Below are 115,343 nucleotides of genomic sequence, written 5' to 3'. Positions count from 1 at the left end.
TCAGTTGCAATTAAGTTTGACATACAGTAAAGCAATTCATCGCCAAGCAACTATAGAAATTCTGGCACAAGATTATATAGCAGCACTACGCGAGCTAATTGCCCATTGTGAAACTTTCACAGATTACAAATCTTTTGATTTACCAGAAGCAAAGTTAAGTCCAAAGGAGAAAGCAGAAGTTTCTAATGATGTTGCATTTTTAAACGCCGAAGCTGTATTAGACCCGACAATTTACCCACAGACATCTTTTGAATATACCGCAGAACCATCTCATATTTTCTTAACTGGAGCAACAGGTTTTGTAGGAGCTTTTTTACTTTATGAACTTTTGCAACAGACTTCTGCTGATATTTATTGCTTAGTACGTTCTGCTAATGCAGAATTAGGGAAGAAGAAGCTCCAAAGTCATTTAGAATCATATAAAGTTTGGGATGAAACTTTAAGCGATCGCATTATCCCAGTTGTAGGTGATTTATCTCAGCCATTACTCGGTCTTTCCAATGATAAATTTCAAGTAATGGCGAGTAAAATTGATGTAATTTATCACAATGCAGCTTCTATTAATCTTGTGCATTCTTACTCTAGTTTGAAGGCAGCTAATGTTCTTGGAACTCAAGAAATTTTGAGATTAGCTTGTGAAATTAAAGTCAAACCTGTACATTACATTTCGACTTTGAGCGTTTTAACCTCAGAAAGTCATGGTGAAGTTAAGCAGATTTCAGAACTTCACAAGTTTAATGATGGTCAAGCACCATTTGGTGGCTATGCTCAAACAAAATGGGTTGCTGAAAAATTAGTTACTACTGCCTATCAACGAGGAATTCCTGTTAGTATTTACAGACTGGGACGTATTTCAGGACATAGTAAAACTGGTGTTTGTAACACTAATGACCGTTTATACAGAATGATTAAAGGCTTTATTCAACTTGGATATGTGCCAGATGTAGACACTATAGTAGACATGACACCAGTGGATTATGTGAGTCAGGCGATCGTTCATTTATCAAAGCAGAAAAAATCACTCAATCAGATATTTCACCTGTCTAATCATCACCCTGCTCGCTCGTTCCAACTGTTTAATTTTATCCGTGAGTTTGGTTATCCACTTCAACTAATGTCTAACAACCAATGGCAAACAGAGCTACTTAATGCTGCTGAACGTTCCTTGGACAATCCATTGTATCCACTCATACCTTTTTTCGCTAGCAACGAAAATGCTAAAGAGAAAGAGGAATTAACAGAAGATTTGAATTCACCATCATTAAAATTTGATTGCCAGAATACAACTGATGGACTTGCAGATAGCTCAATTATCTGTCCGCCTGCTGATGCTGAGTTACTTAGTACTTACTTTTCTTATCTTATTCATACTGGCTTTATGAATGCCCCACAGATAAAAGATTTATCTAGTTAAGTGCGGCAATTGTCCAAACCTAAAAGCTAGTTTTGTATTAATGAGTAAGTAAACATCTAGTTTGAAACAATTAAAAGCGTAGGAAATTACATGGAAACTCTAAATAAAGAAGCAACAGAAAATCAGATTACCCGCCAACAAAAGTATCTAAATGAATTAATAGCACGCTATACCAAACGCACAAAGACATCAAAACAAATGACCCAAGCCTACCGCTCTGTTATGGCAGATAACAGGGTCTCCGCAGGGTTCAGTTTTCCTCTAAAAGAGATGTTTTATCCCATTGTAGGAAAGCGCTCTTTAGGCTCAAGAATTTGGGATATTGATGACAACGAATATATAGACCTCACGATGGGGCTGGGAGTAAATCTCTTTGGTCATAATCCGCTTTTTATCAAAAAAGCCTTGGAGGAACAACTAGAGCTAGGCATACAACTTGGGCCGCAATCTGAGTTTGCTGGTGAGGTAGCTGAGTTGATTTGTGAACTAACAAAGATGGAGCGAGTAACCTTTAGTAATACAGGTACAGAGGCAGTGATGACGGCGATTCGCCTGGCACGAACGGCAACAGGTCGCAACAAAATCGCCTTATTTTCTGGCTCTTATCATGGTCATTTTGATAGCACTTTAGTTGAGGCGCAAATAGTAGACGGCAATCCAATTACAGCGCCAATTGCTCTAGGAATCCCGCCAAATCTTGTAGAAGATATTTTGGTTCTAGATTACGACAAGCCACAATCACTAGATGTGATAAAAGCTCATCAGCATGAATTAGCAGCTGTTTTAGTTGTACCTGTGCAAACAACGCGACCTAATTTACAACCTAAAATATTTCTTCAACAATTACGGCAATTAACAAAAGAAACAGGAATAGTGCTAATTTTTGATGAAATGGTTACGGGTTTTCGTATTCATCCAGGTGGCGCACAGGCTTGGTTTGATGTTGAAGCAGACATAGCAACTTATGGCAAGATTGTTGGCGGTGGTATGCCCATCGGAATTATTGCTGGTAAGGCTGCTTATATGGATGGTATCGACGGCGGAATGTGGAATTATGGAGATGAATCTTACCCGCAAGCAAAAACAACATTTTTTGCCGGCACATTCTGTAAACATCCATTGGCGATCGCCGCTGCACGAGCTGTACTGAAGCATTTAAAGACTCAGGGACCGGTTCTCCACGAGGAGTTAAATCAACGCACATCGCAATTTGTTCAAGCCTTGAATACTTACTTTGTAGAACAAGAACTACCTATTAGGATGGCTAATTTTGGCTCACTCTTCGGACCTGCTTATTCAGAAGATTCTACACCTTCAGAAAACTCTTCAGCCTCAGATAGCATGGATTTGTTACTATATCACCTGTTTGACAGAGGAGTTTATCTCCTTTCGCGAGGAGGTGGTTTTCTATCAACAGCCCATACAGATGATGATATTAATTACATAATTCAAGCAGTCAAACATAGTGTTGAAGAATTACAAATAGGTGGTTTTTTACCTGTTCCTGCTGACAAATTAGCCAAAGGATGAAAGTAGTTTCAATTAATTAAATTCAATAGGTTTGCATATTTTCTGGGATTAATCATTATGTCTGCAACAACACTCCATTTGAATTACGATATTTATGCTCGGATATACAACGATCGCAATGGTCAAAGTTTGTGCGAGATGGCATTACAGCCTTTAGAAAAATTATTGCTCCCACATCTTTCCCTAGGAGCACATATTCTTGACCTCTGTTGTGGTACAGGACAATTAGCACAACAGCTGAACTTGAAAGGCTACAAAGTGACTGGAATTGACATTTCGGAAGGCATGTTAGACTATGCCCAAAAGAATGCACCAGATGTTGAATTCATCCAGGATGATGCACGCTTTTTTGAATTGCCTGCCATTTTTGATGGAGTTATTTCGACATCTGATAGCCTCAACCATTTTATGAGCCTAGAGGAGTTAACTCGCGTTTTTCAAAACGTGTATGCAGCACTGCAAGAAAACAGTTTATTTGTATTTGACTTAAATTTGGAAGAACGGTATAAAACAGATTGGTGGAACGGCTCTCTTGTTGGGGATATTAAGGAGGATTATGCTTGGGCTGCTCGACGTAGCTATGACGCAGAAGAAAAAATTAGCCAAACTCAAGTTACTATATTTCATCTGCTAAATGGTAACTGGCAGCGTGCAGACACTAATTTACTGGGAAGATGTTATTCCAGAACAGAAGTTCAAGCAGCTTTAGAAAGTGTAGGGTTTACAGATATAAAAGTCTACGACGCAGAACTTGACTTTGATATACATGATTGGGGACCAGGCAAAGCTTACTTTGTTGGGTGCAAGCAGGCAACAAAGTAAATAAAATTTCCAGGTTGATAGACCACAGGTAGTATAAATTGTGTGGTTTAATGGCGAGGTAGGAATAATTACAATGTCTCGAATCTAGGTGAAATACCAAAACCGATAGCGATCGCCAAGGATAAATCAACCAAAATATTTTAATTAATTTTGCAAAAAGCTTGAATTGTCTCAACCAATAGGTCGATTTCCGATTCTAAAGTAAAGTAATGAACGGTGGCGCGTATACAGCTAGGATCGGCAATTGTTCGAGTTAATATCCTTTGTAAGTCTAAAAATTGCACTAACTTGAGATTAGCTTGGGGCTGATTATTTATGAGTTGAAACGAGACTATACCACTTTCGGGTGGAGAAGTTCGCAGACACTTGACATCAGATAACGCCACCAAACGCCGCCAGAGGTAGTCACTGTTCTGACAAATTTGCTCGTAACGTTCCTGTGAGGTTCCCCATTGCTGATGGATAGCGATCGCTTCTTTTAGCCCAAAATACAACGGATAAGCTAATGTAGACACTTCGTATCGTCGCCCATCTGGAAGCCAATCTACAGGCTGAGATTGACTATCCACAACAATACCATTCAAGCCAATAAACGTGGGTTTCAAGCTTTCTCGTGCTTCTGGCCGGACATACAAGCCACCAGCACCCGCTGGGCCACATAACCATTTATGGCCAGTGAAAGCATAAAAATCTACACCCAATTCAGTTAAGTTTAAAGGTAGTAAACCAGCAGATTGGGCAGCATCTATCAATAAAAAAGAATGATTATTTCTGCATACTTCGGCAATTTTATCAAGAGGTAAAACTTGACCAGTATTCCAGAAAACATGACTCAATATGACTAGGCGGGTATTGGGGCGCAAGTGCTGGGTAATGACTTTTACGGGGTCGCCCTCATTTAAAGTCGCCTTGAGAGGACAGGTAGTAACTTCCACAGCGAATCTCCGCGCGATTTCCTGTGCTGTAGCAATTACGCCTGGATGTTCGCAGTCTGAGAGCAGCATATGGTCGCCAGCACGCCACTCGATGCCCCACATAGCGATGTTACAGCCAATAGTGACATTCTGCGTGAGACTAATTGTTTGACTTGGTGCATGTAACTCCGAAGCGATCGCTTCTCTTGCGGCTTGAGTCTGGGGTGCTATCCAGCGATACGCCTCATTACCAAAGGGGCCTATTTGCTGAACATGAGTTTGAGTTTGGGTCATAGCATCCATTGCCCTTTGGGGCATCGGCCCTTGTCCCCCATAATTGAAATAAGTCTTATTCGCTAAAGCGGGAAATTCTTCTCGATGGCTATGTAACCTAGTTTGTGCGACAGAAATGCTAGTCATAATTTACAAGGGATATCTGCTATTTACAGGCTATTGATATAAGAGGTATTTGTACTTTGTCCTAGTAGCAACGCTAAAAATAGGGATGAGATTAATTTAAGCGATCGCAGCCAAATCTTATCTCGTAATCAGTAATAATAAATTCTCTCTGACTTTTTGTCCTAGATTCTGCGCTGTTTGAGGAGTAATCAGATGGTGTTTGAATTCTGATGCATGAAGCCACGGAATACCTTGGTGATCAGGATCAGACTCGTAGCGCGGGAAAAGATGCCAATGAATATGTGGTTCACTATTGCCATAACATGCATAATTCATTTTCCACGGACTAAAAGCGTTAACGATAGCTTGTCCTGCCAGCATCACCTCTTGAAATAAGGCAGACTGGATAGGTGGGGAAAGTTCATGCAACTCTCTCATCTGTCACTTAGGAGAAAGGCAAACGCCTACTTGTTGACTTCACTAGCTAGCTGTTGACAGTATAGAGTAAACGGCAAATCAAGAGTAGAGGCGTTGGCGTAGCCCACCAGCAAGCTACGCGCAGCGTGTCGCAGACAGACGCTACGCGAACGTAGAGAAGGTATCGTCACTTCAAAACTTTTATTGTCTGAGTTACTGCCAGTGTGTGCTAATTCTTGTTAACTTAAAAGGATGCTAATTAATGCTGAACTCCTACTGCAATATCAACGCTGTAAACGCCGGACTTTTTTAGATATCCACGGTGACAAAAGTCAGCGCGATACTCCCAATGAGTTGCTGCGAAAACTACAACAGGACAAAATCGCTCATCAGCTGAATGCTTTGGCACAGATGACTTATCACCAACCAGATTATTCCTACGGAAACTGGGAAAAGGGAGAGAAGGCAACTTTAGAATTAATGGAGCGTGGGGTTGAGTATATATACAAAGGAGTACTGTTAACAACTTATTCTGAAGGATACACCCTGCTGAGTCGTCCAAATTTACTTGTGAGACAACCAGGACAGTCCCGTTTTGGAGAATGGATGTATGTCCCAGCTAGTATTGAACTGGGTAAGCGTCCTAAGCAAGAATATCAAGTTGTCGCTGCATTTCATGCCCAAGTATTGGCAACAGTGCAGGGAGTAGTACCAGAAACAGCTTCGCTCATATTGCGAACTAAAAACACCAATTATGCGGTGGATCTGTTCAAGTGGACACCACGGATGCAGCATATTCTGGAGGAGTTCATTCAAGTTTTAGAGTTAGCGAATCCGCCAGAGGTGTTTATTTCTCGGCAAAAGTGCAATTTTTGCCATTGGTATAGTCAATGTTATGCGATCGCTCAATCTGAAAAACATCTCTCACTATTACCAGGCGTAACACCTCTTCGCTACACTCAACTCCAAGACCTAGCCATTACCACACTAGAATCTCTTGCTAACACCAGTCCCGCCACCCTAGAAAATCTGCTTGGTTTCGACCGTGAAATAGCACCCAAGCTAGTAGTGCAAGCTCAATCTGCATTGGAAAGACGACCCCTAGTTTTACCCTACCCGCTACCAATAAAAGATATTACATTCACAGCACCCATAGAGCTTTACTTTGATATTGAGGCACAGCCAGACTTGGATTTAAATTATCTTTTGGGGGTTTTGGTGGTTGATAGACTTGCCAATACAGAACAGTTTTATTCGTTTTTAGCAGATAAACCAGAAGACGAAGAACTAATTTGGCAGCAATTTTTGGATTTGGTTTGGCAATATCCCGAAGCGCCAATTTATCATTTTTGTGTCTACGAGTTTGATACAGTCAAACGGTTGGCAAAGCTTTACAACACTCCCAACTCCTTAGTGCGTCCTGTACTGAGTCGATTTGTGGATGTGTATGAACAATTAACCCAAAGTGTAGCATTGCCTGTAGAAAGTTATGCCCTGAAAGCGATCGCTCGTTGGTTAGGATTTGAGTGGCGTGAAAAAGAAGCTAGTGGTGCTAAGTGTATTTACTGGTATGATCAGTGGCTAGAAACAGGCGATCGCACCTTACTAGAAATTATCCAAAGCTACAACGAAGATGACTGTCGCGCTACCCTGAGAGTTAAAGACTGGCTTGTAAACTTTTTTCAGGATGAATATGGTTTGCGGCTAGCTTAAGAAATTTCGTATTTTCTAAAGTTTTTCAATTGGTTGGAATACATGGTTTTTGTAGCGGTGCACAGATGTGCAGCCCTGCATCCTTCTGCGTGATATCTTATTTGTAACTTTGACACTTTAGCAAAAAAACTATGCAGCTAATTAAAAAAATAGTTACAATTCCACGAATTTTTTACTTATTTATTCCGATTATAATCATCATTTTCTTAGCCATAAATTTATCTACGAATGCTGTTGAAATTAGTAGCATAGAATTTATCGGGGAAGCCACTTTAGCGAAAGGTTTAACTTTCCAAAAAACTGAAGTTGGAGGTTTATCTGGAATTACCTATGATGCAAAAAACAGCCTTTATTATGCTATTTCCGATGACCGGGGACAAAAAGATAATGCCCGCTTATACACCTTGACAATTGACTTGAGCAAGGGTTCTTTACAACAGGGTAGAGTGGTTCCTGTCAGTGTTACCACATTATTAAATGAAAACGGTCAAACATTTAGCCCTGGTGAAACTGATACAGAAGGTATTGCATTAACTAATAAAGCAACTGTATTTATTTCTTCTGAAGGCGATGCCGCAAAATTAATTAATCCTTTTATTAAAGAGTTTTTACTATCTTCTGGTAGAGAAATTGCCACACTTCCCATACCAAACAAATTGTTTACCGATAAAAGTGGTCAACAAGGTATCCGCAACAATTTGGCTTTTGAAAGCCTTACCATTACACCCGATAAAAAGCATCTATTCACAGCCACCGAAAATGCTCTAATTCAAGATGGTGTCGCAGCTAAACCTAACATCGGTAGTCCTTGCCGGATTTTGCAATACAACTTGCTTAACAACCAGCCAGAAAAGGAATTTCTTTACCAAACAGAACCAGTTTCCCCTTTCTTGAATCTGACTGGCAAATTCGCTAGTGGATTACCCGATTTACTTGCTCTCGATAATCAAGGACACTTCCTAAGTTTAGAACGGTCTTTTACTGGTTTAGGATTTGCTATTTCCCTGTTTCAGATTTCTTTAGAAGGATCTGATGATATTCATCAGATAGATAGCCTTTTAGCAGTTGACTCCAAGAATATTAAACCAGTTCAGAAAAAACTTCTGTTAGATTTGAGAACCCTAGATGTATTGCTAGACAATATCGAAGGCTTAACTCTTGGCCCTAAACTACCCGATGGTCAGCAATCATTAATTCTCATCAGTGATAACAATTTCAACTCTCTGCAACGCACCCAAATACTAGCCTTTAAACTTAAAATTGAAACACCACTAATCAGATTATTACGCCGTTTACTCCCGAATCTCAACCGTTAACTGTACAAAGGTATTGCACTTTTTCCTGTGTATTCACGGAATATACTAGCCAGCTTTATCCAGCTTATCTGTAGTTTCCGTGTAATTTCTCAACCGTATTCACTAATAAATATGTTACACAAGATTTAGGGAATTTTGCAGAGATATTAACCATGATTAATTCTCTACAAACTATTCTATTTCTTAGATTTTAATTTAATGATTAGCTAGACTTATTAAAGTATTTTGCCAACAATATTTTTCATAAATGATTTTTATGCCACAAAATAAAATTGAGAATATGGTAGGGCAAAAAGCAGAGCTAGACGATTATATTGGGCAATTTTTAAATAATCGCTATTTAATCAGAGATTTGATTGGCAAAGGGGGGATGAGTAGAGTTTATTTAGCAGAGGATACTGCTAAAGGTGGTATGCCGATTGCAGTGAAAATTTTATCATTCAATTTGGCTAACCAGCATATGTCCCAACGTTTTGCCAGAGAAATTTTTATCGGCGCTCAATTGGGTCGCAAAAGTAAAAATATTGTTCGTATCTTAAGCTATGGGTTTACTGAGGATAAAACTCCATATTATGTAATGGAATATCTTCAAGGAAAAAACCTCAAACAAATTCTCAAAATTCAGCCCTTAACAATATCAAACTTTTTGGATATTTGTAAACAAATTTGTTTAGGTTTACAATGTGCTCACCAAGGTATCAGTCATAAAGGAGAGATTTATCCCATTGTTCACAGGGATATTAAACCAGAAAATATATTTATTACTGAAGATAGTAAACAAGAAGAAATTGTTAAAATACTCGATTTTGGTATTGCTAAGTTTTTAACAGAGCGAAGTGGGATGACCCTGACAGATTCTTTTATTGGCAGTTTACCTTACTGTTCTCCAGAACATATGGAAGGACGTAAATTGCTAGATGTCCGCTCTGACATTTACAGTTTGGGAGTACTAATGTTTGAGATGCTGACAGGAAAGCATCCCTTTCAGACAAAAAGTAACTCATTTGGTACTTGGTATCAAGCGCATCGCTTTCAAATTCCACCTACGCTTGAGGAAGTGAACCCGCAAGTCAAAATCCCGCAGGTGTTAGAAAAAATAGTGATGAGTTGTTTAGCTAAAGAAGTAAACGATCGCCCGCAAAATATCAACCAAATATTAGAAAATTTAGAAAAATTTAATGTTCAGATTAATGATGTTACTCCTAGGAATAATAGTGACATTATTAAACTCTCATTACCGGTTCAATTAGTCCCTGCAACTTTATTATCAGAAAAAGAGTGTTTGCAGAAGAATTGGCCTAAAAATAAACCAATTGCGCCAATTGGGTTTCCTCATTTACTCCAAACGACTCAAAGAGCTATACCAACTTTTTGGGCAATGTTACCAAAACAAGAGATTACAAAATTTTTGGATAAAATTCATGGCACTGAATTTATTAGTAAAATGAATGTTTACCCAATGTTATTGTGGGTAACAGTACTATATGATGTCCAACCTTCTATGGCTAAGTGGCTACCTTATTTTCTCGATTTAAAAGATAATAAAGGCCAGAATATAGCACGTAGTTTAGCAGAAGTAGGCTACTATCATCTACTATTTTTTGCTCTAGAAGATCCAAACCGTTGCTCTCATGTAACGACTTTAACCCTGAGCGCTAACCAGCGACAGCAACTGATAGATTGCTTAGATATGAGTCAAAATTCCAATGAATTAATTTTATCTAATCAAGCTAAGAGTCTTCTAAAAACAGATTACGAAAAGCTAAAATTAGAAATCTTGCAAAAGTTAGGTGGACATCAAAAAGCTGAGAAAGAAGGCTTAAAAAATTGGATGGCTAAATTGTTGGAGATTTTTTTAAAACTCTTATCACGTCCTTGAAAATCTGCGATTAAAATCAAAATGCTTGCCACCATTATCTAGTGATATTTTTATGCGTGTATTGCTAACTTTAAACGGATTCATCAGCAGAGGTGATCAAAGTGAATCAGAGCTTATTCACATCTCCAAGTAGTACGGGCTTGCTTGCCAATCGTTATCAACTCAAGCAATTAATTGGCAGCGGTGGCATGGGTGAAGTTTTTTTAGCACATGATATTTTGTTAGGAGGCATACCAGTTGCTATCAAGTTTTTGACTCAGACTGTGGTCAATAAAAAGATGCAAGAAGACTTTGCTCGTGAAGCTTTAATGAGTGCAGCTTTAAGTCAAAAGAGCTTACATATAGTGCGGGCGTATGATTATGGTGTAAATGAGAAAGGAAAACCATACTACGTCATGGAATATCTATGCGGGAAGAGTTTAAAGGATTTAATTCCGCTACCCTTGCCGATGTTTTTGACTCTCTCCCGACAAATTTGTTTAGGCTTACAGTGTGCCCATCAAGGCATTAATCTTGATGGTATAATTTGCCCGTTAGTTCATAGAGATATTAAACCTGCCAATATATTAGTTATTCCTGATCCGATATTGGGTCAGTTAGTTAAAATTCTCGATTTTGGTATTGCTAGATTTTTGAATTATGCATCCACAGCTAGTACAAGTAGGGGATTTAATGGCACTTTACCCTACTGTTCTCCAGAACAGCTAGATGGAGAAAAATTAGATAGTCGCTCTGATATTTATAGCCTGGGTGTGATGATGTTTGAGATGCTCACAGGCAAAAAACCCTGGCAACCAGAAACTGATTACTTTGGTGCTTGGTATAAAGCACATCACTTTGAACAACCAAAAGCGATCGCAGATGTTAAACCCACTCTTAAAATACCTCAGAAGTTAAATAATTTAATCATGTCTTGTCTTGCTAAAAAAGCAAGCGATCGCCCACAAAACATTGCTCAAATTTTGCAAGTATTAAACAGTTTAGAACAGTCCAATTGTCCCAGTATACCTACAACTTTAGGCTCTAGTTCTATCCTTAGCCGTCCTTTAAATTCAGGATTGCCAATCACAGTAGAACAAAGCTGTCGAAAAGTTTTGTGGCCTCAAAATAAACCAATTCAAGAAATTGTTTTTCCCCAGCTTATAGACACTGTACAAGGATCTATGACAGCGCTATGGTTGATGTTGCCTAAACAAGAAATCAAAAACTATGCGGTTTCTACCCGTTACAACCAGTTTATCTTCATGACATCCCCTCACCCAATGCTGTTGTGGGTGACTGTACTCTACAATCGGCAATTGGCTCCTAAGTGGTTACCATGCTACTTAGATATGCAAAATCCCCAAAATCTTAAGCTGGTAAGTTTGCTGGCTGAAAATGAACACTATCCTTTAATTTTCTTTACTCTGGAAGCACCACATTCCTGCACCAGCGTTCTCAGCAGTCGCATTGAGCCAACTCAGCGGCAAATTTTGAAAAACTGGGCGCAACAGATTCATAGTCTACCACCAGCTTCTCAGCCCCAGTTGAGCAAACAGCTATTAAAGCAGCAGTATAAACAAATCCAATCCCGGATATTACAGCATCTGGAATCACAGCCACAGGTTGTATTATCAGGGTTTTAACGAAAAAGTCGCACCTTGGAGAGACAGGACAAAAATAATTCCGAATTTCCAACTCCAAAACACTTGACAAGTAGAAAAAAAATAGTGATAATAGCAAAGTTGCCAAACAAGGGACTGTAGTTCAATTGGTTAGAGCACCGCCCTGTCACGGCGGAAGTTGCGGGTTCGAGCCCCGTCAGTCCCGTTCTAAGTTTATGAGTAGTGAATCACCGAACTGAACTTCGGTGATTTTTAGTTTTTAATTCCCCAAAGGCATTGACTCAGAATTCAAGGTTTGAATATAAGCTACATTTATCATGCTTTGCAAAAGAGAGAATTAACTGTGACTGTTAGAGTCCGTATTGCGCCGAGTCCAACCGGAAATTTACATATTGGTACAGCTAGAACGGCTGTATTTAACTGGTTATTTGCCCGCCACCACGGTGGGAAGTTTATACTACGAATAGAAGACACAGATTTAGAGCGATCGCGTCCCGAATACACCGACAATATTCTTGAAGGACTGCGCTGGCTAGGTCTTAACTGGGATGAAGGGCCATTTTTCCAATCACAACGCCTGGATCTTTATAAAGAAGCAGTGCAAAAGCTACTAGATCAAGGATTAGCCTATCGCTGCTACACCACTTCTGAAGAACTAGAGGCGCTAAGAGAAGCCCAAAAAGCTAGGGGCGAAGCTCCCCGCTATGACAACCGTCACCGCAACCTCACCCCAGAACAACGCGCCGCATTTGAAGCAGAAGGTCGCTCCTCTGTGATTCGCTTCAAAATCGAAGATGGGCGGGAAATTGTCTGGAACGACCTAGTACGGGGAAAGATGTCTTGGCGAGGTAGCGATTTAGGTGGTGATATGGTTATCGCCCGCGCCTCCGAAGAAAGTAGCGGTCAACCACTGTATAACTTTGTTGTTGTAGTGGATGACATCGATATGCAAATCACCCATGTCATTCGCGGAGAAGACCACATCGCCAACACTGCCAAGCAAATTCTGCTATATGAAGCAATGGGTGCAAAAATTCCAGAGTTTGCCCATACGCCGCTAATTTTGAACATGGAAGGGCGCAAGCTTTCTAAGCGTGATGGAGTTACTTCCATTTGTGACTTCCAGCAAATGGGCTTTACTGCTGAAGGCTTGGTAAATTACATGACATTGCTGGGTTGGTCGCCACCAGACTCGACGCAAGAAATATTTACCTTAGAAACAGCAGCCAAAGAATTTAGTTTTGAGCGTGTAAATAAAGCGGGTGCAAAGTTTGACTGGGCAAAACTAGATTGGTTGAACAGTCAGTATATCCACAATACCCCAGTAGATAAACTCACAGATTTACTCATCCCCTATTGGCAAGCGGCTGGGTATAAATTTGATGGTGGAAGAGATCGCCCCTGGTTAGAGCAGCTAGTAACTTTAATTAGCCAGAGTTTGACTCGTTTAGTAGATGCAGTACCTCAAAGCCAACTGTTTTTTAGCGACACAGTTGAATTTAGCGACGAAGGTAGTACACAACTGAAGCAAGAAGGTTCTACTGCTGTCCTTGAAGGGATTGTCACAGCTTTAGAAAATCAGCCGCAACTTTCGGAAGCCGCCGCCCAGGACATTATCAAACAAGTGGTGAAAGAGCAAAAAGTCAAAAAAGGCTTGGTAATGCGATCGCTCCGAGCAGCCTTAACTGGAGATGTTCATGGCCCCGACTTGATCCAATCTTGGTTACTACTAAATCAGATTGGTTTAGATAAGTCGCGCTTGAGTAGGGCAATAACGGAAGCTAATTAGCTATTACTTCCAGATTTTAGGAATATTTTAGATTTTAGGGGCGCACAAACGTGTGCCCCTATCCATAAGGTAGAGCAACTATAAGAACAAAAAATCATTGACTAATTACTAATGAATTATCCCCAATTGCAAATCTAAAATAGGTAGTCAATTCTCCTCACATTGGGAACTTGGTGTGTAAAATTCATGTCTTCAAAAACACTTAGAAGCGAACGTAATTACAATGCCAACAAAAGCGCTCAATAGAGGGATGAGATTATCGTTCATGATAGTTACGCTCTTCATCACATCGACAGTTAATGCTGCGGTTGATGCTCAGGAAGCGCCAACAATATTTGGAGATGTCACCATTGGCCCTCAGTTTTCCCCAGACCCCCTGACAGTTCGTGGGATGAGTGGTGGTTCAATATCTGGGAGTCAAGTATCCGGGAGGAGTGATACAGCCACTGGCCCTTGCACTGGATTTGTTGATGAAACACCAGACCACACATTAGCGCTAACAAGTAAATTTGACTACCTGAAGCTGCAAGTGCAAAGTCCTGAGGACACCACCATAATTGTCAAGGGGCCCGGTGGTAGTTGGTGTAATGACGATGTTGACGGCAAAAATGCCGGTATTGTTGGTGAATGGCTGGCTGGAAGTTACCAAATTTGGGTTGGTTCCTACGAAAAAGGCAAGTATCTCCCTTACACTTTACAAATTACAGAAGTGAAGTAGGGTATTGGGCATGAATTATTTTTTCTTCCCCGGCTTCCTCATGTCCCTCATCTCCCACTCTCCCTAAATCTACATCTACAATCTTCCCCACAATGATGATTGAGAGAGGCTGGAACGGCACGAGGAGCATTGTGGAGAAATTATCTGTGGTTTTGTATCGCGTTGCGCTCCCTTTTCTCGTGCGATATTGTATTAAAATTAAGTTAACTTTGATTAAGATTCTTGTTGGCATCGCCATAATGCCCTAATCGCCTTATGGCACTGCATGTAGGAGATCAAATTAAACAAAATGGATTTATAGACATCCGTTTAACAGCTTAAAGTAACAGAATGAGAAACATTCGGTTGCTAAGGCTGATGAGTTGTATAGCCATCTAAAGGCAAATTAACATGAAATTCTCTTGGAAAGTCCTAGTACTCTGGACATTGCCGGCTTTGGTAATTGGCTTTTTCTTCTGGCAAGGTGCCTTTGCAGGCGCTCCTACTGACATGAGTAAGAATGCAGCCAATACCCGCATGACTTATGGTCGCTTTCTAGAATACTTGGATGGCGATCGCGTCAGCAGTGTGGATCTGTACGAAGGCGGTAGGACAGCAATTATAGAAGCCCGCGATCCAGACATCGAAAATCGCGTCCAAAGATGGCGGGTAGATTTGCCTGTTAATGCTCCTGAGTTAATTAGCAAGCTCAAAGAAAAAGCCATTAGTTTTGATGCTCACCCAATGCGGAATGATGGCGCAATTTGGGGATTGTTGGGCAATCTCGTGTTTCCAGTTTTATTGATTACTGGGCTGTTCTTTTTGTTCCGGCGTTCTAGCAACCTCCCTGGCGGGCCAGGTCAAGCGATGAACTTCGGTAAATCCAAGGCGCGTTTCCAAATGGAGGCGAAAACCGGGGTCAAATTTGACGACGTAGCCGGGATTGAAGAAGCTAAGGAAGAATTGCAAGAAGTTGTCACATTCCTGAAGCAGCCAGAAAGATTTACCGCTGTAGGCGCACGGATTCCCAAAGGAGTGCTGTTAGTTGGGCCTCCTGGAACTGGTAAAACTTTACTAGCAAAAGCGATCGCTGGTGAAGCAGGCGTACCTTTCTTCAGTATTTCCGGTTCGGAATTTGTGGAAATGTTCGTTGGTGTGGGTGCATCCCGCGTCCGCGATTTGTTCAAGAAAGCCAAAGACAACGCCCCCTGTATCATCTTCATCGATGAAATCGACGCAGTTGGACGGCAACGGGGCGCTGGTATCGGCGGCGGTAACGATGAGAGAGAGCAAACCCTCAACCAGTTGCTCACCGAAATGGACGGGTTTGAAGGTAACACAGGCATCATTATTATTGCTGCCACCAACCGTCCCGACGTACTAGACTCAGCCTTGTTGCGTCCCGGTCGCTTTGACCGCCAAGTAACAGTCGATGCCCCCGATATCAAAGGGCGTTTGGAAATCTTGCAAGTCCATGCGCGGAACAAGAAACTAGACACTAGCGTATCTTTAGATGCGATCGCTCGCCGCACTCCTGGATTCACTGGTGCTGACTTAGCCAACTTACTCAACGAAGCGGCAATTCTTACCGCTAGAAGACGCAAAGAAGGTATTACTCTCCGCGAAATTGATGATGCGGTAGATCGGGTAGTCGCTGGGATGGAAGGTACTCCCTTGGTAGATAGCAAGAGCAAGCGCTTAATTGCATACCACGAAATTGGACACGCTTTAGTGGGAACTTTGTTAAAAGACCATGACCCAGTGCAGAAAGTCACCTTAATCCCACGGGGACAAGCACAAGGTTTAACTTGGTTTACTCCCAACGAAGAACAAGGGTTAATTTCTCGTTCTCAGTTGAAAGCCCGGATTACTGGTGCTTTGGGCGGTCGCGCTGCTGAAGAAGTGATTTTTGGGGCTGCCGAAGTCACAACTGGCGCTGGTGGAGACTTGCAACAGTTATCGGGAATGGCGCGGCAGATGGTGACTCGTTTCGGGATGTCCGACTTAGGGCCACTTTCATTGGAAAGCCAGCAGGGCGAAGTGTTCTTGGGTCGTGACTGGACAACTCGATCTGAGTATTCCGAATCTATTGCCTCTCGCATTGATGGACAAGTGCGAGCGATAGTGGAAGAATGCTACGAAAACGCGAAGAAAATTGTCCGTGACCATCGCACTGTCACCGATCGCTTAGTAGATTTACTCATCGAAAAAGAAACCATTGACGGCGATGAATTCCGCCAGATTGTGGCTGAGTACGCTGAAGTACCTGAAAAGCAACAGTACGTACCACAGATATAATAAGTAATTTTTTCTGGGCTAATGCCTGGGAATGAGCAAAAGAACAAAAAATAAAATGAGGATAGTATTAACTATCCTCATTTTTTTATTGCAAAATTATTCTTGAAACTACACTTAGCCAAAAACTGCTGTCTCAACATTTTTAAGTGCTTACTAGTTGAGAAACCACAGTAACTTCTGCTTGTGTAGTTCTATTTATAAAGTAGATGAGTCCCAAATCATATTTATTCGCTGGTAGTGATAAAGGAACTTCTGCTGATTGAATATTGCGTATTTATTGTGTATAATAATTTACTTTAAATGCTTCAAAAATGCTATCTTTGCCTGTACACATTTTCAGGAACAGCGATGTTGGTAATGTAGCTATTGTTTATAAGTTATACTGAACCTGAATTTTGGTACTATGAGCATTTGCACTACTCGAAACTGCGATCGCAAAATCTTCGACCCTTCTACCAATGCTTTACTGTCGATTAGTAGCGAATTTAGCCAATGAAGAGCGATCTGACTCATGTCAGTAATTAGTTCATCATTCATAATTTATGAATAATTGCTAGTAGACAGCAAAATTTGAATTATGGAGATTGTACGGCTTTAAGAGTAAAGTCTGAAATTGGAACAATGAATTTTGTAGATAAAACTATAAACGTGTTTTTACCTCAAAAATTATGAAGAGTAAAGATAAATTATTGACTATTTTTACTACAACGCTTGTCCTTTCTTCTTTGACAGTCGGGACAGTGCTAGCACAGACAAAACTGACCAATCAATCTAAATTGTTTACCAATGGTATTGGACAGGTGCGAGTTGGAATGACTGTTTCTGAAGCGAAGAAAGCTGCTGGTACTCGGCTAGTTGGCGATCCATCTAATAATAATTGCTACTACGTGAAGCCGGAATGGGAACCGAAGAATCTTGGGTTTATGGTGACAGAAGGTCGCATTTCTAGGGTAGATGTATGGAGAGATAGTAAAATTACCACCTTAAAAGGTGCAAAAATTGGCGACACCGAAGCAGAAATCAAGTCTCTTTACCCAGGACAAATTCAAGTCAAACCTCATAAATACGTTCAAGGCGGACACTACCTAACATTTATCCCGAAAGACCGTGCTGATCAGAAATATCGTGTGGTATTCGAGACTGATGGGAAGCGTGTTACTCAGTTTCGGTCAGGTAAACTGCCGGAAGTTGAATTTGTTGAAGGCTGTTCTTGATCTGAGATATCATCAAACTCACTTGCGTAGCTTGTCGCCGTAAGTATCGCTACACTTTACTACCAAGATGATACTATGCAGTTAAGTTTAACCAGCAACAAGGAAATATTATCAATGAAATTGATGGTGTAGTTACAACAGGGACAGATTGGAAATTTCTCAAACTTTGTGAGAATACCATCTTTATCGATAAGAACGATTACTTTATTAAAGAAATAGATAAAATTTTAGGAATTCTAACAACGAATCTGATAGCTTGTCCGCAATTTTAGTTTGGGGATGGTACACACCATCCCCATTTTTTATCGTTCCACTTCATCCACTGCCTTGGGAACTCCCACAGTTAACACCTCATGTCCATTAGGTGTAACTAACACATCATCCTCAATCCGAATACCAATACCAATCCATCGAGGATCAGTCTCTGGTTGGTCTTCTGCTAGTTTAGTGTCAGGCACAATATATAGTCCTGGTTCCACTGTCAGAATTTGACCTGGTTGCAAAATCTGTGGTTTGTCTTCACCGTGCTGGTAAACACCCACATCATGGACATCCAAACCTAACCAATGACTGGTGCGGTGCATATAATATGGCTTATATTTTTCTTCTTCAATTAACTTGTCAATTTCACCTTTGAGGATGCCAAGTTCAACTAAACCTTCCGTGAGGACACGCACTGCTGTATCATGAACTAATTTGAAGGGATTACCTGGTTGCACTTGAGCGATCGCTTGTTTTTGCGCTTCTAAAACAATTTCATACAACGTCTTTTGTTCGGGCGTAAATTTACCCCCAACAGGAAATGTCCGGGTAATATCGGAGTTGTAATAACCGTAGGCACAACCGGCATCAATTAGCAGTAATTCTCCATCCTGCATTTGACGATTATTTTCAATGTAGTGCAGTACGCAAGCATTCACACCGGAAGCCACAATTGAAGGATAAGCTGGCCCCATTCCACCCCGGACTCGAAAGATGCGTTCCATCTCCGCTTGAATTTCATACTCATAACGTCCGGGTGCAGCGATTTCTTGGGCGTAATTATGCGCTTCAGTGGCGATCGCAACTGCTTGACGCATCAACCCCAACTCAGCTTCACTTTTAATTAGTCTCATGCTGTTGAGGACGGGCCCAGTATCTTCAATAGCGATCGGCCCAGTACCGCGTTTAGGATAAGTCCGCAGTAAACTTTGGTAATGTCCCAGGATTTGGTTATTAAAAGTGCGATCGCGTCCTAAGTGATAATAAATGCGGCTGGCTTTTTCCAAATACTGTGGCAACTTTTCGTCTAACTCGCTAATGGGGTAAGCTTCATCAGCACCATAAATTTCCTTCGCTGCATCTACCCCAGAAAGATAACCAGTCCATACTTCCTTTTCGCGATCCTTCGGTTGCACAAACAGCACAAACCGATGTTCTGAATGATGTGGTGCTAACACTGCAACTGCCTGTGGTTCATTAAAACCAGTCAGGTAGAAGAAATCACTGTCTTGGCGATAAACATACTCGACATCGTTGTGCATCACTGCCATTGGTGCACTGCGAAAAATGGCTGTGCCATCACCAATTTTTGCCATTAACTGCTCACGACGCTGCCGATATTCTGCTTGCATAGCTGATGTATGTATTAAAGTATTGTGTTATTTTACACTTTTGGCAACTAGAAGATGCACAAATAATGCTTCTCGGTAGTTGCTAATCTAAGTTATTCTAGCCAATATTTGTTTCTACTCAATTCATAAATTCTTAGAGAATAATCAATTATCTTGAAAAGCTTAGAGCCTTGAATTCTTTGATATTCGGGCATCTGAGCTTTTAATCAATAATTTAGGCTTCCTATACAAACCACTATGTAATCACATCAAAATTACATAGACTAAATATTTTTATGTAACCCAATAACTGTTAGATGAATGCGTATGTTTTAATTCAAAATGTAAAAAAGTAAAAGCTAACATATTTTGTCTATAAATCATCATTTACATAAAAAGCAAAAATATTTGATAATTGCTTATATAGAACCGAAAATTCCATGATAATCGTTTAAAACAAACAGATATTTATCTTCAAAGAATGACATTAATAAAGAAAAAATAGTTATAAAGAAATATTGAAAAGTTGGTAAATGTTATTTGGTTACAGAAAAAGATTGCAAAAAAAAGTTAAAAAAAGATGACAACCAATCATAAAACTACACCATGTTTGGAACTCAAAATACTTCAAAATCTTTGAATTCACAATGGGCAGAAACTACCCAAAAAATACAAGTATTAACATCTCCTCTTAATACTTTAACTACTCTAAGTTCTGATTCGCTTCTGGGAAGTAAGAGTTCCTCACAATCCCAACAATCTGCGGTGGTGTCAGCAAATCCCAATCCTAATCCTTACTTAACCAGTGCGGCGATTGTTCCTGACTTCAATGCTGATGGCAAAACGGATAAACTTTGGGTTAATACCCAAACTGGTGAAATTATCGTTCGCTTGATGGATGGGACAAGAGTTATCGAACAAGGTTCCCTGGGCCAATTTGACCTAGCCGCCTATGATTACAAAATTGGCGAATTCAACAATGATGGCAAAACCGACTTTTTATTACGCAATAAGACAACCGGTGACAATAGCATTGTCCTGATGGATGGTACAAGAGTTGCTAATGCGGCTTCTCTAACTAGCGTTGACCCAGCCTGGACTTCTCAGATTGGCGATTTCAACGGCGATCGCAAAACCGATATCTTCTGGCATAATGCTCAAACTGGTGAGAATGCTATTTGGGAAATGGATGGCACAACAGTTGTCACTGCAACTGTTCTAGACACTACAGACCCAGCACTAACTGCTACCATTGTTGATTTCGACGGCAATGGCAAGAGTGACATCTTCTGGCGCAATCAGACAACAGGCGATAACAGCGTTTGGTTCATGGATGGTACGCAAAAGAGTGAGTTTGCGCTGCAATCACAAGATGCATCCTGGACTTATAGCGTTGGCGATTTCAACGGTGATTTAAGCACAGACCTGCTGTGGAGAAACGCTCAAACAGGTGAGAACAAGATTTGGACAATGAGAGGCATCTTAGTTACAGAGGGTGCTTTGGGAACACTTGACTCATCTTGGACTTCCAAAATTGGTGATTTCAACGGTGATGGCAAGACCGATATCTTCTGGCGCAATGGAACCACAGGTGCGAACACTGCTTGGTTGATGGATGGTACAACAGTTGCTACTGAAGCTTTCTTACCGGCTAATAACGCGGCCTTGACACCATCTCTTGGCGATTATAACGGCGACGGTAAGACCGACATCTACTGGCGTGATCAGACAACATTTGCAGATAACATTTGGACTGTAAATGAGACAACAGCAGTTGAGACTCCCATCAGCGAAGCAGACAAGCTTGGTCCAGAGTGGTATACGTTCTAAAAGCTAGAGTTAGGAGTTAGCAGTTAGAAGTTAGAAGTTAGAAGTTAGAAATCTTCCACTGCTTCTCCTACTCCTCAAAACTTGTAACTCAAAATTTGTAACTCAAAACCTGAATTTCCCCATTTTCGGGCAATTTACCAGGGCTAATGGAAATACTATCTCCATTACTACGTCGCACTGTCATACCTTGCATCAAGGCCAGAAAATCATCCAGTGGCGAAATATCGCATGCAGCAGCGTCAGCCGCCTGTGTTCGGTAATGGGTCGGAATCACCAGCTTGGGATTTAACACTTGAACAGCCTGCTTTGCTTCTTGGGCATTGTAGGCTTTTGCACTACCTCCCACTGGAATAAATGCTACATCAGGACGTCCCATCAGGATTTTTTGCTCAATGGAAATAGGTGCAGCGGCTCCGCCTAAGTGTAGGATATTAATTCCGCCTTGCTTCCAACTCCAAGCAGTATTTGAGCCAAACTGCTTACCACCTTTGCGATCATGGTCTATGGCAATTCCTTGGAACTTAATGCCTTTGAACTCATAAACTCCTGGTTCGTAGATGAGTTTTGCATTTCCCGGTAGTACATCCACAGCGCCTTCATCCAGTAGTTGACTGCTAATCAGTACCAAATCTGCTGCAACTTTTGGTAGACGATAGCCAGCAGTACAGCCGACCGCTCGAAAGGGATTGACCAGAATTTTCGCACCACCACCAGTAAAAAGAAAGCAAGTATGACCCAACCACTGAACTGATAAACCGCTAGATTGTGCGTCAGCTTGAGATTCAGAACCCAAGGTAGTAACCAAAGCTGTGACCAACCCCGCCCCAGCATAGCCCATCAACTGTCGTCGTTTCATTAATTATGCTCTCGACTGTAACTGTTCCAGAAAATTTTGCAATAACTGTTTTCCTGAAGATGTCAGGACACTCTCTGGGTGAAACTGGACGCCCTGAATGTGAGGATAGTTCCGGTGTCGCACTCCCATAATGGTGTTATCTTCAACCCAAGCGGTGATTTCTAACACATCTGGGCAAGTCTCACGTTCGATTACCAAACTATGATACCTAGTGGCGGTTAGAGGATTTTCTAATCCCCGGAAAACCCCCACTCCAGTGTGAGACACCTGAGAGGTTTTGCCATGCATCAACTCTGGAGCAGAAATTATTTTACCACCGAATACTTGACCAATGCTTTGATGTCCCAAACAGACACCCAAAATTGGCAACTCTTGGCCTAGTTGTTCAATCAACTCTAGGGAAATACCGGCATCTTCCGGGCGACCAGGCCCAGGAGAAATAACCACAGCTTCTGGCTTTAATGCCCGAATCTCATCTATGGATATCTTGTCGTTACGAAAAACTTTAATATCATCTGCCACTGGGAAATCTGCTGCCAGTTCTCCCAGATATTGCACTAAATTATATGTAAAACTGTCGTAATTGTCGATAACTATAATCAAAGCTCATCACTCCTGGTTTTTACCACTCATCAGTTGCAAAAAGCATAGACAAATATCTCATGCTATTTGTTCGCTAGGTGTAAAAATAAAGCTGGCGTGGACGCATAAAGATTACCCAGTAACCCTTCACCCAGGATGTTTGGCACGATCGCACTACTTAAATTTTGAATATGTTTTGCAAAGGGGATCAGACAGAGTGTGATCTCTTACCGAGTTACTTGGCGATGCCTGCGGTGGGCTATGACGCTCAATGACTCGCTACCGCTTCTCTACGCGAACGCTATCGGCGTCGCAAGTCACCTCTACAAAGCCGATATAATTAACTTTACCAGAGGAGGGAGCAGGAGCGTACCAGCTACCAGCACCGCTACCAAAGCAGAGACAAGGACTGCACCTGCCGCACAATCTTTAGCAATTTTTGCCAAATCATGGTATGTCTGCTTAACGGTTAAGTCCACAAGGGACTCGATCGCTGTATTTAGTAACTCTAATGCCAAAACTAAACCACTAGTTATGCCAATTACTGCGATTTCCACCGCTTGCAGATGCAAAAAAACGCTTAAAGCGATCGCTAAGGCACAAACACTTACGTGGATGCGAAAATTACGTTGAGTTTGAAAACTATAGCTGATTCCAGCCCAGGCATATTTAAAACTGACAAATAAATTAGAGGCCACTTTCCAGGAGAATTCCCGTTCGTTAGACACCAGTGTTTGTAACGAGGTAGGCGTTGGTGATGAAGAAATTTTTTGGGACATAGACTTAAAAACACAAGAACAGAGTTGCTACAGTGGGAATATTCGCCGATCTTAATGGCAGAATTAACTTAGAGGCAATCTTTAAGCAATTTTCCACAGAAGTATTATAAAAGTATTACCTAAAATTAACACTAAGGGATACACAAGCTAATGCCATTCGATGTCAATAGTAATACCTATTGCATTCAGCAATCTCACTTGCTGTTCTAACATTCGCCCCAAACTTTCTTCATCAGGATGATCCCAGCCTAAGAGGTGCAATAAACCGTGAGCAGCTAACCAGGCTAGCTCTGTTGGTAAGGTATGCTCCTGCTGTTGAGCTTGACGTTGTGCTGTATCTACAGACACGATAATATCACCTAAGTATAATGGTACAGAGGCAAGCATTTCTTTGCTTTGAGGAAAATCCACCTCCAAAGCAGCAAAGGCTAAAACGTCTGTGGGCTTATTTTGTTGACGATACTGGGCATTCAGTTCTTGAATTTGCGAGTCATCTGTCAAACGCAGCCCGATTTCATAACTTGGCGCTGGCGGAATATGAGGGTGAAGTATTTCCAACCAGTCATTAAACCAATTTTCCCAAGTTTCAGGAGTAATTCGGGGATGAGTGTCCCCAGTCTTTACAGATGTTGTCGGGGACAACTCATAAAAATAATCCTCCACATATAGTTCAACTCTCAGGGGCACACAGTCTCCTAGTCTGAGGTTTACAGTTTGGCGTTAGTGAGTTAGGTAAGCAAGACCAACAAGGAGAGCTAAAAGCCCTACGGCAGTCAACGCAAAATGCTTCAGGGAAGTTCCACCCTTGCGCACCATGTTTCGCATGGCGAGTTTTACGTAGCTAGGTTGAGGTTCTGTTGAAGGAGAGTTGCTCATAGTTATTTGTCCACAGACTCTTTTATAACTGTAACAGTTGGTCTGGGATAGAATTGCGATCGCCTGTATATTGCTAAGGAAATTCTCTGAAAACGCCCCAATCAGAGGGAATGCTGTGCATCGCGCCAATATGAAACACTAAAAATAAAGAACAAGTGCTAAGTAATGTTAAAAATAATTACTTAGTACTTGTCATTAATCTCCAATTATGAAGGAGTGCTTTCTACCAGTTTATTTTCTTGGCGCAGATAAGCTTGAATGAATGGATCAAGTTCGCCATTCATCACATCGCCAATCGCTGTTGTTTCTGTATTTGTACGTAAATCTTTCACCATTTGGTAAGGGTGAAACACATAGTTACGGATTTGGTTTCCCCAGGAGGCTTCCACCATATCGCCACGAATTTCGGCAATTTCTTGGGCGCGTTGCTCCTTGGCGATGACCAACAGCTTTGCTTTAAGGCGATTTAGAGCTTTTTCTTTATTTTGCAGTTGCGATCGCTCTTCTGTACAGCGTACAGCAAGACCTGTAGGAAGGTGAACAATCCGCACCGCAGTTTCTACTTTGTTGACATTTTGCCCACCTTTACCACCAGAACGAGTTGTGGTGATTTCCAAATCCTTGTCTGGAATGTCCAGTTGCACAGAGTTATCTATCTGTGGCATCACTTCCACTCCTGCAAAACTGGTTTGTCGCTTACCGTTAGCATTAAAAGGTGAAATCCGCACTAAGCGATGTGTACCCATTTCTGAACGCAAGTAACCATAAGCATAGCGACCAGTAATTTCTAGGGTTGCCGATTTAATTCCGGCTTCATCACCCTCCGACTCTTCAGCTAAAGTTACCTTATAGCCATGAGCTTCGCCCCAACGGGTGTACATCCGCATCAGCATAAATGCCCAGTCTTGAGCATCTGTGCCACCAGCACCAGCACTAATAGTCAGTACAGCACCTTCCGCATCATAGGGGCCGGAAAGTAACTGTTGTAACTCCCACTGATCCAGGTCACGATTCAGTTTAGTGATGGTAGATTCTGCTTCTTGGAGTAGTGCCTCATCAGTTTCTAACTCCAACAATTCAACAACTGCCTTAGTATCTTCTAGATTGGCGTGCCAGCGATCGTATTGCTGGAGATGGGCTTTCAGGTCGTTGAGTTCTTGTAGCGTTTGCTGGGCCTGGGTTTGGTCATTCCAAAATTCTGGCTGTGCTGATATTTTTTCGAGGTCTTGAATTTTAGCTGTCAGTGCAGGTACGTCAAAGATAGTCCTGGGTTTTACCCAGGCGGCCAGACAACGTTTCGATTTCGCGTTTGAGTTCTAAAACTTCCATAGTGCTTGCTGTAATGAGAGATAGAGCGCTTTGAATTAAAAAATTGCTCTTTATTCTACTTGTGTTTCTTGATTTTAGCTGTAGTTGGGCAAATTTTTTCTACACTACTTATATAAGTTACAAAAGTGACTTGAAATTATCAAGCGCTTCTTCACCTACTGAAGTAGCGTGATTTAGCTGTTGTAGATAGGCTTTGATAAACAAATCGATTTTACCGTCTAATACCTCTGTCGCAGCAGGTGTTTCTACATTGGTACGTAAATCTTTCACCTTGGTGTAAGGATGCAAGATATATTCACGGATGAGCTTGCTGGATAGAGATTTTATCAGCCGAGGTTGAATTTCATCAACTTGCTGGACATTTTGGGCTAGTGCGTAGGCGTAGCCAGCCGTAGGCATCGCAAACAGTTTACTCTTGAGAATAGCTAAGGCTTTCTCTTTGTTTGGCATCTGGCTGCGCTCTCGATCGGAAAATACACTAATCCCGGTAGGAATATGAAACACTCGCACCCATGTTTCTGGGCGGTTAACATTCCCCCGATGCCGGGGCAAAGTAATTTCTAAATGCTTCTCTGGAATTTCAAAATCAATAGACTCATCTAAAATTGGGCTGACTTCTACGCTGGCTAGGCAAGTATGCCGTTTGCCATTGCCATGAACAGGAGAATTTCGCTTTATGTTTGCATGAGTTCCTTGTTCCGATTTTATTCAGCCATAAGCATAACGTCCTGTAATTTCAAGGGTGGCATGTTTGAACCCTCCTAAGTCACCTGCTGACTCTTGCACTAGATATACTTTATGGTTGTGATTTACTGCCCAACGATAGTATAGCTGCAATAACATAGCTGCCCAGTCTTGGAAATCTATACTTCCAACCTCAGCCATAATTGTCAAGAATGCCCCCTTTTCGTCGCAGGGGTCGGACAGTAATTATTGTATTTCTACTGTTTCGAGTTCTTGCTGGAGTTGGGTAAGGTTGGCTTGCGCCTCTTGCAAAAATTCCTCATCAGCAGATAATTCTAGTAGTTCTAGTGCAGCCTTGATATCTTCTAGAATGAAGTGCGATCGCTGATACTGTTTCTTGGTAGCCTTAAGGGATTCAATTTCTTGAAGCGTCTGATAGAAAGTGACAGAATTATCCCAGAAAGTAGCTTGAGAAATTAATTGATTCAAGTCCTCAATTCTTGCACTCAATTCTCGGAAGTCAAAGACAGCCTTCGGCCTTGGTCAAGATATTAGACAACCTTTCTACTTCAATTTTGATATTTAAGAGTTCAAGCATAGTTTTGCTCACTTGAGGCTTAACTTATCTACATATTCTACTGTTAAACAGATGAAAAAACCGTGGTTGCTAAAAATTTAACCACGGTTTTACTTTATAAAACTTTACTTTTGTTAGTGTCTACAGACAATTAATCGCGGCCATTAATGGCAATTAGTAACCGCAAGATAAAGACAAACAAGTTGATGTAAGTGAGGTACATCGATAAAGCAGCAGGTAGATATTGGTCATCGCTGTAAGTGCGGGGCAAGATGTAGAAGTCGACAACAGAAACCCCAACAAACAGAAATACTCCCAAACCGGAGATGGCAATTTCTAGCCAATTTGGCGTGTAAACACCAAACATGGCAAATCCGAATTGGGCAAGACACACAACCACCAAGGCGATAACACCGAGATTAATGGTTTTCGTCAAAGCCATGCCATCTTGTTCAGAGAGATTTGAACCAATTTGACGGGCAGCAATGAAGGTGACACCACAACCAAGGGCAGCTAAACCAATGCCTTGAATGCCAACACCTTGGGATCTCAAAGCGACAAATATCAAGCCACTGAGAGTATATCCAGACAAGAGGCTATAGGTTGCCAACAGTGGTAGTGCAAGCCCCTTGTTACCTTTTTGAGCAACATTTTGGGCAACAAAGAACAAAATTAACTCCAAAATCACCGCACCAATGAAGGTGGGAAAGAATATTCCGGGGTTAGTACGGATAACTCCCAAACCGCCGTAGGTTCCTAATGCCGTTAGCACTAATCCACCACCGACGTAGGGGAGGGCGTTGGCAATCACATTTGGGCCTACAAGGGCGTGAGATTTAGCCTCACGCATAGCTTCACGAAAATTACTGGTATTGCTCATATTGAAAAACTGTTTTTTAGGAAAACTTCTGCCTATTCCTATTCTTACCAAGATTTTGGGCGAGAAACCAGGAAGGGGAAGAGACAACTAAACAAAAAACATTATCCAATATTGAAATTTTTATGTGAAAAACAAAAATAACCTGCAACAGAGAGGTTAGCAAAATCATGCGTACAAATACTGAATTATGGAGTTCGGCCCCTCATAAGTTCAGTGAAACGACGATGGCTTATTCTTCCCTGACTAAGCAGAATAATAACAGCTTAGAAGAAAATATACGCAACTCCATTTTCTGAGGAATAGGAGTTTCAACAAAGGAATGTATATGGCAACAAGTGAGTCCTCTTTACGAACTGATGGTATAGAATTATTACACTTGTACCACCAGAATCCTTCTATTAAACTTCGTAATAAACTTGTACAGTTACATACTGGCTTAGTACGGAAGATGGCTCATAAATTCAGCCATCAATGTAATGAACCTTATGAAGATTTAGAACAAATTGGGTATTTTGGTTTGATTAGGGCTATTGAGCGTTTCGATCCCAGCCAAGGATATGCTTTTAGTTCCTTTGCTGTGCCATACATTCGCGGTGAGATGCTGCACTTTTTGCGCGATCGCAGTACTCTATTAAAAATTCCCCGTCGTTGGCAAGAATTATACAATGAAGGGCAAAAGATTCGCAAGGACTTGGCAATGTCTTTAGGTCGCCAGCCCAAGGATGCTGAAATTGCCAGCCACCTGCGGGTATCTGTGCAAGAATGGCAAGAAACCAAGTTAGCCGCTCAAAATCGGATGCCTTTAAGTTTAGATGCAACCGCAGTTAACTATGTTGATTGCCAAATAACCTTGGGTGAAGCACTTCCTTGTCCCCGTTCTCATGTTCTTTTACAACAAGAAGAAGAACGCCAACAACTGCAAGGTGCAATCAATATGTTGGAAGAAAAGCCCCGAATGGCAGTCGAAATGGTTTTTTTGAAGGAACTTTCTCGCAAGGATGCTGCTAAAAATATTGGCACTAGTCCAATGACAGTAACGCGGTATCTGCAAAAGGGAATTCAAGATTTGATTTGCTATTTACAACCACAGGTAATGCCCACTGGTTCGTAGTCGTGCTGAGTCAAAAATCCAATGACTAATGACTAATGACTAATTATCTAGATTTTAAATCAGCGATCGCACCTTTGGTCATAGCAGCAATAGCTTGATCTGTCGCTTTTGGCAAATGATAATATTTACCGCCTGCTGTTTGCGATAATTCTTTAGCAAAGCCAGTAGACACAAATTTACTTTCCGTATCAATTACTAATAGTTGCATCCCCAAAGCACGAATTCTAGCAGCAATTTCTAATAATTCTCCTTTGATATCTGGCTTTTCTCCTGGTTCAAGCTGTTCACCCAAAGAACGCGCTAAGGGAATATTACCCCGCCCATCGGTGATTGCTACAAGGACAACTTGCCCAATATCTCCACTCATCTGGGCATTTAAGCCGACGCGTACAGCTTGAGTTAAACCATGCGCTAAGGGCGAACCCCCACCACAGGGCAACCTTTCCAAACGGTTACGCGCTAAGGCAATAGAACGTGTTGGAGGCAATAATACCTCTGCTTGTTCTCCCCGGAAAGGAATTAATGCTATTTGATCGCGGTTTTGATAAGCTTCTGTTAACAGTTGCATCACCGCACCTTTAGCCGATTGCATTCGATTCAGGGCCATTGAGCCAGAAGCATCTACCACAAACACTACCAACGCCCCGGCTTTGCGTACCAGGCGTTTCGAGCGAATATCAGGCTGTTCTACAATAACTTTTCTATCTGGTTGTCTTTCTCTTCGTGCTTTTTGATAAGGAGCAGCTGCTCTTAGGGTAGCATCTACTGCAATGCGTCGCGCTTTCCCCTTGGGTAACATTGGTTTAATGTAGCGTCCCCTGTCATCGGAAAAGATGACACTGCGGCTACCAGATTTACCTTGCCGCTTCGCCATTTGAGTAAAATACAGCACGTTGTCATCAAGGATTACCCCTTCTGGATCAAAGATAAACTCTTCCGGGATGCTGGGGGGTTCTTGCTCTTGATTTTCTTCCTGTTCTTCCTGTTCCTCCTGTTCTTCGTCTTCTGATTCATCTTGGGGTTCTTCTTGATTCTGTTGTGGCGGCGGTGGAGGCGGTGGTGGTGCTTGATCGGGTGGCGGTGTCTGCACAACTGTTGCCCGTGGTACAATTACCAGTTCTACAGCACGGCGCAAATCTTCGGCATTAACTGTTGTCCGTCCCTCCAAAGCCGCAGCCGCTTTGGCAACCCGCGTGGCGAATAACTCGGCGCGATGTCCCTGAACTCCTCCGCGAATGGCCTCATCCACTAAGTAGGCAATTTGTTCATGGGTGATGATGACTTCTTTCAACCATTCCCGTGCCAAGATGATTTGGGTTTTGAGGGAGTCTAAGTCTTCGCTGTACTGTTGGAGAAAGTCTTGGGGAGATTTAGAATAAGCGATCGCTTGTTCAACTGCTGCTACTCTTTGATCTAAGCCAAGTACACCGTCAGCAGAGAGTGCGATCGCAATTCTATCTAGCAAATGTTCCCTTAATCCACCTTCTTCTGGATTGTAGGTGGCAATAAATAGGGATTTGCACGGATGCTGAAAACTAATTCCTTCCCGTTCAATCTGGTTGCGTCCCTCAGATAATACTGTTAAAAGCTGATTTGATATTTGGTCATCTAATAAATTAATTTCATCTACGTACAGTACACCCCGGTTTGCTGTAGCGAGTAATCCAGGCTGAAAAATGGTATCTCCTTGTTTTACCGACTTTTCAACATCCACTGAGCCAAGGAGTCGGTCTTCTGTAATACCTAGAGGAATTTGCAAAAAAGGCGCAGGAATAATTTCGACGGGCACATCTTGAATGTCTTTGTCTGCGTACTCCGCCAAAAGTTGATCGTCCCATTCTTCTGGGTGGTTGGGGTCACAATTGCTAATTGAGCCTTTGACAACTTCAATCGGCGGTAGTAGAGCGTGGATAGCACGAGCCATTACAGATTTTGCCGTACCACGACGACCTGCGATCGCTACTCCTCCCAAACCAGGATCAACTGCGGCTAACAGCAAGGCTAATTTAATTGCTTCTTGACCGACTACGGCTGTCAAGGGAAAGGCAGTGATTGTGGGGTTGGTAGTAGGCGCAGGCATTGTTTGCTTTCATAGCGAGTCTCGGCCTTTAGCATACCAATTTCTGACACATTTAGAATAAGTATTATGGCAATGAGAGAAAGGTAAGGTTATGAGTATTGCTCAGGCTAAACGCTTCACACTGGATGAATACCACAGGCTTGGAGAATTGGGCTTTTTCCATGAAGATGACCACATTGAATTAATTAATGGGGAAATTATTGAAATGGCATCTAAAGGTACAGCCCATGAAACTTGTTTAAGAAAACTGTGGAAGGAACTCCCCAAAATACTGGGAGACAAGGCTACTTTGCAATCACAAGCGCCGATTGCTTTGCCACCTAATAGCGAACCTGAGCCTGATTTTGCGATTGTTCAAAACCGTGCTGATGATTATCTATCGGGTCATCCTAAAGCGGCTGATGTGTTTTTAGTAATAGAGGTTTCAGATTCTTCTTTAGGCTATGACCAAGACGTTAAAATACCTCTCTATGCTAAAGGAGGTATTACTGATTATTGGTTATTCAATTTATTCGATAATTATTTGGAAGCTTACAGTGAACCATATCAGGATAATCAAGGCAGATATGGTTATTCAAATAAGCGAATTTTCCTGTCAGATGAGACAATAACTTTTCCCTGCTTCCCTGATTTATCTCTTGATTTAGCTAAGGTGTTTCCGCTAAAGCGGAATTTTTAAACTTTGTTATAGGATTCAGTCATAAGACAAAGGAGTAAGTTTTATGGCTTATAGTGATTTTAAACTTATTGAAGTTATTGATTCTTTTGGGTTAGTTATCCACGAGTCATCTGGACTATTTGCAAATGTGCAGGAGCAAGAATGTAGTGATTTATTATCTACTATTCTTAGGGAAAATGTTGATTTAGCAGTAGCGATAAGTTCGGAAAAAGCTCGTAGTGAAATGATAATAAGTCCAATTTTATTAGAAATTAGACGCAAATTCAATTATAAAATTAGCTTTTTTTCTGGAGTGGATTTTACTGTTGATAGCCAGCGAGGATTAAACGGCTTTTGTGATTTTATTTTGAGTCTTTCTTCGGAGCAGTTGCTTGTACGCAGTCCGGTGATTGTTTTAGTAGAAAGTAAAAATGAAAATTTGAGGTCTGGTTTAGCGCAATGTATTGCCGAAATGGTAGCTGCTCAGTTATTTAACGAAAGAGGCGGAAATCAAATAAAAGCTATATATGGTGCTGTTACTATAGGTACGCTCTGGCAATTTCTTAAACTTGAAGGCAATGTAGTTTCGATTGATTTGAGTGAATATTATATCAAGGATATTAAGAAGATTTTAGGTATTTTGTATGGTGCGATCGCGCAAAGTAAACCGTAAATTATTTTTAGCTAAAAAATGGTTATTTTGAGAGAATGCTATAGATTATTATTCAAATTTATAGATAACAGGCGATGTCTTATGACAAGCTACTACGCATCTATGTTTTTACTAAATATTCATAAATAATCATATTGACATCCAGAATCAGCTATGCAATTCTGTATGTAAGACAGAATAAACAACCGCACTCTAAAGCGCAGGTTTTTGGTAATGTCTCAGCAGCAGAATTCCTAGTTTCCTGCCGAGCTTCGTGTCATCCCTTCGGCTGAGTATTCAGTCCAATTTCAGGTCAACTGATTGACTAGACTTTCAACGGGAAGACAAGATGTTTGGATGAATGTTCAGGGGAAAAGATGACGCGAAACTTGGTAGGAAGCCAGGAGTTCTACGGCTGAGACTTGAACCAAACGAAAACGACGGTAGAGATATTTATTGCAGGGTAGTACTTTTTGAGTACAAATTCCTTGTATAAAGACTTCCTACTGCTGGATGTGTAATTTGTTGAATCTGTCCAGTTCACCAAAGAATACTGGATACATTACAATGACACACGCTAATCAATCTTCCAAAAAACAAACAAGCCAGCAGCTACCTCTAGTTTCCATTTTTTGGGATTATCAAAATGCTAAATTAAGTCCATCTCAGGCTAAATTATTGTTGAATTTTGCACAATCCAAAGGACGTGTAATTAGTGCAAATGTTTACTACAATGCACAGTGTAAAGATCAAGTTTCTGTAAAGGATGATTTAGGCAATCTTTTTAACTGTCTTAATGTTCCTTGTCCTTTAAAAAATAGTGCAGATAACCAATTAATAGCTGATTGTTTAGGGGATATTCACAGTAATATATCTCCAGATATAATTCTGCTTATATCAGGGGATGGAGACTTTGTAAAATTGGTTTATAATCTGCAAAAATTAGAGAAAAAAGTCATCATTCTTGCTAAAAAAGGTAATGTAAAACAAAAGCTTCAAGAATTGGCTGATGAATTTTACTTTTTAGACGATTTACCCCAATTAATTAACGATACAAATCTGCCTAAAATTATTTCTGTTGTGTCTCAGATTAATTACAATGAGGCTATAGAGTATCTAACTGAAGCTATCAAAACTGCCTCAATCCAAGGTAAACCCACCGTATTTGGTCGCATTGATAGATTGATGCGTCAACGTTGTGCTAACTATCAAGGATACTTATCTATTTCTACAGATGATGGCAAGAAATTTAAGAGTTTTAGCCAGTTTATTAATGTTGCTGTAAAGGATGGCAAAGTCCAAAAGCAAAATCAGGAGTTATTTTTAACTGAGTTAGATACACTGGCTGCCTAATATAACTTTGAAAACCCAGTTGAATAGAAAACTGGGTTTTAGCAACACACCGCGATTTGCGGTTTTTTCATGTCTAAACGAAAGAACGCTTGTGAACTTTTCCAACAGTCAATTTCTGCAACAAGACACAAGATAAAATGCATAAACTTCTAATATTTCATAATGAAAAACTTCTACGCCGTGCGCTTACTCACCGTTCTTATGTCCATGAAAACCCCGGAGAAGGCGAACATAATGAACGCCTAGAATTCCTCGGTGATGCTTTGCTGAATTTCTTAAGTGGCGAGTATCTATATAAGTGTCACCCAGAAATGGGAGAAGATGAATTAACCCGACGGCGTTCGGCGCTGGTAGATGAGAAACAATTGGCAAAGTTCGCTGAAGAGGTAGGTTTAGACTTTAGGATGCGGTTAGGAAAAGGCGCTATTCGAGACGGAGGCTACCAAAATCCTAATTTGCTTAGTAGCACCTTTGAAGCTGTACTTGGTGCTTACTATTTAGATAATGATTCCAATATTGAAGCAGTTCGCGCAATTATAGAACCACTATTTGATTCTGTAGATCCTAAGCATATAGTTGTGTCTCGTTCTAATGTAGACTCAAAAAATCGTTTTCAAGAATGGGTGCAACGCAACGTTACTCCAACTCCTCCCAAATATTTCACGGAACAAATAGGAGGCCCTTCTCACGCGCCAGAATTCATAGCAAAAGTATTGGTAGATGGAAAAATTTACGGCGAAGGTAAGGGACGTAATAAGAAAGATGCAGAGAAAGCTGCTGCTGAGGATGCGCTCGCTAAGTTGAAAAAACAAGGTTTGTTGTAATCATGTTTTTTGATTTCACGCAAAGGCGCAAAGAATAATTTTACGTCTTGGCGCGAAATCAACTTTCGATTTGTAAAGGCAAAATTACAGTAAAAGTAGAACCAATGCCTACCTCAGAGACTAGCTTAATTTCACCTTTGAGCAGTTTTACTAAGCGGGAGACGATCGCTAATCCCAATCCTGTACTATCAGCGAGATAGGGACGATCGCTTGAACTTACGCGAAAATAAGGTTCAAATATCTGGGCTTGATTTTCGGGTGCAATGCCAATTCCAGTGTCACAAACTGCGATCGCACATCTCTGGTTCTCCAACACCTGACACATTATAATAATAGTCCCCGACTCTGTATAGCGAATTGCATTACTAATAAGATTTGTAATAATTTGTTGGCATTGAAAAGAATCTGTGATTAATTCTTTGGGAGCGCGATCGCAATCTACTACAATTTTTAAATTTTTCCCAGCAGCTAAAGGTTCCAACATTTCACACACATTATTAATTAATTCCTGCACATCTGTGGGTGCTAGTTGGAGTTTTATCTGCCCTGAGTCATAGCGCGAAAGTTCTAACACATCATTGATCAGATGGAGTAACTGTCTACCGTTGCGTAGCACTCGCTCAATATGTTCTAAATTGCTATAGTTATCTTTTATCTCTGTTTTTCGTCGTTGTTGGCGTAAAAACAAATCCGAGTAACCAATAATAGAAGTTAGCGGATGTTTCAATTCGTGGGCTAGTTGTGAAAGATACTCTTGATTGGCGCTAATCAAGCGCGTGAGTTCTTCATTGTGGAGTGTTAATGATGACTGCAACTGCTGTAATTCTCGCAACCGCTCCTCAACATAACTCTTGAAACAGCGAGCGATCGCTTCGTCTATAATAGCGTCAATCAAACGCATGGAACGAATTATCTCTACAGGTGTGCCACCCAATAAATCTGCTTGTAGAGTATCAAATATCACCGTTCGCAGCAGATGATATTCTGTAGCTATTTCTGCTGGATCAAAGCCTTGTTCGGCTCGAATAGCTCCATGCTGGAAACTAGCAGTAACTATTGACTGAATATCATTATCCTGAGATTTTGAAAGCACTGTCACCATCGCTTTCAAAACATCAGGGATGTGATCCTTTACTGCTGTATAAGATAGGTCATCAGCACTTTCAATCCGTCTATCCTTGCGAACTGCTAGAATCCATTTATCGAGGATGGTGTCCGTTTTTTCAGCCAGTACTTGACTAAAATCCATTATGTTAAATATCAGCTAGGAGATAAATGAGTAAACTTCCATATGCAATTAGTTTAGCGAGTGCAATGAGTTTTTACCAAATTTAGTGATATTTTTCACCTACCAAAAGGAATAAATTGCACATTCTCTTCTAGTTACCGAGCAATTAAGGTTGTATAAAATTTTTTCAGTACATTATATTTCTTTTTAAAAAATATTAATCAGGTATGTAACATTCTTAATGCTTGGCTCGGCTATATTGTTTAGCAGTCTGTGCAAGGAGTTCACTCACAACACAACTAGCAACACAAGTTTTAATTGTTACTACCAATTAAGGAATGACACTTAATTTTGGTATTGAAATTAACAACATTTATCATAAGATAGATGGCTTTTACTGAGCATCGATGTTATATTGTCCATAACTTAGTATCCATTAGAGTAAGTCAGCCTAATTCAGCGTGTCACAGTGCATAACGCTGGAGCGGAGGAACCAAATTGTGGGGCGTATCTCATAGAAAGTGAGGAGTTGAGAGTGAGGAGTTAGGAATTAAATAAAATTTAGTAACTCATAACTCATAACTCATAACTCATAACTCATAACTCATAACTTTCTACAGAAGGGCATCTCTCAGCCCTAGCCCGTCAGCTAACTTCGTAGGCATTGAGAGGAGACTGAAGAGACGGCATTTTTATAATGTTCCGATCTCATCGGTGTCCAAGGCTGGTACTGCTCGGATTTTTTGTACCTGCACTTAAATCTGTTGAGGTCGTAAATGATATTTCAATTAAATTTGGCTGCGATCGCTGCGATCGCTGGACAGGCTGCTTGGAAAAAAACAAAACCTGTCATCCTTAAAGATGTTTTCTTTTTACCTGTATTGGGGTTCTTGGGAATAATCGTTCTGTGGTGGATTGTTGCACTTGCCAACCATGAATTGATGCCCACCCCGCCCGAAGCGTTGATTGCTAATTTAGACTACATCTTAAATCCCTTCTACCAGCGAGGCCCAGGCAACTTGGGAATTGGTTGGTTGTTAATAGCAAGTCTGCGCCGGGTATTAATAGGCTTTTTGTTGGGTGCGGTAGTAGCGATTCCTCTGGGGTTTCTAATTGGCATGTCCAGACCGGCAATGCTAGCACTCAATCCGATCATTCAAATTTTTAAACCTGTATCGCCCCTAGCTTGGCTACCCATCGCCTTAGCAATTTTCAATTTGGCAGATCCTTCAGCCATTTTTGTCATCTTTATTACTTCTTTATGGCCGACAATTATTAATACCGCTTTAGGAGTTTCTAGCGTTCCTAAAGATTATTTAGATGTGGCACGAGTACTGGAAATGCCACGTTGGCGGCGGATTACAAAAATCATTTGGCCTGCAAGTTTGCCGTATATTTTTACAGGTTTACGAATTAGTTTAGGCATAGCTTGGCTGGTAATCGTTGCCGTGGAAATGCTTACAGGCGGTATTGGTATCGGCTTTTTCGTCTGGGATGAATGGAGTCGCTTAAACCTGAGTTCAGTCTTTTTAGCTGTGTTGGTAATTGGTATAACTGGATTAATCCTGGATTACGCCGTGGACAAAATCCAAGAATTAGTAACCCATCGCCCTAAAACTTCCAACTAACAAAATTCGGCTGCTATCAAAACAGCAAGATATAACGTGACTCTGCGCTTGTAGCATGAGCAATTAATCACCAATGGAGCTACAAAAATGGGTGATATTAACTGGACTCGGCGAGATATTATCAAGGGAATAGGAGCAACAACGGCGGGAATGGCGCTGTCCTCCTGTGGCATTTCAGGGGATAGATCAGCCAAAGGATTGACAGAAGAAGCTTTAGCTGTGGAACCAGTAGTTAAAAGCGGCGACCTAGAAAAAGCCGATCTTACAGTTGGTTACGTTCCCGTTAATGATTGTGCGCCATTTGCGATCGCTTGGAAAAAAGGCTTCTTCCGCAAGTATGGTTTGAACGTTACACTCAACCGCGAAGCCAGTTGGGCCACCTCCCGCGACGGTGTAATTTTTGGTCGCCTGGATGCTTCACCCGTGGTATCTGGTGCAGTCACCAACGCCAGAATTGGTGCCGAAGGGGCACGCCATGCCCCCTTGTGTGCAGCCATGACCATTCACCGCCACGGTAACGCCATGACCATGAACAAAGCCATGTGGGATTTTGGGCTGCGTCCGTGGTACGAGTATCAAGAAAAATATGGCGATGGTGCTTTAGAAGCCTTTGGGCGCGATTTCCGAAACTACTTTGAGAAGCAACCCGCAGAAGGCAAAGTCTGGGCGGTAGTATTAAGTTCCGCCATTTACGAATACTTTATCCGTTACTTATCCGCCGCCGCAGGGGTTGATCCGCTTAAAGAGTTTCGCGTCATCATCGTTCCGCCACCCCAAATGGTGACAAATGTGCGGATTGGGGCAATGCAAGCTTACATGGTTGCGGAACCGTGGAACACAAGGGCAATAACAGGTAACGAAAACATCGGCTTTACTTTCGCACAAGGTAAAGAAGTCTGGTTGGGACACCCAGATCGACTTTTGGGGGTGATGGAATCTTTCATCGACAAATATCCCAAAACCTATCGTTCTTTAGTCAAGGCGATGATTGAAGCCTGTCAGTATTGCAGCAAAATAGAAAACCGCCAAGAAGTAGCCGAACTGATTACAGACCGTTCCTTTACAGGTGCAAGACCTAAAAAGAAAGATGCCCCAATTGCGAAGTTTACAAGTCCGGGAATTCTCGGCAACTACAACTATGGCGGCTTTGACGGCAAAGACCGCACCATCCAAGCCGCTGACACCACAATTTTTTTTGATATTCCTGACAACCTTCCCAAACAGCCAGCAGAACACTCCACATTCTTATGGAGATCGAGAAGTATCTGGATGATGACACAAGCAGCACGGTGGGGACAAATTAAGGAATTTCCCAAAAATGCCGAGAAACTAGCAGAACTTGGCTGGAGAACGGATTTATATCGGGAGATAGCATCTGAAATGGGCATCGAGTGCCCCAAGGATGATTACAAGGTCGAACCACCAGAAGTATTTATAGATAAGAAAGGCTTCGACCCCAGCGATCCTGTGGGCTATCTGAATAGTTTTGCTATCAGGGCTAACGCTCCCACTAACTTTTTCATGTCGTGAAGTACCCCTTTTTGCTTCACTGAAAAAGGAGCTTCCAATTTCAACTACAGCAACGACGGTCTTATTCGTCTTTTGGGTTTCCCGTTTCATCCGTTCTTGCCACGTTAGGCATTCCTATTACTAGAAATTCGGAACTAAATCCGATGATAGCGTAGCGGTAGCGAGTCATCGAGCGTCTGGTCTTACAAAGCGTCAACAGGCAGCATCCTTTTGATCGGAAACAATCCAAAATTGATTGACTAAATTATTTCGGGAGCCTTTGATGATGGAATATACCTCATTACCTATTAATACCCAGACCGGAGTTCTACCCCGCACTGGGTTTTTAGAAATTGAAAATTTAGTTAAGTCTTATCCGACACCTGATAAAGATAACTTTGTCGTTTTAGATGGAGTTAATCTGACGATTGGTGAAGATGAATATATTTCTGTAATTGGTCACTCTGGTTGTGGTAAATCAACTCTACTAAAGATAGTAGCTGGTTTAGAAAAAGCAACTTCCGGCTCAGTCAGGCTAGATGGGAAAGAAATTCGTCAGCCAGGAGCCGAGCGGATGATGGTATTTCAGAACTATTCGCTGTTGCCTTGGTTGACAGTGCGAGAAAATATCCGGTTAGCTGTGGATGAAGTGCTAAAAAATGCTAATCGGGCTGAAAAAATCAGCATTGTAAATCAACACTTGGCAATGGTAAACTTGACGGCGGCGGCTGACAAATATCCTGATGAAATTTCTGGAGGTATGAAACAACGAGTAGGTATTGCTAGAGCTTTAGCAATTCGTCCTAAAATGTTGCTGATGGATGAACCTTTTGGGGCACTAGATGCGCTAACTCGTGGCAAATTACAGCGGCAGGTATTGGATATTTGGGAAAATAATCGTCAAGCAGTGATGATGATTACCCACGATGTAGATGAAGCAATTTATATGTCCGATCGCATCGTCTTGATGACCAATGGCCCATCTGCTAGTATAGGAGAGATTTTAAAAGTTCCTTTTGAGCATCCACGCGATCGCGCCGCTATGCGAAACTCAAAAGAATATTTTGAACTCCGCAACCACGCCCTAAATTTCCTTGATCGATATTTTGCCCAAGACGAGTAAATTAGATTATCATTTTTTTTAGTGGGTAGCCTAATTCAAATTCATGAAAGCTGAATTTGGAACGGAGGAACCAATGTTTGGGGCTAATCTTACGAGAGACACCTTCCAGTCTTAGCCCGTCAGCTAACTCCGTAGGCAATGGAAGGAACCCCCAAGACTTTGGCTGTAATACAGTTATTATTGGGGTTTCCTTGACTGATTTAAGATTTGAACTTTTGGTTATCATCACTCAATCTAAAATCCAAAATCGTTTGACTGAGTGTAGCCGTTCGCGTAGCGTTCCGCAGGAAAGTCCAAATTCTAAAATTTGTCACCCTGCTTCTCATTGCTAATTCATTTCATTGGGAGAAGTAAAGCTGTGCAAATTAAGCCAATGTTAGCACGTCTGCAAAGTGCCACAGGCCGAGATGACTTAATTGAACAAATGGTACTGTTGCCAGAACCAAAAAAACCTTTTTCTAAAAAACCTCAAAAAGCAAAAGCAGTTAATTTAATTGTTGCCTATGACGCATCTCCTAACAGTCATACGGCGCTAGATATTGCTTTCTGGATTGCCCATCAAACGCGTTTAGCCACCAATGCAGAAGTCACAGTTCAAGCCGTTTATGTACTAGAAGACAATCAAAGCAGCCAGTATCCAAATATCTTGAGCTTTCCACAACAACAGCCTTCATTGGAATGCCAAGTTAATGAAGTATCAAAATCTGCCACACTGGTATTAAGTCAACCCCAATTGCAGACAGTAGTAACTCCCCTACAACAAGCAGATATAATTCTCTGGCAAGCCCGAAGTCTGGCTGAAGAATGGCAGGGTTGCTTCAAATCTCATTTGCGGTTTGGCTGCATTTACACAGAACTTACCAAAGTTGTTGAATCAGAAACTGCCGATATTCTGTTTTTAGGTTGCAACTCTGTTAATCATCCGATGATTGAGGCACTAGGCTCTAATTTTCCCTGCGCCGTTTTGGGTATTCCCAGTTGTATTGATGAATAATCACTGTTCAGAATTTCAGTAATTTTTATCCAATTGTAATGATAGATAAGTCACCTAGTTGTAGGTGACTTTTTTCGCTACTATGCAACCAATTAAACTTCGAGAGGTAAGGTGTGGAAAACTGGCAAGCAATCCTCAGCGTAATTACATTTATAAGCGTCATTGTTTTAGTAATGACGGAATGGGTACATCTAACCATTGCGGCATTGTTGGGAGCATTGTTATTAGTTTTTACCAACGTCATGACTTTAGAAGAAGCTGTTGGTTATATCGGCAACAGTCATGGAACACTCGGTTTATTCTTTGGAGTTATGGTCTTAGTGCGGGCTTTTGAGCCTACAAAAATATTTGATTATTTAGCTACTCAAATAGTACTCATAGCTAAAGGACAAGGCAAGCGTCTATTACTTGGCATCGTGGCTATTGTTACACCCATCTGTGCAGTTTTACCAAATGCCACAACAGTAATGCTATTAGCTCCTTTAATTCCACCAATGGCACAGGAAGTTGGGATAAATTTCGTACCCTTGTTGATTTTAATGGTGTTTGTTGCTAATAGTGCCGGACTGCTGACTTTAGTTGGAGATCCAGCTACATTTATTGTTGGTGATGCTGTGAATATCAGCTTTATAGATTATTTGTTTAAATTAAGTTTAGGGGGAGTAATTGCCGTTGCCGTAGTAATTGCAACACTACCATTTTTATTCCGTAAAATTTGGAATACTCAGTTAGATAATCTTGAAGAACTGCCACACCCAAAAATCAATCATCCACGAGCTTTAAGCTTAGGTGCAGTTATTGTATTTTTTGTCTTGCTGTTTTTTGTCATTGGAGAATCTTTACCAGTTCCGATCTCGCCTGCTGCGGTAGCTTTGTTAGGAGCAGCTTTAGCTTTGCTTTTATCTCACCATAGCAAAATTGATTCAGTCAACAACATTTTGCGGGATGTAGACTGGAGTACATTAATCTTTTTTATGAGTATTTTTGTATTAATTGGAGGACTAGAAAAAACAGGTGTAATTAATGGCTTATCAGGGGTATTGGCAGTAATTTTAGGAAAAAATATTGTCCTGGGTTCCCTAGTTTTATTATTTTTTGTGGGAATATTATCAAGCGTAGTGCCCAATATTCCTTTAGTGGTGGGGATGGTGCCCTTACTCAAACAATATATTGTTACTGTCGGATTAGCACCCGCAGAAGTTTTAGCACAAGACTTTCAAGGACAGTTTCCGCCAGAAGTATTACCACTATTTTATGCAATGATGTTTGGTGCAACTTTGGGAGGTAATGGCACACTAGTAGGAGCATCATCTAACATTGTAGCCGCCGGGATTTCTGAGCAGCATGGACGCCGTATATCATTTAAAACTTTTCTACACTACGGTATCCCAGTGATGGTATTGCAACTTGTAGCTTCGGCTTTGTACGTGTTAGTTCGCTTTTTGCTCTAGATAGGAAAGGGTCAAAGTAATTCAGTAATTCATATTATTGATAATTACGCTCTCTACAACACGTTGCGCGTAGCTTGCTTCCCCACAGGGGTACGCAGACTCGCTACGGTTGCGCGAACGTAATTCGTACAAATGCGTTCGCGGACTTCCTAACGCTACGCTATCAGTGTTAGCTTCTGGATTTATCACTCATAGCGTAACGCTAGCCAGTCCGCAAAGGCCGTGCAAACAACCAAATCAAAGATTATGTAACGGCTTGTACTCCTAATTAAAGATAAAATGCTCAAGAGATAAATCCCCGACTTTTAGTGAGAAGCCGGGTTTATGGCTAGAGTATTTATTTATACTCGCTTACTTATCAATCCTGAGCTATTGCTAATATCCAATTAGGTGTAGTACGTCCCTTAAGACGCTATAACCAGCTAAATCCCAAAGTAAATAGGCTAGAAAACCAATTGCTGCCAAGCGACCATTCCAAAGTTCGGCTTGAGGTGTCCAACCAAATAGAAATGCATTACGATCTATGCCGTTGTAAGCTTTAGCAACAGTTGGTAAATCAGTGGAGGGGCGAGTTTCTTGAGTTGCCATTTTTTTCTCCAAAATCTAGTAGCTTTTTAGGTGATAATTTCTAGTAGCTAATCAGATGTAAAACATCGCGCAGGACGCTATAACCGGCTAAATCCCAAAGCAAATAGGCAAGAAAGCCAATTGCTGCCAAGCGACCATTCCAAATTTCGGCTTGAGGTGTCCAACCAAAAAGAAAAGCATTGCGATCTATGCCGTTGTATTCTGGTGCAACAGGTGGTAAATCAGTAGAAGAACGAGTTTCTTGAGTTGCCATTTTTCCTCCAAACTTAGTAGCTTAGTAGCTTTTTAGATGTTTAGTTTCTAGTAGCCAATTAGGTGTAAAACGTTACGCAGGATACTATAGCCTGCTAATTATTAAACCAAATAGGCTAGAAAGCCGATTGCTGCAAAACTTACATTCAAAATCTCGGCTTTGGGAGTCCAAACAAATAGAAATCCTTTGCGATCTTTGCCATTTTATTCTGTTACAAACCGGGGCAAATCTCTGCAATATCGATTTGCTATTTGTTTTGTTCTCAACAATTTGTTTGTTAACTTTAATGTACCTGTTTATAACTAGACTTCTTTCTGCCTGTAGGCACAAACCACAGGCACTTCTTATGGACGATTAATAGAAACATATTGTTGTAGACAAATCCACCTTGGGAGGGTGAGCAAAAAATGATATGTAAAAAAATGTAAAGGTTTCGTGATAAACTGTAATTTAAACAGAATCAATCGCTATAAATAAGCAATTAAAAATTAAAAACTACCCATACATAATTAATAGTAGGTGGCAATTTGATTAAGATTTCCACCGAGAGATAATAAAAGTTATATCTTCCGCTGGATACACTTTTCAATCTTTGGAGAGATGCTTTAGACAGCTAAATTCCAGGATTCTGAGCTAAAGAGTTAGGTAATGCCATAGGTACAAACATAAATACTAAGAGTTGCTTCTCAAGAAATTCTTAATTCCCCAAATTTAAACTTAAGTAGAAGGAAATACAATGTTCCAAAGTACGGAAATCATGCTGGGACTCTACAAACCACTATTGTGGGTGGCACAGATTCCAGTAGATCCCTCAAATGTCACGCCAGCACAGGCATCGGTTCTCACTTCCGGGCCGCGCTTTTTCGTGGCTTTAATCTCCGGCGTGATCCTAGCCTTTGCTTTCCAATTAGTTCTAACTAATCTCTCCCTTGCAGCCGGTATTTCCTACCTGGGGCACTCATCTGACTCGGATTCAGATACTGGGGAAGCCGGAAGTTTGGGCGGTAACATTCGCAAAATTGGCACCGCAGTGGGGATTTGGACATTAGTCACTGTGACGATCGCTTTATTAATCGCTTCTTTTCTCGCGGTTAAATTAAGCCTTGTAATCTTAGACCCAGCATTGGGGGCGATTCTCGGTTTGGTGATTTGGGGCGCTTACTTTTTGCTCCTTGTCTGGGTAAGTTCCACCACCGTGGGTTCCTTAATTGGCTCAGTCGTCAATACGGCAACTTCCGGTTTTCAAGCGATTATGGGGACAGCGACCGCCGCACTGGGCGCAAAGGCTGTGAATAGCCAAGTGGTAGCGACAGCTGAAGCCGCCGCCGCCGCTGTCCGCCGGGAATTAGGCAGCGCCATCGACCCTGTGAGTATCCGAGAGAACATAGAGGATTACTTAGACAAGCTACGTCCTCCAGAACTAGATGTGTCAAAGATTCGGAGTGATTTTGAAAATTTACTCAACGATCCGCAACTAAAAGCGATCGCAGGGACTCCAGATATCCGCAACATCGACCGCCAAAAGTTTATCGAGTTAGTCAGCAGTCGCACCGACCTTTCTAAAAAAGACGTTAACCGGATTGCTGATACGTTGTACAAAGTTTGGCAACAGGTAGTGAGCCAGCAACCACCCACCCAAGACCGCATGGGTGAGTTAATGGATTATCTGAAATCACTTCCACCAGGACAAAGCAAGACAGATGAACTCAACGCCAAACTGGATCGATTAGTAGCAGAAATGCGTGGCTCTAAAGAAGCTGACCAAAAGGCAGCCGTTGGGCCCATTCAAAGTACACTCCAGCAAGGACTATCTGCCTTAACCGGCATTGTGTTGGGACGCACAGATTTGTCTGATTTGGATGTGGAAAAAATCTTGCGTAGCCTCACCACCGCCAAAGAAAAAGTCACCCAACAAGCAGATAAGCTAGGTTTGCCAACACCATCAGAACCCTATAGCCCAATTCGGGCTGATGTCGAAAACTACCTGCACAACACTTATGCTTGGCAACTGAGTCAGGAAAAAATCGCCCAGGAATTTCGTGATGTCATTTACGACCCAGCAGCTGATCCTGGAATCGTCCGCAGGGAATTAGAACGACTATCTCGCAACGATTTCGTCAATATCTTGCAACAACGGGGACTGCTTACCCAAGTCCAAATTCAGCGCATTGCAGATCAGCTAGAAGCTGTCCGCAAAGAAGTGCTAGTGACAGTTACAGGTATCGAAGAAAGAGAGATAGTCCAAGACTTACAACGCGCAGTCGAAAGTTATCTGCTCGTTACCCCGAAAGCAGATTTGACTCCCGTTGGTATTGAGCAGAATTTCAAACCACTGTTGCAAGACTCAGAGGCAGATTATGAAACCCTGACATTGCGACTAGCCCACCTGGAACGTCAGGAAATTCGGGAGATATTGCTGGAACGGAATGATATTCAGCTATATGAAGTAGACAGCATTCTGGACGAGTTGGAAAAACAACGCGATCGCGTCTTGGTAGAATCCAAAGGGCTGGCTGAACAGGCACAATATCAAGCAGAAACCCTGTGGCTGAATGTAGAATCATATCTGCGTAATACAGGGAAATCAGAACTAAATCCTGATGCCATCCGCGCAGAGTTCAAAAGGTTACTGGAAGATCCCCAAGCTGGAATTAGCTCAATTCGGGCGCGGTTGTCTCGCTTTGACCGCGATACCTTGGTGCAATTGTTGAGTCAACGCCAAGATTTGAGTGAAGATCAAGTTAATCAAATCATCAATGCTGCCGAGGAGTCTTGGCATAATATTCGCCACACACCCCAAGCTGTTGTGGATAAAGCCAAAGAGCAATACGACTCTGTTACTACTACGATCGCAGATTACCTACGGAATACTGGTAAACAAGAACTCAATCCAGAAGGAATTGGGCGAGATTTGACCAGATTGTTTGAAAATCCCAAAGAGGGAGCCGTAGCACTGCGCCGTCGGTTGTCGCAGATAGACCGCGATACACTGGTGAAATTGCTCAGTCAACGCAAAGACTTGAGTGAAGAACAAGTCAATGAAATCATTGATTCCACCCAAACTTCGATTCGTAATTTTGTCCGTGCGCCTCGTCGCCTAGCTACCCGGACACAGCAAAGAGCAGAAACATTCAAAGCTTATCTAGAAGAGTATCTGCGCCAAACCGGGAAGGAAGAACTTAATCCTGAAGGTATCAAACGCGACTTGCAACTACTGTTACACGATCCACGAGTTGGAGTAGAAACTTTTAGCGATCGCCTTTCCCATTTTGACCGTTCTACCATCATCGCCCTGCTGAAAATTCGGGAAGATATTTCCGATGAAGAAGCAGCGCGGATTGCCGATAATATTGTGTCCGTAAGGGATCAATTTGTAGAACAAGTGCGGAATATCCAACGAGGCATTCAAGATGCGATTGACGGGGTTTTTGCCCGCATTCGTAACTATCTCAACTCCTTGGATCGCCCGGAACTTAACTATGATAATATCAAGCGCGATGTTCGCACATTTTTTGACGATCCCCAGGCAGGGTTTGATGCTCTGCGCGATCGCCTGTCTTCTTTTGACCGTGATACCCTAGTGGCAATTATGAGTTCTCGTGAGGACATCTCTGAGGAAGATGCCAACCGGATTATTGACCAAATTGAACGGGCACGCAACACAGTATTGCAACGTGCAGAACGCATACAGCATGAAGCCCAACGCCGCCTAGAACAGGTGAAGCATCAAGCACAGCGGCAAGCGGAAGAAACCCGCAAAGCCGCAGCTTCAGCATCTTGGTGGCTGTTTGCCACAGCAACCGTATCTGCGATTTTCTCTGCATTAGGAGGAGTGATTGCTGTAGCTACGCAGTAGGTTAACAACTTTTCTCCGCTAACTTTTAAGCCTCCCTGTATGGGAGGCTTTTTTGTAGATACTTGAATTCGTAATTGCATGGAATACAGGTCACTCGTAGGGGCACAGCATTGCTGTGCCCTCATAAGTTCATTACAACAATTGTTGCAATGAATTAAACGTTTCTTATACATGGAAGAGTATTTGTTGCAAAGCATTAAACATTTGCTGCAATTGATTATACATTTGCAAGAAATACTTAAGCCTTTCTTATATATGGAAGAGCATTTGTTGCAAAGTATTAAGCCTTTGCTGCAACTGATTATACATTTGCAAGAAATACTTAAGCCTTTCTTATATATGAAAGAGCATTTGTTGCAAGCGTTTAAATTTTGCTGACTTTTCACGGGATCTGGAAAACCTCTCTCTAAATCTCTCTCCTAAAAGGAGAGAGACTTTGAATTTTCCCCCTTCCCGCATCGGGAAGAGGGGGTTAGATTTTTCGTGCGCTTTTCCACATAACGTGAAAAATCAGTTAAATTTTGACAAATAAAATAGAGTTCATTACGGCTTTAACCTAACGCATCGTGCTATCTAATGATGCGTTAGACGCTCATTCCCAACTCTGCTACAGCTTACTACAATCTGGGGAATGCGCTGAGTGACCAAAAGAAACTGGATGAGGCGATCGCCCAATATCGTAAAGCCATCGAACTCGACCCCAAATATGCTAATGCTTACAACGGTCTGGGCAATGCGCTGCGTGACCAGAAGAAACTAGATGAGGCGATCGCCGCTAACCTTTAAGCCTCCCGTTATAGGAGGCTTTTCTATGTTTTGCAGACTTACACGCCATTGTCCTTAAACCATGCCAAAAGACGTTTCCAACCGTCCTTAGCTTCTTTCTCGCGGTAGGAGGGGCGATAATCGGCAAAAAAAGCGTGGGGTGCATCGGGATAAACGATGATTTCAGATTTGCTGCTGCTTTTCTTTAAGCGATCGCGCATCTGCTCTACTGTATCAAGCGGAATACCTGTATCCTTACCACCATAGAGTCCGAGAACGGGGACTGTCAGTTTTGATGCAATATCGACGGGATACTGGGGTTGAAGTTCGGTAGCATCGCCTACGAGTCGCCCGTACCACGCCACACCTGCCTTCACCTTAGGATTGTGCGCCGCATATAGCCACGTTATGCGACCGCCCCAGCAGAAGCCTGTAACAGCCAATTTATCGGCATTACCCTTAGCTGATTTCACAGCCCAGTTTACCGTAGCATCAAGATCGGATAACACTTGGGCATCTGGTACTTTGGCGACAATTGGGCGAATTTCGTCTATACTGCTTAACTTAGTGACATCGCCTTGACGAATGAATAGTTCTGGTGCGATCGCCAAATACCCCAATTGAGCAAAGCGACGAGTGACATCCTGAATATGCTCATGTACACCAAATATTTCCTGGAGTACCAGAACAATTGGGAAATTTTCACCAGTTGCAGGTACTGCTCTATAGGCAGGAATTTCCCCATCTTTGACCGGAATTTTCACTGCACCAGCTACTAAACCCTTAGCCTCGGTGCTGATGACTTGGGCAGAAATGGGTTGCACAGCCAAGGCAAAACCTGTCGCCAAAGTGGCAGTTGCGATAAATTTTCGGCGTGTTATTTCTTTCATCATCTCTACTTTGAATTGGCGAAAACTTTTATTTATTCTTTGTTATACGTACAGTACTACGACAACAAATACTACAATTTATGAATTAGTTTACCGTAATATTAGCTTTGTTTGCCATCCAAGCGTTCTTTCTATGTGGCTGTTGTCAGGGAAAAGTCAGACGTATTGGCAAAGAAAAACCACAGGACGAAACAATTTTCTGTGCTAAGTTATTTTATAGTATGGTCAAATGCGTGGTAGGCTAGGTGTAGAAATTCCACAGCCGAAAAAAAGTGCTTCTATCTCAACCCAAGCAAGCATTTTACCCCACTAATGCCCAATTTTAATTTAGATGGAACAATTATTACGAAGCAAGCTTTTACAGTCATTGACCGTAATTCCTTTGAGTTATTAAAAAGCCTCTAGTGTGGAAATAAACTAAAGAATAGCTCGTGCTTAATGTCTAAAAAAAATACTCTTTTTTCCAAATTTATTCTTCCATCTGGTGAATAACTAAAGGCAGATAAAGTATAGTTTAATATTAAGTTCACTAGCAATAAGGGATACAAAGCAAAATTACCAAGATTTTCATAATATTGTACGAAATCGTACTGACTGGGGGCAACTAAGTATTTTAGTCTTTAAATAATACTTAAATATAGGCAATCCCGAACATCTAAGAAATTTGGGAGCAAATTCATGGATGGCAATATCCCTTAACTACTCGTTACTGACTAAAGCTCAGTAACAAATGGTTGGTGGGATAAAACCCATTAGGAATTGCTTAACAATCTCTTTCTATTCAGGGATTGAAACTTGAATGTCACTTGAATTGATCATGAATGTAGATATGTTTGCCCAGCAGTTACAGTCAGTGCAAGGGCGTTTGGTTAACTTGTACCAAGATGCGAACACCGGAGTACAGCCAGAAGCCGATTTGCTGCTAGCAGCCTTGAAAGAACTTGATGCTGCTTCAAAAACACTAGAGATAGCTACAGAGAAGTTGTTCGAGCAAACTGAAAAATTGGGAAATGTACAAGCACGGCTTAGAGAGGAATACAAGCGCTACCAAGACCTGTTCGAGTTCATACCAAATGCTTACTTGGTGAGTGACACACAAGGAAAAATTCTGTCAGCTAATTGTGCCACTGCCACACTGTTCAATCTTCAGCAGCGATTTTTGGTAAACAAACCGTTAGTCTGTTTCATTGCAGTAGAAGAACGTCAAGCGTTTCGTTGCCAACTAAACCAGATGCACGAGTGTGAGTGTGACTATGTGCAAGAGTGGTTATCACGCATACAGCCCCGTGACTGTGAGCCTTTTGAGGCTGCTATGACTGTAGCTCCTATCCGCGACGTTAAAGGCAAGTTAACAGGCTTGCGCTGGATAGTGCGCGACATCCATCACGTGTGGCAACAGCCTCTATTAGCGCTAGAAGGGTCAAAAGGGCTTTATGCGTTATCTCTCTAGCTTAAACTTTAGCAGGCGATCATATTCCTCTTTGATTACCCCATAACACTCACAGGAAGCCTCTTCTAGCCCCTGCCGATCAATGGTTTGGATCTTCTTTCGGCCGCATTGGATGAGACCTTTCTTTTCCAGATATTGGACGGTTTCGGTAATGCCAGAACGGCGCACGCCCAGCATGTGGGAGAGGAACTCATGTGATAGGAACAGTTCATCCGTGTAGAGACGGTCACTGGACTCAAGCAACCAACGGGCCATGCGTTTTTCTAGAGTATGAAGGCGGTTGCAGGCAACATTCTGTGAGATTTGCGCGATATAAGCCTGTGTGTATTTAAGCATCACATCCCGCAGCGGCTTATTGGTGTCAAACTCGTAAAGCAGCAGATGTGCCTTCATTCTCACCGCATTGCCAGGAACTTGAACGATGTACTGGGTCTGGGTCGTCTCCCGACCGCCCATGAAGGCGTTGATTCCCACCATCTCGCGGCTTCCGACCACTCCGGCTTCAACCGTGTTGCCGTCCATCATCGTGATGGTGACTGAGATTAGGCAGGTGAGAGGGAAGTAAACTTCTTCGATGGTTTCGCCGGGTCGGTTGAGTATCTTGCCCGATGAAAGGTCTACCTGCTCCATCTTGTTTTCTATCCGTTTGTACACCTCGCGGGGCAAGGCGGTAAGGAGAAGATTTTCAGTAGCCATATTTTTCTTACAGCTTTTTTCTTACTATTGTTAAGCATCAATCGGCGCATTTAGTGATTAGGTGTGTCAAAGCATCAATCAGGCGATCGCTTTCCATTGGTACAATGTCTTCTCCATGCATCACATTTTGAGTAATATGAAAATGCACCAATGCTCCTAAAAGAATTCTCGCTGTTGCCTCTGGGTCAGGTATCTTTAATTCTGGAGCCGCCAAGTAGTGAGTGAGAGTTTCCGCTACTGGCTTAATCATCACCCGAACACAAATTTGAGCTAACTCAGGAAAACGCCCAGATTCCCCGATTAGGACTCGCATAAATGCACTATGTTCTTTGTCGTTAATCATGTGCTCTAATGCTTTGGTTGCTATTTGGCGCAGTATGGCGGCTGGTTCTCCCTCAATAGGTTCTGTGCCAAAAATGGAGCTGTTCTTTTTGCTTGTCAGTTGCTCTAACAGTACTTTAAAAAGTCCTTCTTTATCTTGAAAGTGGCTATAGACTGTCGCTTTAGAAACACCTGCTGCTACCGCTACGCGATCCATGCTGGTACCAGCATAACCATTTTGGAGGAACTCTTGCATTGCCCCTTGCAGAATTTGCTCCACTTTATCAACAGAATTATCTCGATCCACTTGGTCAGTTTTGATGCGTACCATTTATTAATCATCCTTTCTTATAAACAATATTAATAGATGCTGCAAAATGCCCCAGTACACAATGGCGAAAATAAATATACCCTGCAATAAAGCCCAAAAGCCTCTATTATCAGCTTTCCTCTCTTCTACTTTCTTGTCGTAGACAATTAATCCTAATAAGGAATAGCATTCCGCTGCATAATGCAAAGCAAATTGATTGACAAGTTTTGTTGTATCAACTTGACTAAACTAGTCAGTTTAGTTTAGCATAAATTGAACTGTACAGTTTAGTACAAGTTGCTACTGGTGGTAAGGGGAAAATAGTATGGAGCAAAACAGGAATTCAGAGGGTCTAAGGTCTTCTCAGAATCTTGTGCGATCGCCTGTTCTACTTGCAATAATTACATCTCTAGCAATAGGCGGAATCAGCGTTTATGCTGTGATGAGGCTTCAGGCTACAGCTAATGAGAAACAAAAAACACCAGTAGCAATTCAGCCTGTGGTCAAAACAGTAACAGCATTAGGGCGGTTGGAACCAGAGGGAGAGGTAATAAAACTGTCAGCGCCTTCTTCTGGTGAAGGAAATCGGGTAGAGCAATTATTAGTGAAAGAAGGCGATCCCATCAAAGCTGGGCAGGTAATTGCGATTATGGACAACCGCGATCGCCTACAAGCTAGTTTGGGTGAAGCACAAAAACAAGTTCAAGTTGCCAAATCCCGCCTTAATCAGGTAAAAGCTGGAGCCAAACAGGGAGAACTTGGAGCACGCCAAGCTAACGTGAATCGTCTGCAAGTGGAACTACAAGGAAACATTAAAACTCAGCAAGCCACAATTGATCGTATAGAAGCAGAACTCCTTGGACAACAACGGAGCTTGCAAGCAACAGTGGCTCGCGTCGCAGCCGAGAGACGTAATGCCCAAGCTGAGGTGCAGCGCTACGAGACTTTATATAAAGCAGGAGCGATTTCTAGCCAGGAAGTTGATAGCAGACGTTTAAGCGCAGAAACATCTACTCAAGCGTTAATTGAAAGCCAAGCTACTCAGACAAGAACTGTGGCTACCCTACAACAGCAACTTAACGAAGCAAAAGCTAACCAGGATCAAACCCTCGCCAGCTTGCAACAGCAGATTAATGAAGCAAAAGCTAACCTGAATCAAACTGCTGAAGTTCGTCCCACAGATATAGCAAATGCCCAAGCAGAGATAGAGAGTGCTCAAGCTACCGTGGAGAAAATTAAAGCAGAACTGGCGCAGGCATACGTTTTGGCTCCTAAACCCGGTCGGATTTTGGAGATTAATACACGAGCCGGAGAAACTGTTGGCGATGAAGGAATTGTGGCTTTAGGTCAAACCGACCAGATGTATGCAGTAGTAGAAGTCTATCAAAGTGATATCAAGAAAGTACGTCCGGGACAGGAGGTGCGGGTAAGCAGTGATTCCCTACGCAATGAATTAGAGGGAAGAGTGGATAGGATTGGTATGCAAGTAAAGCGGCAAAATCTGATCAACACTGATCCCTCTAGCAATATTGATGCCAGAGTAGTGGAAGTCCATGTGCAACTGGATAAACTATCTAGCCAAAATGCTTCTAGCTTAACTAATTTGCAAGTCAAGGCGGTAATTGAACTGTGATTGGATTTATACAGCAACTGCGGCGACGAACACCTTTAGGATGGTTGCAACTGAGTCATGAAAAGGGTCGTCTTTTGGTGGCATTGTCAGGCATTGCCTTTGCCGATGTTCTGATGTTCATGCAGCTAGGATTTCAAACTGCTTTGTTTGAAAGTAACACAATCCTGCATCGCAGTATGCAGGCTGATATGTTTGTCATCAGCCCTCAAGCACGTAACTTAGCAAATATGTCTAACTTTACGCGGCGGCGGCTGTATCAAGCAATGGATATACCAGGTGTAAAGTCAGCAGAAGGAATGTATATCAACATTGTTGATTGGAAAAATCCCCAAACACAACAGAAGACGACAATATTAGTTATGGGGTTTAATCCCGATCAGCAAGTATTTAACTTAGCGGATGTGAATCGCCAGATAGATGCTATTAAGTTACCAGATACCGTTCTCTTCGATCGCGCCTCCAGAGGAGATTACAACCAAGCGATCGCCAACATTGAACAAGGTAAAACTGTCACAACCGAAATAGAACGGCGGACAATTACCATTAGCGGCTTATTTTCAGTCGGGGCTTCCTTCATAGCAGATGGTACTTTAATCACCAGCGACCAGAACTTTCTGCGACTATTTCCCAGACAAGAAGCCAGCGGTGTCAGTCTCGGCTTGGTGCAGCTGCAACCAGGTTATGATCCAAAACAGATGAAAGCAGCTTTAGAATCTCATTTAGATGATGATGTCCAAGTTTTAACCCAAGCAGAATTTATCGAATTTGAAATAAATTACTGGAAAACAAATACTGCTATCGGATTTATCTTCAGCTTGGGTGTAGCAATGGGGTTTATGGTAGGCGTGATTATCGTCTATCAAGTTCTTTCTACAGATGTAAATTCCCACATGAAAGAATACGCCACTTTTAAAGCAATGGGATATAACAATCTCTACTTATTAGGTGTGGTGTTTGAAGAGGCGATAATTTTGGCAATTTTGGGCTTTATCCCAGGAGCGATCGCACCTTTAGGACTTTATCATTTAACTCGTAATGCTACCAATTTACCACTTTACATGACCGTAGCACGAGCCTTGACGGTATTAACACTGACTATGATTATGTGCATAATTTCTGGTGCGATCGCCACCCGTAAATTACAGTCTGCTGACCCCGCAGATATGTTTTAGTAAATGGGCATTGGGCATGGGGATAATTACCCAATCCAAAATCTGAAATTTAAAATCTAAAGTTGCTATGCCTCCTGTCATCTCTGTTAAAAATCTCGACCACTACTTCGGTCATGGTCAACTTCGCAAGCAAGTTCTCTTTGATATCAACCTGGATATTAACGCCGGCGAAATTATTATTATGACTGGGCCTTCTGGTTCTGGTAAAACTACACTTCTCACCTTAGTAGGCGGCTTGCGTTCTGCTCAATCCGGCAGTTTGCAGGTTTTGGAACAAGAACTTTGTGGCGCTAACGCAGCCCGACTTACCCAGGCGCGACGCAGTAATGGTTATATTTTCCAGGCGCACAATCTGCATGGTAGCCTGAGTGCGCTGCAAAACGTCAGAATGGGCTTGGAATTGCACAAAAATATTTCGCAACCAGAAATGAAAACCCGGTCAGCCCAAATGTTAGAGGAGGTAGGATTAGGAGAGCGCCTCAATTATTATCCTGATGATTTATCTGGGGGACAAAAACAAAGAGTTGCGATCGCTCGTGCTCTGGTGGGTCGTCCTAAAATTGTCTTAGCGGATGAACCCACCGCCGCCCTTGACAGTAAATCGGGACGAGATGTGGTCAACCTGATGCAAAAACTAGCTAAAGAACAGGATTGTACCATTCTCTTAGTGACTCATGACAACCGCATTCTAGATATTGCCGATCGCATCGTCTACATGGAAGATGGCAAGTTAGTAAATGACCGTGCTGTTGTTGCAGCCAGTTAACCTAGTAGTCTGTCAAGAACTAATTGACGGATAAATTTCCTGTAGAGACGGCGATTTATCGCGTCTTTCTAACCGCTACACGACTCCCCATTCCTAATTCCCCATTCCCCTTACCTCTTTTGCTCAAAAAATCGTCTCTGTGATTTCACTAATGCCAATCAACCGACTCATTTGCTAGAGATTTGAAAGGTTTACTCTTATATAAGCAATGCTTGCCAGAGTCTGGAGTGCATCAATTATCGGCATCGATGCCGTCAAAGTCGGCGTGGAAGTCGATGTTTCAGGGGGATTACCGGGAATTGTTGTCTTGGGACTGCCAGATTCAGCGATTCAAGAATCACGAGAAAGAGTCAAAGCAACGCTGAAAAATGCAGGTTTTGCTTTTCCTATGCGGAAAATTGTGATCAATTTAACTCCGGCAGATTTACGGAAAGAAGGCCCCTGTTTCGATTTGCCTATTAGTGTGGGAATTTTGGCAGCTTCTGAGCAAGTTAGCGCTGATTTGTTGGGGGATTATCTATTTTTGGGCGAAGTCTCTTTAGATGGCAGTTTGCGTCCGGTGGCTGGTGTTTTGCCGATCGCAGCAGCAGCCCAAAAAATGGGAATTGCAGGTTTAGTTCTCCCTGCTGATAATGCCCAAGAAGCCGCAGTGGTTCAAGGCTTGGCTGTTTACGGCTGCAAACATCTGTCTGATGTGGTGGATTTTTTAAATAATCCGGGACGTTACAAACCTGTGCAAATGGATAGCACAACGGAAATAGCAACACTATCTTACCCTGGCGCAGATTTGCATGAGGTGAAAGGACAAGCTCATGCGCGGCGGGCTTTAGAAATTGCGGCGGCTGGTGGGCATAATTTAATTTTTGTCGGGCCGCCTGGTAGTGGGAAAACCATGTTAGCACGGCGCTTACCAGGAATTTTACCGCCCCTGAGTTTTGCCGAATCTTTAGAAGTGACTCGCATCCATTCGGTGGCTGGTTTATTGAAAAATCGCGGTTCGTTGGTACGCGATCGCCCTTTTCGCAGTCCCCACCACTCAGCATCCGGGCCTTCTCTTGTGGGCGGTGGTAGCTTTCCTCGTCCTGGGGAAATTTCGTTATCTCATAGAGGCGTGCTGTTCCTTGACGAATTAACAGAGTTTAAACGTGATGTGCTGGAATTCCTACGCCAGCCTTTGGAAGATGGTTATGTGACGATTTCCCGCACCAAACTATCAGTAATGTTTCCCGCGCAGTTTACTTTGGTGGCGAGTACCAATCCCTGTCCTTGCGGTTACTATGGCGATACCATCCAACAATGTACTTGCTCTCCCCGTCAACGCGAACAATATTGGGCAAAACTTTCTGGGCCGTTGATGGATCGAATTGATTTACAAGTTGCGGTGAATCGCTTGAAACCAGAGGAGATTACCCAACAACCTACTGGAGAAACATCAATATCTGTACGAGAAAGAGTGCAACAAGCAAGCGATCGCGCAATTACCCGCTTCCAAGGAGAACCAAGTCTGCGTTGCAATGCTCACATGCAAAGTCGTCATCTTCAAAAATGGTGCAAGCTAGATGATGCTAGCCGCAGTTTATTAGAAGTAGCAATTAGAAAATTAGGTTTATCGGCAAGAGCAAGCGATCGCATTCTCAAAGTAGCACGAACTATTGCAGATTTAGCTGGAGAAGAAGAGCTACAAACCAATTATGTGGCGGAAGCGATTCAGTATCGCACAATTGATAGAATGCAGTAAACTATGAAATTCCTCCTCAAGGATGCTTAAAAAAGTCCCTTGGGAGGATGTCGCTACTCAGTAAATCAGTATCCAATATATCAGGAAGGAAACGATATCCTCTTAGAAGGAGACTGATTGGATGAATGTGCAGGCGATTTGGAAGTTGTTACAAGAGACATTCAAAGAATGGAGTGAGGATAAAGCCTCACGGTTAGCGGCGGCGCTAGCTTATTACACGATTTTTTCCATTGCACCGTTGTTAATTATTGTAATTGCGATCGCAGGAGCAGTATTTGGAGAAGAGGCGGCAAGAGGGCAAATCGTTGGACAAATTCAAGGTTTAGTGGGCCCAGATGGTGCAGAATTTATCCAAACAGCCATTCAGAATGCCAACAAACCACAAACAGGAGCGATCGCTTCCATTATTAGTATTGTAGTTTTGTTATTGGGTGCTACTGGTTTATTTACCGAGTTGCAAGATTCCCTCAACACGATTTGGGAAGTGAAACCAAAGCCCGGACGCAGCGTAACGAACATGATTCGCCTACGCGTTTTGTCCTTTGCAATGGTGATAGGTATTGGCTTTTTACTTTTAGTTTCTCTGGTAATTAGTACCGCATTAACAGCATTAGTAACATACTTTAGTAACTTGCTGCCAGGTGTCGATTTCCTCTGGCAGATTATCAATTTCATCCTCTCTTTTACCATCACTACATTCCTATTCGGACTCATTTTTAAAGTTCTACCAGATGTCAAAATTGGTTGGAGCGATGTTTTAATTGGAGCTATGCTCACCTCCTTTTTGTTTTCTATCGGTAGATTTTTGTTAGGACAATATTTAGGTAATGGCAGTTTTGGTTCAGCCTATGGTGCAGCTGGTTCACTGGTGGTAATCTTAGCTTGGGTTAACTATGCCGCGCAGATTCTTTTCTTCGGTGCGGAATTTACCCAAGTTTATGCCAGAAGGTACGGTAGCGGCATAACCCCATCGAAACATGCCATACCTTTATCTGATAATACAGAATATAATGGCAAGGCTCCAACAAGACAAGCATCGACTAATAAAAAGCCCCCTTCTAATTTTATTAATCGCTTGTTCCAGTCTTTCAAGAAGCCAAAGCGTTTAAAACAGAGAAGAAAAAATCAGCGATTTTAATTCCTGATTGTTAGAATTTAGGTTTGTAAATCTGATAGATGTTGAAATATTTAACCTCTAATAAAAGTTAGTCTTATGAAATAAGACCACAGATAAATAACCTGATACTGGATTTTTTCCAGAAGTCTATTGAGAAAGGAAGAAAATCAGTGCTAATGGAAAAATGGTTTTTTATCGATTGGCAGGCAATCTTTATTCCTAGCATCAGCATCTTTGAGTTAATTATCCGTGGTTCGCTAGTCTATTTAGCGCTGTTCTCAGTGCTACGTTTTCTTCCTAGCCGACAACTAGGAACACTAGGAATCACTGATTTACTCGTAGTTGTGCTATTTGCTGAAGCTGCCCAAAACGCTATGGCGAGTAATTATACATCTATTACTGAAGGCGCTATTCTGGTAGGAACTGTGATTTTTTGGAGCTATTTACTGAACTGGTTAGGTTACAAAATACCCCAGTTCCAACGTTTTATGAATCAGCCGCCACTGCTACTAGTAAAAAATGGTCGGATGATTCAGCGTCATTTGCAACGAGAGTTAATTACAGACGATGAGTTGATGAGCAAGTTACGTCAGCAAGGTGTGGAATTTTTAGCAGATGTGAAGTTTGCATACATGGAGGCTGACGGCAGGATTAGTATCATCACCTTCGACTCCAAAACGAGTTCCGTCCTGAGCAAAAAGCAGGACTAAAAAGCGATCGACATTAATTAAACTGTAAAATATGACGGTTGTATTCTGTGCCGAACTGTGATTGAGCGTTATACTTTGCCCGAAATGGCTAATCTGTGGAGTGAAGCCTATAAACTAAAAACTTGGCTGCAAGTCGAAATTGCTGTTTGCGAAGCTCAAGCTGAACTGGGTTACATTCCATCTCAGGCGGTTGAGGAAATTAAAGCCAAGGCAGATTTTGATCCAAAGCGGGTGTTGGAAATTGAGGCTGTAGTCCGCCACGATGTCATCGCTTTCTTGACAAATGTCAATGAATATGTCGGTGATGCAGGACGCTACATTCACCTGGGTTTAACTAGTTCGGATGTTTTGGATACAGCTTTAGCCCTGCAATTGGTTGCCAGTCTGGATATATTGTTGCAACGTTTGGAAGGCTTGATTGAGGTAATTCGCCAAAAAGCACGGGAACATCGCCATACAGTGATGGCTGGCCGATCACATGGTATTCACGCTGAACCGATTACTTTTGGTTTCAAGCTAGCTGGCTGGTTAGCTGAAGTGTTGCGACATCAAGAACGCCTGAGAATTCTCCGCCAAACGATCGCTGTGGGTAAGATTTCTGGCGCGGTGGGAACCTATGCTAACGTTGAACCGCGTGTAGAAGCGATCGCTTGCCAAAAACTCGGACTCAAACCCGATACGGCCTCAACACAAGTTATTTCCCGCGATCGCCACGCCGACTATGTGCAACAATTAGCTTTGGTAGCAGCATCCATCGAACGTTTTGCTGTAGAAATTCGCAATCTACAAAAAACAGACGTTCTGGAAGTCGAAGAATTCTTCTCCAAAGGTCAAAAAGGCTCCTCAGCCATGCCACACAAGCGCAATCCCATTCGTTCGGAACGGCTGACGGGAATGGCGCGACTGGTCAGAAGCCATGCAGGTGCAGCTTTGGAAAACGTTGCTCTCTGGCATGAGAGGGATATTTCTCATAGTTCTGTAGAACGGGTGATTTTGCCAGATGCTTGTACTTTGACGCACTTTATGTTGTCAGAAATAACCGACTTGGTGAAAAACCTGTTGGTTTATCCAGAAAACATGGAACGAAATCTCAACTGCTACGGCGGCGTTGTATTCAGCCAAAAAGTCCTACTTGCCTTGATAGACAAGGGAAGCAGCCGAGAGGAAGCTTATGCGATCGTTCAAGAAAGCGCTCACGCCGCTTGGAACAAGCCGGAAGGTAATTTCCAGGACTTAATTAGCAAAGATCCTCGTGTTACCGAAAAGTTGTCCCCAGCAGAACTAAAGGTCTGTTTCGACCCCCAGCAGCATCTAACGCATTTAGAAGAGGTTTATCAACGGTTGGGAATTTAGGATTAATTTGCTTGTAGTGAGCGTATAAACGCTCACTACAAACTTATTATTCAATAAATACACAAATATTGTTAAAAAACGTGAGTTCGGCAAAGCTTTTAGAGGTCTTTTTATGAAACTGATTAGACGGATACTATATAACCCGTTGAACTCACGTTAAAAAAGAATATAAAAATACCAACAACATTTAGTATTGCATTGCTGAAGACAGTCAGTTTAGTGCTGGAATTTTTGCAAGCACTGGGTAGTATAAATAACAGATATTTACTTCTTTATTAGTGCTTCGAGTGCCTTAATGATTGAAATCCTAGCCACACTTTCTGCCTCTGCGGCAGCAGGAATGAGAATAGGTACACCTCTGCTAATTATTGGATTGTTGCAGGGTAATAACTTGTGGTCACAAGTCCCGATTTTATCTCACATTTCTTCACCAATCTTATTAGGCTGCCTCAGCTGTTGGTCTTTAGTTGAATTATTTGCCTCAAAAAAGCTTTGGGGGCAAAGATTGCTACAAATGGTTCAGTTATTCATGTCTCCCCTCGTGGGGGCAATTATGGGGTTAGCAGTAGCTACCGCAACAGCAGCACCACACTGGCTGATTGCATCTATTGGGGGTTTGTTAGCTTTGGTACTCCAGCTAGTTCAAGTTGGTTGGTTTTATCGGTTACGTGGCTTACCCTTATGGGCAGTCTTTCTTCAAGATACCTTATGCATTGCTTTAGTACTTTTTGCCTTTGATGCTCCCTGGCAAGGAGGTTTAATTGCTTTAATACTGCTCTGGTTTGCAGTTCGTAGCGCGAAGCAGTGGTATGACTGGTATTGGCAGAAAAATTAGGAGTTAAAAGTGAGAAGTTATGAATCAAGATAGGAGTTAAGAGTTAGCGAGAAAAATTTAAAACTTCAAACTCCTAATATCATTTCATTTTAATAATGATACAAATACGTTGTTAGTAGGAAACATTGCTGTACCCCTACTAGAAATCTATATGTATCAAAGTTTGTATGAAATGGTAGAACTCCTAACTCCTAACACCTTTCATTTACTGCAAAAGCCCAATCATATGCAAAAAGCCGTGACCGGTAATCAGCTCGATGATTAAGGCGATGAAGCCCAGCATGGCAATTCGACCATTCCATACTTCAGCACTAGTTGTCAGCCCCCATTCCCAACGCTCTTGGGGGTACATTTTCACCCTTTTTTTCATTTGGGCAGCTTGCGAAAGCTTGAAACTGGGGTTTTTCAGTGCATCAATCACCAAGTCTGCAAGTGCATTAATAAATACCGGATGGGTATTGGGAGCAGGAACGCGACGGAAGTTATGAATTCCTGCTTCTTCTGCTACTTCCCGATACTCAATATCAATTTCTTGCAGTGTCTCAATATGTTCTGAGACAAAACTGATAGGCACGACAACCAAATCTTTCACACCTTGTGCCCCTAGTTCTTTGAGGGCATCTTCAGTATAAGGTTGAAGCCATTCTACTGGACCAACCCGACTTTGGTAAGCTAAGGTGTGGGCATTAGGTCGATTGAGGGTCTGCATAATCAAGGCAGTACATTCTTCAATTTCTTGCTGGTAAGGGTCGCCAGCCTCTTCAACGTAGCTTTTAGGAACGCCGTGAGCACTGAAGAATACATGAACTTCGTCTGGGTTAGGAAACTGCTCAAGTTCTTGGGCTATGAGTGCCGCCATTGCTTGGAGGTAGCCCGGTTCTTTGTACCAAGAAGGAATGACGGTGTAATCAATGGGTTGAAGCTTTGGATCTTCTTGCCAAAGCTTTTCTAACAGCCGGAAGCTGGAACCACTGGTACTGATAGAAAACTGGGGATATAGTGGTAATATCACTAGGTGTTCTATGTTATCTTGAGTGATCTGTGCGATCGCCTCTTCTGTATAGGGATGCCAATAACGCATTCCCACGTATATATCGGCTTCTTGCCCTAAATAACCCAACTGTTCTTTTAAAGCTTCCCCTTGCGCTTCTGTGATCCGCCGCAGTGGGGAACCGCCACCGATTTGCTTATAATTCTCTTGAGATGTTCTGGTTCGTCGCGTGGCAATAAACCAGGCTAGGGGCTTTTGCAACCAGCGAAATGGTAGGCGAATAATTTCCGGATCGGAAAATAGGTTGTACAAAAACGGCCCGACATCCTCTAGCTTATCGGGGCCACCGAGATTGAGTAATAAGACGCCTACACGACCCATAGCAGTTACTTTCCCCCAATCTTTTCAGGTTTTTTACTAATGTTAACAATATATCTTTATTAAATAATAAAGCTTAATAGCAAGGAAATATATAATGGCAACAATTTTAAGGGATTGGAGTTACCGCTATCAGTGGTTATATGATGGTATTTCCCGTTTAGCAGCCTTAAGTGTAGGTGGTGAAGCCCGTTTTCGGCAACTTGCTTTGCAAGGCTTAACAATTCACTCAGATACTCAGGTCTTAGATTTATGTTGCGGCAGTGGTCAAACGACCCAACTATTGGTAAAAATTTCACAAAATGTAACAGGATTGGATGCCTCACCTAAGTCTTTGCTAAGGGCACGGCAAAATGTACCATTAGCTTCCTATGTCGAAGCTTTTGCTGAGGAAATGCCATTTGCAGATAATCTATTTGATGTGGTGCATACCAGCGTTGCATTACACGAGATGCAGCCTCAGCAATTACGAAAAATTATTAATGAAGTTTATCGGGTGCTGAAGCCAGGAGGGGTGTTTACGCTGGTGGATTTTCATGCTCCTACGAATCCGATATTTTGGCCTGGGGTATCACTGTTTTTGCTGTTGTTTGAAACAGAGACAGCATGGGAATTGTTGAAAACTGATTTGGTTGGATTATTGGCTGAGATTGGGTTTGAAGTGAGTGAGCCAACTTTATATGCTGGTGGTAGTTTGCAAGTGATACAGGCAATAAAGTGAAGGATAGGCTTTAGTTATATCTTGCACCTACCAACATTCAGCCAAGAAATAAATTTCTTGGCTAATAGCGTAAGTCAACTTCAGTGTACTACAACCTTTAATCAGTGTGGTTTCAATCCCTAATAGGGATTTTGATGAATTGCAATAATATTTTCCTAGTTGTGTGGGGTGCCCGATTCTTGTTTCAATCCCTAATAACCCAACAAAAATTTTAGCGATCGCTGGTACATTCCATCCTTGGGCATTTAATCTAATTATGTGGGCACGCTCTCGTGTCCGTTGAGGCACTGTTGTCGCTGACCGCAACTCCAAAAGCGTCAAATCTGTTAATTTAACTCGCAATGGAGCAGACATGTCGTATAACCTGTTTTTTGGACTTTCTCTATCTTATATTTAATTGTAACCACCTACTTAATATCTGCGGAATGCGGGGTCAAACTTTCTTGCTGTCAACTTAAAAGCTATTAGTCTATCGTGCGGTATAGGACATAAAATCAAAAACCGCACTTATAAGTGTCAGTGCGGCTTTGAGTTCCACAGGAATGGGGTTGGCTCTATTAATATTTGTAAAAAGTATCTGGGATGTTTCTATGTCCCAGTACTTGGGGTTATGGCATCCCCCACGGGTTTAAGGTTCCATCCTCATCTCCAGTGTAACTCTGTGCAAGCGCAACAGGATGCACAGCGAAAAAATCCCCTTGCTGTCTTCAATGGGGAGAATTTAAATTTTTTTCCATAGAAGCTACAGCGTTGCCTCCGGCTTTTTTGGTTCTTTACAAGTTGTTACAAATATATGCTCTAGCGATCGCAAGATAACTAGGCAGGAATGACTTGAACAACTAATGCGCGTTTATCCAACGATTGGATTTTACCTACTTGACTGAGATCATTTGCAATTCGGTCTAGCAGTTCTCCTGCTTTGTCACGATATTGATGTTCTCGGCCTCGTAAACGAATGGCAAACTTGACAGAATCGCCTTTACTCAACCACTCACCTGCTTGTTGGATGCGTAAATTGTAATCAGCCACGCCCACGTTTAGACCAAATCGCACTTCCTTTACCGTGGGTCTAGCACTCTGGCTCTGACGTTTTTTCTTTTGATACTGAAGCTTGCCATAGTTGAGAATCTTGGCGATTGGAGCGTCTTTGCCTTGAGAGACTACAACTAAGTCAAGCTCTAAGCTTTCGGCTAGCTGTAACGCCTCATTGGTGTCGATCAGACCACGATTGTTATTCTCATGGTCAATCAAGAAGACGCTAGGTGACTTGATTTGGGAATTAATCAGTTGCTTTTGGATTGCGATAACGAATTTCTCCTAATTGTTCAACATTTTACATTCCAAGTAATGCTAATTTAACACAACGCTGAATCAGAGCAACTTTAACCACACAATCGACTACAATCTGTTAAGATGTGGAATTGCGGCACTCGCTCTTCAGTCTTTGCGCTATTGCCCATCAGCCTTTTAACGCTTTTTAATCCGTCCGCCTAAGACTGACGCCGCCATTGGCGACAGGCCGATGTTATTTTTGGAGTTTTATGTCTTTTTCTACTCTCGGCTTGTCCAATGAAATTATCCGTGCGGTTACAGAACGCGGGTACACCGAACCCACGCCAATTCAAATACAGGCGATTCCTGCCGTCTTGTCGGGTAGCGATTTGCTAGCTGGGGCCCAAACTGGCACTGGAAAGACCGCTAGTTTTACCCTACCGCTTCTGCATCGGTTGTCGTCTGACAAGAGCATCAAAGGTACATATAAAGGATACCCGCCGATCCGGGCGCTGATTCTCACCCCGACTCGTGAACTTGCCGCACAAGTAGAAGAAAGCGTGCGCGAGTACGGCAAGTACTTGCAGCTAAACTCGATGGTGATGTTCGGCGGAGTCGGTATTAATCTGCAAAAACAGCGTTTGCGGAATCGAGTGGATATTCTAGTCGCTACTCCAGGGCGACTGCTAGACCATGTACAGCAAGGAACGCTGAACCTGTCGTATATTGAGGTTTTGGTGCTAGATGAAGCAGATCGGATGCTGGACATGGGTTTTATTCATGATATTCGCCGCATCCTCTCGCTATTACCAAAAAAGCGACAAAATCTGCTATTCTTCGCTACTTTCTCGGACAAAATTAAGGCACTCGCTGCCGGGCTGCTTAATAACCCGACGATGATTGAGGTGGCACGCCGCAACGTTACCGCCGAGACGATCGCACAAAAAATTTACCACGTAGACCGTGACAAGAAACGCCAATTACTTGCTCACCTGATTCGCCGAGATAATTGGTATCAAGTGCTAGTTTTCACTCGCACTAAATATGGTGCTGATCGTTTGGTTAAGCAGTTGGGCGAAGACCGCATTCAAGCACTGGCAATCCACGGTAATAAGAGCCAGCCGGTGCGTACCAATGCCTTGGCAAAGTTCAAGAATGGCAGCTTACAAGTACTGGTGGCGACGGATATTGCTGCTAGGGGTCTTGATATTAGCGAACTGCCCCATGTAGTCAACTTCGATCTACCCAATGTACCGGAGGATTATGTTCATCGCATTGGGCGAACTGGTCGTGCTGGCGCGTCAGGTGAAGCCGTATCGCTGGTGTCCGTTGATGAATACCCTCTATTGAAAGATATTGAAAAACTGATCGAGCAGCGCTTGCCAAGGGAAGTAGTTGCTGGTTTTGCGCTCAACCCCGATATCAACCCTGAACCAACCCCAAATGGACGGCAACACAGAGCCAAACCCGAACGTGATAAACGTCCGGCTCGTACTTCTAAACCGTCACCACCGACATCAGCTAAACGTAAGGCAGCGCCACCTGCTACGAATGGAGATAAGCCTAGTGCTCGTTCGTCTGCATCGCGCCGTTCTGCTAAACGCGATCGCTAATCTTCGTTCTTAAGGATTACTCTTTGAACCTAGTTCAGGGGTTTCAGTCCCCTGCTTCTTTCTATTAAGCAGCGCGTTTTGATGCCTAAATCTAAATCCACGTTACAAAACGTAACTGCGAATTGCGTTAGCGCAGCGTTAGCGAGTCTTCGAGCGTCATTGCGAATTGGTTTAACAACGCCCCATGCTCAATTACAAAATTCCCAAAAAATGGTTAATTTGGGTTGCAGTGGCTTTGATATCTGCCTTGTTGCTGGCGATCGCATCTACAGCCTCAAGTATTTACTTATATGGCAGCAGAACTAATAATATCAAGGCAGATGCAGCAATTGTTTTAGGAGCGGCAGTTTGGGGAGAAGAACCATCTCCTGTTTTCAGAGAGCGAATCAACCACGCCATTAACTTATATAAAAATGGATCTGTTAAGACGATCATTTTTACTGGCGGAGTTGGCGAAAGTGATGAACCAGCTGAAGCTATAGTTGGAAAAAATTATGCGATCGCGCAACAGGTAAAAGCTGCTGACATTTTCACTGAAACTGAATCTCGCACAACTCACCAGAACCTCAAAAATGCTTTGAAGGTAGCGAATGCTCACCAATTAACCAAGTTTCTTATTGTTAGCGATCCATTGCATATGAAGCGAGCCGTGTTAATGGCACGAGGCTTAGGAATGGATGCACATTCGTCTCCCACACCTACTACCCGCTATCGCAGTTTTCAGAGTCAGATAGAGTTTTTAAGCCGAGAAACTTATTTTTACTTAGTCTACTTAGTGTTTAAAATCTAGCTGTAGGTTCAATTGTACAAAATTGTGGGTTTTCGAGACGCGATAAATCGCCGTCTCTACAAGTGTTTTGGTCTTATCTGAACTGCATTGCATTATAAAAAGCGTGCAGCACATAAATATTTTCCGCTATTTTGACTGCGTAAACCGAAACTACAATAACTCTGTGATAGAAAATAACCGTTGTCGGTCTATTTGTTGCAGCTTGATTTTTTCAGCGTAGAAAGCCTGATAATACGATTGATATCGCTCTGGTTCAGCTTCGGGATCGGTTTGCTGCCATAGTTCCAAAAAGTGGCGATAGCGTTTTTCAAGCATCACTAAATCCATGCAAGCGATCGCAGCTTGAACTACTTGTGGAGTCCGAAGTATTTCTTTCTGGTTTTTTTCATCCACATGAAATAAGTGGGAAACTAACCCCATCTCGCTGCCAAATTCTAAGAACTGATCTTGCAGGCGGGAAATTAAATCTGGTGGAGATGCAAAATTTTCTGTTTGTCCATCACCGGATGAAATTTCTAAAATCTGCTGCCATAAAAATCGGTGATGGGAAAGGCTAAATTGCAAATCTCGCTCTTCTAGTTCGTCAATAATTGCTCGACGCTGTTCAGGACAATGCAAGTAAATTCTCAGTAATAACGCTTCCGCATGTTCTAAAAGGCTGCGTTCTGTAGGGAGTGGAGAGACGCGATTAATCGCGTCTCTACTAGGGGATTTGCTACCTCCCCATGCTTTCTTCGCTGATACAGGCTTAGTATATGCAGTCGCAACCGGAGCAATTTGAGTTAATAGATTTTCGACTCGTAGCGGTATAAGTCTGGTATCTCCTAAGCTGAGTATTTCTGCACAGTAGGAAACATAATAGTTGCGTGTATCGCTGTTAGCTATATTTTTAAGTAATTTGACTAATTGCTGAGTTACTTGCTGAAAATCAGTAGCTTGTCTCAAGTCACGATCTTGAATAATTTGCTGAATCTGCCAGTCTAGCCAAAGTGGCGCATTTTTCAGCAGTTCTCCATAATCTTCTGGAGTGTGGGTATGCAAGTATTCATCAGCATCTTTACCATCGGGTAAATTGAGAATTTTTAGCTGAACTTCGCCTTTGTATGCCAGTTCGGCAATTTCACCGATCGCCCGTTCGGCGGCATTGGTTCCGGCTTTATCAGCATCAAAGTTGAGTACTAATTGTTTCGATTCGGTGTAGCGTAATATTAACCGGACTTGTTCTAAGCTTAAAGCTGTACCGAGGGAGGCGACGGCGTTATTAATACCAGCGGCGTGGAGAGCGATCGCATCAAAATATCCCTCTACCACCACGGCTTGATCGAGTTGGGAAATCCCAGCTTTAGCTTGATCGAGGGCAAATAATGTTTTACCTTTACTAAAAAGCTCGGTTTCTGGTGAATTGAGATATTTAGGTTGCTCATCAGTCAGAGTTCTACCACCAAAGGCAATGACGCGCCCTTGAACATCACGGATGGGAATCATCAAGCGATCGCGGAATACATCATAATAACCGCCCCCTTCCCGGCGTGGCTTAATCAATCCCGCTTTTTCCAGTATCTGCACTGGGTAATGTTTATCTTCCACTAGATAACGATAGAGAGTTTCCCAACCTGCGGGGGCATAACCTAAACCAAATTGCTGTATAGTTTCTTCTTTGAGTTGGCGGTTAGATTGCAAATATTGAAGTGCCTTTTGCCCTTGGGATTGTCTCAGGGCATGTTGATAAAACTGTGCCGAGGAAGCCAGAACTTCATACAACTGCTCACGCAAAGATAGCTGACGCTGTAATTCTTGGCGTTGTTCGGGTTCTAAGGTTTGCACAGGAACTTGGTAACGCCGTGCTAAATCCAGCACCACATCCGCAAAAGAACGCTTCCCCAACTCCATGACAAACTTAATGGCATTTCCTCCAGCTTGACAGCCGAAGCAATAGTACATTTGCTTGGTTTGGCTGACAGTGAAACTGGGAGATTTCTCGTCGTGGAAAGGGCACAAACCGACGAAATCTTTCCCACGTTTGCGTAAAACTACGTATTCCGAGACGACATCTACAATATCAGCCCGTAGTTTAACTTCCTCAATTGTGTCTGGGTGCAAGCGGGGGATTTGCATTCTAGTTTATCTATTAATTCATGGGTTGGTAGTTAACACTGCGGTGTATTTCCCAACTGATAGCTATTATATTCTTGTTGCTAGACCAAGAATGATATATAGAATTGCTTACACTTAGTTTTATCAGAGGAAATACTTAAAATGGGGCGTATTTTTATTTCAGCGGCTCACGGAGGCAGAGAAGCCAGAGGGATAGATCCAGGTGCGATCGCAGGTGGTACAACTGAAGCTAAAGAAATGATTCTGCTGCGGGATTTGATTGTCACGGAACTGAGAGCGCGGAATCTGGAAATTTTGGCAGTCCCTGATGACTTGAGTGCCGCCCAAACTATCACCTGGATAAATTCCCGCGCCCGTCGGGGTGATGTCGCCCTAGAAATTGAATCTGATGCAGCTAGCAGCCCTTCTGTGCGTGGGGCTAGCGTCTTCTACATTGTTAATAATAGCGATCGCAGAAGTAATGCTGAACAATTGTTAGTGGCGTTATTGCGCCGCGTACCCCAATTACCAAATCGCGGAGTTAAGCCAGATACAAATAGTGGATTAGGTAGTTTAGCATTCTGTCGCCAGACAACGCTTCCAGCTTTGGTGATGCAAGTGGGGTTTCTTAGTAATCCAGAGGATCGGGCTTTGCTACAAACTCGTCGCCGCGATTTTGCCTTAGGAATTGTCGATGGACTAGTAACTTGGAGTCGCGTGATTGACCCCAATCCTGGAACTCCGGCGGAACCAAATTATCCGCCAATTAATATCAATATTAATGGGCAAAATTACTCAGAGCAAGGAGTGTTGGTTAATGGGAATGCTTACATCCCCATTGATTTAGTAGACCGTCTACGGATTGACCTTGCAAAAGCCGCTAATGTTAATCGAATTACCTATCGCAAAGTAGTTTATGTCAAAGCGATCGAACTGCGAGATTTTAATGTTGCAGTCAATTGGGATGCTACAACGCGTACTGTTAGCTTGCGATCAAATTTGATGGTTTGCTCTGGTCAATTTGAGCGGGTAATGTCGAACGGTAATACTTCAGAAGTACAGTTACAATTATTCCTGAGAAACAATAATGAAAATGCTTTAGTAAAGTTTCCTGATATCCCAAAACTTTATCGAGAAGAAGCAGGTATAGAGGGAGTTAACTATGATATTGCCTTTTGCCAAATGTGTGTAGAAACTGGATTTTTACGGTTCGGTGGTGATATTAGACCTGAGCAAAATAACTTTGCAGGCTTAGGTGCGATCGGTGGAGGTTCGGAGGCTGCATCGTTTCAAAGTGCCAGAATTGGAGTGAGGGCGCACGTCCAACATTTGAAAGCTTACGCCAGTTTAGAACCTTTGGTACAGGAAGTCGTAGATCCAAGATTTCGCTTTGTAACGCGGGGAATTGCGCCATTAATTGATCAGCTATCAGGGCGGTGGTCAGCAGATTTGGATTATGGTGCAAGGATTTCAGCGATGCTTAAACGATTGTATGAGTCAGCAGGACTTCTTTGAGTGAAGAGTCTCAACATTACTAAGGTTCTGTATAACGCGATCGCCTACGGTGGGCGGAACGCCATCGCAAACGTGGTCTTCTTCAGGCATGAGGATGCCGTAAAGTTATTGTAGACTTGATAGCAATTAAAAAAACAGACCGTGATCGTCCCATCAAGCAGTAGAACGTTCGTAGCAAGTCATAACAGTAGTTTAGAGTTTACCAGCCTCGCAAAACTATCAAATGGAAACTTGCTTGCAGAAGTGGATCTTCGCCGGACTGTAGTAAGTTTAAAGCTAAGGCAAGACAAAAAAGCATCGATGGGTCAATTTCTCACTCCCGCCTCAGTAGCCCAATTGATGGCTGGAATGTTTAATAGACTAGATTTGCCTGAAATATCTTTGCTTGATGCTGGAGCAGGAATCGGTTCATTACTAGCCGCTTTTGTAACAAAAGTATGTCAGCATCAACAACATACGTCAAGTTTGCGGGTTATAGCTTATGAAATTGACCCTTTTCTAATTGGATATTTGCATCAGACTCTAGAGCTATGTGAGAAGGAATGTCAACGTGTGGGTATTTCCTTTAATTACGAAATTCGTGAGACTGATTTTATCGAAGATGCAGTCAGGCTGCTTCAGATTGGTTTATTGAATAGTGCAAACGCAACAGAATTTACCCATGCTATTCTCAACCCGCCTTATTTGAAAATCAATGCTAATTCCAAGGTGCGCGAATTGCTGTGTTCCATCGGTTTGGAAACTAGCAATCTTTATACTGGTTTTATGGCAGCTACAGCGCAACTCTTAAAACCAAGTGGGGAGTTTGTAGCGATTACCCCACGCAGTTTTTGCAATGGCCCATATTTCCGTGACTTCCGCAAGATGTTTTTAGAGATGATGGCTTTAGAGCAAGTACATCTTTTTGAGTCGCGGCAAGAAGCATTTAGTGACGATGATATTTTGCAGGAAACTATCATCATCCAAGCTAGAAAACAAAAGCAGAAGTCTAGCAGCGTCATCATCAATACCAGTTCTGGTGCTAATGATGACTTGATGTTGTCACACTCTGTACCATATACAGCCTTAGTTCAGCCCGATGATCTAGAGCAGTTTATTCATATTATTCCAGATAAGATTAGCCAGCAAATAGTTCAGCGAATAGCACTTTTCAACTGTACATTAAAAGACTTAGGGCTAACAGTTTCAACCGGACGGGTAGTAGATTTTCGAGCAAAAGATTATCTAAGAGCAAATCGAGAAAACAATACCGTTCCTTTAATTTATCCAGTGAATTTATCGAATGGATATGTAGAGCACCCAAAAATAACTAAAAAGCCTCAAGCAATAGTTCATATAAAAGAAACAGCGAACCTTCTCATACCAAATGAGCATTACGTCCTATGCAAAAGATTTTCATCGAAAGAAGAGAAAAGGCGTGTTGTTGCGGTGGTTTATGATGCCAACCAATTTAATTATGCCTATGTCGGCTTTGAAAATCACTTGAATTACTTTCACAAAGATGGGCGTGGACTTAGCCTTACCTTAGCTCGTGGGCTTGCTGTTTATCTCAATTCAACCCTAGTTGATGCTTTTTTTCGGTTGTTCAATGGGCATACTCAGGTTAATGCAACAGATTTGCGAAAATTAAAGTACCCTAATTTGGAACAGCTATTGTCATTAGGGACAGGGATTAAAGAGCAGTTTCCTTCTTTGCGAGAAATTGATGAACTTATAGAAAATAAGCTACTGAGTATGTCAAATCTGTCAGAGAATAATCCAATTACAACTAAGTCTAGAATTGATGAAGCGCTACAAATATTGACACAATTGGGCTTTCCACGAGCACAGCTTAACGAACGGTCAGCTTTAACTCTCCTGGCGTTACTTGACTTAAAACCGACAGACTCTTGGCAATTAGCAACTTCCCCTTTGATGGGAATTACGCCAATGATGGACTTTATGGCTCAACATTATGGCAAAACCTATAAGCCCAACACACGGGAAACAGTTCGCCGTCAGACAGTGCATCAATTTCTAGATGCAGCTTTGATAGTTGCTAATCCAGATGATTTAAGCCGCCCCATCAACAGCCCAAAAACTGTATATCAAATTGAAAACAGTGCGCTAGAACTATTAAGAACTTACGCCACTAACGAATGGGAAAAGAGCATCCGTACCTACCTTGCTTCGGTTTATACTCTAAAAAAGCAGTATGCTCAAGAGCGCGAAATGTCCCGTATTCCGATAGTGATTGCAGGGGAAATTAAAACTTTATCACCAGGTGGCCAGAATATTTTAATTGAAAAAATTATTAATGATTTTGCCCCCCGTTTTACTCCTAGTGGAAAGCTTATTTATGTTGGCGATACAGATGAAAAGTTCACCCACTTCGATCAAGTAGCATTGGCAGATTTGGGGGTTAACATTGATTCCCACGGCAAAATGCCAGATGTGATCATTCATTTCACAAGAAATAACTGGTTGGTGCTGATTGAAGCTGTAACCTCACATGGACCAATTAATCCTAAACGGAAGAAGGAACTTGAAGTTTTATTCAGAAGTGCCGAAATACCTCTAGTGATGGTAACAACATTTCTCAGCCGTAAGGCAATGGTGGCATATCTGGCAGAGATTGCTTGGGAAACAGATGTTTGGGTTGCTGAAGATTCTACTCACTTGATTCATTTCAATGGTGAATATTGATTGCAGGCTTACCAAATAGAAAAGAAGTAAACTTCCTGAATATACAGCATAATTCAGGTGTCTATGTAACATTTATAGCACAATTTGCTTGCGTTAAGGCTTAACTCTTTGTCAATACTTTCTTACATATCTTGCTTATATTCTTCTAACAACTGCGGAATGTGATCATACCCATCTACACCGATAACCGCGATAATTTTAGGGCGATGTTGCTGTAAAAACTTTTGGAAAGCTTCTGCCCCTATTTGTCCTTGTAAAATTGTCAGTAACCCTGCCGGTTGTCGCCACTCACGAGAAGCAATTTGCTCCAAAAGATACATTCCCAAGCAGCCTGTGTAAATAGTTTTGTCTGAATTTTGTAGATGGTAGTAAGCTTCTGCCAAATAAGCTAAGTTCCGCCCTTGGAGATACAAATCGCCAGAAACTTGCGCTGTTTTAAAGCCATCTTCAAGATATTTAATTGCCGTTTGGTGTTCTCCAATTACTAAATAGGCAATTCCTAAGCTGCTGACACATAAGGCTTTACTTTGAATATCGCCTAATTTCTCTGATAATTTTAAACCTTGTTCTAAATAGTTAATTGCGGCTTCATAAGTTTCCGGTTCTAGGTTTTCCAATTCCTGAGCCTGCATAACTTCGCTGTAACCTAAATTTACCAGCGCGTTTGCTTCTCCTGTGCGATCGCCTGCTTGGCGACTTAGTATTAATGCTCGTTGACTGTAGTTAATTGCCTCAGCATAATTTTGCTGTTGCACGTAGGTGCGGCTGAGGTGGTTGAGATTGGCAATTTCACAGGCGCGATCGCCTGCATTTCTGGCTATCTCTAGCGCCTGCTGATGAAAATCAATAGAGCGCTGGTATTGTCCCAAAGCACGTTGTGAATAGCCTAAAAGTGTCAAAATTCGCGCCTTTTCCTGGGTTCCCTCGCCTCGACGCAATGGCTCATCCAAATAATCAAGGGCATCTCGCAAGTAAGTGCCAGTAAAAGAGGCAAAAATCCCGCCGTAAAAGGGAAAATACGGACGCTGGGCAAAGGTTCGCAAAATCTGGAGCATGATTTGAGAACAGGCATCGCCGTATATTTTCCCAATGCTGCCAAAACCACTTGCTAACTGACTCCAAATCACTGCAAAGGTTAAAAAAGTGGAAATGGACAACTTTGGCCCCGCTTTAACATCGTAAGCTTGTTGGTCAAACCAGTTAATTAGTCCCCGTTGCAAGAACTGTAAAATCAATGCCATTTCCACCCAATCTCTGAGGGTGATTCCCCGTTGTCGCTCGGCAAACTCAATTGCCGATTCTTCCATAGCCAAGGTGCGAAGCAGCGTTTTGGGTAACTCACTATTGAGTTGTTTAGCCCAACTTGCCCAAGGGCCACGTTCTCCCGGTACGCCGCCAAATCCCAAAGATTCTTTTTGCTCATACATCCAACTGAGCAAGTTGTCTTGCAATCGCTGCCAAGAAGCTAAACCACGGGTAATCCCTTCGGAAAATTGTTCTAAATCAGCATCTGCCTGAGCAAATTGCAGCAATGCTTTTGACAATTGCTGTAGCTGTTGTAAATTTAGCGGATACTTCTGATTGGGGTCAGTAACCCGTATAAATGCCGCCAGACGTTCGTCAGCAGAGGCTGTGGTAATTTCTGTAACTGCGGAGGCGATCGCTTCTGTGGCTTTATTTTGCTCTGAAGAGCGTTGCCATTGACTTTGAATAGTCTTAATCGCTCTCAAACTCCGAGTCGCCTTAGCTTTTTTGAGTTCATCTTTTTCATTATCAACTTGGCTTTGGAGAGCATTCAGGCGATCGCTCAAAGCTAGCTCAAAGACTTCCCCTGTACCGGAAGTGATCCCTTTAAGCAGCATTTGATACACCATCTCAACAGAGCTAATTTTGCCCTTGAGGGTGGTTTCGACAATTTCATCGATTAAGGCAAGATAGCGATCGCGCAATGGCAGAGAATCTGACACTTTAGCTACTAGGAAACATCACGTCAATTCTAATTCTAGTCTTAGCAGCAGAGGTGGGGAAATTTTGAATTATTCAAGTCCGTCCGGTGAGGTTAGCAATTACGGCTGCTAATTCGCCCGGATTGACTGGCTTGGGGACATGAAGCTGAAAGCCTGCTAACAGGGCTTGCGTGCGATCTTCTGCCCTAGCATAGGCTGTCAGCGCCACTGCTGGAATCCGTCCACCTTGATCTGTTGGTAGCGCCCTGACTTGACGAATTAGTGTGTAGCCGTCTTCTTGTGGCATACCAATATCGCTCACCAGTATATGGGGGTGAAACTGTTGCAGGGCAAGCAGTGCATCACTTGCAGATCGAGCAGCCATGACTTGGGCACCATACTGTCCCAGAATCGTAGTCAGCAAATGACGCGCGTCTGCCTCATCATCAACAACCAGCACCCGCAAGCCATCTAGCTTTGGCAAGTAATAGTTAGCCTCTTGGGTATCTCCAACAGATGAAAGCTGCTCCGCCGTATTAGTCTCTACATAAACGGCTTTCATTGGCAGATTGACAATGAATGTTGCCCCCTGTCCAATTCCTGGACTTTCGGCAGAGACTGTGCCGCCGTGTAATTCTACCAAGTGGCGGACGATCGCTAACCCTAATCCTAATCCACCATGCGATCGCGTGCTGGAACTGTCTTCTTGACGGAAGCGTTCAAATACATGGGCTAGGAATTCGGCAGCAATTCCCACTCCTGTATCACTCACTCGAATTTGCACGCATGATTCAATTCGCTCCAATTCCACATCAACTCTTCCCCCCTTGGGTGTAAACTTAACGGCGTTGGAGAGCAAATTCCACACAATCTGTTGCAAGCGGTTGGCATCACCCACAACTACCCCTACTTCCGGGTCAAATTTACACTTGATGCTAATCTCTTTGGCCTGGGCTGCTGGATACACAGTATCGATTGCTGCCTCTATAAGTGGTACAAGTTTTACCCGATGAATACTTAAATGGAGTGTGCCTCTAATAATCCGCGAGACATCTAAGACATCTTCAATCAGTTGAGTTAGGGATCTGGTGTTACGCTCAATTGTCTCTAGTGCCCGCGCAGTAGTAGTTTCATCAAACTTGCGATTCCTAAGTAGTTGTGTCCAGCCCAATATGGCGTTTAGGGGTGTGCGGAGTTCGTGGGAGAGTGTGGCGAGAAATTCATCTTTCATCCGGTTTGCAGCTTCTGCATCGGCGCGTGCTGCTTGTTCGCGCTCAAGCAGTTGTTCGCGTTCTTGCTCTGCTTGCTTGCGATCGGTAATGTCAATCATGAACCCATGTAGTAGCTGCGCTCCATCCTCATCCCGCACGACATTAACAATGTCATATAACCACACGACTCTGCCATCAGCAGCCAACACCCTGTATTCAAGTTCGTAATTATTTAGTGAGAGCGAAGATTCTTGGTAATACTGCATAGCCCACTCCCGATCTTCTGGATGTATACATTTTGCCCAAAAATTATCGGTGTACCAGTCTGACAATGGATAGCCAAGAATCTCAACAGTTTGTGGCCCTACATAGGTAAAATTCCCCGTAGTAGCATTTACCTCCCAAGGAATCAAGCGGGCTTTTTCTGTGAGTGTCTTTAACCGTTTCTCGCTCTGTTTGAGAGCTGCTTCTGCTAACTTGTGAAGTGTAATATCTGTGATTAGGGCAACAAATCCTTCAACTTTTCCTTGCTGACTAAACTGGGGAACGTAAGTGACATTCACGTAATGATTTGTGCCATCTTTATCGGGTAATTGGGTTTCGTAAGTTACTTGCTCTCCTGAAAGTACCTTTTCTATATAAGGCAGAATTGACTGATAAACTGATTCTCCAACAATTTCTCTAATGTGTTTACCATAAATTTCCGAAGTAGGAATTCCAAACCAATCTTCATATCCTTTATTATTAAAGCGATAACGCTGCTCCCCATCAACATAGGAAATCTGAACGGGCACAGCATTTGTAATCAGGCGGAGTTGATCTTCTCGTTGACGCAGTGCTGCTTCTGCTCGTTTGCGTTCTGTAATGTCGCGTTGAGTTCCCCACGCTCTGACTAAAAAGCCATTTTCAACAATTCCTACCAGATTATTCAAAAAATATTTGGAATTACCTTGCTTATCTATTTCATGAGACTCTGCATCAATGAGTCGGTAGTTAGAACGAATAAAACGACGCAGGTATGCAATATTATCTGGATCAGAGGGAATGAGCAAGTCTCCTAGTCTGGCGCTGATGATTTCTTCGGCACGAGAAAAGCCATACATCTGTGCCATAACATTGTTGCATTCCGCTAAGTAAGCATATTGGTAAAAATGTTGAATTTGTTCATCTTCTGGGCAATCTAGCGAAATTGGTACCTCTAGTTCAATGCACCAAATACCTTCTGAACTCTGCTCTAAAAAAGCGCGGTAGCGTTCTTCGCTTTTGCCAAGGGCAAGCTCTACTTGTTTACGTTCACTTAAATCAAGTACAAAACAGATAACATCCTCTGGATTATTTTCTAATAAAGCGCAACCTAATAGGATGGGAACACGGCTGTCATCTTTGCGGATGTATTCGTTCTCAAAGGGCTGACACACGCCTTTGGTTGTGAGTTCTGCGTAGGCGTAGCCCGTCGTAGGCATCGCGCTGTTATTTGCTTCAATATATTCTGGTGGTATCATGTCACGCCATCGAATTCGCCCTGCTAGCAAATCCTCCTGCGAATAACCTACCATTTGTAAAAAAGCATCATTAGCCTCTGCGATCGCCCCGTCCATATTGGCTACAATTACCCCAATGATGTTGGAATCTACCAACCTTCTCAACCTAGCTTCGCTCACCTGTAGCTTCTGCAAACTCATTTGAAGATGTTGTTTGGCAGTGCGTAACTTTGAGTTCAGCAAAGTGATGAGTGTTGTCACCAGCATAAACCTGCCTAACTGCACTATGCTGTCTAGGTTATCAACAAAGGGCGAAAATACTGGCTCTAAGAAAAAGTAGCTGACGGCTAAAGTAGACAAAGCGGTAGTCAGCAATCCTGCTTCCATGCCGGCATACCAGGCACTAACCGCCACGGCAGCAAAAAACAGCAGGAAAATAGTTGGTTTCAGTAGTGGCTGTAGCAATAGTGTTAGTAGCAATGCGCTACCAACAGCCAATAGTGCCACAGCATAGGGTGTTAGAAGGGAACGTATTCCTTTCAATGTGGCTTCTCCTTTTATGCAGCTAGCTAAAGGATTATTCCCAAAATCAGCTAGACAATGCGTTGGCGTAGCCTGTCGTAGACATCGCTCAACACCTATTATGCATCGGAAAAATACACCCCTAAGCAGTTAGTTGCTGCGAATCTATCTAAAGTAGTAAAACTCAGCTTTAGCAAATGTTCAATAACCTGATAGTTGTCGCTCTAATTATATACATTTAGTTTTGATTCTCCATTAAAAAGCATAGATGTATTAAGTTTATGAATTAATTGCTTTTAGTATATAAGTCATCATTTCTCCTTTGCCTTTAACCTGAATTAAACCTCGTTTCTCCAATAAGTATTTATCCTTTAAAAGCTGATAACTTGCTTCACAAACCTGGATACTACCTGCTATACCATGTGATTCCATTCTACTTGCAGTATTTACTGTATCTCCCCAAAGATCGTAGGCAAACTTTTTTAGCCCAATTACCCCTGCCACTACTGGCCCAGTACTAATGCCAATACGGATGCGAAATACTTGGTTATTTTCTGCATTGAAGATAGCTATAGCATTTTGCATATCCAATGCCATATTAGCTATAGCTGGAGCATGGTTTTTAGACTGATTTGGCAATCCAGCAACAGCCATATATGCATCGCCAATGGTCTTGATTTTTTCTACCCCATGAAGTTCTGCTAATTGGTCAAACAAACAGAATATTGTATTTAATAACTCGACTAATTCCGCAGGAGATGTACGAGTTGAAAGCTCTGTAAAACCGACAATATCGGCAAATAGTACCGTAACTTCCAGAAAACTATCGGCAATAGTTGTAGGCTGTTGTTTTAATTGTTCTGCAATCATCTCTGGCAGGATATTTAGTAGCAGCCTTTCTGATTTTTGCTGGGCTAGCTCCATTGCCTTACGGGCGTAAAATTCTTTTTTTCGCAAGCGTTCGTATAAATAGACAGAAAATACACAAATTATGCAAGTCCAAAAGAAGTATAATCCTTGTTCAGCATAAAAAGCTAATGGATTTTTCAAGATAGGTTTGGATAAAATATATAAAGTTAAATAGCAAATTATTGTTCCAAGTTGAGATATTAAATGCATCCACCATTGGACTGGAACAATCATAGCCTGAGTGAGAAACATCAGAGTCCAAATATTGCTTCTAGGTTCCAAATCATTAAACAGCAAAGCTATATCAATTTGGACAGCACAAGTTACAGACCAGCATAAACTCAAAAAAATTAAGTCAGAATGACGGCGGCCGATAGGAGTTTTACATAAACCCCAACAAATAAGAGTGAATAATTCTACTACAATACCAATTTTAAAAGCGTATATCTTGCCTTCTAGATGTGAATTTGCCCAAAGAAAAAAAGCGATTAAAGTCAAGCCAGCTACCAGCATAATCTGCGCCTGTAATTGCAGCCGTTTTAGCAGAAAGTTCTGTCGCTGTTCTTTATAAGATTCGACAAGGTTATTGTTGGTTTGTCGATCAGACATTCCATGACTAATGAGCGTATCTAGTTGGGTTTTGTCAGAGTTACTTGGATGAATCATGCACTTTTTGCGTTATTAGTAATCAAGGGAGTGTTGACTGTTGACTGTTGACTGAGGAGTTATTATTCGCCCCTCCACTCTCTTGCTACCCTGCCCAATGCCCAATACTCATGGCCCGTACCCCTACACTAAATTTTGATCGTGGCACATTAATTTTGCATCCACCACCACGCGGCAAAGGTTGGATGGACTATGCTACGTGGGATGATAGAGTTGAAAAATTCCGCATTCCAGCAATTAGATACCGATCGCTAGTGGAAGCACTACAAGCGGAAGATGTGAATTTTATCGATGAGGCGAAGGAATTTTATCCTGTAGATTTGGTTCCCACTCTGGAAATGGAACCCTATCCTCACCAGACTGAGGCGCTAGCAGCTTGGAAACTAGCGGGTAGACAAGGGGTTGTTGTGCTGCCCACGGCGGCGGGTAAGACTTATTTGGCGCAAATGGCGATGCAGTCAACGCCGCGCACAACGCTAATTGTTGTACCAACTTTGGATTTAATGCATCAATGGTATGCACACTTGGTAGCGGCTTTCCCTGATGCTGAAGTGGGATTGCTGGGGGGTGGTTCGCGGGATAGAACGGCAATTCTAGTGGCAACTTACGACAGTGCAGCAATTCATGCTGAGACGTTGGGGAACCAATATGCGTTGATTGTTTTTGATGAATGTCATCATTTACCGACAGATTTTAATCGGGTGATTGCTGAATATGCGATCGCACCTTATCGTCTTGGACTCTCCGCTACGCCAGAACGCACCGATGGTAAACACGCTGACTTAAATATTCTCATTGGTCAAGAAGTATATCGCAAACGCGCTGAAGATTTGGCGGGGAAGGCGTTAGCAGAACATGAAATTGTCCAAATTAAGGTAAAGTTATCGCAACTTGAGCGGGAAAGATACAATCAACTAATTCAAACTCGGAACGACTTTTTGAAACAATCCAAGATTTCTTTGGGGAGTCTTCAAGGTTGGCAAATGTTCGTGCAAATGAGTGCGCGATCGCAATCTGGACGTAGAGCTATGTTAGCGCATCGAGAAGCGAAAGATATCGCTTTAGGTACTGATGGAAAGTTGCGAATTCTGATTAATTTATTGGCAGAACATTATCCGGCAAGAATTTTGATTTTTACTGCGGATAATGCAACAGTTTATCGCATTTCTCAAGAGTTACTAATTCCGGCAATTACTCATCAAACTCCAGTGAAAGAACGGCATGAGATATTAACAAAATTTCGAGAGGGTAAATATAATACTTTGGTTGCTTCTCATGTGTTGAATGAAGGGGTTGATGTGCCGGCGGCAACTGTTGCAATTATTTTATCGGGGACGGGTTCGGCTAGGGAGTATACTCAGCGATTGGGTAGGATTTTACGGAAGGGAAATATTGAGAATAAGCAGGCGATTTTGTATGAGGTGGTGGCGGAAGATACGAGTGAGGAAGGGACTTCGGCTAGGCGGAGAGGGGAGAGGATAAGAGGACAAGGGGACAAGGAGACAAGGGGACAAGGGGAGAAGAAAGGGAATTTGCAGGTTGTGTATGGGAGTGGGAAGGAACGGAGTTTGAAGGCTGCGGAGCAGTTAGAGATTAATTATTCAACCGGAAGTCCAAAATCTAAAATCCAGAATTCAGCAGATGTTACCGACAGACTTACTGATGCATCGCCAAACCGGGGAGGAGATCATTCCGAAGAGACTGAAGATTGATCAAAAAACTTCAGAGTTGGCGATTGAGTTAATTAATTATTTTCAATCAGCAGTGGGGAAGACTCAAGGTGTGCTTGAGCGACAATTGACTGATTTTGAAGGAGATTCTACAGATTATCGGGTGAAGCGGGGATTAGCTTATATTCTCAAAAGTAGTTTTTGTACTTTTGAGGTGGTAAGTCCTTTGGAACCACAAATGTTAAGAGAACGGGTGTTTTCGTTGGCTGCAAAGTCTGTTTCTAGTCGAGAATCAACACAAGTTACTCTGAGTAAAATTGCTGATGAATTAACTCAAGAACTTGAACGGGAAGTTTTATTAGAACAGGTTCGTAATGGACTCTATGCTGATTTATCTGAAAATAAGATTTTGACTGTTTTTGATGCACCAACAGCGCCAGATTTGATAAATAGATATAACTTATCTCAGGTGCAGGGTGTATTTTATAAAGCCAGCCAACTTGTATTAAATGCTCATCGGAATGTTCCGGGAGAATATAAGCTGTTATTTCGCTATCTGAAGTTGTTTCAATTAATGGCTTATATTGAGGGTGATGCTGACCACGGGTTTACAATTACGATAGATGGTCCAACGAGTTTATTTAATCCTAGTACACGATATGGGTTAGCGATCGCTAAACTTATTCCAGCTTTACTTCACGTTACTAAATGGAGTCTCTCGTCGATTCTCCAAACCCGCGATGCTTATACAAATAGTTGGAAAACTGGACGTTTTACTCTCAATTCCGAATGTGGTTTGGTATCCCACTATCCACCAGGAAAGCCCTACGATAGTATGCTAGAAGCATCCTTTGCTGATAAGTGGGATGCTTTGAAAAGTGGTTGGGCATTAGAGCGAGAAGTTGATTTGATACCAATTCCTGGTAGTGTGATGATTCCCGATTTTCGCTTAGTTCATGCTGATGGACGCACCTTTTTATTAGAAATTGTTGGTTATTGGCGACCAGAATATTTACAAAAGAAGTTTTCTCAAGTGCGACGGGCTGGACGTGATGATTTGATTTTGGCAATTTCCGAGCGACTTAATTTAGAAAAGGCGGGAGTAAAATTAAATGATGTCCCCGCCAGAATTGTTTGGTTTAAAGATAAGTTGTTGCCGAAAGCTGTATTAGCTGTAATGGATTGATTAAGGATAAATGAGATGAAAAGTATAGAAACAATTGCCACGGTTAGCAAAGATGGTAAGATTACAGCGCAATTACCATTGGATATTCCAGAGGGTGAACATCAGATAGTAATAGTAATTGATGAAAAACCTTTGGCAGAGAAAGCAGAGAGCAAGGAAAAGCGTCCTCCTCTAAACTTTCCTGTGCATAATTATGGCCCTTGGCCTGAAAACCTTTCTCTAAGACGTGAGGATATCTATGGTGATTGGGGACGCTAACTCTATATTTCAATACGGTTCAGTTAAGCCAGAAAAATAAATTTGCGTAGGTTGGGTTGAGGAACGAAACCCAACATTTCCGAGGCTTTGTTGGGTTGCGCTTTGCTTAACCCAACCTACAAATTTTCTTAACTGAACCGTATTGCTCTATGTTTGTGTCCACAAATATCTTGGTGTATGTAAATGTTTCCGAATTTTCCCTTCACGAAACAGTGATGTATTAATCTAATAGAAATAGTATGAAAAGTATAGAAACAATTGCTACAGTTACCAAAGATGGTAAGATTACAGCGCAGTTACCATTGGATATTCCAGAAGGTGAGCATAAGGTGGTAATAGTAATTGATGAGAAGCCTGTGGCTGAGGAAGTAGAGACGGAAAAAAAGAAAGCGCCTCTCAAATTTTCCGCCTATCCTGTAGGATTAGTCTCGGAAAGCCTCACTTTCCGCAGAGAAAACCTTTATGCAAACGACTAATAACTCTGTCTTAATCGATACGAATATTTTAAATGTTTGACTTTTGACTTTTGACTTCCCCAAAGGGGCTGATTAACTCCAAACGCTTCTGCGTTCCCAATATTCAGCAACTCTTTTTTCCCACTGCTCCCAGTAATCTTTAATAACTGCTGATTCAAACCAAAATACCTCTGCTGGCATTTCTGGAATCGCTACTACCAAGAGAGCGTGCTTTAGCTGAATCCCATAATCTCGATAATATTCGTTAGCTGCTCCTATGTACGCAGTAAGTTGCAGTGGATGTTCATATAAATGCTCAACTGAACCTTTGGGTTTGTCTGCTGTTTTCCACTCGCAAATACAGGGAATACCTTGATAGCTGGCAATACAATCAACTTTGCCAGAATAACTCAAATTATGATGAAAAACAGAGCCTTCTACAAGTCTAACTGTGTCGATTTCTTCTAAAACTGGCTTGATACTCTCCCAATAAGGGCGACTCGCTTCGGGACAAACTGGGTTTTGTCCAAGAAGGTAGCGCTCAATTTGTTTGTGTGTTTGGGTTCCCCGCCGGCTAGCAGTTGTAGTAATGCGGGTAGCTTCTTCTGTACCAACACGCGTTTTCCAGTTTAATAATCTGTCTCTGTCTGCTTGTGATTTGGTGGCATTAAGTATTGTCGTCACGCTGGGAAAACGATTTCCGTTGGCATCTACATAATATTGTTTACCATTTTCTCGCTTGGCTGTGGCATTAATTCGAGGTAGCAGTTGGGTATCAAATTGCATTATTAATTCGTAGTTCGTAGTTCGTAATTCGTAATTCGTAATTAAGAAAGTGGGGATTATAAATTGCAATTACTCTTATTCTAATTGTGCTAATGCTTCATCAATATTTAGAGGTGTTTCATATTCTACTGCCTTCATTGCTAAGATAAGTCCTTCATCCTCAATCCTCAATAGTTTCTAGCAAGCGTAGATAGTCATCAAAAGCTATGAATACTTTGCGGATATTACCTTCCATGTCAGTAGTCACTTCTTGAGCAAAAGGGTATTTATCAGCTTGCATTTGGGTTGTGATTTTAGTAGTCGTACTATGACTTTAGCGTTAATACATATAGTATGGCTTTAACAAATGTAGTTGTGAGATTTTACTTAAGAGAAAACGCGATAAAACCCGCTTTTCTAGAGAAATCTTAATAAACTTGTATTATTTATTCCCAATGAGATGCACTAAATTACAATTACTTCACAGTGTAACTTCGTAATTAATGGGTAAAATACCCCTTTTCTGTCACTCTCCGGGAGGGCGATCGCTAGAAGCCTCATGATGCAATCAATACAAGCTATACATACTATTAGAAAAAAACTTAGGATAAATTAAGTGAAAAATTCTATTTTTATATCGTATCGGATTAGTGACACGGGTGATTCAACTGGGCGCATCTATGACTACCTGGTGCATTACTTTGGGAAGGATCATGTTTTTAAGGATGTCCAAAAGATCCCGATGGGATTGGACTATCGAAAGGAGATCAATGATGCTCTGAGTAGTTGCCGGGTAATGCTGGTGGTGATTGGGCCTAGCTGGTTAACGGTAACAGATGATGCAGGCAATCGACGGTTGGATCAATCCGAAGACTGGGTACGACTTGAAATTGAAACTGCCTTGAAGAAGAACATTCCGGTAATTCCTCTGCTGATGAAGGGAGCGAAACTACCGACTGAAAGTGAATTGCCAGAGAGCATTAATGAATTGGCGTACCGTAATAAAACTGAAATTAGGCTGAATGATCCTGACTTTGACAAGGATATGAGGTGGCTCGTTGACAACATCAAGGAAGGAATAGGTGTAATTGAGACATCAACTGAAATACCGCAAAATCTACCCTTGAGTGGGGTGGTGAAATTTTTCGGGCGTGAAGATGAATTGAAAAATCTTCACCAACTTTTGCAGGATAATAAACAAGTTGCCATTACTGCGATCGCTGGCATGGGTGGACTGGGTAAAACAGAACTGGCCTTACAATATGCAATGGCTCACCGTGAAATTTACAAGGGTGGAATTTGCTGGTTGCTGGCAAAGGCTGGAGATGTGGGCATTCAAATTGTGCAGTTTGCTAGAACGCAGCTTGATTTAAAGCCGCCAGAAGATTTTGATATATTCGCCCAAGTGCAATACTGCTTTCGGCTTTGGCGCGAAGGCGATGTGCTGCTAGTCTTAGACGATGTTGGAGAATATCAACAAGTTAAGCCTTACTTACCCTCGTTATCTTCCCGGTTTAAAGTGTTGATTACCACGCGCCAACACTTAGGAGCATCTATAAAGGAATTATCTCTAGATGTATTGCAACCAGAAGCAGCGCTAGAGTTATTAAGGTCATTTTTTAAAGAAACACCACAGCGAATTGAGCAAGAATTGGCTGTTGCAAATCAGTTGTGTGAGTGGTTGGGATATTTGCCTTTGGGTTTGGAATTAGTCGGGCGATATTTGGCGCGGAAACAAGACTTATCTCTAACAGAAATGTTGCGGCGGTTAGAGAAAAAGCGGCTCGAACAACGCGCCCTTGTGAAACCAGAAGCCGATATGACAGCACAACGAGGTGTGTTAGCAGCCTTTGAGTTGAGTTGGCAGGAATTAGAAGACAGCGATAAGCAGCTTGGCTGTTTGCTGAGTTTATTTGCCGCCTCACCTATACCTTGGAAGTTTGTGGAACAGTGTTTACCAGAGTCAGACGAGGGAGAGTTAGAGGAAATTAGAGATGATATCTTGCGGAAACTGCATTTGCTACAGCGTAAAAGTGAGGGAGTTTATCAACTACATCCACTGCTAAGAGAGTTTTTTCAATATAAGCTTACAGGTTTAGAGCAAGCAGAAGAATTAAAGCAAAGTTTTTGCAAAGTAATGGTAGCAATTGCCAAAGAGATCCCTGAAACCCCCATCTTTGAGCAAATCAACGCTATTTCCCTCGCCATACCTCATATAGCTGAAGTATCGAGAAAGCTGATTGAATACGTCAGCGATGATGATTTAATTTGGGCATTTATAGGTAACGCTAGGTTTTACAATGGTCAGGGATTGTATGAAAAAGCAGCACCTTGGTTTGAGCAGTGTCTAGAGGTTAGCAAAAAACGCTTGGGAGAGGAACACCCAGATGTTGCACAAAGCCTCAACAACCTAGCACAACTCTACAACTCCCAAGGCAGATACAGCGAAGCTGAACCCCTTTTCATTCAAACTTTGGTAATCAGGCGTAAGTTGCTGGGCGAAGAACATCCAGATGTCGCACAAAGCCTCAACAACCTAGCGGAACTCTACGAATCTCAAGGCAGATACAACGAAGCTGAACCCCTTTTAATCCAAGCTTTGGCACTCACGCGCAAGCTGTTGGGAGAGGAACACCGATTTGTTGCCTTGAGCCTCAATAACCTTGCGGGACTCTACGAATCTCAAGGCAGATACAGCAAAGCTGAACCATTGTACATCCAAGCTTTGGCACTCAAGCGCAAGCTGCTGGGAGAGGAACACCCATCTGTCACTATTAGCCTCAACAACCTTGCGTACCTCTACCAATCTCAAGGCAGATACAGCGAAGCCGAACCCCTTTTCATCCAAGCTTTGGCACTCAGGCGCAAGCTGCTGGGAGAGGAACACCCATCTGTCGCCACTAGCCTCAACAACCTTGCGGGACTCTACCTATTGCAAGAAAAATACAGCGAAGCTGAACCGCTATGCATCCAAGCTTTGGCACTCAGGCGCAAGCTGCTGGGAGAGGAACACCCATCTGTCGCTGCTACACTCAACAACCTAGCGTTACTCTACTACTCCCAGGGCAGATACAGCGAAGCCGAACCCCTTTACATCCAAGCTTTGGCACTATGGCGCAAAGTGCTGGGAGAAGAACATCGATATGTCGCTGCTAGCCTCAACAACCTTGCGGGACTCTACCTATTGCAAGAAAAATACAGCGAAGCCGAACCCCTATTCATCCAAGCTTTGGCACTCAGGCGCAAGCTGCTGGGCGAAGAACATCCAGATGTCGCACAAAGCCTTGACAACCTAGCCGGACTCTACAAATCCCAAGGTAGATACAGCGAAGCTGAACCCTTGTGCATCCAAGCTTTAGATATTTTTGAGCAACAGTTAGGGTTGGATCATCCTGATACTGTTACTGTGCGTGAAAATTTAGCAGATTTGCGCGATCGCCTCCCCTTAAATCCAGAATAGACTACATAGGCATACAAATTTAAAGGTTTTGTGCAAAGCATACTGTGATAAAACTGAAAAAGGCGATCGCTTTAACTCGGCCTTTCCTGTTCTGAACTCTGAGGTAGAATGAGGTTCCCCAATCTACGCGAGTTTTAGTTTTTAGCCTTAACCTAAGCGTATTGTTATATAGGCAATTGCCTCACTCGGAAAGTTTCATTACTTACAGAAATAATTGCCCCTAACTCTAAATCTTCCTGACATTCACTCAAAACTTGCGTCAACCGTTCATTAATTGCATCATAATTTTCGTTCCCCAACCTAAACAAAATCACACTGGGTAAACTCTCCCCACTCACGGCTAAAAGTTGGGCAAAATCTAAATCTATAGTTAATAAAATTCTTCCTTCTGCACGGGCTTTAATTAAAATCTCATCATCTGGTAGTCTTTGCAAACCTTCATCGCGCAAATGCACTACATCATAACCAGCACCACGCAACCAAGTTACAGTGCGTAGTGAAATTCCCATATCTGCCAAAAACTTCATTATTACTTGTTAAGCACTTTTGAAGGTATAAACCCGTTCTTGAGTCAACCACGCTGCATAAAGAAGAGATTGACGAATATCTTCTGCTTCTAAATCAGGATATTCTTCTAAAATTTCTTCTATAGACTTTCCATGAGCTACCAAATTTACCACTAAAGAAACTGGAATCCGCATCCCGCGAATGCAAGCTTGTCCAGCCATAATGCTAGGGTCAAATGTAATTCTCTCCAGACCTAACATAAACGATCGCTCCAAAATCTTTTTCATCGCTCTGAGGTGCAATGATGATATTGTAAAGCCTAGCGCTCTATTTTTGATTGTAAACCCATAAGCGATCGCCTTTTAAAATCCTGAGTGCATCAGTGTCGTTGTGTAGAGTGCGAATCTACACGTAGGTGTAGCCCGCCGCAGGCATCACCCCGCCTCAAATCCAGAATAGACTACATGGGGATACAAATTTACAGGTATTGTACAAAGCGTACAGTCATAAAAGTGAAAAGCGCGTTAGCATTCGCGTACCGTTCCGAAGGAAAGATATCGCCTAGACTTAAATTCATATTGAATTAAGTAAAAATGCCTGATTACTTATGCAAAAGCAGCTTTTCTTTTCTCAAAAGCAGCTTTTAATCTCGCATTTTAGTGTTTTCCACAAGCAAAAGCAGCTTTTACTTCTCCAAAAGCAGGTTTTAATCTAACATTTTAGTGTTTTCCACACACAAAAGCAGGTTTTAATCTCACATTTGAGTGTTTTCCACACACAAAAGCAGGTTTTACTTTCTTAAATCCCAGTTTGCTTACTCATTAGAGTAATTCACGCATTCATTTTGGTATATCATTGAGCCTACGCAGGTAGTTCTTCGCTGGAACAAATTTCTATAGAGGTTTAAGTGTGTCAATCAAACGAAAAGAGCTAATTAAATAATTAACTTAGAACAAAATGGCTTTTATTTATTCAGAGAAGGAGGAAATCACTTACTCAAATAAATCAAATCCCTTTTCGCTTCTCAGCTTTTTGTCAAAAGTTGCTGTTGAACTACAACCATAATCTTGAGCGATCGCACCAATTAAATAGTCAGAAAAATCTGCACTTCCCTGCTTAAATCGCTATAATGCTTGATAAACTACAAAGCGATTTTCTAACTCAAACACCGAACATTGCAGCATCAAGTCTATAGTATTACTAATTTCTTCTCTACTAAATTGATAAGGGTTCCCGCGCAAAACCCAGACTAATTCACAGAGAACTATATTAGCAACAAAACATTACACATTACACATTACTCTCCCCTTTCGATGATTTCAGCAGCTTGCTTCCACTGCTTTTCATCATCTTTGGTCAAGTAACGCACTAAAATATTTGTATCAAGTCCAATCACTTGAACCTTCTTGGATGGCTACTTCCATTTCATCTAAAGTTGCGCTTTTCATTCCCGGACGGTGTAAAAGCCCTGATAAGCTTTGAATAGGAACATTTAGGGGAATCAGTTTGACTATTCCATTTTCATCTATGAAAAAATCAACCTTGCTACCAGTATCCAGATTAAGATAATCCCTAATTTCTTGAGGAATAGTTATTTGTCCTTTGCTTGTAATGATCGCACTAGCCATGACTCAAGTTCCTTACTTGATGATAACTTCTATATTAAACTATGATGCGATCGCGTAGCCCGTGGTAGACATTGCGTCTTTTTCTTTTTGGTTAATAGAGTGCTTCCTCAGAAGCATTAACTAAACTAGCAAACTCAATTTATATTACAGAAATAACACTAGCCACGCCTAAACTGAGAGTTAAAACAACTGTTCAACACAATTATCATTTAAACTCTCACTTTTATTCAAATATTGTCGGAAATATAACCGATATAATTCACAAGCAACAGTACTGCGTAGGCGTAGCCCGTCGTAGACATCGCCTTCTAAATTAATTAGCCCCATACTCTGTAATTTACATGCCAATGCTGGCTCTAATTGCACATAATTTGTAGTGTTAATTACCTCATAAAAAGCATCTTGCAATTCTGGCTCATCTCGTAGCACTAATACAAACTGCCTTAAATACTCGTGATAAATTCCTGCTTCTGTGGGTGCTTGTTGCAATAGCTGTTCTAAATCCCCTTCTAGTCCTCCTTTACCCACAAGGTGATATAATGCCAAGCGCACCAAATAAGGATATCCCCCCACTATTGCCATCAAACTCTCGACGTTTTTACTATCTGTCCAATCCAAGCCGTGACGTACTGCTAAATCCTGTACCTGTTCTTTTGTAAAGGGAGGTAACTTAATAGGCAAACCAATATTAAATGGTGATTGAGTCAGTTTTATAGGAACAAGATTTTCCATTGAATAAACCAGAACTAGGCGCAGTTTTTGCCAAATTTCTACCCCTTTGGCTCGTTCATGCCACGATCGCACCAATAGTAACAATTCTCCAACAATTTCCTCATACTCATACAGCCAATCCACTCCATCCATTACCAACACAAGGGGAGTTTCCAGCGCAGAGAGTAAATACTGTTGGAAATAGATAGAACAACTCACCTTGCTACCCATATCTTCATCCCAATAATCATTGAGTTTTGGTTCTAGCTGTAATTCCCGACTCACGTTGATACAGAACCAGCGCAAAAATTTATCTAAACTGGCAAATATTGCTTTATCTACTTGCTGAAAATCCAACGTTACAGTACTAAAACCTTGATTGTTAGCGCGTGTAAGCAACCGCAAAATCAGAGAGTTTTTCCCCATCTTCTTGGGTGCTTTGATGCAGATGAGACTCCCAGGTTCAGCCATTTCTGCGTAGGCGAGTTCCTCAATTGGCGGACGAGGGATGTAAAATCTGGAATTAAGGGATACTGACCCACTAGGAAATTCTAAGGATATAGCCGTGGCTGCTTTGTTGAATTCCTTAACTAACTGCTGATGTGTTTTACTAAGACGATGATTTTCTACAGTCTGGCGGAAGTTTGATTTATTTATAGGTTCTTTGCAAAAATCACTCAGCAATTGCCATAAATGAGCAGCAATTTTCCTGACATGTTCCTCGTCGTAGTGAGCTTCACAGACTATATTCGTGTAGGTTTTTCCTTCCCACGAAGAACGCAATATGATCTCTTGAAGTGTCGTTAAACCGGTTGCTTGACTGGCTTTTAGTAGCAATACTACTTCATCTATAGTCATTACTCATCGGCTCTAAAGCATGAAATTTTCTCACACCATTATTCTTTGGAACTCAATGTAGCCTGCCTTCTATGGATAGCAGCCAGCCCTTTCCCAAAAAGCTACAAACAAGGATTGACAATTTATTTGTATCCTAAAATATTTGACATGAATTAATCATAGAATTTTTTTTACAAAATTTTTCGACTTTTTAGGTGATTATATGTGATTTGAACTACTTTTTTTAGACATATCTTAGAATATAGATGCACACAATGTAGCGATTTTTTTTTAAAATGGCCACGGCGATCGCAACAGAGGTTACATTCGTCCGTTTACCTTTTTCTCAATTCCATCCAAATTAATGATATGGGCTGATATATCTCTGACCTAAGTTACAGCCTAATCAACCAAGTAGACGATTTGTTAACAAAAGTACTGTCCATAACTGGATCGTCAGGGTGCTAAGACAGCGTAGAAAGAGCTACAGGACATCTTCCTCATCGTACCAGCAGCTATGCATATCGAAGAACCCGCTACTCATAAATCGGAAGCTCTACTTTCAGTACAAGATTCTCAGAGTTTCCCAGAATCACAGCCACTGCAAAAAGGACAAAAAGACTTATCTCAAGAAGATTTAGATCCTTGCCAATGCTCACAAGCCGCCTTACAAATGGCATTATTAGCCAGTGGCTTGGGGTTGTGGGATTGGAATCTGGTAACTGATAAAACTTATTATGATCCCCAGTGGAAGCGCATTCTGGGGTATGAAGAAGACGAAATTGATAATGATTATACATCCTTTGAGCGACTTGTACATCCAGGGGATTTAGCGAGAATTCGCCAGACATTGCACGATTATCTCCAGGGATGCACACCTGTGTTTGAAGTCGAATTGCGAATGCTGACTAAATCCGGTGAGTGGAAGTGGATTCTGGCTTGTGGCAAAGTATTTCAGTGGGATGAATTCGGTAAACCAGTGCGGATGGCGGGGACGCACAAGGATATTAGTCAGGATAAAGCGATGTCTACGACGGGCTGCGCCTACGCTATTCAACAATACCGACTATTTGAACAACTCCAAACAGAAATTACCCAACGCCAATCTACCGAAGACCAAGTTAAGGAAAAATCACAGCAGCTAGAAATTACCCTCGAAGAACTTAAATATACCCAAAGGCAGTTATTGCAGAACCAGAAAATGGCTAACCTCGGCCAACTGGTGGCAGATATGGCTAACGAAATTAACAACCCCGTTAGCTTCATTTACGGCAATCTCCATCCTGCGAGTCAATATGCTGAAGACTTAATCAGAATCATTGAACTTTACCAACATTACTATCCCAAACCGGCCCCAGTCATTGCCTTACATCTGCAACGCCTCGACCTTGGTTTCGTGAAGACAGACTTTTTCAAATTGCTGTGGTCAATGCGAGCCGGATCTGAGCGCGTCAAAGAAATTGTTTTCGCGTTGCGGAATTTTTCAACCTCTGACGAAGGTCAAATGAAAAAAGTTGACCTGCATAAAGGACTTGATAGTGTTCTGAGGATTTTGCAGCATCGTTTGAAAGAACAACCAGATAGATCAGGTATTGAAGTAATTAAAGACTATGGGGAATTGCCCTTAATCGAATGTTACCCTGGTGATCTAAATCAGGTATTCATGAACATCTTAACTAATGCTATTGATGCTTTAGAAGAAAGGATGAAACATGATTATTCCTTTGCTCCCAGAATTTTTATTCAGACAGAAATTATTAGCAGTCATTTATCATTGGTCAACAGTAATGAACCTTGGATAAATGACAAACGGACAGGGAAAAAACACAAAGTTATAATTCGTATTTCTGACAATGGTAAAGGCATACTTCCCCATATCCAAAGACAGATATTTGAACCATTTTTTACCACCAAACCAGTAGGAAAAGGGAAAGGACTGGGACTATCAATTAGTCGGGAAATTATAGTTGAAAAACATCAAGGAAAACTGAAGTGTAATTCTCAATTAGGTCAAGGCACAGAGTTGGTCATTGAGATGAATACAACAGCAAGACACTATACCGCTATGAGAAAACACGCCAGCTTTTAAGTAATTAGCCTTGAGTAGGAGGTGTTAATTTTTGCAAGTCGATGCATTAACAAAGCGGCATTATACTGAGCGGATCTCAAAGTTAGGGTTAGCGTAGTACAAACAGCACAGTAAGTAATGTTCACGTTTTACCTAATCAATGAGAGTAATGCACGCGCTATCCTAAGTTGGCGATATGAGCCACCTTATGATCTATACAATTACTCAGAGCAAGAAGCTAATTCACTACAACATATTCTGCACTCCCAGAATAACTTCTATAGCATTGTGGATAAAAATAGCGAGTTGGTAGCTTACTGTTCTTTTGGACAAGATCGACAGGTCACTGGTGGTGATTACCGCGATCAGGCGCTAGATATTGGCATGGGAATTCGCCCTGACTTGACCGGACGAGGAAAGGGTGCTGAGTATGCCAATGCCGTATTGAAATTTGCAGACAGTTTATTTAACCCAAAAGCTTGTCGGGTGACGATCGCGGCATTCAATCAGCGTGCGATAAGGGTATGGCAGAAATTGGGATTCGAGTATCAGCAGTCGTTTGAGCGAGAGAATGATGGAATGAAATTTATCATTTTATTACGAGCAGACTGCTGTAAGACACTGCCCAATTTTGACAATTTAGCTTAGAACACCTCTAACCATACCTAAACTGACATTTAAAACAGCAGATGTTAGATCATCAATGTCAGAATACTGAGTCATAGGATGGGAAAATAAAGGTGATTAATGCCCATCTCCAAACTTGCTAGGCCATTCACCCAAGACAGATAAACAGCAAATTTTATCAGTCAAAATCTATGAATTTGACCCCCTCCCAAACTCGAAAGCGACCCACTCAAGCGATCGCAGCCAAAATTTTTCACTGGTGTAACATTATTAGCCTGTTTATCATGCTCACCAGTGGATTACAAATTTACAACGCCAACCCTGTTTTTGGTGGGCGTGCAGGTTTGCACATTCCTCCGATATTTACCTTAGGAGGTTGGCTTGCTGGAGGTAGACACTGGCATTTTGCAGCAATGTGGCTATTTTCGCTGAATCTCCTGTGGTATGGAATTTACGTTTTAATTACCCGGCGCTGGCGACATCGGTTTGTCGGTGCCAATGACTTGAAAGCATTACAAAAAAGTCAAAATTCCAAGCGTCTAATTTATGCTTGGCATCGGATTGCCTATACAGCAATTATTCCTATTTTGCTTCTAGCGTTATTTACAGGAATAGGAATGTATAAACCTGCTCAATTTCCCTGGATTGTGGATCTGTTTGGCAGTTGGCAAGCATTGCGAATCGTTCACTTTGCCTCAGTGCCGATGGTTATCTTATTTGCAGTGATTCACTCTCGATTAGGGCAGAAAGCTGGTGGTACTGAATTAACAGAATCAATGTTTTGATAAATAATCTTTTTTTCACAAAAATATGAACTTTTTTGATAAATTGAATCGTAATATCTTGCAAAATCAAAGCTTACTGTTTGTAGGACTTGATCCAAATCCAGAGATGATGCCTGTGCGTTATGAATCTGAAGAACTCATAACTGGTTTGGAGAAATGGTTACAATTCATTATTGCTGAAACTTCTGATTTCGTTTGTGCCTATAAACCGACGCTTGGCTTTTACGAAGCATTAGGTATTCCCGGTTTAGAACTGCTGTACAAAACTTTAGCAGCAATTCCATCCCACATCCCAGTTATTTTAGATGCTAAACACAGTGACTTAAATACTAGTACCATTTTTGCTCAAACTGTGTTTACAGAATGGCAAGTGGATGCAATCACTCTCAGTCCTTATACAGGACAAGATCACGTAGCACCTTTTTTGGTCTATCCTGATAAAGCGGTGTTTATTTTATGCTGTACTTCTAATCCAGGTGCAGAAGCTTTACAGCAATATCCTACAAACGAATCGCCCCTTTATTTACAGGTAGTAAAAGAATCAAAAACCTGGGGAACTCCAGAACAATTGGGTTTGGAAGTGGGAACTACAAATCCTGAAGTTTTAGCACTTATTCGAGCGATCGCGCCTGAAAGAATTATTATGGCGCGTAGCATCTGGGCGAAGAGTGGAAACCTGAAGCCAATTTTAGAAGCAGGTTTGAATGCTAACGGTGATGGTTTGCTGATTCCTGTTCCTCAAGATATGTTGGGAAACATACAGCTATCTGAAGAAGTCCAGTCTTTACGCGCAGAAATTAATCAAATAAAAACCGAAATTATTCACGAAAATTCTACATGTTCTGTGTGGTTTCCTGATGTTTGTTTGCTAAATCAGCACCCACAACAGGATTTGATTTTACAACTTTATGATATTGATTGCATTATGTTTGGCAGCTTTGTCCAAGCATCAGGAGCTATATTTCCTTATTACATTGACTTACGCAAAATTATTTCCAATCCTCAAGTTTTTAATCAAGTTCTCACTGCCTATGAGGATATTTTGAAGAATCTCCATTTTGATAGGTTAGCAGGTATTCCCTACGGTTCTTTGCCTACTGCCACCGGTTTAGCTTTGCGCCTTCATTGTCCGATGATTTTCCCTCGTAAAGAGGTGAAGGCACACGGAACTCGGAGAGTAATTGAGGGTAACTTTCATCCCGGCGAAACGATTGTGGTGGTTGACGATATTCTCATCAGCGGTAAAAGTGTCATGGAAGGGGCAAAAAAGTTAGAATCCGCAGGATTAAAAGTTAATGATATTGTGGTATTTATCGACCATGAACAAGGGGTAAAAGATAAATTACAGCAAAATGGTTATCGCGGTCATGCGGTTTTAACTCTTTCGGAAATTACGAATACTCTGTATCAAGCTGGACGAATAAATGAGGAGCAATTTTTAGCTTTTAATGAAAGTTAGTACTCAAATAACCGAAAATTGGGAATGGGTAAAGATTTTCATCATCTCCGTCCCCTTATTCATATTTAATCCCCAGGTTCAATTTAGTCACTAGAATAATTTTGATTTTTAAATTAATTATGAATTTTTCACTCAATCAACTACTTAAATGGTTAATTTTTACGCTGCTATTTCCTCTATTATTTCTCAATACTTGGCTAGCATTTTTACTTTTTAAAACTTTTCAACCTGTCGGAACAATACTTGTCTTGGCTATTTTGCTTGCATTCGTTTTAAACTATCCTGTTTCGATTCTCCAACAACGAGGAGTTAAACGCAGCTATGCAGTATCATTAGTTTTTATATTAGCATTGTTAATTATTGTTGCTCTGGGTATTACTTTAGTTCCTATTGTTTTAGAGCAATTTAATGAAATGGCTAAAGTTCTCCCCCAATGGATTGATTCTAGCGAAGAAAAACTTAAAATTTTAAATGATTGGTTTTTTAAGCACAAAATAAATGTGAATCTGAGTCATTTATTAACACAAATTACTGACCAATTACCCAATGAGATAGAGTTTGTTTCAGATAAACTTTTAAGCATTATCAGAGATACGATTGATAGTATTTCTGAGGCATTAATCATAGTGGTTCTAACTTTTTATCTGTTGTTAGATGGGCCAAGAATTTGGGAGGCGATATTTAAAAAGTTACCTGGGAGTTTACCTCAACAGGTAAGCCAGTCAATTCAGCAAAACTTCCAAAATTACTTGATTGGTCAGGGAACTTTAGCTTTGCTGATGGGTGTTTCACTAACATTATTGTTTTTAGCTTTTCAAGTCCAGTTTGCTTTACTCTTCGGTTTGGGAGTTGGGCTTTTGAGCTTAATTCCCTTTGGCGATGTTGTCAGTCTTGTTGTAATAACTTTAATAATAGCCACACATGACTTTTGGCTAGCAGTGAAGGTTTTTGCGGTAGCTGTTGTCATTGACCAGTTAATTGATCAGGCGATCGCACCACGACTTTTAGGCAAGTTTACTGGACTTAGACCAATATGGGTGTTAGTTGCTTTGCTTGTAGGAACCAATGTTGGTGGAGTCTTGGGTTTGCTAATCGCTGTACCTGTAGCTGGTTTTATCAAAGATGTAGCAGATGGTTTTTCTAAACCTAGTGGTTTCGATCAACCTGTTGATGGTGATGCTGCATCAGAATTGTTAGTAGAGGAGTCAGCATCATGACTAATTTGTGAGGGGGTAGCGGGACAAGGTAATTCAGAATTACAATCTCCTGTAGAATTGCCCGCTTTTAAGCATAAGAAAAAATCAAGCTACAACGGAGATGATCACAAAAATAACTTTAGACTTGACAGACAGCTAGTCAACTTCATATCTCTGCTTATGTCTGGCTAAAAGCTCTTGATATTTCTGATTTGTCTTTGCTTGCATCCATTTGACTTTAAATATTGCTGCTGATTCAGCTTTCACAGGGTCTACTTCATAGGGTAAAATCTCTTTTTGCGAGTCCTGTTTGTATTTTCTGCCGCTTTTATGATTAGCATAACGACGAGAGCGAGTATAACCCATTTGGATAAACTTTCGTGCCATATCCGCTCCGACAAAATCATCTTGTTCTAGATAAACAAGAAACATCTCGTAGATTTTTTCACTTGACTCTCTAGCAATATCAGGAGTTTTGAACCGCCAGTAGGGAAGAATTTCTGATTTGTATGGTTCTACCAAAAGTACACCCTGCTCACCCTTGCCAACACGATAGAGTTCGGGATGTTGGCGAAAATCAATATTCTTAAAGTCTAAAGAATAATCAAATGGCATGATAGATTTTTATTTAGGAATAGTAAACTTTAAGAAAAAGTTCAACTTCTATCCTAGTAAAGAGATTTTGTTCTACTATGCTATCTAGCACCCAATCTGTGAACAGTGTCCTTGCGCCGGGAAATCTGCGTAAAGTGCATCACATTGCCCTCAACGTCCAGGATATGCAAGCTTCCCGCTACTTTTATGGCACAATCCTGGGTTTGCATGAACTGACAGGCGATGAAGTACCCGCAACCCTGGTGGAACTTGTTGCTTCAGGAAAAGTAGCCAACTTCATCACCCCGGATGGTACCGTCTTGGATTTATTTGGGGAACCAGAATTATCACCACCAGATCCCAATCCAGAGAAGACTTTCACCAGAGCATACCATCTGGCTTTTGATATAGATCCGCAGTTATTCGAGCAAGCGGTGACAGTAATCAGAGAAAATAAAATAGCGATCGCACATGGCCCAGTCACTCGTCCTACTGGTAGAGGAGTGTATTTTTACGATCCAGATGGCTTTATGATTGAAATTCGTTGCGATCCAGAAGCCAGTTAACTTAGGGGTAATAACAAAAGTATCTACTATGTCCGCAAAAATCACGCAAATATTTAAAGTAATTGAAGACACAATCACAAAACCGCCAATTCCACACGAACCATACAAGCAATCATTGAAAGCCTGGGCGATGTATTGTTTGCGAGACAAAGGTTTTATAGTTGTTTATGCTCAAAATGCCGACTTTGCCATTGAAACTAAAGGCTTAGAAAAGCTATATTTCAAAGTTTCCAATAGCCCCGATGATTTAGATAATTCTATTAGCTGGATTGTTTGGGATAGTGCAACCAAAAACGCCAGTCTCATTCCCCAAAAAATAGACTGATGCTAAAAAATTGCTGTAACCGAATAATTTGTAATTAATAGTCTAGAGTAACCAAATTCATTCAAGGAGATAATAGAAAATTATTCTTTGTTTAAGAGTAGCTACCTATCTTCTATTAGTAAATTACGAATTACGAATTAATCAGACAACTGCTGCACGAATATTTGATGTTCTGGCGAATTTAATCCCAACTGCAACACAGCCAATACTTGCTGCATATTGCCAGCAAGTAAATCCGACATTGATAACCACAAACCAGGAAATACTTGACTTTTGATAATTCCATCTGCGTCCACTTCTAAGGACACATATTCTCCTTGTTGCAGGCAAAACCAATCTAATTTATTTTCAAATACTTGCCAAATAATGTATTCTTTTACCCCATTACGACCATAGACTTTTTTCTTGTCATGTAAATCAATAGCAACGCTGCTAGCTGCTATCTCTATTACTAGTTCTGGCGCACCTTCGATGTAATCATCATCACTAAAAAGAGATTGTCCTCTAGCTGCTGGTGTTATTAATAGCACCCCATCAGGTTGCGGTTCATTGTCTCGATCTAAGCGGACTGTTGGCTCAATTCCTAATCTCACACCAGGAGTGGCAATTTGGTAAGTCCACAACCAGCCTATTAGATGACCATGTGGTTCAGCATGACTTTCAAAGCGTAAAGGGGATGCCAAGTATACAACTCCTTCAATTAATTCTGCCTTTTGATGACGGGGCATTGCTTGATAGCGTCGCTCAAATTCGTAGCGAGTGAGGCGATCGCCATTCTCTAAAGGAGGAATTCGCTGCTTGAGTGATAGGTTGACCATGATTTTCTGCTCTGGCAAGGAGTCTTACTTTATTATGGCTTGGTACATATTTTTTTGTGATCTACTGCCAAAGTCTCATCTTGTCAAAGAATCGTTAGAATTAGGTTTCTCAAATACCATTAAATGCTGTTGGGGTAATAAGTTTTTGGTTTCACGCCAAACCAAACCAACCGCTTGCATTTCTTTGCTGACTTGCTTTTGAGTCATCTTGTGCAGACGTTTAATCATAATAAAGGGATTTTCACCCCGGTACTCAACCAGCACTACCCGACCACCTGGTTTAAGTCCTTTCACAATTCCTTGCATCACTTCTTGGGGATACTCAAGTTCATGGTAAGCATCTACCATCAACGCCAAATCGATACTTTCAGATGGTAAGTTGGGGTTACTAAGGGTTGCTAAAACAGGCTCAACATTGGTGATATTTTTCTCTTTTTTGAACAACTCAATGATTTCTAACATTTCTGGCTGAACATCTACAGCCAAGACTTTACCTCTTGTTAATAACGGCGCAATGCGAAAGCTCAAGTAACCTGTACCAGCGCCAATATCTGCTACTACATCGTTAGATTTAAGGTTAAGGAGGCTGACTATTTTACTTGGCTGTTCCTCCACCTCTCGGCTTTGTCGTTCTAGCCAGCCTGCGCCTGTATATCCCATAACTTTGGCAATTTCTCGCCCCATGTAGTATTTGCCAATACCATCTGGACTATGAATTATCCGTTGTTCGTAAACTGTGGTGGATGGAGAATCTGCTCTTGCTATGGCAGTTGGCTTAACCAGCAAGCATTCAAGCATTAACAGGAAAATTACTATAAAAGGTAGGATTTTAAGCTTGTGGTTATAACTCATCTTTTTTTGTATTTTAAGAAAATCTCAGTTATACCCATTCATCTTAATTCTTGATGTGGATCAAATTGCGGGGGATACCAACCCGTTTCTATCCAAAAACGTCAAGTAGCTTGAATTTATTTATTAATTTGACCTTAGCGCGAAGCCCTGGAAGTGACTGATCTTTGCAAATTAGCTAGAGCGCGATTGTAATCCAAAATAGCTGTAACTCGATTACCTTCTGCTCTTGTCAGGTCATTTTCAGCAGAGATCACCTCTGTTTGAGTACCCACACCAGCTTGGAACCTCAGCCTTGCTAAATTCAGAGCTTCCCTGGCTTGATTTAAAGCCACGCTAGAAGTCTGCACATTATTTAAATTGGCTTGCAATTGAGAATAGTACTGTTCTACATCAAAGCGAATTAGGTCGCGCTGGCTACCAAATTGAGTCTCTGCGATCGCAATATTAGCTCTCGACTGAGCCGCCCTTGCTCTTGCTGCTCCCCCATCAAACAAACTGAGATTTCCTTGAATTCCCACTGAATAGCCATCAGTAATGCTGACACCATCATCATACCGATCTAGCAGATTGTAATTACCTACCAAACTAATTTGTGGCCCTAGCTGTGAAAGTGCTTGTCGTCGCTGTTGCTCACCAATGTTACGTTGTGCTAATTGCTGTTGCAATTCTGGACGATTTTGAAGAGCTAGCACAATAGTTTCTTCTACTGTTGGCTGCCAAAGACCGACTAATTGTACCGGATCTGCCGCAGTGATATTAACCGACTGTGCTAAACTTAACCGAGTTGCTAACCGACGACGAGCGATTTCTTGCTGTGAGATAGCATTAGTCAGTTCTTGTTGGGCGTTTGCTAAATTCACCTGAGCTTGCAGCACATCGAACCGCGTACCCACTCCAGCCTGTTCTCTCGCTTGAGTATCCCGCAAACTAGCCTGGGCATTATCCACGGCAGACTGATTAATTCGTGCTTGTTCATCTGCTTCTAGCAAATCATAATATTCAGTTGTGACATTCAGTTCGATTTCCAAAGATGTACTCTCAACATCTAATTCATCTATCCTTAGCTGTTCCTCTGCGGCTTGGATAGTAGCTTGTTGGTTCCCAGAACTATAGAGGTTATAGTTCAGTTGTGCTGAACCATTGAAAGAGGTGCTGGCTGGAGATGAACTGTTAGTAAAACCATTGCCACTGTTAGTCAAACTACTGTTAATACCAAGAGTAGGAAATAAGGCAGCTTGAGACTCGCGTAGCGACGAGCGACTGCGTTCTAGCTCTAATATGGCTACTTGTAAGTCTCGATTGTTGCGTTTTGCTAGTTCTAAAGCTTGTGCCAAACTGATTGGCACAGTTCCCTGAATCTTTACTTCCTCCGGTTTGGTAGGAAATTGCAGAGGATTGGGATTGGGGTTGAGGTAATCGGGAACCTGTACAGAGTTTGAGGAATTCTGGGGTTTTGGGGGAGTTGCTGCACTTGCTAAAGTTGGAAAAAGAATAGCGATGCCTGACGGCAAAGCTACCGCCAATGCTACGCTCACCCAGGTAGAATGCACAAATAATAAACTGAAATTCATAATCTAAATGTAGTCATTAATTAGGTTTTTTTGAGGATACGTCAAGAGTTTTTATCCTGATTAACCTACAGAAATTTAAATCTTAAATTCCCCCTCAAAGGGTTGATCTTAACAAATTAGCCTACAATCAAGCCATCTTGAACTCGAATAATCCTTTTGGTTTGAGCCGCGATATCTGGTTCATGAGTGACAATCACAATCGTGATCCCTTGGTCATTAAGTTCTGTCAGCAAACTCATCACCTCATGGGAAGTTTCAGTATCTAAAGCTCCTGTTGGCTCATCTGCCAAAACTAATGCAGGTCGGTTGACCAAAGCGCGAGCGATCGCTACTCGTTGTTGTTGTCCCCCAGATAGTTGACTAGGACGGTTAGATATGCGTCCCTCTAGTCCCACCTTTTCCAAGGCTTCTAATGCCCTTTGACGGCGTTTTGGTTTGGGTAAATTAGCGTAAACCATTGGCAACATAACGTTTTCCAACGCTGTCGCTCGCGCCAATAGGTTAAATTGTTGGAAAACAAAACCTATTCTTTGGTTGCGAATATAGGCTAATTCATCATCATCAAAAGTCGTCAGGTTTCTGCCTTCAAAAATATAGTCTCCAGTCGTAGGACGATCCAGACATCCCAAAATATTCATGAGCGTGGATTTACCCGAACCTGACGCACCCATAATCGAGACATATTCCCCTTCTTCAATAGAGAGTTCAATTCCTTTGAGTATTGGAACACTAACTTCTCCCAAGTAGTAAGTTTTAGTAATAGATTCCATCCAGATCATTGTTGGCATAGTAGAGAGACGCGATTAATCACGTCTGTACAAGAATTACGAATTACGAATTACGAATTATTTAGTCGCTTCTTAAAGCAGTGATTGGATCTAATTTAGATGCGTTTCGTGCTGGAATCACCCCAGCTAGTAAGCCAACGCTCAATGAGAGTCCAAATCCAGCAATGATCGACAAGAAAGAAATGACAAAGGGAAATTTGAAAGTGCTTGCAGCTATAAAGGCTAATAAAACGCCAGTGGCCATACCAATACCTCCACCAGCAATGGAAATTACGATCGCTTCGGCTAAAAATTGATTCAGGATTGCAGAATTGTTGGCTCCTACGGCTTTGCGAATCCCGATTTCTCGTGTCCGCTCAACCACGGAAACTAGCATAATGTTGGCAATACCGATTCCACCAACCACTAACGAAATTCCAGCGATCGCTACCACCATTACTGTAAACAAACCCACAACATTAGTGAAGGTACTAACAATATCAGCTTGATTGGTCAGCCGAAAATCATCGGCTTGTGGCGGATAAATGTTGTGACGCAACCGTAAGAGATTGGTGGCTTGAAACTGAGCGGCTTCTAATTCTTCCTGATTAGCACCTTTGACTAAAATTCCATTTACAGAAACGCCTACGAGGGCATTATTCCCAACTAGTCTCTTCGACATACTAGTTAGAGGAATGAAAATCTGGTCATCTCGATCCATCGGCCCCTGAGAACCTTTAGGTTCCATCACCCCAATCACTTCATAAGCCTCTCCCTGAATGCGAATTCTCTCGCCGATAGGATTTACACCCTGTCCAAAAAGTGTTCTTTGAACTGTAGGGCCAAGAATAGCTACCTGTGCGACAGTATCTAGTTCTTCTTGAGTAAAATATCTTCCTTGTTGGGGGTGAGTATTTCTGACTTCTGGGTAGTTCAAATCTGTGCCATAAATGGTTGTTGAGGTATTCTGTCCCCCATATACAACTTGGGCACTCCGTTGGAGATAAGCAGAAACGATCTGTGCTGATGGCGCTTGTGTAGCGATCGCCTTTGCATCTTCCCAAGTCAAAGTACTGCTAGAACCTACTCCTTGACGGACATTCCCGCTTCTTGCCGCACCCGCCAAGATTTGGATCACATCTGTACCCAATGCTTGTATCTGTTGCTCAACCCCCTTTTGCACTCCCTGACCGACAGAAGTAATGGCAATGACTGAAGAAATCCCAATAATCACGCCCAACATAGTTAAACCTGTGCGTAATTTGTTACTCCACAGAGTCTCTGCTGCCATTGTTAAAATTTCCAACAACGGTACTGTGCGGGTATTCTTAGCTTTCTTAGAGCCGCTAAATATCTTAAACATAAGGTTTTATTTACAACTAACTTTAAGAACCACCGCCACCGCCTCCTCTTCCGCCGCCACCGCCTCCTCTTCCACCACCACCTCCGCCTCCTCCTAGACCAGGAAAAACTCCTCCTCGTGGTGTTGATTGCGGACGTGATCCTGGTGGGAAACTGAGTAACACTCTTTCGTCTCCTGTCAATCCAGACTTAACTTCGGTAAAGTTATTCACGGTAACGCCAGTCTCAATGCGAGTAAACACAGGTTTGTTATCAGCTCCAGCCACAAACACACCTGTGGCATTGTTTTGGCGCACAACTGAGGCCGTTGGTACTACTAGAACATTTTCAACTTGACCGACTTGAAAATCTACTTCCACATTCATCCCAGATCGGAGTAGCCTTTGAGGGTCTGAAAGCGATACTCTCACTTCAAAACTGGTGACGTTTTGCTCTACTATTGCTTGGGCAGCGATTTGACTGACTTTACCTTCAAAGGTTTTTCCTGGGTAGGCATCTGCTTTAATCGAAACTTTTTGACCAAGGCTGATTCTGGAAATATTTGTTTCCGCTAAACTTGCGACAACTTCATTGGTTGAAGCTAGAGACAAGATTGAAGAAGAAGAAGAAGAAGCTACTTCACTACTGGCAGTTGTGGGTGTCACGAAAGCGCCTGGATCAGCAAACTTCTTTGTCACCACACCATCGAAAGGTGCGCGAATAATTGTGTCATTGATTTCGGCTTGGATGTTTTGCAGCGAACCGCGAGCAGATGTTACCTGGGCGCGGGCTGCGTCAATATCTTCTTGGCGCGTTCCGGCTTTCACAAGTGCTAAAGCTTGCTGTCTTTGCTTCACCACAGCTCGTGCTTGCTCAATATCTTCTGGACGTGACCCGGCTTGTTGCAGAGCCAGTGCTTGCTGTGCTTCATTTACACTAGCTTGAGCGCTGTCACGATTGGCACGGTTTTGGTTAAGAGTCTGAAGGGAAATACCACCTGCATTGTAAAGTTGCTGATTACGAACCAAGTCATCTTCTGCTTGGCGAAGGGAGGCTTGAGCGCTTTGCAAGCGTGCCCGTGCTTGGGCAATATCTTGAGAGCGATTGCCGGCTTGTACCTTTTGCAGATTCGCCTGGGCTTCGTCTAATACTCCTTGGGCTTGAGCAATATCTTGAGGGCGATTGCCTGCGATCGCCTTTTGCAGATTTGCCTCGGCTTGTGCCAATTGTCCTTGAGCAGAGGTGAGTTGCCCCCGGAGGTTGGAATCATCCATGTAAGCTACAATCTGTCCTTGTTTGACGAGATCCCCTTCCTTTGCCAGCAGTGTTTTCAAGATGCCTGAATTTTTCGGGCTGAGGTTGATTGACCGCTCAGGCTTCACCGTTCCGTTCGCTGAAACTGTGATTGTTAAACTCTGCCTTTCTACAGGTCTTGTCAGCACCCGGCCTCTGGCTTCTTGACGGGAAACAACGGCTACTTGGTAATAAACTGCATAGCCAATTCCTCCTAAAAGGCAAAGGGCAATTAGCCAAGAGAGCCAATTACGCCTGCCCTTTTTTTTCTTTACCTCTGGAACTAAAATTGGTGAATCTACGGTATCTGATGTATCAATTTTCATAACTAAATTTGTTTATAAAGAACGGCTACCGAGCTAGTTATTCACGGCTAAAACTATAGCCTGGTAGCCCTATACTGACAATAATTTTGAGTTTTTGGTGTTTTAAAGGTTTATTTGCAGTACCAATCCACTAGGAAGTCTGAAGTAATCATCACGCACTCTCACTAATCTCCCAGATGGAACAATTTCCTGATTGGGAAGAAGAATGTCCCCGTTGGGAAGTCTGAAATAACCTTGATTACGCAGTCTGACTATGGATCTAGCAGGAATAATTTGCCCGTTGGGATATCTGATGTCACCATTACCAAGTCTGACTACTCTGCTATAGGGCTGGTTGTCACGGTTCCAATTGCCCCAGTTTCCAGGGTTTCTGACTTCTCCGGGATAGGGTCTGCCGTTGCGGTTCCAATTGCCCCAGTTTCCAGGGTTTCTGACTTCTCCAGGATAGGGTCTGCCGTTGCGGTTCCAATTGCCCCTGTCTCTGGGGTTTCTACGTTCTCTATAGTTGCGTCTGCCGTCGCGATCCCAATTTTGATCGCGATCGCCAACAACATAGACTTTCGTCTGGGCACTTGCAGGCGCAGTCAACAGAGTAGGGACAATGACCAGGGCAGCAGCAGCTAAGACTATCGATACACGGTTTGGCTTCAACATAGAATTGACTCCTTATTTGCATTAAAGTTCTATTTTGCTGAGGTTTGAATTCAGCACATCAAAGTGTTTAATATTTACCTCATCGTATAAATTCATACATAATAATTATTGATCAAAAAGTTCAAACCGATGTATGACGAAAGTCACTAGTAATTCCACGCTGATGTATGACCAAAGTCACCAATTTTTTTAATGGGGAGTAGAGAGCAGAGGGGGTAAGGGAGAATAATTAATGGCCAATAAATACCTAACCCCTTTGATTTAATCCTGGCTTGGTGCAATTCCTTGCCAGACAATATCCACAAGACTCTGGACAAATAGTGATACTTCTGTGGCACGATCTCCAGAATTTAATGGTAATTCGGTAGTTGATGTACTGATTTGAGACGATATCTGCTCTAAGAAAACGTAGTTCATCAGCGATCCTAGTAAGATATGAGCCACTGTCTGGGGATCGCAAAGGCGAAGCCGGCCTTGGTTGATCTCATGCTCTAGGAAAGCAGTCAGTACTTTGACATCTCGCATGGGCCCTGGTTCTTTACCTCCAAGTTGTGGGAGCGCATTGCCTCGCGATCGCAGCATCATGATTAGAGGCAGCACCTCACGATGGAATTCCATAATCTGGAGACAAATATTGATTAGGTTTTCTTTGAGATTGCCTTTGCCACAAAGAGATTCCAACTCACTCACCCAGAGGGGTTTTTCTGGAATTCCCATCGCTGCAAAAAATAATTCTTCTTTGGTTGAGAATCGCTTGAAAATTGAAGCTTCAGAAATACCAGCCTGTTGAGCAATTTCTAAGGTTGAAGCACCAAATCCTTGTTGTAGGAAAACTTGACGGGCTGCTTCTAAGATTTGCTGATTGGTGATTCTGGGTATACGAGCCATAAATAAGTAAGTGATTACTTATTAATATATTGCTTTTATTATGGGGATGTCAAGAACTAATGACGTAAGATTTTGCTGCCGTCAACAGCGGAGATCGTTTAAGCTAGCTGAAAGATTCTTTGATTAGTGGCTTAAAGGCGGTAGTGTGCCTAAACATGTTCGTTTGATTTCTTTTCTAATGGTTTGTAGTTTGTGGAGTATGCCAAAAGCCGCTAACGCGCAGGCATTAATACCCCATACACTGCAACTAGATGGTACAAAGTTAGAGAAACAGGGGTTGAGCTTGGCACAAGAGGCGGCTCAACTGGCTCAGTTTCAACAGGTTGAATTAGCTTTGCCACGAGCGCGGCTGGCTAGTCAACTGGCTCCTAAGAATGATAAAGTGTGGTTGCTCTTAGGTGGATTGCAACTACAAACTAAAGAGTTTGACGGGGCGATCGCTAGCCTGAAAAAAGCGCAATCTATCAACCCCAAAAATGGTGATATTTTGTTTGCTTTGGGTTCAGCTAATTTTCAGCAGAAAAATTACCAAGCAGCTGTTGTCAATTACCAAGATGGTTTGAAGTTAAAACCCAATGATCCAGAAGGGTTGTTTAATTTGGGTAATGCTTACTATCTGCTGGGTCGATTGCCAGATGCGATCGCACAGTACAATACAGCAGTTTCTAAAGATAAAAAATTCTGGCCGGCGATCAATAATATTGGTCTAATCAACTACGAACAGGGTGATATCCCCGGAGCGATTAAGCAATGGCAATCTGCTGTAACCATTGATAAGCAAGCCGCAGAACCTTTATTGGCCTTGGCAGTGGCACTATATACTAAAGGTGATAGCCAACAAGGATTAACCTTGGGAGAAGCCGCACTCCGCATCGATTCGCGCTATGCTAATTTGGATTTCCTCAAAGAAAATCTCTGGGGCGATCGCTTACTGTCTGATACGAAAAAATTCCTAGAATTACCCCGTATTCAAGCGGCCCTACAGCAACGAGAAAACTCATTATCAGCCCCTGAAAAACAGCCTACCCAATAATAGAGTTAGGAGTTACGAGTTGGGAGTTAGGAGTTAAAAGTAAATATTTCAACTCATAACTCAGCACTCATAACTCATAACTTTCCTATTACCACTTGCCTAACAGTACCTTTTCGTAGTACATCTATACTAACTAAAGACAGGAACTAGTCGCTCAAAAACATTTGCGGGCGAGTATTCCTGAAATAAGTCGTCAATTCTCAGTGTTCATTTGTGGGCAGAAGTGCGATGATTTGGTCAACAAACTGTTGATGGTCAACAACTGGCTTAGAAATGTAGCCATCAGCACCGCTTTGTTTGAGAAAGTTCTCGCGATCGCCTTCCATAGCATGTGCCGTCACCAAAATAACAGGTAAATTTGCTGTTTTTGGATCAGATTTTAACATTTGTGTAATTTTGATTCCATCAACAGATTTACCTTGGTAAACGCTTCTAGATAGGGAAACATCCATCAAAATCAGGTCGGCTTCTCCTGATTGGGCAATTTTTATTACTTCTTCGACATTTTCAGTGTGTTTCACACCCAAGCCGCCACGCTTGGACAAAATTTTGGAAAAAACACGAGCATTAATTAGATCGTCTTCGACAATTAAAACAGTTTTCATGAGAATTTTAGTTATAGAGGTAGAGGTAAGGGGATTAGGCAATTCAAAATTCAAAATGAGAAAGTGCAGTCATGGCAAGTATCCTGGCTATGGAGTCTATACAAATTAAGTGTGCAGCAGATTATCATTCGATTAAAATAGCTACCTGCTATCTGTTTCCTTTTTAATAGTGAATGTACATCCTTGTCATCAAGGATGATACTACTGCTTTTTCTTTTATGACTATCAATATTTTGTTAGGAATCCCATTTCATCCGTTATGCTGTGGTTGCTGCAATATTGAGTTCCGCCGGCTTTAGTGTAGTTAAATTTCAGGGAAAAAACTCATGGCAAAACAGTTAAACCTTCTCTCAACGGGACAGGTAATTACAACAGCCCTGCACACCGAGATGCAACGGTCTTATCTAGAATATGCCATGAGCGTGATTGTCGGGCGAGCGCTACCAGACGTGCGTGATGGCTTAAAACCAGTGCATCGTCGCATTTTGTATGCAATGCACGAACTCGGTTTAGTACCAGATAGACCCTATCGAAAATGTGCCCGCGTAGTGGGTGATGTGTTGGGTAAATACCATCCTCACGGCGACCAATCAGTTTACGATGCTTTAGTCAGGCTGGTGCAGGATTTTTCTAGCCGCTATCCTTTACTAGCAGGACACGGTAACTTTGGCAGCGTCGATAATGACCCGCCAGCGGCGATGCGTTACACAGAAACGCGCCTCGCACCCATCAGTCATGAGGGAATGCTGACAGAAATTGGTGAAGAAACTGTGGAATTTGTCGGGAACTTCGATAATTCCCAGCAAGAACCAACGGTGCTACCTGCTCAATTGCCGTTTCTGTTGCTCAATGGCTGTTCTGGTATTGCCGTGGGAATGGCAACGAATGTTCCACCACACAACTTGGGGGAAGTTGTCGATGGGTTAATTGCCTTAATCGACAATCCAGATTTGCCAGATGAAAAATTATTTGAACTAATTCCAGGGCCCGACTTTCCCACTGGTGGAGAAATAGTTGGTGAGGCGGGAATTCGGGAAGCATACACCACAGGTAAAGGTGGAATTCTAGTGCGGGGAGTCGCAACTCTGGAGGAAATTCCAGCCGCGAGGGGAAGCAAGCGACGGACGGCAATTATCATTACAGAATTGCCTTATCAAGTGAATAAGGCTGCCTGGATTGAGAAGGTAGCCGACTTAGTAAATCAAGGACGCTTGCAAGGAATTTCTGATCTTCGGGATGAGAGCGATCGGGAAGGGATGCGGGTGGTAATTGAACTCAAACGCGATACCAATCCCCAAGAAGTTCTCCAGCATTTGTATCACCAAACTGCCTTGCAAATGACTTTTGGGGCGATTCTCCTAGCAATAGTGAATGGACAACCCCGACAGTTAAGTTTGCGTCAACTGTTGCAGGAGTTTTTGAGTTTCCGAGAAGAAACACTCAACCGTCGCTACAATTACGAGTTGGGTAAGGCCCAAAGTCGTGTGCATTTGGTGGAAGGTTTACTCAAAGCACTATCTAATTTGGATCAAGTAATTGAAATTTTGCGGCAAGCTCCCGATGGGAGTACGGCAAAAATTAACCTTTGTAGCCGACTAGATTTGAGTGAGGTACAAGGAGATGCAATTTTGGCTATGCCGTTGCGTCGCCTCACCAGTTTAGAACAGCAAAATTTGCAGCAGGAATTTGACGAGCTAAGTGAACAAATTGGCTTGTTGGAGCGGTTACTAAACGATCGCCGAGAATTGCTCAAGGCATTGAAAAAAGATTTGCGATCGCTCAAGCGCAAGTACAGCGATCCCCGGCGTACCAAGCTAGCGCCCACCAGCACTGATACAAGAATACAAGAGGACAAGGGTAAAAAAAGACAAGGAGTAGAGGAAGAAGAGGAACTTAAATCTTCTGAACCGGCAGAGGAAGCGGTTTTAGAATTTACCCAACGGGGTTATGTCCGTCGCACCCAGCCATCTGGGAGAAAGTCAAAAGGTGAAAATGGTCTGCACGATAATGACTTCATTATCCAAACTGTTTTAACTGACACAGAAAAAGACCTGCTAATACTAACCGGTGGTGGCAAAGTCTATCCTGTGAAGGTAGGAGAAATTCCCCCAACCACTGGACGTTCTCCACGGGGAAAACCTTTGATTACTATGCTCAGTAGTACTGCTCAAGGTGCTCAAGAAGCTGTGGTCAGCCGCTTTTTACTGCCGGAAAATCTCGAAACGAAGCAGATGATTCTCCTAACAAAACAGGGACGGATTAAGCGTCTGTCTCTGGGAGAATTTACTAACTTGACTCGACGCGGAATCACGATTTTGAAGCTCAAAGACGATGATGAATTGTCATTTACCCAGTTCACTGCTCCAGGGGAGCATCTGATTTTAGCTAGTTCAGGTGGGCGAGTGTTGCGCTTTGCAGTCAATGATGAACAATTACCGATCATGGGTCGCACAGCGATGGGTTTACAAGCATTTCGGTTATTGAAAAATCAGCAAATGGTTGGCTGTGTCACTGTCGGTAAAGATGACCAACTGCTGCTAGTTACTCAAGAAGGATATGCCAAGCGAATGCCTGCGAGTCAATTGAGAGCGGCTAATCGCGGTGATTTAGGCACGCAAGCGCTGAAATTTGCCAGTAAAACTGACAACCTAGCTGGTATGGTCATAGCGATGCCTTCGGCGGGCTACGCCAACGCCTCTGGCGAGGTAGCTTTAGTGACGAATAAAGAACGGGTAGTGCGCATACCTGTGGAAACAGTTCCTATTTTAGGTAGAGATGTGAAAGGTGAAAGCATTCTCCAACTCAACCGCGATGAAAAAATCATCACCGTTGCCGAAGTCCGTTAGCAAAGGGGAGTAAATAAAGTAAATATCCACGTATGCTCCGAAAAATTTTAACTTTTTGGTTGCAACACATACATCCTCGTCTGGCTCCCTTGCTGACCACAATTGGTATCGTTGGACTGGCTAGCTGTCTGCTGATCCTTTTTCTTCTGGCAGAGCTTTTTGAAGAAGTCTTCGAGCGAGAAGCTTTTGCATTTGATACACATTTTCTGTTGTGGCTGTATCAGTTTTCTAATCCCAGTCTAGATAATGTGATGCTGGCAATTACGAACCTTGGCAATCCCAATTTTGTCGTGGTTGTCGTCACACTTAGTCTGACCATACTCTGGTGGCGACGTTACCGGCAAGAAGCCAAGATATTTGCGATCGCTTGTCTGGGAGCTTTTATCCTCAACACAGGACTAAAGCTGTTATTTAGCAAACCCCGCCCTGAACTTTGGGATCGGTTGATTACTGAACGATCTTTTAGTTTTCCCAGTGGTCATGCTTTAGGTTCTCTGGTGCTATACGGCTTTCTAGCTTACTTGTTGGCAACTCACTATCCTAAATTTTCTCAGTTTATTTATAGTATGGCGGGGGTGGTAATTGTTGCTATTGGTATCAGTCGGCTGTATTTAGGAGTGCATTGGCCTACGGATGTGATTGCAGGTTATGGAGTTGGATTTTTGTGGCTGATGATGTGTATAGCAATGCTGAAATTGCAAAATATGAGGCAATTTTAGTAATTATATCTGAAGATAGATGTATTAATTTTTTAGATATCAACTTGTGCCAGATAAGTCAAGCTATAGAAATAAAAATATAAATTAGGTTTGCATCCATGAAAAACATTGTTATATTAGTTTACATAAGGTAACAATCCTTAGTAAATCCAATTTAGAGTGCCAACCATGACTAACGCAACTACGACAAAAGTTATCACCCCCGTAATTGAAGATCGCAACGCTTGGCGCTGGGGCTTTACCCCACAAGCAGAAATTTGGAACGGTCGTTTGGCAATGATCGGCTTTTCAGCAGCCATTTTGGTTGAGGTTTTTTCTGGACAAGGCTTTCTACATTTTTGGGGCATCCTGTAAGTTTTAATATCTAAGATGACCTATAGATGACCTATAAATAAAAAAACCTGGAGTGCTAATTCACTACCAGGTTTTTTATTTATCATTTGTCAGTTGTGCTTTGTTTATTCACTAATGACCAATGACTAATTGACTACCGAATATATTCCTTGAGAACGCTGTTACGATTTGGGTGGCGTAACTTGCGGAGTGCCTTCGCCTCAATTTGACGAATGCGTTCGCGGGTAACGTTAAAAATCTGCCCGATTTCTTCAAGGGTCTTCATCCGACCATCGTCCAAGCCGTAACGCAGTCTGAGAACATCACGTTCACGAGGACTGAGACTGTCAAGGACTTTTTCGAGGTCTTCGCGCAGAAGATTTTTGGAAACTTGGTCTTCTGGCGTTTCACCATCGGATTCAATAAAATCGCCCAATCGAGAATCTTCTTCTTTACCAATAGGCGTTTCTAATGAAATGGGCAACTGGGCAGACTTAGCAATAAAACGCAACTTCTCAATGGTCATTTCCATCCGAGTAGCGATTTCTTCTTCAGTTGGTTTACGACCCATTTCTTGAGACAGTAACTTGGTAGTTTTCTTAATCCGAGAGATGGTTTCGTAAAGGTGAACTGGAAGGCGAATTGTGCGGGATTGATCTGCGATCGCGCGGGTAATTGCTTGACGAATCCACCATGTAGCGTATGTAGAAAACTTATAACCTTTTTCGTGGTCAAACTTTTCAGCGGCACGAATCAAACCGAGACTGCCTTCCTGAATTAAGTCCTGGAACGACAAACCACGATTCATGTACTTCTTAGCAATTGAAACTACAAGACGGAGGTTCGATTGCACCATCTTGTCTTTCGCCCTGCGACCAACGTGGAGGCGATAACGAAAAGCTGGTAGGGGTAGTTGTACTGCTTCTGCCCATTCGCTATCTCGAGGATCGCGATCCAACTGTTCTGAGAGTCTTTCCCGCACTCTCTCTAATTCCAGTAAATCGGCTATTTTCCGCGCCAATTCAATTTCTTCGTCTGCCCGCAACAGACGAATTCTACCAATTTCTTGCAAGTAAAGCCGAATTGAATCTTCGGTATAGTGCTTTTTCTTGCTTTGTGTCCGACGACGCGATTTAGCGGCTTTTCCAGACTTTGCGTCGTCCTCATCAGACTGAGGCTCTAAAAATTCATCGTCACCTTCATCGATGATCAGCAAGTCCTCTTCATCGTCTATTAAGAGTTCTTCTAACTCGAGCTCAGGCTGATTCATTATTTCTAGGTCAGGCTGATATATGCTTTCGAGTACGTTGTTAGCCTGGTTCATGCCGCGTTCCTCATGCTCCTTGCAGAATCAATTACTCAAGATGTGTTTACTGCTCTTTTAAACGAGCTATTTGTCAACCGAAAATAATCTTTTTGGCAGATTTGCCAGATATATTTTCGGGCGTTTTAAACCTCCAATTGGAGGGTTTTTTACTTTAGTTTAAGCCATTACTAAAAGTGACTTGCTCATCTTAGTAAATGTTATATGTGTTGCTATCACACACTGCTTTCAACTAACTGGTCAAAAAAAAGACTCGCCTTTATCAAAAAATTTGCCACTCTATACTAATGAATTCAGACTGTTGGCAGATTTTCCTATAAAGACTCTTCCGATTGTAGCCTGTTTCACAGAAATTGCACTCTTTTTGTGTATTAATCATGATCTTCTAAAGCAATTATTAGCCACTATTACCAAAAAGATATTAAAAACGGGAGTTCTACCCTTAAATTTTTCTCCACTTTTCGGAATTGCAGTGACCTGCTTATTACATTACAAAGTAAGTACGTTTGCTTTTGCCAAATTTCATGTATTTTACACAACATTAATTACTTAGGAAGAGTGCATTTTATGTTAACTCAGACAATTCGTCTTAATCTACCCATTTTTACATTTCCTTCACAAATTACGCATTCCTTAGACTAAACCGGGTCTTAACCTTGGGTAAATACAACAAGGGTGGTGGTGCTTGCCTTAAAGCAGTTAACCTTCCGCAGACTAATTACCTTAACTGAGGAGTTGAGGCTGGGGCGGAATCGACCTGATAGCAGATCAATTTAGGTTGAACTAATTCGGTCTTATTCACACGTTAGCGCACTGTGGCGATTTCAGCCCTATGAAACTTGACAAACTTTTCTTATTGTATACAAGGATATTTTAATCAATTCAAAAACAATTTGTCCTGCGAACTTGCCAGTATAGTCTTATTTAAGGCAAAAGTTCATTAGATACATACGATACAATAGCGATCTCCACGGCAGTACATGAAGATATTAACAAGTTTGCTGCCAGTTGGTGTCTGCTTCCAGTA

Annotated in this window: 98 protein-coding genes, 1 tRNA gene, 1 pseudogene and 2 riboswitches (1 of these 102 running past the window's edge); of the genes and pseudogenes, 55 read left to right on the top strand and 45 right to left on the bottom strand. The window is 42.1% G+C overall.

Annotation, left to right across the window (positions count from 1 at the left end):
* The 3 genes from H6G92_RS03020 to H6G92_RS03010 form a co-directional block, all read left to right on the top strand.
* On the top strand, positions 1-1,414 hold the 3' portion of the coding sequence (locus H6G92_RS03020; protein WP_190890572.1) for a non-ribosomal peptide synthetase. It extends 4,388 nt beyond the left edge of the window; the window shows 1,414 of its 5,802 coding nt (coding positions 4,389-5,802); its start codon lies beyond the left edge, outside the window; its stop codon occupies positions 1,412-1,414.
* A 90-nt stretch (positions 1,415-1,504) separates the two neighbouring features.
* Complete coding sequence (locus tag H6G92_RS03015; protein WP_190890570.1) at positions 1,505-2,944, top strand: aspartate aminotransferase family protein; 1,440 nt, start codon at positions 1,505-1,507, stop codon at positions 2,942-2,944.
* A 57-nt stretch (positions 2,945-3,001) separates the two neighbouring features.
* Positions 3,002-3,766, top strand: a complete 765-nt coding sequence (locus tag H6G92_RS03010) for a class I SAM-dependent DNA methyltransferase (RefSeq protein ID WP_190890569.1) — start codon at positions 3,002-3,004, stop codon at positions 3,764-3,766.
* 140 nt (positions 3,767-3,906) lie between these two features.
* On the opposite strand, the gene H6G92_RS03005 is transcribed toward H6G92_RS03010, so the two are convergent.
* The 3 genes from H6G92_RS03005 to H6G92_RS02995 form a co-directional block, all read right to left on the bottom strand.
* Complete coding sequence (locus tag H6G92_RS03005) at positions 3,907-5,100, bottom strand: aminotransferase class V-fold PLP-dependent enzyme (protein ID WP_190890568.1); 1,194 nt, start codon at positions 5,098-5,100, stop codon at positions 3,907-3,909.
* Between the two features lie 117 nt (positions 5,101-5,217).
* The gene (locus tag H6G92_RS03000) at positions 5,218-5,517 is read right to left on the bottom strand and encodes an HIT family protein (protein ID WP_190890567.1); all 300 of its coding nucleotides are present in this window, start codon (positions 5,515-5,517) and stop codon (positions 5,218-5,220) included.
* A gap of 26 nt (positions 5,518-5,543) precedes the next feature.
* Positions 5,544-5,687, bottom strand: coding sequence for a hypothetical protein (locus H6G92_RS02995; protein ID WP_190890566.1), 144 nt, complete (start codon positions 5,685-5,687; stop codon positions 5,544-5,546).
* A 61-nt stretch (positions 5,688-5,748) separates the two neighbouring features.
* Between H6G92_RS02995 and H6G92_RS02990 the strand changes: the two genes are divergently transcribed.
* The 7 genes from H6G92_RS02990 (at position 5,749) to H6G92_RS02960 (ending at position 14,515) form a co-directional block, all read left to right on the top strand.
* Positions 5,749-7,209 carry a TM0106 family RecB-like putative nuclease gene (locus H6G92_RS02990; protein ID WP_190890565.1) on the top strand — a complete coding sequence of 487 codons (1,461 nt, stop codon included), beginning with the start codon at positions 5,749-5,751 and terminating at the stop codon, positions 7,207-7,209.
* A 131-nt stretch (positions 7,210-7,340) separates the two neighbouring features.
* Positions 7,341-8,525, top strand: coding sequence for an esterase-like activity of phytase family protein (locus H6G92_RS02985; RefSeq protein ID WP_190890564.1), 1,185 nt, complete (start codon positions 7,341-7,343; stop codon positions 8,523-8,525).
* A gap of 256 nt (positions 8,526-8,781) precedes the next feature.
* Positions 8,782-10,404, top strand: coding sequence for a serine/threonine protein kinase (locus tag H6G92_RS02980; protein ID WP_190890562.1), 1,623 nt, complete (start codon positions 8,782-8,784; stop codon positions 10,402-10,404).
* Positions 10,405-10,505: 101 nt separating this feature from the next.
* Entirely contained in the window at positions 10,506-12,029 is a 1,524-nt protein-coding gene (locus H6G92_RS02975; protein WP_190890561.1) for a serine/threonine protein kinase, read from the top strand.
* 110 nt (positions 12,030-12,139) lie between these two features.
* Positions 12,140-12,213, top strand: a tRNA-Asp gene (locus H6G92_RS02970).
* Between the two features lie 138 nt (positions 12,214-12,351).
* Entirely contained in the window at positions 12,352-13,797 is a 1,446-nt protein-coding gene (gltX, locus tag H6G92_RS02965; protein WP_190890560.1) for a glutamate--tRNA ligase, read from the top strand.
* Positions 13,798-14,020: 223 nt separating this feature from the next.
* Positions 14,021-14,515: a hypothetical protein gene (locus H6G92_RS02960; protein WP_190890559.1), complete on the top strand. Its 495-nt coding sequence runs from the start codon at positions 14,021-14,023 to the stop codon at positions 14,513-14,515.
* Here the strand turns inward: H6G92_RS02960 and H6G92_RS02955 are convergent.
* Positions 14,499-14,747 (bottom strand): hypothetical protein, encoded by a 249-nt coding sequence (locus H6G92_RS02955; protein WP_190890558.1) that lies wholly within the window; start codon positions 14,745-14,747, stop codon positions 14,499-14,501. The two genes, H6G92_RS02960 and H6G92_RS02955, sit on opposite strands and share 17 nt — an antisense overlap.
* A 158-nt stretch (positions 14,748-14,905) precedes the next feature.
* Between H6G92_RS02955 and ftsH2 the strand changes: the two genes are divergently transcribed.
* Positions 14,906-16,792 (top strand): ATP-dependent zinc metalloprotease FtsH2, encoded by a 1,887-nt coding sequence (ftsH2, locus tag H6G92_RS02950; protein ID WP_190890557.1) that lies wholly within the window; start codon positions 14,906-14,908, stop codon positions 16,790-16,792.
* A gap of 363 nt (positions 16,793-17,155) precedes the next feature.
* On the opposite strand, the gene H6G92_RS02945 is transcribed toward ftsH2, so the two are convergent.
* A complete protein-coding gene (locus H6G92_RS02945; protein WP_190890556.1) occupies positions 17,156-17,329 on the bottom strand; it encodes a hypothetical protein in 174 nt (57 codons plus the stop codon).
* A 131-nt stretch (positions 17,330-17,460) separates the two neighbouring features.
* Between H6G92_RS02945 and H6G92_RS02940 the strand changes: the two genes are divergently transcribed.
* Entirely contained in the window at positions 17,461-18,006 is a 546-nt protein-coding gene (locus tag H6G92_RS02940; protein WP_190890554.1) for a hypothetical protein, read from the top strand.
* Positions 18,007-18,308: 302 nt separating this feature from the next.
* On the opposite strand, the gene H6G92_RS02935 is transcribed toward H6G92_RS02940, so the two are convergent.
* Positions 18,309-19,619 (bottom strand): aminopeptidase P N-terminal domain-containing protein, encoded by a 1,311-nt coding sequence (locus H6G92_RS02935; RefSeq protein WP_190890552.1) that lies wholly within the window; start codon positions 19,617-19,619, stop codon positions 18,309-18,311.
* 585 nt (positions 19,620-20,204) lie between these two features.
* Here H6G92_RS02935 and H6G92_RS02930 point away from each other — a divergent pair.
* Positions 20,205-21,428 (top strand): FG-GAP repeat domain-containing protein, encoded by a 1,224-nt coding sequence (locus H6G92_RS02930; RefSeq protein ID WP_190890550.1) that lies wholly within the window; start codon positions 20,205-20,207, stop codon positions 21,426-21,428.
* An 88-nt stretch (positions 21,429-21,516) separates the two neighbouring features.
* On the opposite strand, the gene H6G92_RS02925 is transcribed toward H6G92_RS02930, so the two are convergent.
* The 8 genes and pseudogenes from H6G92_RS02925 to H6G92_RS02890 form a co-directional block, all read right to left on the bottom strand.
* Positions 21,517-22,284: an MBL fold metallo-hydrolase gene (locus H6G92_RS02925; RefSeq protein ID WP_190890548.1), complete on the bottom strand. Its 768-nt coding sequence runs from the start codon at positions 22,282-22,284 to the stop codon at positions 21,517-21,519.
* A 3-nt stretch (positions 22,285-22,287) separates the two neighbouring features.
* The gene (locus H6G92_RS02920; protein WP_190890546.1) at positions 22,288-22,887 is read right to left on the bottom strand and encodes an anthranilate synthase component II; all 600 of its coding nucleotides are present in this window, start codon (positions 22,885-22,887) and stop codon (positions 22,288-22,290) included.
* A 302-nt stretch (positions 22,888-23,189) separates the two neighbouring features.
* Entirely contained in the window at positions 23,190-23,645 is a 456-nt protein-coding gene (locus H6G92_RS02915) for a diacylglycerol kinase family protein (protein ID WP_190890544.1), read from the bottom strand.
* Between the two features lie 147 nt (positions 23,646-23,792).
* On the bottom strand, positions 23,793-24,326 hold the full coding sequence (gene ybeY, locus H6G92_RS02910) for an rRNA maturation RNase YbeY (RefSeq protein ID WP_190890779.1): 534 nt from the start codon (positions 24,324-24,326) through the stop codon (positions 23,793-23,795).
* 39 nt (positions 24,327-24,365) lie between these two features.
* Complete coding sequence (locus H6G92_RS02905; protein ID WP_104904774.1) at positions 24,366-24,521, bottom strand: DUF3285 domain-containing protein; 156 nt, start codon at positions 24,519-24,521, stop codon at positions 24,366-24,368.
* 206 nt (positions 24,522-24,727) lie between these two features.
* A protein-coding gene (gene prfB, locus H6G92_RS02900) for a peptide chain release factor 2 (protein ID WP_190890542.1) occupies positions 24,728-25,850 on the bottom strand; the annotation gives its coding sequence in 2 pieces (ribosomal slippage) (positions 24,728-25,777 and positions 25,779-25,850; 1,122 coding nt in all).
* Between the two features lie 117 nt (positions 25,851-25,967).
* Positions 25,968-27,132 (bottom strand): annotated as a pseudogene (locus H6G92_RS02895) (PCRF domain-containing protein).
* A 130-nt stretch (positions 27,133-27,262) separates the two neighbouring features.
* Positions 27,263-27,991, bottom strand: a complete 729-nt coding sequence (locus H6G92_RS02890) for a Bax inhibitor-1/YccA family protein (RefSeq protein WP_190890540.1) — start codon at positions 27,989-27,991, stop codon at positions 27,263-27,265.
* Between the two features lie 325 nt (positions 27,992-28,316).
* On the opposite strand from H6G92_RS02890, the gene H6G92_RS02885 reads away from it, so the two are divergent.
* Positions 28,317-29,102 carry an RNA polymerase sigma factor SigF gene (locus H6G92_RS02885; RefSeq protein ID WP_094329630.1) on the top strand — a complete coding sequence of 262 codons (786 nt, stop codon included), beginning with the start codon at positions 28,317-28,319 and terminating at the stop codon, positions 29,100-29,102.
* A gap of 43 nt (positions 29,103-29,145) precedes the next feature.
* Here the strand turns inward: H6G92_RS02885 and bchD are convergent, their stop codons facing one another.
* A complete protein-coding gene (gene bchD / locus H6G92_RS02880) occupies positions 29,146-31,182 on the bottom strand; it encodes a magnesium chelatase ATPase subunit D (protein WP_190890538.1) in 2,037 nt (678 codons plus the stop codon).
* Positions 31,183-31,273: 91 nt separating this feature from the next.
* Between bchD and H6G92_RS02875 the strand changes: the two genes are divergently transcribed.
* The 4 genes from H6G92_RS02875 to rnc all read left to right on the top strand — a co-directional run bounded on the left by H6G92_RS02875 (position 31,274) and on the right by rnc (position 34,669).
* Positions 31,274-31,861, top strand: a complete 588-nt coding sequence (locus H6G92_RS02875) for a Uma2 family endonuclease (protein WP_190890536.1) — start codon at positions 31,274-31,276, stop codon at positions 31,859-31,861.
* 43 nt (positions 31,862-31,904) lie between these two features.
* Positions 31,905-32,513 carry a hypothetical protein gene (locus tag H6G92_RS02870; RefSeq protein WP_190890534.1) on the top strand — a complete coding sequence of 203 codons (609 nt, stop codon included), beginning with the start codon at positions 31,905-31,907 and terminating at the stop codon, positions 32,511-32,513.
* A 546-nt stretch (positions 32,514-33,059) separates the two neighbouring features.
* A complete protein-coding gene (locus H6G92_RS02865; protein WP_190890531.1) occupies positions 33,060-33,845 on the top strand; it encodes an NYN domain-containing protein in 786 nt (261 codons plus the stop codon).
* A gap of 137 nt (positions 33,846-33,982) precedes the next feature.
* Positions 33,983-34,669, top strand: a complete 687-nt coding sequence (gene rnc / locus H6G92_RS02860) for a ribonuclease III (RefSeq protein ID WP_190890529.1) — start codon at positions 33,983-33,985, stop codon at positions 34,667-34,669.
* A gap of 58 nt (positions 34,670-34,727) precedes the next feature.
* Here rnc and H6G92_RS02855 read toward each other — a convergent pair whose 3' ends face one another.
* Positions 34,728-35,918 (bottom strand): sensor histidine kinase, encoded by a 1,191-nt coding sequence (locus H6G92_RS02855; protein WP_190890527.1) that lies wholly within the window; start codon positions 35,916-35,918, stop codon positions 34,728-34,730.
* A gap of 417 nt (positions 35,919-36,335) precedes the next feature.
* A riboswitch (cyclic di-AMP (ydaO/yuaA leader) is annotated at positions 36,336-36,576 on the top strand.
* Between the two features lie 97 nt (positions 36,577-36,673).
* Between H6G92_RS02855 and ntrB the strand changes: the two genes are divergently transcribed.
* From ntrB to H6G92_RS02830, 5 genes are all read left to right on the top strand, one after another.
* A complete protein-coding gene (gene ntrB / locus H6G92_RS02850) occupies positions 36,674-37,525 on the top strand; it encodes a nitrate ABC transporter permease (protein WP_190890524.1) in 852 nt (283 codons plus the stop codon).
* A gap of 87 nt (positions 37,526-37,612) precedes the next feature.
* Positions 37,613-39,055, top strand: a complete 1,443-nt coding sequence (locus H6G92_RS02845) for an ABC transporter substrate-binding protein (protein WP_190890522.1) — start codon at positions 37,613-37,615, stop codon at positions 39,053-39,055.
* A 265-nt stretch (positions 39,056-39,320) separates the two neighbouring features.
* Positions 39,321-40,157, top strand: a complete 837-nt coding sequence (locus H6G92_RS02840) for an ABC transporter ATP-binding protein (protein WP_190890777.1) — start codon at positions 39,321-39,323, stop codon at positions 40,155-40,157.
* A gap of 38 nt (positions 40,158-40,195) precedes the next feature.
* Positions 40,196-40,310, top strand: a riboswitch (cyclic di-AMP (ydaO/yuaA leader).
* 220 nt (positions 40,311-40,530) lie between these two features.
* Positions 40,531-41,151: a universal stress protein gene (locus tag H6G92_RS02835; protein ID WP_190890775.1), complete on the top strand. Its 621-nt coding sequence runs from the start codon at positions 40,531-40,533 to the stop codon at positions 41,149-41,151.
* 113 nt (positions 41,152-41,264) lie between these two features.
* Complete coding sequence (locus H6G92_RS02830) at positions 41,265-42,602, top strand: ArsB/NhaD family transporter (protein WP_190890520.1); 1,338 nt, start codon at positions 41,265-41,267, stop codon at positions 42,600-42,602.
* A gap of 375 nt (positions 42,603-42,977) precedes the next feature.
* On the opposite strand, the gene H6G92_RS02825 is transcribed toward H6G92_RS02830, so the two are convergent.
* Both H6G92_RS02825 and H6G92_RS02820 read right to left on the bottom strand, forming a co-directional pair.
* On the bottom strand, positions 42,978-43,190 hold the full coding sequence (locus H6G92_RS02825) for a high light inducible protein (RefSeq protein WP_190890518.1): 213 nt from the start codon (positions 43,188-43,190) through the stop codon (positions 42,978-42,980).
* Positions 43,191-43,230: 40 nt separating this feature from the next.
* The gene (locus tag H6G92_RS02820; RefSeq protein WP_190890516.1) at positions 43,231-43,443 is read right to left on the bottom strand and encodes a high light inducible protein; all 213 of its coding nucleotides are present in this window, start codon (positions 43,441-43,443) and stop codon (positions 43,231-43,233) included.
* Between the two features lie 736 nt (positions 43,444-44,179).
* Here H6G92_RS02820 and H6G92_RS02815 point away from each other — a divergent pair.
* Together H6G92_RS02815 and H6G92_RS02810 are read left to right on the top strand one after the other, a co-directional pair.
* Entirely contained in the window at positions 44,180-47,299 is a 3,120-nt protein-coding gene (locus H6G92_RS02815; RefSeq protein ID WP_190890514.1) for an MFS transporter, read from the top strand.
* Between the two features lie 594 nt (positions 47,300-47,893).
* Positions 47,894-48,085: a tetratricopeptide repeat protein gene (locus tag H6G92_RS02810; protein ID WP_190890772.1), complete on the top strand. Its 192-nt coding sequence runs from the start codon at positions 47,894-47,896 to the stop codon at positions 48,083-48,085.
* A gap of 38 nt (positions 48,086-48,123) precedes the next feature.
* Here the strand turns inward: H6G92_RS02810 and H6G92_RS02805 are convergent, their stop codons facing one another.
* A complete protein-coding gene (locus tag H6G92_RS02805; RefSeq protein ID WP_190890770.1) occupies positions 48,124-48,954 on the bottom strand; it encodes a dienelactone hydrolase family protein in 831 nt (276 codons plus the stop codon).
* Between the two features lie 799 nt (positions 48,955-49,753).
* On the opposite strand from H6G92_RS02805, the gene H6G92_RS02800 reads away from it, so the two are divergent.
* Positions 49,754-50,404, top strand: a complete 651-nt coding sequence (locus H6G92_RS02800; protein WP_190890512.1) for a PAS domain-containing protein — start codon at positions 49,754-49,756, stop codon at positions 50,402-50,404.
* On the opposite strand, the gene H6G92_RS02795 is transcribed toward H6G92_RS02800, so the two are convergent.
* Positions 50,393-51,100, bottom strand: a complete 708-nt coding sequence (locus H6G92_RS02795; protein ID WP_190890510.1) for a Crp/Fnr family transcriptional regulator — start codon at positions 51,098-51,100, stop codon at positions 50,393-50,395. The genes H6G92_RS02800 and H6G92_RS02795 overlap by 12 nt on opposite strands.
* A gap of 37 nt (positions 51,101-51,137) precedes the next feature.
* A complete protein-coding gene (locus H6G92_RS02790; RefSeq protein ID WP_190890508.1) occupies positions 51,138-51,752 on the bottom strand; it encodes a TetR/AcrR family transcriptional regulator in 615 nt (204 codons plus the stop codon).
* Positions 51,753-52,056: 304 nt separating this feature from the next.
* On the opposite strand from H6G92_RS02790, the gene H6G92_RS02785 reads away from it, so the two are divergent.
* The 8 genes from H6G92_RS02785 (at position 52,057) to H6G92_RS02750 (ending at position 61,055) form a co-directional block, all read left to right on the top strand.
* Positions 52,057-53,364 (top strand): ABC exporter membrane fusion protein, encoded by a 1,308-nt coding sequence (locus H6G92_RS02785; RefSeq protein WP_190890507.1) that lies wholly within the window; start codon positions 52,057-52,059, stop codon positions 53,362-53,364.
* Complete coding sequence (devC, locus tag H6G92_RS02780) at positions 53,361-54,536, top strand: ABC transporter permease DevC (protein ID WP_190890505.1); 1,176 nt, start codon at positions 53,361-53,363, stop codon at positions 54,534-54,536. The genes H6G92_RS02785 and devC overlap by 4 nt, the downstream gene beginning before the upstream one ends.
* Before the next feature lie 67 nt (positions 54,537-54,603).
* On the top strand, positions 54,604-55,302 hold the full coding sequence (locus H6G92_RS02775; RefSeq protein ID WP_190890503.1) for a DevA family ABC transporter ATP-binding protein: 699 nt from the start codon (positions 54,604-54,606) through the stop codon (positions 55,300-55,302).
* Positions 55,303-55,510: 208 nt separating this feature from the next.
* Positions 55,511-57,040, top strand: a complete 1,530-nt coding sequence (locus tag H6G92_RS02770) for a YifB family Mg chelatase-like AAA ATPase (RefSeq protein WP_190890501.1) — start codon at positions 55,511-55,513, stop codon at positions 57,038-57,040.
* Positions 57,041-57,161: 121 nt separating this feature from the next.
* Positions 57,162-58,178 (top strand): YihY/virulence factor BrkB family protein, encoded by a 1,017-nt coding sequence (locus H6G92_RS02765; RefSeq protein ID WP_190890499.1) that lies wholly within the window; start codon positions 57,162-57,164, stop codon positions 58,176-58,178.
* Between the two features lie 155 nt (positions 58,179-58,333).
* Complete coding sequence (locus tag H6G92_RS02760) at positions 58,334-58,867, top strand: DUF421 domain-containing protein (protein WP_190890497.1); 534 nt, start codon at positions 58,334-58,336, stop codon at positions 58,865-58,867.
* Between the two features lie 57 nt (positions 58,868-58,924).
* The gene (purB, locus tag H6G92_RS02755) at positions 58,925-60,220 is read left to right on the top strand and encodes an adenylosuccinate lyase (protein ID WP_190890495.1); all 1,296 of its coding nucleotides are present in this window, start codon (positions 58,925-58,927) and stop codon (positions 60,218-60,220) included.
* Between the two features lie 295 nt (positions 60,221-60,515).
* Complete coding sequence (locus H6G92_RS02750; protein ID WP_190890493.1) at positions 60,516-61,055, top strand: DUF4126 domain-containing protein; 540 nt, start codon at positions 60,516-60,518, stop codon at positions 61,053-61,055.
* Positions 61,056-61,260: 205 nt separating this feature from the next.
* Here the strand turns inward: H6G92_RS02750 and hemH are convergent, their stop codons facing one another.
* Positions 61,261-62,427 (bottom strand): ferrochelatase, encoded by a 1,167-nt coding sequence (hemH, locus tag H6G92_RS02745; protein WP_190890490.1) that lies wholly within the window; start codon positions 62,425-62,427, stop codon positions 61,261-61,263.
* Positions 62,428-62,521: 94 nt separating this feature from the next.
* Here hemH and H6G92_RS02740 point away from each other — a divergent pair, with 94 nt between their 5' ends.
* A complete protein-coding gene (locus tag H6G92_RS02740) occupies positions 62,522-63,145 on the top strand; it encodes a class I SAM-dependent methyltransferase (RefSeq protein ID WP_190890488.1) in 624 nt (207 codons plus the stop codon).
* Between the two features lie 27 nt (positions 63,146-63,172).
* On the opposite strand, the gene H6G92_RS02735 is transcribed toward H6G92_RS02740, so the two are convergent.
* Positions 63,173-63,499, bottom strand: a complete 327-nt coding sequence (locus tag H6G92_RS02735; RefSeq protein ID WP_190890486.1) for a helix-turn-helix domain-containing protein — start codon at positions 63,497-63,499, stop codon at positions 63,173-63,175.
* A gap of 462 nt (positions 63,500-63,961) precedes the next feature.
* Positions 63,962-64,429 carry a translation initiation factor IF-3 gene (infC, locus tag H6G92_RS02725; protein WP_313889932.1) on the bottom strand — a complete coding sequence of 156 codons (468 nt, stop codon included), beginning with the start codon at positions 64,427-64,429 and terminating at the stop codon, positions 63,962-63,964.
* 257 nt (positions 64,430-64,686) lie between these two features.
* Between infC and H6G92_RS02720 the strand changes: the two genes are divergently transcribed.
* Both H6G92_RS02720 and H6G92_RS02715 read left to right on the top strand, forming a co-directional pair.
* Positions 64,687-66,030 carry a DEAD/DEAH box helicase gene (locus H6G92_RS02720; protein WP_190890484.1) on the top strand — a complete coding sequence of 448 codons (1,344 nt, stop codon included), beginning with the start codon at positions 64,687-64,689 and terminating at the stop codon, positions 66,028-66,030.
* Positions 66,031-66,214: 184 nt separating this feature from the next.
* Positions 66,215-66,820: a YdcF family protein gene (locus tag H6G92_RS02715; RefSeq protein ID WP_190890482.1), complete on the top strand. Its 606-nt coding sequence runs from the start codon at positions 66,215-66,217 to the stop codon at positions 66,818-66,820.
* A 150-nt stretch (positions 66,821-66,970) separates the two neighbouring features.
* Here the strand turns inward: H6G92_RS02715 and dnaG are convergent, their stop codons facing one another.
* A complete protein-coding gene (gene dnaG, locus H6G92_RS02710; protein WP_190890479.1) occupies positions 66,971-68,935 on the bottom strand; it encodes a DNA primase in 1,965 nt (654 codons plus the stop codon).
* A 141-nt stretch (positions 68,936-69,076) separates the two neighbouring features.
* On the opposite strand from dnaG, the gene tftA reads away from it, so the two are divergent.
* Both tftA and H6G92_RS02700 read left to right on the top strand, forming a co-directional pair.
* Positions 69,077-70,429 (top strand): hormogonium tapered terminus morphoprotein TftA, encoded by a 1,353-nt coding sequence (tftA, locus tag H6G92_RS02705; protein ID WP_190890477.1) that lies wholly within the window; start codon positions 69,077-69,079, stop codon positions 70,427-70,429.
* A 141-nt stretch (positions 70,430-70,570) separates the two neighbouring features.
* A complete protein-coding gene (locus H6G92_RS02700) occupies positions 70,571-73,114 on the top strand; it encodes a BsuBI/PstI family type II restriction endonuclease (protein ID WP_313889931.1) in 2,544 nt (847 codons plus the stop codon).
* Between the two features lie 122 nt (positions 73,115-73,236).
* On the opposite strand, the gene H6G92_RS02695 is transcribed toward H6G92_RS02700, so the two are convergent.
* The 3 genes from H6G92_RS02695 to H6G92_RS02685 form a co-directional block, all read right to left on the bottom strand.
* The gene (locus H6G92_RS02695) at positions 73,237-75,081 is read right to left on the bottom strand and encodes a tetratricopeptide repeat protein (RefSeq protein WP_190890475.1); all 1,845 of its coding nucleotides are present in this window, start codon (positions 75,079-75,081) and stop codon (positions 73,237-73,239) included.
* A gap of 73 nt (positions 75,082-75,154) precedes the next feature.
* Positions 75,155-78,295, bottom strand: a complete 3,141-nt coding sequence (locus H6G92_RS02690) for a PAS domain S-box protein (RefSeq protein ID WP_190890474.1) — start codon at positions 78,293-78,295, stop codon at positions 75,155-75,157.
* 258 nt (positions 78,296-78,553) lie between these two features.
* Positions 78,554-79,849: an adenylate/guanylate cyclase domain-containing protein gene (locus H6G92_RS02685; protein ID WP_190890471.1), complete on the bottom strand. Its 1,296-nt coding sequence runs from the start codon at positions 79,847-79,849 to the stop codon at positions 78,554-78,556.
* A gap of 110 nt (positions 79,850-79,959) precedes the next feature.
* Between H6G92_RS02685 and H6G92_RS02680 the strand changes: the two genes are divergently transcribed.
* From H6G92_RS02680 to H6G92_RS02665, 4 genes are all read left to right on the top strand, one after another.
* On the top strand, positions 79,960-81,561 hold the full coding sequence (locus H6G92_RS02680; RefSeq protein WP_190890469.1) for a DEAD/DEAH box helicase: 1,602 nt from the start codon (positions 79,960-79,962) through the stop codon (positions 81,559-81,561).
* Positions 81,491-82,705 (top strand): DUF790 family protein, encoded by a 1,215-nt coding sequence (locus H6G92_RS02675; RefSeq protein WP_190890466.1) that lies wholly within the window; start codon positions 81,491-81,493, stop codon positions 82,703-82,705. Before H6G92_RS02680 ends, H6G92_RS02675 begins: the two co-directional genes overlap by 71 nt.
* A gap of 15 nt (positions 82,706-82,720) precedes the next feature.
* On the top strand, positions 82,721-82,963 hold the full coding sequence (locus H6G92_RS02670) for a hypothetical protein (RefSeq protein WP_190890464.1): 243 nt from the start codon (positions 82,721-82,723) through the stop codon (positions 82,961-82,963).
* A gap of 239 nt (positions 82,964-83,202) precedes the next feature.
* Positions 83,203-83,439 (top strand): hypothetical protein, encoded by a 237-nt coding sequence (locus tag H6G92_RS02665; protein WP_190890462.1) that lies wholly within the window; start codon positions 83,203-83,205, stop codon positions 83,437-83,439.
* Between the two features lie 72 nt (positions 83,440-83,511).
* Here the strand turns inward: H6G92_RS02665 and H6G92_RS02660 are convergent, their stop codons facing one another.
* Both H6G92_RS02660 and H6G92_RS41030 read right to left on the bottom strand, forming a co-directional pair.
* Entirely contained in the window at positions 83,512-84,204 is a 693-nt protein-coding gene (locus H6G92_RS02660) for a PD-(D/E)XK nuclease family protein (protein ID WP_190890460.1), read from the bottom strand.
* 75 nt (positions 84,205-84,279) lie between these two features.
* Complete coding sequence (locus H6G92_RS41030; RefSeq protein ID WP_390625411.1) at positions 84,280-84,342, bottom strand: hypothetical protein; 63 nt, start codon at positions 84,340-84,342, stop codon at positions 84,280-84,282.
* Positions 84,343-84,799: 457 nt separating this feature from the next.
* Between H6G92_RS41030 and H6G92_RS02650 the strand changes: the two genes are divergently transcribed.
* A complete protein-coding gene (locus tag H6G92_RS02650; protein WP_190890457.1) occupies positions 84,800-87,643 on the top strand; it encodes a tetratricopeptide repeat protein in 2,844 nt (947 codons plus the stop codon).
* Positions 87,644-87,807: 164 nt separating this feature from the next.
* On the opposite strand, the gene H6G92_RS02645 is transcribed toward H6G92_RS02650, so the two are convergent.
* From H6G92_RS02645 to H6G92_RS02625, 4 genes are all read right to left on the bottom strand, one after another.
* On the bottom strand, positions 87,808-88,170 hold the full coding sequence (locus tag H6G92_RS02645) for a DUF5615 family PIN-like protein (protein ID WP_190890455.1): 363 nt from the start codon (positions 88,168-88,170) through the stop codon (positions 87,808-87,810).
* Positions 88,171-88,179: 9 nt separating this feature from the next.
* Entirely contained in the window at positions 88,180-88,437 is a 258-nt protein-coding gene (locus H6G92_RS02640; protein ID WP_449289978.1) for a DUF433 domain-containing protein, read from the bottom strand.
* Positions 88,438-89,532: 1,095 nt separating this feature from the next.
* A complete protein-coding gene (locus H6G92_RS02630) occupies positions 89,533-89,778 on the bottom strand; it encodes an AbrB/MazE/SpoVT family DNA-binding domain-containing protein (RefSeq protein ID WP_190890452.1) in 246 nt (81 codons plus the stop codon).
* Positions 89,779-89,958: 180 nt separating this feature from the next.
* Positions 89,959-91,347, bottom strand: coding sequence for an AAA-like domain-containing protein (locus tag H6G92_RS02625; RefSeq protein WP_190890450.1), 1,389 nt, complete (start codon positions 91,345-91,347; stop codon positions 89,959-89,961).
* Positions 91,348-91,843: 496 nt separating this feature from the next.
* Between H6G92_RS02625 and H6G92_RS02620 the strand changes: the two genes are divergently transcribed.
* The 5 genes from H6G92_RS02620 to H6G92_RS02600 all read left to right on the top strand — a co-directional run bounded on the left by H6G92_RS02620 (position 91,844) and on the right by H6G92_RS02600 (position 97,482).
* Positions 91,844-93,415: a sensor histidine kinase gene (locus H6G92_RS02620; protein WP_190890448.1), complete on the top strand. Its 1,572-nt coding sequence runs from the start codon at positions 91,844-91,846 to the stop codon at positions 93,413-93,415.
* A 117-nt stretch (positions 93,416-93,532) separates the two neighbouring features.
* Complete coding sequence (locus tag H6G92_RS02615) at positions 93,533-94,042, top strand: GNAT family N-acetyltransferase (protein ID WP_190890445.1); 510 nt, start codon at positions 93,533-93,535, stop codon at positions 94,040-94,042.
* Positions 94,043-94,212: 170 nt separating this feature from the next.
* Positions 94,213-94,806 (top strand): cytochrome b/b6 domain-containing protein, encoded by a 594-nt coding sequence (locus tag H6G92_RS02610; RefSeq protein WP_190890442.1) that lies wholly within the window; start codon positions 94,213-94,215, stop codon positions 94,804-94,806.
* A gap of 25 nt (positions 94,807-94,831) precedes the next feature.
* Complete coding sequence (locus H6G92_RS02605) at positions 94,832-96,265, top strand: bifunctional orotidine-5'-phosphate decarboxylase/orotate phosphoribosyltransferase (protein WP_190890440.1); 1,434 nt, start codon at positions 94,832-94,834, stop codon at positions 96,263-96,265.
* A 119-nt stretch (positions 96,266-96,384) separates the two neighbouring features.
* Complete coding sequence (locus H6G92_RS02600) at positions 96,385-97,482, top strand: AI-2E family transporter (protein WP_190890438.1); 1,098 nt, start codon at positions 96,385-96,387, stop codon at positions 97,480-97,482.
* A gap of 135 nt (positions 97,483-97,617) precedes the next feature.
* Here the strand turns inward: H6G92_RS02600 and H6G92_RS02595 are convergent, their stop codons facing one another.
* Complete coding sequence (locus H6G92_RS02595; protein ID WP_190890436.1) at positions 97,618-98,076, bottom strand: DUF4385 domain-containing protein; 459 nt, start codon at positions 98,074-98,076, stop codon at positions 97,618-97,620.
* Positions 98,077-98,153: 77 nt separating this feature from the next.
* Between H6G92_RS02595 and H6G92_RS02590 the strand changes: the two genes are divergently transcribed.
* Positions 98,154-98,621, top strand: a complete 468-nt coding sequence (locus H6G92_RS02590) for a VOC family protein (protein ID WP_190890434.1) — start codon at positions 98,154-98,156, stop codon at positions 98,619-98,621.
* Positions 98,622-98,649: 28 nt separating this feature from the next.
* A complete protein-coding gene (locus H6G92_RS02585; protein WP_190890431.1) occupies positions 98,650-98,946 on the top strand; it encodes a hypothetical protein in 297 nt (98 codons plus the stop codon).
* Between the two features lie 137 nt (positions 98,947-99,083).
* On the opposite strand, the gene H6G92_RS02580 is transcribed toward H6G92_RS02585, so the two are convergent.
* The 8 genes from H6G92_RS02580 to H6G92_RS02545 form a co-directional block, all read right to left on the bottom strand.
* Entirely contained in the window at positions 99,084-99,764 is a 681-nt protein-coding gene (locus tag H6G92_RS02580; RefSeq protein WP_190890428.1) for a Uma2 family endonuclease, read from the bottom strand.
* 75 nt (positions 99,765-99,839) lie between these two features.
* Positions 99,840-100,616 carry a class I SAM-dependent methyltransferase gene (locus H6G92_RS02575; RefSeq protein ID WP_190890425.1) on the bottom strand — a complete coding sequence of 259 codons (777 nt, stop codon included), beginning with the start codon at positions 100,614-100,616 and terminating at the stop codon, positions 99,840-99,842.
* Between the two features lie 134 nt (positions 100,617-100,750).
* A complete protein-coding gene (locus tag H6G92_RS02570) occupies positions 100,751-102,187 on the bottom strand; it encodes a TolC family protein (protein ID WP_190890422.1) in 1,437 nt (478 codons plus the stop codon).
* 116 nt (positions 102,188-102,303) lie between these two features.
* Positions 102,304-102,975: an ABC transporter ATP-binding protein gene (locus H6G92_RS02565; protein ID WP_277926718.1), complete on the bottom strand. Its 672-nt coding sequence runs from the start codon at positions 102,973-102,975 to the stop codon at positions 102,304-102,306.
* 61 nt (positions 102,976-103,036) lie between these two features.
* Positions 103,037-104,317, bottom strand: a complete 1,281-nt coding sequence (locus H6G92_RS02560) for an ABC transporter permease (RefSeq protein ID WP_190890420.1) — start codon at positions 104,315-104,317, stop codon at positions 103,037-103,039.
* 22 nt (positions 104,318-104,339) lie between these two features.
* Positions 104,340-105,914 carry an efflux RND transporter periplasmic adaptor subunit gene (locus H6G92_RS02555; RefSeq protein WP_190890418.1) on the bottom strand — a complete coding sequence of 525 codons (1,575 nt, stop codon included), beginning with the start codon at positions 105,912-105,914 and terminating at the stop codon, positions 104,340-104,342.
* Between the two features lie 102 nt (positions 105,915-106,016).
* Positions 106,017-106,568: a hypothetical protein gene (locus H6G92_RS02550; protein WP_190890416.1), complete on the bottom strand. Its 552-nt coding sequence runs from the start codon at positions 106,566-106,568 to the stop codon at positions 106,017-106,019.
* Between the two features lie 261 nt (positions 106,569-106,829).
* Positions 106,830-107,456: a TetR/AcrR family transcriptional regulator gene (locus tag H6G92_RS02545; protein ID WP_190890413.1), complete on the bottom strand. Its 627-nt coding sequence runs from the start codon at positions 107,454-107,456 to the stop codon at positions 106,830-106,832.
* 145 nt (positions 107,457-107,601) lie between these two features.
* Here H6G92_RS02545 and H6G92_RS02540 point away from each other — a divergent pair, with 145 nt between their 5' ends.
* Positions 107,602-108,489 carry a tetratricopeptide repeat protein gene (locus H6G92_RS02540; protein ID WP_190890411.1) on the top strand — a complete coding sequence of 296 codons (888 nt, stop codon included), beginning with the start codon at positions 107,602-107,604 and terminating at the stop codon, positions 108,487-108,489.
* Positions 108,490-108,689: 200 nt separating this feature from the next.
* Here H6G92_RS02540 and H6G92_RS02535 read toward each other — a convergent pair whose 3' ends face one another.
* Positions 108,690-109,094 (bottom strand): response regulator, encoded by a 405-nt coding sequence (locus H6G92_RS02535; protein ID WP_190890409.1) that lies wholly within the window; start codon positions 109,092-109,094, stop codon positions 108,690-108,692.
* A gap of 326 nt (positions 109,095-109,420) precedes the next feature.
* Here H6G92_RS02535 and gyrA point away from each other — a divergent pair, with 326 nt between their 5' ends.
* From gyrA to H6G92_RS02520, 3 genes are all read left to right on the top strand, one after another.
* The gene (gene gyrA / locus H6G92_RS02530) at positions 109,421-111,940 is read left to right on the top strand and encodes a DNA gyrase subunit A (protein ID WP_190890406.1); all 2,520 of its coding nucleotides are present in this window, start codon (positions 109,421-109,423) and stop codon (positions 111,938-111,940) included.
* Positions 111,941-111,972: 32 nt separating this feature from the next.
* Positions 111,973-112,659: a phosphatase PAP2 family protein gene (locus tag H6G92_RS02525; protein WP_190890403.1), complete on the top strand. Its 687-nt coding sequence runs from the start codon at positions 111,973-111,975 to the stop codon at positions 112,657-112,659.
* A 168-nt stretch (positions 112,660-112,827) separates the two neighbouring features.
* A complete protein-coding gene (locus H6G92_RS02520; RefSeq protein ID WP_190890401.1) occupies positions 112,828-113,013 on the top strand; it encodes a chlorophyll a/b-binding protein in 186 nt (61 codons plus the stop codon).
* A gap of 133 nt (positions 113,014-113,146) precedes the next feature.
* Here H6G92_RS02520 and rpoD read toward each other — a convergent pair whose 3' ends face one another.
* Positions 113,147-114,316 (bottom strand): RNA polymerase sigma factor RpoD, encoded by a 1,170-nt coding sequence (gene rpoD, locus H6G92_RS02515; protein ID WP_012412585.1) that lies wholly within the window; start codon positions 114,314-114,316, stop codon positions 113,147-113,149.
* Positions 114,317-115,343: the final 1,027 nt, after the last annotated feature.

The organism is Nostoc foliaceum FACHB-393, assembly GCF_014698505.1.
Lineage (GTDB): Bacteria > Cyanobacteriota > Cyanobacteriia > Cyanobacteriales > Nostocaceae > Nostoc > Nostoc foliaceum_A.
Note: the sequence above shows the minus strand (reverse complement) of the source record. Positions and strands in the feature narration are given on the sequence as shown.

Bases quoted from the DNA above. Each gene is read 5' to 3' on its own strand.
- H6G92_RS02795 (WP_190890510.1), bottom strand. From the start codon at position 51,100: ATGGCTACTGAAAATCTTCTCCTTACCGCCTTGCCCCGCGAGGTGTAC.
- H6G92_RS02870 (WP_190890534.1), top strand. From the start codon at position 31,905: ATGGCTTATAGTGATTTTAAACTTATTGAAGTTATTGATTCTTTTGGG.
- H6G92_RS02865 (WP_190890531.1), top strand. From the start codon at position 33,060: ATGACACACGCTAATCAATCTTCCAAAAAACAAACAAGCCAGCAGCTA.
- H6G92_RS02750 (WP_190890493.1), top strand. From the start codon at position 60,516: ATGATTGAAATCCTAGCCACACTTTCTGCCTCTGCGGCAGCAGGAATG.
- H6G92_RS02630 (WP_190890452.1), bottom strand. From the start codon at position 89,778: ATGGCTAGTGCGATCATTACAAGCAAAGGACAAATAACTATTCCTCAA.
- rpoD (WP_012412585.1), bottom strand. From the start codon at position 114,316: ATGAACCAGGCTAACAACGTACTCGAAAGCATATATCAGCCTGACCTA.
- H6G92_RS03010 (WP_190890569.1), top strand. From the start codon at position 3,002: ATGTCTGCAACAACACTCCATTTGAATTACGATATTTATGCTCGGATA.
- H6G92_RS02585 (WP_190890431.1), top strand. From the start codon at position 98,650: ATGTCCGCAAAAATCACGCAAATATTTAAAGTAATTGAAGACACAATC.
- H6G92_RS02905 (WP_104904774.1), bottom strand. From the start codon at position 24,521: ATGAGCAACTCTCCTTCAACAGAACCTCAACCTAGCTACGTAAAACTC.
- H6G92_RS02855 (WP_190890527.1), bottom strand. From the start codon at position 35,918: ATGGATTTTAGTCAAGTACTGGCTGAAAAAACGGACACCATCCTCGAT.
- H6G92_RS03000 (WP_190890567.1), bottom strand. From the start codon at position 5,517: ATGAGAGAGTTGCATGAACTTTCCCCACCTATCCAGTCTGCCTTATTT.
- H6G92_RS02765 (WP_190890499.1), top strand. From the start codon at position 57,162: ATGAATGTGCAGGCGATTTGGAAGTTGTTACAAGAGACATTCAAAGAA.
- H6G92_RS02565 (WP_277926718.1), bottom strand. From the start codon at position 102,975: ATGCCAACAATGATCTGGATGGAATCTATTACTAAAACTTACTACTTG.
- H6G92_RS02925 (WP_190890548.1), bottom strand. From the start codon at position 22,284: ATGAAACGACGACAGTTGATGGGCTATGCTGGGGCGGGGTTGGTCACA.
- H6G92_RS02885 (WP_094329630.1), top strand. From the start codon at position 28,317: ATGGCAACAAGTGAGTCCTCTTTACGAACTGATGGTATAGAATTATTA.
- H6G92_RS02590 (WP_190890434.1), top strand. From the start codon at position 98,154: ATGCTATCTAGCACCCAATCTGTGAACAGTGTCCTTGCGCCGGGAAAT.
- bchD (WP_190890538.1), bottom strand. From the start codon at position 31,182: ATGCCTGCGCCTACTACCAACCCCACAATCACTGCCTTTCCCTTGACA.
- H6G92_RS02685 (WP_190890471.1), bottom strand. From the start codon at position 79,849: ATGATTCATCCAAGTAACTCTGACAAAACCCAACTAGATACGCTCATT.
- H6G92_RS02980 (WP_190890562.1), top strand. From the start codon at position 8,782: ATGCCACAAAATAAAATTGAGAATATGGTAGGGCAAAAAGCAGAGCTA.
- H6G92_RS02575 (WP_190890425.1), bottom strand. From the start codon at position 100,616: ATGAGTTATAACCACAAGCTTAAAATCCTACCTTTTATAGTAATTTTC.
- H6G92_RS02775 (WP_190890503.1), top strand. From the start codon at position 54,604: ATGCCTCCTGTCATCTCTGTTAAAAATCTCGACCACTACTTCGGTCAT.
- H6G92_RS02600 (WP_190890438.1), top strand. From the start codon at position 96,385: ATGAATTTTTCACTCAATCAACTACTTAAATGGTTAATTTTTACGCTG.
- H6G92_RS02875 (WP_190890536.1), top strand. From the start codon at position 31,274: ATGAGTATTGCTCAGGCTAAACGCTTCACACTGGATGAATACCACAGG.
- H6G92_RS02615 (WP_190890445.1), top strand. From the start codon at position 93,533: ATGTTCACGTTTTACCTAATCAATGAGAGTAATGCACGCGCTATCCTA.
- H6G92_RS02805 (WP_190890770.1), bottom strand. From the start codon at position 48,954: ATGAAAGAAATAACACGCCGAAAATTTATCGCAACTGCCACTTTGGCG.
- H6G92_RS02840 (WP_190890777.1), top strand. From the start codon at position 39,321: ATGGAATATACCTCATTACCTATTAATACCCAGACCGGAGTTCTACCC.
- H6G92_RS02915 (WP_190890544.1), bottom strand. From the start codon at position 23,645: ATGTCCCAAAAAATTTCTTCATCACCAACGCCTACCTCGTTACAAACA.
- gyrA (WP_190890406.1), top strand. From the start codon at position 109,421: ATGGCAAAACAGTTAAACCTTCTCTCAACGGGACAGGTAATTACAACA.
- H6G92_RS02845 (WP_190890522.1), top strand. From the start codon at position 37,613: ATGGGTGATATTAACTGGACTCGGCGAGATATTATCAAGGGAATAGGA.
- H6G92_RS02545 (WP_190890413.1), bottom strand. From the start codon at position 107,456: ATGGCTCGTATACCCAGAATCACCAATCAGCAAATCTTAGAAGCAGCC.
- H6G92_RS02935 (WP_190890552.1), bottom strand. From the start codon at position 19,619: ATGCAAGCAGAATATCGGCAGCGTCGTGAGCAGTTAATGGCAAAAATT.
- H6G92_RS02525 (WP_190890403.1), top strand. From the start codon at position 111,973: ATGCTCCGAAAAATTTTAACTTTTTGGTTGCAACACATACATCCTCGT.
- H6G92_RS02675 (WP_190890466.1), top strand. From the start codon at position 81,491: ATGTTACCGACAGACTTACTGATGCATCGCCAAACCGGGGAGGAGATC.
- H6G92_RS02660 (WP_190890460.1), bottom strand. From the start codon at position 84,204: ATGCAATTTGATACCCAACTGCTACCTCGAATTAATGCCACAGCCAAG.
- H6G92_RS02785 (WP_190890507.1), top strand. From the start codon at position 52,057: ATGGAGCAAAACAGGAATTCAGAGGGTCTAAGGTCTTCTCAGAATCTT.
- H6G92_RS02800 (WP_190890512.1), top strand. From the start codon at position 49,754: ATGTCACTTGAATTGATCATGAATGTAGATATGTTTGCCCAGCAGTTA.
- H6G92_RS02945 (WP_190890556.1), bottom strand. From the start codon at position 17,329: ATGAATGATGAACTAATTACTGACATGAGTCAGATCGCTCTTCATTGG.
- H6G92_RS02605 (WP_190890440.1), top strand. From the start codon at position 94,832: ATGAACTTTTTTGATAAATTGAATCGTAATATCTTGCAAAATCAAAGC.
- H6G92_RS02770 (WP_190890501.1), top strand. From the start codon at position 55,511: ATGCTTGCCAGAGTCTGGAGTGCATCAATTATCGGCATCGATGCCGTC.
- H6G92_RS02595 (WP_190890436.1), bottom strand. From the start codon at position 98,076: ATGCCATTTGATTATTCTTTAGACTTTAAGAATATTGATTTTCGCCAA.
- H6G92_RS02670 (WP_190890464.1), top strand. From the start codon at position 82,721: ATGAAAAGTATAGAAACAATTGCCACGGTTAGCAAAGATGGTAAGATT.
- H6G92_RS03005 (WP_190890568.1), bottom strand. From the start codon at position 5,100: ATGACTAGCATTTCTGTCGCACAAACTAGGTTACATAGCCATCGAGAA.
- H6G92_RS02645 (WP_190890455.1), bottom strand. From the start codon at position 88,170: ATGAAGTTTTTGGCAGATATGGGAATTTCACTACGCACTGTAACTTGG.
- H6G92_RS02715 (WP_190890482.1), top strand. From the start codon at position 66,215: ATGCTCAATTACAAAATTCCCAAAAAATGGTTAATTTGGGTTGCAGTG.
- H6G92_RS02760 (WP_190890497.1), top strand. From the start codon at position 58,334: ATGGAAAAATGGTTTTTTATCGATTGGCAGGCAATCTTTATTCCTAGC.
- H6G92_RS02955 (WP_190890558.1), bottom strand. From the start codon at position 14,747: ATGCCAACAAGAATCTTAATCAAAGTTAACTTAATTTTAATACAATAT.
- tftA (WP_190890477.1), top strand. From the start codon at position 69,077: ATGGGGCGTATTTTTATTTCAGCGGCTCACGGAGGCAGAGAAGCCAGA.
- H6G92_RS02990 (WP_190890565.1), top strand. From the start codon at position 5,749: ATGCTAATTAATGCTGAACTCCTACTGCAATATCAACGCTGTAAACGC.
- H6G92_RS02625 (WP_190890450.1), bottom strand. From the start codon at position 91,347: ATGACTATAGATGAAGTAGTATTGCTACTAAAAGCCAGTCAAGCAACC.
- H6G92_RS02960 (WP_190890559.1), top strand. From the start codon at position 14,021: ATGCCAACAAAAGCGCTCAATAGAGGGATGAGATTATCGTTCATGATA.
- H6G92_RS02560 (WP_190890420.1), bottom strand. From the start codon at position 104,317: ATGTTTAAGATATTTAGCGGCTCTAAGAAAGCTAAGAATACCCGCACA.
- H6G92_RS02985 (WP_190890564.1), top strand. From the start codon at position 7,341: ATGCAGCTAATTAAAAAAATAGTTACAATTCCACGAATTTTTTACTTA.
- rnc (WP_190890529.1), top strand. From the start codon at position 33,983: ATGCATAAACTTCTAATATTTCATAATGAAAAACTTCTACGCCGTGCG.
- H6G92_RS02665 (WP_190890462.1), top strand. From the start codon at position 83,203: ATGAAAAGTATAGAAACAATTGCTACAGTTACCAAAGATGGTAAGATT.
- H6G92_RS02940 (WP_190890554.1), top strand. From the start codon at position 17,461: ATGAAGAGTAAAGATAAATTATTGACTATTTTTACTACAACGCTTGTC.
- H6G92_RS02640 (WP_449289978.1), bottom strand. From the start codon at position 88,437: ATGAAAAAGATTTTGGAGCGATCGTTTATGTTAGGTCTGGAGAGAATT.
- H6G92_RS02740 (WP_190890488.1), top strand. From the start codon at position 62,522: ATGGCAACAATTTTAAGGGATTGGAGTTACCGCTATCAGTGGTTATAT.
- H6G92_RS02890 (WP_190890540.1), bottom strand. From the start codon at position 27,991: ATGAGCAATACCAGTAATTTTCGTGAAGCTATGCGTGAGGCTAAATCT.
- H6G92_RS02930 (WP_190890550.1), top strand. From the start codon at position 20,205: ATGTTTGGAACTCAAAATACTTCAAAATCTTTGAATTCACAATGGGCA.
- H6G92_RS02735 (WP_190890486.1), bottom strand. From the start codon at position 63,499: ATGTCTGCTCCATTGCGAGTTAAATTAACAGATTTGACGCTTTTGGAG.
- H6G92_RS02835 (WP_190890775.1), top strand. From the start codon at position 40,531: ATGTTAGCACGTCTGCAAAGTGCCACAGGCCGAGATGACTTAATTGAA.
- H6G92_RS03015 (WP_190890570.1), top strand. From the start codon at position 1,505: ATGGAAACTCTAAATAAAGAAGCAACAGAAAATCAGATTACCCGCCAA.
- H6G92_RS02815 (WP_190890514.1), top strand. From the start codon at position 44,180: ATGTTCCAAAGTACGGAAATCATGCTGGGACTCTACAAACCACTATTG.
- H6G92_RS02620 (WP_190890448.1), top strand. From the start codon at position 91,844: ATGCATATCGAAGAACCCGCTACTCATAAATCGGAAGCTCTACTTTCA.
- H6G92_RS02820 (WP_190890516.1), bottom strand. From the start codon at position 43,443: ATGGCAACTCAAGAAACTCGTTCTTCTACTGATTTACCACCTGTTGCA.
- H6G92_RS02610 (WP_190890442.1), top strand. From the start codon at position 94,213: ATGAATTTGACCCCCTCCCAAACTCGAAAGCGACCCACTCAAGCGATC.
- H6G92_RS02580 (WP_190890428.1), bottom strand. From the start codon at position 99,764: ATGGTCAACCTATCACTCAAGCAGCGAATTCCTCCTTTAGAGAATGGC.
- H6G92_RS02570 (WP_190890422.1), bottom strand. From the start codon at position 102,187: ATGAATTTCAGTTTATTATTTGTGCATTCTACCTGGGTGAGCGTAGCA.
- H6G92_RS02720 (WP_190890484.1), top strand. From the start codon at position 64,687: ATGTCTTTTTCTACTCTCGGCTTGTCCAATGAAATTATCCGTGCGGTT.
- H6G92_RS02825 (WP_190890518.1), bottom strand. From the start codon at position 43,190: ATGGCAACTCAAGAAACTCGCCCCTCCACTGATTTACCAACTGTTGCT.
- H6G92_RS02550 (WP_190890416.1), bottom strand. From the start codon at position 106,568: ATGTTGAAGCCAAACCGTGTATCGATAGTCTTAGCTGCTGCTGCCCTG.
- dnaG (WP_190890479.1), bottom strand. From the start codon at position 68,935: ATGCAAATCCCCCGCTTGCACCCAGACACAATTGAGGAAGTTAAACTA.
- H6G92_RS02535 (WP_190890409.1), bottom strand. From the start codon at position 109,094: ATGAAAACTGTTTTAATTGTCGAAGACGATCTAATTAATGCTCGTGTT.
- ntrB (WP_190890524.1), top strand. From the start codon at position 36,674: ATGATATTTCAATTAAATTTGGCTGCGATCGCTGCGATCGCTGGACAG.
- hemH (WP_190890490.1), bottom strand. From the start codon at position 62,427: ATGGGTCGTGTAGGCGTCTTATTACTCAATCTCGGTGGCCCCGATAAG.
- H6G92_RS02790 (WP_190890508.1), bottom strand. From the start codon at position 51,752: ATGGTACGCATCAAAACTGACCAAGTGGATCGAGATAATTCTGTTGAT.
- H6G92_RS02520 (WP_190890401.1), top strand. From the start codon at position 112,828: ATGACTAACGCAACTACGACAAAAGTTATCACCCCCGTAATTGAAGAT.
- ftsH2 (WP_190890557.1), top strand. From the start codon at position 14,906: ATGAAATTCTCTTGGAAAGTCCTAGTACTCTGGACATTGCCGGCTTTG.
- H6G92_RS02555 (WP_190890418.1), bottom strand. From the start codon at position 105,914: ATGAAAATTGATACATCAGATACCGTAGATTCACCAATTTTAGTTCCA.
- H6G92_RS02680 (WP_190890469.1), top strand. From the start codon at position 79,960: ATGGCCCGTACCCCTACACTAAATTTTGATCGTGGCACATTAATTTTG.